We start from the raw sequence: 101,014 nt of genomic DNA, 5'->3' as shown, positions 1-101,014 counted from the left end.
CCTCGACCGCTTCCCGCCAGCCGAATGCGCAAACTATCTCCGCAACTGTGGCTATGCCGCTACCTAAGCTGAAAACGCTCTAGTATCCACAACGGGGCGCACTGGGGCTTTCCCTACGCCAAAAGAAAAAGGCGGCGCCCTTCGGCACCGCCCTTTTCGTCAGGCCTGAGGCCCGGGACCGTTACTCCGCCGCGGCGTCGGCCTTGGCCTTGTTGTAGATCGCGGCGGCCTTGTTCAAGATTTCGAGGATCTTCTTCAGCGCGCCGGGCTCGTCGATCTGCTCCATCGCGGCGAGCTCACGGGCGAGGCGGCTGGCGGCCGCTTCGAAGATCTGACGTTCGGAATAGCTCTGCTCCGGCTGGTCGTCGGCGCGGAACAGGTCGCGCACGACCTCCGCGATCGAGACGAGGTCGCCCGAGTTGATCTTGGCCTCATATTCCTGCGCGCGGCGCGACCACATGGTGCGCTTGACCTTGGGCTTGCCCTTCAGCGTCTCCATCGCCTCGCGCATCGTCTTGTCCGAAGACAGCTTGCGCATGCCGACGCTCTCGGCCTTGTTGGTGGGAACGCGGAGCGTCATCCGCTCCTTCTCGAACCGCAGGACATAGAGTTCGAGGCTCGCGCCCGCGATTTCCTGCCGTTGAAGTTCAACGACGCGACCCACGCCATGCTTTGGATAGACAACGTAATCGCCAACATCGAAGCTGAGCGCCTTGGCAGCCATGAGTGACCTTTCTGTCTTCTTGGTCCGGGCCCGACGCGCGCCCGTATCAATGCGGGCGTAACGCGACCTCGTCGGGAGCGGACGGTCAGAGGAGGAGTTGGACCTTTCTTGCAGATGTAAGGGACATCTGTGCCGAGCCAAGCCCGGTATTGATCCATTTAACAGATCGGAAATAAAAATGCCAGCGTTGTCGGGAAGCCGACACAGCGATTTGGATGGTTAACGGTGGAAACCGCGCCGATGGCCGCGCGAGGCTCAGTCGCCCTGGCCCGGCTCCGGCGAGAAGTACTTGTCGTACTTGCCTTCCTCACCCTTGTGCTCGTCGGCATCGGCGGGCGCGCCGCGGCTGCGCGTGACGTTCGGCCACTGCGCCGAGAAGGTCGCGTTCAGCTCCAGCCACTTCTCCAGGCCGCTCTCGGTATCGGGCAGGATCGCCTCGGCCGGGCATTCGGGCTCGCAGACGCCGCAGTCGATGCACTCGCTGGGATTGATCACCAGCATGTTCTCGCCTTCGTAGAAGCAGTCGACCGGACAGACCTCGACGCAATCCATGTACTTGCAGCGGATGCAGGCATCGGTGACGACGTAGGTCATTGGTCTCGGGCCCCTGGAAGCGGTTGCCGCCTCGCTAGGTCGCGGCGCCGGGCGCGTCAACAGGCGGAGACAAGTCGCTGTAGCACAGCCGCGCTTCCGCCGCCGGCCCGCGCCGCGCCGGCAGTGCCTCCACGCGGATCACGCGGACGCGCCCGTGCAGCGGAAAGCTGAGCACGTCGCCGACCCGCACCGGCGCGGCCGCGCGATCGACGACCCGGCCGCTGATCCGCATATGCCCGGCTTCAGCGACGTCCTGCGCGAAGCTCCGCGTCTTCGCCAGGCGCGCGAACCACAGGAATTTGTCGAGGCGAACGGTGTCAGTCACCCAGATGCTCCGCGGCCATTTGCACTCCGTTCGGGCTGAGCTTGTCGAAGCCCTCTCTTCGTGAGACGCCGAAAGAGCAAAGAAGGGCTTCGACAGGCTCAGTCCGAACGGAGTTTGAGAGCTTGAGTGCCAAACTCACTGCCCCAGCCCGGCAAGCGCCGCGAAGGGGCTGTTCGGATTGACCGGCGCGCGCTGGTCCGGGGCGCGGCGGCGGCCGTGCCAGCGCCATGCGGGTTCCGTGCCCGGCTCGGCCGGAAGCGCGCGGAAGCCGAGCGACAGCATCAGCCGTGCGAGCGTTTTCGGCTCAAGGCCGACGGAGGTCGCGAGCGACGGGTCGGGCGTGAACGGTCGCTTGCCTTCACGCGCTTCATGCGCAGCGCGGGCGATGCGCTCGACCATGTCGATCCGGACCTGCTGCCGGCCGATCGCGCGAAAGCCCGGGGTCTTTGCATGGCCCGCGGCCAACAGCACTGCCCCGGCCGGCGGCAGCGCGGGCATGGCCTGGTGCTCCCGCACCGCAAGCAGCGCGGTGCGCCACCTGAGCGGCTCCGGCTTCAGCAGCGACGGCGCGAAAATGTCGAGCGCGCCGATCGTCAGGCCCAGCCTGCGCGCGGCGGCGCGGTCATCCCGGGAAAGTGCGGCCAGCACCGTCTCGACGGCACGGCGCTCGACGATCCCGCCTGAATCGGCGAGCGGCGCGAGCAGCGCGCGGAGCGCCGGCGCGGTCGTCGGGTCGGCCGCCGCCGCCGCCAGCCGCTCCAGCGGGTCCAGCAATTTCTCGGTGCGCGCCTCCAGCCAGCGATGGAGCCGCGCAAAGATGATGTCGCGGCTGCCCGGCTCCAGCGCGGCGGCTGCGCGCTCCAGCTTCAGCCTCGGCCGGAGCAGCTCTCGCGTCGGTTCGAAGCGCGCGATCTCGCGGCCGTTCCAATGAATCGCCGGCGGCTGGCCGGTCTCGGTCGCGAGGACGAATGCCGCGTCCTCGCTTGCCGCGAGCGCACGCGCACGCGCGGCTCGCTCGCCGGCGAGGCGGCGGTCGGCGGCGGCGATCAGCCGGCGCGCATCGGCATGGCTGGCGCTCGCGTCGGGCGTGAAGGCAAAGCCGTCGAGCCGGCCGATCGGCTCGTCATCGACGGTAACGGCTCCGTCCTCGGCAATCGCGACCGGAAGCTGGTCGAGCCCGGCGCCGATCTCGCGCAGCAGCACCGAGGTGCGGCGATCGACGAAACGCTGAGTCAGCGCGGCGTGCAACGCGTCGGAAAGCTTCTCCTCGGTCGCGCGGGTCCGCTCTGCCCAGTGCTGCGGGTTGTCCAGCCAGTCGGCGCGGTGGGCGATGTAGGACCAGCTGCGGATCGAGGCGATGCGATCGGCGATCGTGTCGACGTCGCCGCCGATGCGGTCGAGCCGCGCGATTTCTTCCGCGAACCAGGTGTGGGGGACGTGGCCGTTGCCTTCGGACAGATGCTGGTACACGCGGCCGACGAAGCGGGCGTGGTGCTCGGCGCCCGTCTTGCGGAAATCGGGCAGGCCGCACGCGGCCCAGAGCCGCCGGACAGCCTGCGGACTGCGGGTGCGGGCGCGGACCCAATCCTCGTCGGCCAGCCGCTTCAGCACGGCAAGGTCGATCGCCTGCGGCGCCGCGCGCAGCACCGGCCTGTCGGGTTTCGCCTCCAGAGAGGCGATCAGCGCGTCGAGGCTCGACAGATCGGGATCGCCGTCGCGCCAGTAGAGGAAGTCGAGCGGCGGGAATCGGTGGTTCTCGATCGCCTCGATCTCTTCGGGCGTGAAGGCGCCGGGGCCGTCCATCGCGAGCGAGCCGAACGTGCCGTCGCGCTGGTGACGCCCGGCGCGCCCGGCGATCTGGGCCATTTCGGCAACGCTGAGCCGCCGCGTCCGCCGGCCGTCGAATTTCTGCAGCGAGGCGAAGGCGACGTGCGCCACGTCCATGTTGAGGCCCATGCCGATCGCGTCGGTCGCGACCAGATAGTCGACCTCGCCGGCCTGAAACATCGCGACCTGGGCGTTGCGCGTGCGAGGGCTGAGCGCGCCCATCACCACCGCCGCGCCGCCACGCAAGCGGCGCAGCGTCTCGGCTACCGCATAGACTTCCTCGGCCGAGAAGGCGACGATGGCCGAGCGCTTGGGCAGCCGCGACAGCTTCTTCGCCCCGGCGAAGCTGAGCGTCGAAAAGCGCGGGCGGTTGACGATCTCGGTCCTGGGCAGCAGCGCCTTGACCATCGGCCTGAGCGCATCCGAGCCGAGGATCAGCGTCTCCTCGCGGCCGCGGGCGCGGAGCAGCCGGTCGGTGAAGACATGGCCGCGCTCCGGGTCCGCGCCGAGCTGCGCCTCGTCCAGCGCGATGAACGCCACGTCCCTGTCGAGCGGCATCGATTCCGCCGTGCACAGGAACCAGCGCGCGTGCGGCGGCACGATCTTTTCCTCGCCGGTGATCAGCGCGACCTGGTTTTCGCCCTTGATCGCGACGACGCGGTCATAGACTTCGCGCGCCAGCAACCGCAGCGGAAAGCCGATCATGCCGCTCGAATGCGCGCACATCCGCTCGACCGCGAGGTGGGTCTTGCCGGTGTTGGTCGGCCCCAGGACCGCCGCGACCGGCGAAGAAGCGAAGCTGGACATTGCCGCTATCTTGGTTGTTCGCGTCGTAATCACAAGCAGTTGCGCGACTGAACGCGCGACCGGCGCGTTTCGCCGCAGTAACGGCTTTCGCGCCAGCAACTTAGGTTGACGTTAACCCTGATTGTCCACAGTCCTTGCGACCTCGCCGCTGCATGATCGCGGCGCCACTTGCCGGGGGGCAGCATTTTGTATCGGCCTGACGACCACGGATTCACGCTTGGCGGCGGCAGCGCCGCGGTCGCGCTTGCCCCGGGATTCGGGCGCCGCGGACCGGCGGACGGCCGCTTCGCCGATCTCGACCTGGTCGTCGACCTCGGCGCGCGCATCGGTTCGAAGGAGTGGTGGCGCGGCCTCGGCACGCTCGCCGGCCTGTGCGGCGCCGCGCTGGTGCTGGCGCCGGGCCTGTACCGCCCCATCCCGGGCGCCACGCCGGCCATCGCCACGACCGATCAGTGGGACCAGGTGCGCGCGCAGTCGATCGCGCCGCTTGCCTATGGCGCGGACAGCGGCCGTCACATGGCGGCGACCGACCTTGTCCGCCCACTCTCCGAAGCGCCGGAGCGGCCGATGCTCGAATTGAGCGCGGCGGTGGGCGAAGGCGACAGCTTCGCGCGCGTGCTGGAGCGGGCCGGCGTCGCGGCTGCGGAGGCCGAGCAGGTTGCCGGCATGATTGCCTCGGCAGTGCCGCTCGGCGACCTCGCCGCGGGCACGCGGCTCGACATCCGACTCGGCCGCCGCGCCAACAAGCACATGGCGCGGCCGCTGGACGCGCTGGCGTTCCGCGCCCGCTTCGACCTGCGGCTGGAAGTGACGCGCGTCGACGGCGCGTTGCAGCTGACCCGTCAGCCGATCCGCGTCGACTATACGCCGCTGCGCGTCACCGGAGAAGTCGGAGACAGCCTGTACCGCGCCGCTCGCGCGGCCGGCGCGCCGGCACGGGCGGTCGAGGCCTATCTGCGCGCCATCGGCAGCAAGATGTCGGTCGGTGCGATCGGCTCCGACGCCCGGTTCGACCTGATCATCGAACAGAAGCGGGCCGAAACCGGCGAGGTCGAGACCGGCAACCTGCTCTACGCGGGGCTGGCCCAGGGACGCCGCAAGCTGCAGCTTCTGCAATGGTCGATCGGCGGCCGCACCGAATGGTATGACGCGGCCGGCGTCGGCGAGAAGCGTGCCGGCCTGACCCGTCCGGTGACCGGGCACCTGACCTCCAGCTTCGGCATGCGGTTCCATCCGCTGCTCGGCTATAGCAGACTTCACAAGGGCGTCGATTTCGGCGCGCCGACCGGCACCCCGATCTATGCGGTCACCGACGGTGTCGTGACCTTCGCCGGCCGCCATGGCGGGCACGGCAATTTCGTCGAGCTGCGGCACGGCGGCAATATGGGCACGGGCTATGCGCATATGAGCCGCATCGCCGTCCGCTCCGGCCAGCATGTCCGGCAAGGCCAGGTGATCGGCTATGTCGGCTCGACCGGCCTGTCGACCGGCCCGCACCTGCATTTCGAGGTCTATCGCAGCGGCAAGGCGGTCAACCCGAAGTCGGTCAGCTTCGTCAGCACTTCGCTGCTGAGCGGCAACGAGCTTCGCGCGTTCCGCTCGAAGCTGGCTGAGCTGCTGGCGACGCCGGCGAGCTGACCGACATCACTTCGGCGGAAGCTCCACCTTCCTTGAATGAAGAAGGTGGGTCCCGGGTCGAGCTCGGGATGACGGGACCGAGATCAGCAGCTCTCATATTTCCAGTTGCGGCGCTTGCCTTCGGCCATCCATTCGACGGCCCGGGCGACGCGTTTAGCGCGGGTCTCGGGACGCCTGGCCTCCGTGACCCATTCCAGATATTCCCGCTGCTGGCCCGGCGGGAAGCCGTCATAGGCCGCCTGCGCCCCTGGGTTCGCGGCCAGGGCCGCGCGCAGATCGTCCGGTATGGCGAGCGGCGGCTTCGGATGCTTGAGCGGCCGCGGCGCCTTCGTGCCCGAATCGATCAGCGCCGCGGCCTTTCGCACCATCGCTTCCAGCGCCGTGTCTTCCGGCAGGTCCGCAATGCTGGTCAGCCGGCCGAACTGGCCCATCGCCGATTCGGCCTGTTCGGTACCGGTCACTTCTTTCGACCGCCAGAAGCCGAAGGTCGCATGCTCCTTGAACGCCGCCATGCCGGCCAGGATCTGCCCCTTATAGGTAAAGGAGGGCATGCTCCATTTGAGCGTTTCTTCCACCTCCGGACAGGCGCGATGGACGATCGCGCGGATGTGACGCAGGATCAGCTGCGCGAACACCGCCTTGCTTTCGATGAACGCGTCGACGCGCGGATCGGTCTTCCCCATCGTCGCTCCTCCCCAGGGGTCGCAGAATTGCGCGTCTTGGGGCCGCACGCAACCGGAGCGCAGCCGATCCGTTCACCGGGGCGCCATATGAGGAGGTCGCCCATGCGAAAGATGATGATCGCCCTGATGATCGTGGCCGGTCTGCCGACGATCGCCGCCACGCCGGCGCCCGCGCAAACCCGGGCGCAGATCGACCGAGAATACCGGCAGGACATGCGCGAAGCCCGTCGCGAGCGGCGCCAGGCGCTGCGCGATTGGCGCCAGTCGCGGCGCTACGATTACAACCGGCTGGAGCCCGGCCAGCGCTATTACTATGCCGACCGCTACTACCGCGACGGCCGCTATTATCGCGAGCGCCGCTTGAGCCGGAACGACCGCATCTACCGCGGCCGCGACGGGCGCTATTATTGCCGCCGGTCGGACGGCACCACGGGGCTGATCGTCGGCGGCGCGATCGGCGCGCTGCTCGGCAACGCGATCGACGATGGCCGGTCGAGCCTGCTCGGCACGCTGATCGGCGGCGCCGCGGGTGCCGCTCTCGGCCGCGAGATCGAGCGCGGCCAGGTGCGCTGCCGCTAGTCTCTCAGCCCCTCCCGTATTTGGGAGGGGCTATTTTCCCAGGAACACGAACGCGACCGCACCCATCAGGCAGATGAAGGCGCCCAGGTGCCGCCAATGCAGCGGCTCGTGCAGGTAGAGGACCATGAAGCCTGCGAAGACGATCAGCGTGATTGCTTCCTGCGCGATCTTGAGCTGGCCGCCGGTCCAGCCATGCGCGTAGCCGATCCGGTTGGCGGGAACGGCCAGGCAATATTCGATCAGCGCGATCCCCCAGCTGATCAGGATCACCAGCAGCAGCGGCTTTTCCATGCCGCCCTTCAGGTGCCAGTACCAGGCCATCGTCATGAACATGTTGGAGGCGAAGAGCAGCAGCAGCGTCGGCATTCGTCGTCCCCCATTTGTCCAGCGATCGCTTCACCCTGCGGCAGGTCAGGGCCGGAGACCAGCCCGTTCGGATTGCCTGCGGCCCCGTCTTGACCGCAGGCGCAGCCGGTCGTACTGTATTGTTGAAATAACACAGTGGAGCTTCGCATGTCCGCTCGCCTGCTTCTGCTGGTGCCGATCGCACTGCTCGCCGCCTGCGACCGCAAGGGCGACGGGGCGGCGGTCGACATCCGATCCGACAATGGCTCGACCCAGATTTCCGCGGAATCCGGCAAGGAAGGCCGGCTGAAGATCGACACCCCGGGCGTCAAGGCCGACGTCAAGATCCCGTTCCTCGGTGCGCTCACCGGCAATATGGAGATCGACGGGCTGCGCCTTTACCCGGACAGCAAGGTCGCCGGCATCCATGTCAACGCCGACGACGACAAGAACGAAGGCGCGTTCAACCTGCGCTTCGTCGCGCCCGCCGGCCGCGACAAGGTCGCCGCCTGGTTCCAGCAGCAGTTCGACGCCAACGACTTCAAGATGACGCTGCAGGGCAACCGCTTCACCGGCACCAGCGAGGAAGGCAAGCCGGTCACGCTGGACATGCGCGATGGCGCCAACGGCACCACCGAAGGCGAGCTCAGCATTAGGGACAAGTAGCGGGTTCGGGCCGGGCCCGCGCCGGCGCCCGCCTGAGCCCGTCGGCCGCGAAAACAGCCAGGCCGGTCCAGATCAGCGCGAAGCAGACGATGTGCGCCGTGGTCAGCGGCTCGCCATAGGCAAGCACCGCGAGCAGGAATTGGATCGTCGGCGCGATATACTGGAGCAGGCCAAGCGTCGAATAACGCAGCCGGCGCGCGGCGGCCGCGAACAGCAGCAGCGGGGTTGCGGTCATCACGCCGCTCAACGTGAGCAGCCAGGTGAGGTGCGGGTCCGCGCCGAACGCCAGTTCACCCCGGCTCGCCAGCCACGCCAGGTAAAGCGCGGCAAGCGGTGCCAGCAGGATTGTCTCGATCGCCAGCCCCTCCAGGCTCTCCACCGGCGCGATCTTGCGGAGCAGCCCATAGGTCGCGAAAGTGCCGGCAAGCGCGAGGCTGATCCACAGACCCGAGCTGGCGCCGAGCGCGAGCACCGCGACTCCCGTCCCGGCCAGCGCCACCGCGAGCCCTTGAGCGCGGGTCAGCCGCTCCTTCAGCAGCACCACGCCCATCACGACGTTGACCAGCGGATTCAGGAAATAGCCGAGGCTGGTTTCCAGCACATGGTCGGCGGAAATCGCCCAGATGTAGATCAGCCAATTGGCGCCGATCAGCAGCGCCGAGACAGCCAGGATGCCGAGCGCGCGGCGGCTGGCAATGGCCGCCCGCAAATGCTGCCAGCGATGCGAGACCGCGATCAGCGCCGCCAGCAGCAGCACCGACCAGAGCACGCGCTGCGCGACCACTTCGGTCGGCAGCGCGCCGTGCAGGTGCTTGAAATAGATGGGCAGGAAGCCCCAGCTCAGGTAGGCGGCCAAACCGAACAGCACGCCTTTGCGGGCCGGGTCCTCCGCGCTCAAAAGAGTCCGCCGCCCAGCCAGAGCCGGATCAGCGCGACGATCAGCACGACCAGGTTCAGGTTGCGGCCGGCCGTTCCGCGCGACAGCACGCCGAAGAACAGGCCGAGCAGCGCCCAGGGGATGACCAGCCAGTTCAGCGCGCCGATCAGCGGCAGCGCAGCCAGCAGCACCCAGGGAATGGCGAGGACGCCGATCAGCAGCGAGATCAGGTTGAACATGCGCCGCCATATGGCGAAGGTGTGTTGCTGGCGCAAGACGGTTGCCACGCACATTTGTCTGCCGACAGAAAGCCCGGCTGTCAGCCTCGCCTGAACGGCGCCATCTCGCCCATGAACGCAATCTCGCGGGCGACCGCCGCGCGCTCGCGCGCCAGATAATCGGCGATCGCGGCGCGGAAGCCGGCATCGGGAATGAAATGCGCCGAATAGGTCGGCACCGGCACATAGCCCCGGGCGAGCTTGTGCGACCCCTGCGCGCCGGCCTCCACGGTCCGCAGCCCGCGCGCGATCGCGGCATCGATCGCCTGGTAATAGCAAAGCTCGAAATGGAGGAACGGCACTTCCTCCACCGCGCCCCAATAGCGGCCGTACAGCGTGTCGGCGCCGATCAGGTTCAGCGCGCCGGCGACGGGGCGCTTGCCGCGCCAGGCGAGCATCAGCAGCACCTGGTCCGCCATCCGCTCCCCCAGCAGCGAGAAGAAGGCGCGGGTCAGGTACGGCCGGCCCCATTTGCGAGAGCCGGTATCCTGGTAGAACGCCCAGAACGCGTCCCAGGCGTCTTCGGTCAGGTCGCGGCCGGTCAGATGCCGAATCTCGAGCCCGCGCACCGCTTCCTCGCGCTCGCGGCGGATCGTCTTGCGCTTGCGCGACGACAAAGCGGCCAGGAAATCCTCGAACGAGCTATAGCCATGGTTCCGCCAACGGAACTGACTGTCGGTGCGGATCAGCCAGCCTGCCTGCTCGAACAGCGTCACCTGGTCCGGTGCGACGAACGTCGCATGAGCGGACGACAGGCCGTTCTGCCCGGTCGCTGCCTCGATCGCAGCGATCAGGTGCGGCGCGGCACTGTCGTCGCCGAGCAGCAGCCGCGGCCCCGGCACCGGCGTGAACGGTACCGCGATCTGGAGCTTCGGATAATAGCGGCCGCCGGCGCGGGCATAGGCATCCGCCCAGGCGTGGTCGAACACATATTCGCCCTGGCTGTGGCTCTTCGCATAGGCCGGCGCGACCGCGGACAGGCGCCCGTCGGCGCCTTCGACCGCGATCGGCAGCGGCTGCCAGCCCGCGCGCGCAGTCGCGCTGCCGGACTCCTCCAAAATCGACAGAAAAGCGTGGCTGACGAACGGGTTCGCGCCCCCTGCGCACGCGTCCCATTGCTGCGCATCGAAGACGGAGATGCCGTTGCCGATCCGTGCGACGATTTCGTGGGAGGAATCGGCCATCGACGATCAATCTAGGTGTCCCGTCGACGAGATTGAAGCGCGGCCCCTCCGGTCGCAGCGGGCGGGGAATTGGTCGCACCGGCCGTGCCGTTCCCTAACCTCGATCATAACGGCCCCGGGCCAATCATTCGGCTATCTGTAACTTCAGGGGTGAATGTTCGTGACCAAAACCATTTCCGTTTTGCTTGCCGCCGCGGCGACGCTGCTCCCCGCGGTGCCGGCGTCCGCGACGCTGATCGGCGATTCCATCGTCATCAAGCGAATCCAGGGCGTAGACACCGTCTTCAAGACCGTTGCCGCGACTGTCGGCGACAGCCCGGAATATATCGACAATTTCTTCGCGATCGACATCACCGAGAACGAGGTGCGCTTCGACACGTTCGGCAACCTGTCGCTGGGCCAGATCGTCTACACGATCGACGGGCTGGATTTCGACGACAACCCGGCCACGCCCAACATCGTGACGGAGTTCTTTTCGAAGCAGATCTTCCGGCAGGCGACCGGCTTTCCGCCGATCGACAGCAGCAATGTGACGATCAGCCCGTCGGGCCAGCTCCGTGTCTCGTTCGCCAACACCGTCACCGGCGCCGACGGGTTCGCCAGCGTCACGCTCGGCGCACCAAGCCCGGCCGCGGTGCCCGAGCCCGCCACCTGGGCGATGATGATCGGAGGCTTCGGCCTGGCCGGGTCGGCGGCGCGCCGCCGCACGACGCGCGCCGCGCGCGTGCTCGCCTAAAGCAGCCGGTCCCTCAGCTCCCGCTTCAGCACCTTTCCGATGGGGCTGCGCGGGAGCTGATCGACGACGTGCAGCGCGGACAGGCGCTGGGTCTTTCCCAGCTTGCCGTTCGCGGCGGTTAATACCGCGTCCTTGTCGGCGCCGGGGCGGAGCACGACGAAGCCGACCGGCGTCTCTCCCCAATCCGGGTGCGGCACGCCGACCACGGCCGCCTCGATCACGCCCGGATCACCGGCGAGCACGGCCTCCAGGTCGCTCGGGTAGATGTTGAACCCGCCCGAGATGATCATGTCCTTGGTGCGGTCCATCAGGATCAGGAACCCGTGCTCGTCGAAGCGGCCGACATCGCCGTGGCGGATGAAGCGGCGGCCGTCCCTGTCGAACCATTCGGCGGCGCGCGTCGCGTCCGGCCGGCCGTTATAGCCGTTCATCATCATCGGCCCGCGCCCGACCACTTCGCCGACGCCGCCCGGCGGGACCTCGTTGCCATCCTCGTCGATCAGCTTCATCTCGCTGTTCGGCGCGACCTGGCCGACCGTGTGGAGCTTGTCCGGATGCTCGTGCGCGAGGAGCACGCACGAGGCGCCGCCTTCGGTCATGCCGTAGAATTCGACCAGTCCGCCGGGCCAGCGATCGAGGATGTCGCGCTTCAGCTCGGCCGCGAATGGCGCGCTGGTGCAGAATTTGGCGCGGTAGCTGCTGAGGTCGAAGCTCTCGAAGTCGGGCAGCGCCATGATGCGGCGGTACTGGACCGGCACCAGCATCGTGTGTGTGACGCGGTGGCGTTCCGACAGTTCGAGGAAGCGCCGCGCCTCGAACTTCCGCATCAGCACCACTGTTCCGCCGGCGCCGAGGCACGGCAGGAAGCTGACGAGCGTCGTGTTCGAATAGAGCGGCGTCGACAGCAGCGCGACGGAATCGGGGCCGTACACGGCGGCGCGCGCAAGATAGTTCCAGCGCATCCGGTGGGACTGGACGATGCCTTTCGGCGTGCCGGTCGTCCCCGATGAGTAGATGATGTTGAACGGGTCCTCAGGTGCGACCGTCACCGGCTGCGGCCGTGACCCCTCCGACGGCAACCAGGCGCCGAGATCGTGCAGCGAAATCCGATCGACGCCGGGCGGCACAGCCATTTCGATTCCGGGATCGGCGAACAGGTGCTTCGCGCCGCTGTCTGCCAGCATCGCCGTCAGCGCTTCCGGAGTGGCCGACGTGGTCAGCGGTGCGGCTGCAGCCCCGGTGCGAATCGCGGCGAGAAACGCCGCGCCATAGGCGATCGAATTGCTGCCGACGATCGCGACGGTACCGCCCTTGCCGACGCCTTCGGCCTGCAACCGCGCGGCGATGCGGTCCACGAGCGCGTCGAGCGTGCCCCAGCTGATCCGTCCGTCCCCGTCGGCGATCGCGATCTTGTCCGGCTGCTCGGCGGCATGCGCGCGGAACAGCTCTGAATGATCGGCGAAATCGGCGGCGAGCAGTTCAGCGGACGAGCGTGACAAAGCTGTATCCCTCATGATCCTCGCGGGCCGCCTCGCGCCAGCCGTCGAACGGCGGTATCACGGTGTCGCCTTGGGGGCGGCCATGAACTTCGGTCAACTCGATCCGATCGGCGACGGGCAGGAACAGCCGGTAGATTTCCGCGCCGCCGATCACCGACGCGCGCGGGCCGTCGACCAGCGCCAGCGCCTCGTCGACCGTATGCGCGACTTCGGCGCCTTCTGCCTGCCAAGGCCCGCGCGTCAGCACGATGTGCCGCCGGCCCGGCAGCAGCCGGCCCAGGCTCTCGAACGTCTTGCGTCCCATGATCATCGGCGCACCCATCGTCAGCGCCTTGAAGCGCTTCAGATCTTCCGGGAGCCGCCATGGCAGGCCGCCGTCCCGGCCGATCACGCCATTGTCGGCGCGCGCGATGACGAAGACGACGTCCGGCTTCATGCGCCGTGCGGCTTCTGGTTGAGCTGCTCCGCCCGGTAATCGCCCTGTCGTTCGAGCATCCAGCCCGGATATTCGGCAGGCAGCCGGCTCGCCGCGTCCAGCTTGGCCAGCTCCTCGGCGGTGAGCTCGACTTCGGTCGCGGCGATATTGTCGGTCAGCTGACCGACCCGCTTGGCGCCGACGATGACGCTGCTGACCGCGCGCTGGTGGAGCAGCCAGGCGAGCGCGATCCGCGCGACCGAGATGCCGCGCGCTTCAGCGATCGGCTTCATGACGTCAATCACGTCATAGGCGCGATCCTTGTTCACCGGCGGGAAGTCGAACACAGCGCGGCGGCCCTCGCCGCTTTTTTCGTCATCGCGGCTGTATTTGCCCGACAAGAGGCCGCCGGCGAGCGGGCTCCAGACCATCAGCCCGACGCCTTCCGATTGCAGCATCGGCACGATCTCGCGCTCCAGATCGCGGCCGGCGATCGTGTAATAGGCCTGCAGGCTCTCGAACCGGGCGAGGCCCAGCCGCTCGGACATGCCGAGCGCCTTCATGATCGCCCAGGCCGCCCAGTTCGACACGCCGATGTAGCGGACGAGCCCGCGGCTCACGAGATTGTCGAGCGCGCGCAGCGTCTCCTCGATCGGCGTTGCCGGATCCCAGCCATGCACCTGGTAGAGGTCGATATGATCGAGCTGGAGCCGCGTCAGGCTCGCTTCGACCTGGTTCGTGATGTGGTAGCGCGACAGGCCCCGGTCGTTCGGGCCTTTGCCCATCGGCCCCATCGCCTTGGTCGCGATCACCACCTGGTCGCGCGCGACGCCGAGATTCTTGAGCGCCTGTCCCGTGATCCGCTCCGCCGCGCCTTCCGAATAGACGTTCGCGGTGTCGATGAAGTTGATGCCGGAATCCAGCGCCGTCTTCACCAGCGCATCCGAGTCGGACTGATCGAGCTGGCCGATCGCGGTCCACATGCCCTGCCCGCCGAACGTCATCGTGCCGAGGCAGAGCTCCGAGACGTAAAGGCCGGTGCGGCCGAGCTTGTTATAGCGCATGACGCTTCTCCTCAAACGGCGACGGGGGCGGCGATGTGCGGGTGGGGGTCGTAGCCGGTGATGGCGACGTCCCCGAGATGATAGTCGAAGATGCTGTCCGGCCGCCGCGTAAACGCCAGCTTCGGGAATGGGCGGGGCGTGCGCGCGACCTGCTCGGCGACGAGATGCTCGTGGTTCAGATAGACGTGCACATCGGCGCCCATCCAGACTATCTCGCCGGGCTCCAGATCGCATTGCTGGGCAAGCATGCGCAGCAGCAAAGCCGCTTCGAAGATGTTGAAGCCGAAACCAAGGCCCAGGTCGCATGACCGCTGGTAGAGGATGCCTGACAGTCGCCCGTCGGCCACATGGTATTGATAGGTCATGTGGCACGGCGGCAGCGCCATCCGGTCCAGCTCCGCCACATTCCAGCCGGTGAAGATATGGCGGCGTGACGCCGGATTCTCGCGCAGGCCCTGCACCAGCTGCGCGATCTGGTTGACCGTGCCGCCTTTACCGTCCGGCCAGGCGACCCATTGCTTGCCATAGACGGGGCCGAGATCGCCCCATTCGCGCGCGAAATGGACGTCGGCGGCGATCCGCGCCTCGAACGCATCGCGGTCGGTCGCTTCGCCGGTCTCCCGCCGGTAGCGGTCAAGCGGCCAGTCGGTCCAGATATGCACGCCTTGCTCGACGAGCGGGCGGATGTTGGTGTCGCCGCTCAGGAACCAGATCAGCTCCTTGACCGCCGACTTCCAGAAAATGCGCTTGGTCGTCAGCAACGGCACGGTGCCGTCCGACAGATCGAAGCGCATCGTCACGCCGAACAGCGAGCGCGTGCCGACGCCGGTGCGATCCCTCCGTTCGCTGCCTTCGGCCCAGGCCCGGGCCATCGCGTCCAGATATTGCTGCTCGGGATGGGCTGTCATTGCGGCAGCATTGCGCGACCGCGCGGCCCCGCGCAACTTCCGGCTTGCAATTGATGTGATGTTGTAACATCCTTTTGGCTACGGCACGGAGAAGCCGGACGAAAGGAGACGATGCCATGACCGCAGACGGATTCCTCGCCCAGAAACAGCGCCATCCGCTGGCAATGACGGCCGCGGTCGCGATCAACATTGCGGCCGTGACGGCGCTGCTGCTCGCCAAAACGGGCTGGGTGCCGCCGATCGAGACGATCCTGATCGGCGAGAACATTCCGCTTCCGCCGGACCCGAAGCCGGTCGAGGTGGAAAAGGCGCCGGAGACGCCGGTGAAGAAGGAGCCGGTCTATATTCCTCCGCAGCCGGTGCCAACCGCGAACGGGAATGACAATGCGATCTCCGGCACGGACGTGCTCCCGCCGGTCCGCACCGCCGGCGGTACCGACGCGGGAACGGGCGCCACCCCCATTCCCACGCCGACACCCACACCCGTCCCCGTGCTGACCGGAGCCGCGCCAGACCCGCGGTTCGCGGACGACTTCCAGCCATCCTATCCGCCGCAGCTGATGCGCACCGGCGTCGAAGGCATAACCGTGGTCAAGGTGCTGATCGGAACGGACGGGCGCGTGAAGCAGGTGGCGATCGTCTCGACCGACGATCCCCTGTTCGCCGACGCGACCGAGCGCCAGGCGCTCCGCCGCTGGCGCTTCCGGCCCGCCACCCGCGACGGCATCGCGGTCGAAAGCTGGAAGCAGATGACCGTCCGCTTCGAGCTGCGCGGGTGACACTGGCAAGCGGGGCATTGGGCGCCTATCTTCGCCCGATGTCTCGCTTCAGCCGCTACAACCCGCTTGCGGGCCTGAGAGACCTGCGTCTCTTCCTTCATTCGCGCCAGAAGCACGAGCTGGTGTTCGCGTTCCTGGCGGTGGTGGCGACGGTCGTGCTGATCGTCGGCTTCCTGCTCGACTCGCGCGACCTGAAAGCACCTTACAAGCGCGACATCCAATATGTGCAGAGCTGGCCGCTGAACCGCACCGATGCGGAAATCATTGCGGCGCAGAAAGCCGACATGAAGACGCGCGCCGCCGAGGAAGCGAAACGCAAGGAGCAGGAAGCGAAGAACCGCGCGGCACTGAAGCGGATCGACGACGCCCTGACCCGGTGGGGCTTCTGAGCGACCGCGACGACGCGCGCTGGATGGGCGCGGCGCTGGCGCTCGGCGCACGCGGTCGCGGCCGCACGACGCCCAATCCCAATGTCGGCTGCGTGATCGTGAAAGAGGGACGGGTCATCGGACGCGGCTGGACCCAGCCGGGCGGCCGGCCGCATGCCGAGGCAATGGCGCTGGCCCAGGCCGGCGCGGAGTCGCGCGGCGCGACTTTGTACGTGACGCTGGAGCCGTGCGCGCACCGGAGCGAACGCGGCCCGGCTTGCGCCGACCTGATCGCGGAGGCGGGAGTCGCGCGCGTCGTCGCCGCGGTGGAGGACCCGGACTCGCGCACCGCCGGCCGCGGCTTCGAGCGACTCCGGGCCGCGGGCGTCGCGGGCGCGAGCGGTGTGCGCCAGGCCGAAGCGCTGCGGTCGTTCGCCGGCTTTATCGCGCGCCAGCGTCATGGCCGGCCGCATGTCACCCTGAAGCTCGCGACGTCGCTCGACGGGCGGATCGCGCTTCCCGACGGCTCAAGCCGCTGGATCACCGGCGAGCCGGCCCGCGCCCACGCCCATCTTGAGCGCAGCCGCCACGAAGCGATCCTGGTCGGGCGGGGGACATGGGAAGCGGACGCACCGAAGCTGGACGTGCGGCTGGAGGGGCTGGAGGGGCGATCGCCGATCCGGGCGATTTTGGCTCGTCACCCCCGCGAAAGCGGGGGCCCACCTTCTTCAAGCGCCCCACCAATGGACGAACAAGTGGGTCCCGGTTTTCGCCGGGACGTCCTATGGATCGACTCGCCCGTGCGGGTTCACCCCCTCCCCGCCGACCACCTCCTCGTCGAAGGCGGCGCCGAAACCGCAGCCGCGTTCCTGAGTGCCGACCTTGTCGACCGCCTGCTCCTTTACCGTGCGCCGATCCTGATCGGGGCGGGCAAAGCGGCGATCGGCGACATCGGCCTCGCGGACCTCGCGGACGCGCATGGGCGCTGGCACTTGCTCGACGCGCGCCAGCTTGGCAGCGACCGACTCGAAGTCTACGAGCGGCGCCGATAATGTTTACCGGGATCATCACCGACGTCGGGACGATCGAGTCCGTCGAGACGCGCGGCGACACGCGCGTCGTCATCCGAACCGGCTACGACACAGCCACCATCGACCTCGGCGCGTCGATCGCCTGCTCAGGCGTGTGCCTGACGGTCGTCGACAAGGGACCCGGCTGGTTCGCGGTCGACGTGTCGGGCGAGACGATCAGCCGCACGGCGCCGGGCCAATGGAGCGCCGGCCGCAGGCTCAACCTTGAGCGCGCGATGAAGCTGGGCGAGGAGCTGGGCGGTCACATTGTCACCGGCCATATCGATGGCATCGCCGAAGTGGTCGGCATCTGCCCCGAAGGCGATTCGAAGCGGATCGGCTTCCGCGTGCCCTCCGATCTCGCTCCGTTCATCGCGCCCAAGGGCTCGATCACCGTCGACGGCGTATCGCTGACCGTCAACGAGGTTCAGGATCAGGCGGACGGATCGACGCACTTTGCGATCAATCTGATCCCGCACACGCAGGCGGTCACGACCCTGGGCGCCACCGAACAGGGGCAGGCAGTCAATATCGAGATCGACGTGCTCGCCCGCTATCTGCAACGCATGGAGGCCTATCGTGGCACACGCTGAAGTCAGTCGTCTCCGTCACGGCTATCTGTCCGCGCCCGAGGAGATCATCGACGAGGCGCGCAACGGCCGCATGTTCATCCTGGTCGACGACGAGGACCGGGAGAATGAGGGCGACCTGGTCATCCCGGCGCAGATGGCGACGCCGGATGCGATCAACTTCATGGCCAAATATGGCCGAGGCCTGATCTGCCTCGCGCTCGCCAAGCCGCGCGTGGATCAGCTCGGCCTCAACCTGATGAGCCGCAACAACGGCACGCGGCACGAGACCGCCTTCACCGTCTCGATCGAGGCGAAGGAAGGGGTGACCACCGGCATCTCCGCCGCGGACCGGGCGCGCACCATCTCGGTCGCGATCGACGGCACCAAGGGCGCGGGCGACATCGTCACGCCCGGCCATGTTTTCCCGCTGGTCGCGCGCGAAGGCGGAGTGCTGGTCCGCGCCGGCCACACCGAGGCGGCGGTCGACGTATCCCGGCTGGCGGGGCTCAATCCGTCCGGCGTGATCTGCGAGATCATGAAGGACGACGGCACGATGGCGCGGCTTGACGACCTCGTCGCCTTCGCCCAGCTCCACAACCTCAAGATCGGCACGATCCGCGACCTGATCGCCTATCGCCGCCGCCATGACCATCTGGTCGAGCGGCGCGCCGAAATGAGCTTCCGCAGCCGCTGGGGCGGCGACTGGAAAGCGATCACCTTCGCCAACAAGGTGACCGGCGACGAGCTGATCGCGCTGCAGAAAGGCAAGGTCGATCCATCCCAGCCGACGCTGGTGCGCATGCACACCATGTCGATGTTCGTCGACGTGTTCGGCGAGGAGAATGAGCGCTCTGGCCTCCTGTCCCAATCGATGAAAGCGATCGGCGAGGCCGGCGCGGGCGTAATCGTCGTGATCAACAAGCCGATGCAGGGGATCGTCAGCCGCTTCATGCAGCTGCGCGCCCAAGGCAAGGGCGCCGGCGACCCGCAGGTCGAGGAACTGCGCGACTATGGCATCGGCGCCCAGATCCTCGCCGAGCTCGGCGTGCAGGACATGGTGCTGCTGACCAATACCCACCACACGCTGGTCGGCCTGGAAGGCTATGGCCTGTCGATCGTCGGCGAGCAGCCGATCCCGGGCACGGGCGGGGAGTAGTTCGCCCCCGGCAAGGCGGGGCGTCAACGGAGTGTGGGTATGGCACGACTTCTCATCGTCGAAGCGCGGTTCTACGACCATCTGAACGACCTGCTGCTGGAGGGCACGCGCGCGGCGATCGAGGCGGCCGGGCACGAGCACGAGACGATCACCGTGCCCGGCGCGCTCGAAGTGCCCGCGGCGATCGCGCTGGCGGCGGAAAGCGGGCGCTACGACGGCTATGTCGCATTGGGCGTGGTGATCCGCGGCGAAACCTATCATTTCGAAATCGTCTCGAATGAAAGCGCGCGCGGCATCATGGCGCTGACGCTGGACGGCCTTGCGATCGGCAACGGCATCCTGACCGTCGAGAACGAAGCGCAGGCCCTTACGCGCGCCCGCAGGTCCGAGAAGGACAAAGGCGGCGAGGCGGCCAAGGCGGCCCTCGCCATGCTGGCGCTGAGGGAGCGCTTCGGCGGCTAGGCGTCACCCCTGCCTTGAGCGGGGGCTTATCTTCGCAAAAGCAGGTGGGTCCCGGGTCGAGCCGGGGATGATGATTGTTAAGGGCTCCGCCGCTAGCTACACTCCTGTCAGTAACACGGAGGCCCCCGATGGCGCTGGCGCATACGTTCAAGGCCAATCCGCACTGGCTGCCGCGCAATCGGCCCGAGGCGCTGAATCATATTCCCGGCGAGGACGGGTGGCCGGTCTTCGGCAACACCTTCGCGCTGCTGAAGGACCCGCCGGCATTCGGCCGTCGGATGATCGCCAAATACGGCCTCGTCTATCGCAACCACGCGTTCGGCGGCCGGCAGGTGAACCTGGTCGGGCCGGAAGCGAACGAGCTGGTGCTGTTCGACCGCGACAAGCTGTTCTCGTCCGAGCAGGGCTGGGGGCCGACGCTGAACCTGGTCTTCCCGCGCGGCCTGATGCTGATGGATTTCGACAAGCATCGCGCCGACCGGCGGACTTTATCGGTCGCGTTCAAGCCCGAGCCGATGCGCCATTATGCCGAGCAGCTGAACCATGGCATCGCCCAGGCGGTCGCCGGCTGGGCGAACCGGCCGATCCGCTTCTACGACGCGATCAAGCAGCTGAGCCTCGACCTCGCCGCGACCAGTTTCCTCGGCATGCCGCTCGGCCCCGAGGCCACGCGCATCAACAAGGCGTTCGTCGACGAGGTCCAGGCCTCGATCGCGCCGATCCGGTCGCCGATCCGGGGCACGGCGATGCATCGCGGCGTCAGGGCGCGGGAGTATCTGATGCAGCTGTTCCTGCGCGAAATTCCGGCGCGGCGGAACGGCGACGGGCAGGACTTCTTCTCGCAATTCTGCCGCGCGGTCGACGAGGAGGGACAGCCGCTCAGCGACCAGGCCATCGCCGACCATATGAACTTCCTGATGATGGCCGCGCACGACACGATCACCTCGTCCGCGACCAGCCTGGTCATGCTGCTCGGCCAGAACGCCGAATGGCAGGACAGGCTGCGCGAGGAGATTGCGTCGCTGGGCCTGAACGACGACGAAGGCGTGTCCTATGGCCAGCTCGACCGGCTGGTGCTGACCGAATATGCGTTCAAGGAAGCGCTGCGGATCATGCCGCCGGTGCCGTCGATGCCACGCCGGGCGCTGCGGGACTTCGAGTTCCGCGGCTACAGGATACCAGCGGGGACGTTCATCGGCATCAACATCGGCTACACCCACCATATGCCCGAGCATTGGCCGGAGCCGGACAGGTTCGACCCGATGCGCTTCACGCCGGAAGCTTCGCGCGGCCGCCACAAATATGCCTGGGTGCCGTTCGGGGGCGGCGCGCATATGTGCCTGGGCCTGCATTTTGCGACGATGCAGGTGCGCATCCTGATGACGCACCTGCTGCGACGCTACCGGATCGAGCTGGAGCCGGGCGCGGGCGAGAAGTGGCAGTATTTCCCGATTCCCAGGCCCAGGGATGGCCTGCCGGTCAGGATGGTGGCGATCGACTGATTCCTCCCCTCCCCGAGAGGCTCGGGGAGGAGTTGGTTACGCTGCCTTCGCCAGCGTCGGATAGTCGATATACCCCTCCGGACCCTGGGTGTACCAGGTCGCCATGTCGTCCGGCTGCAGCGGCGCCTGAAGGCGCAGGCGCTCGACCAGGTCGGGGTTGGAGATGAACGGCCGCCCGAATGCGATCGCGTCGGCGAGGCCGCTCGCGATATCCGCTTCGGCGCGCTCGCGGTCATAATCCTGGTTCAGCACCAGCGGCCGATCGAACACCGGCCGAATGTCAGGCGAGACCTTGGGCTGGTCGGACTTGCCGAACGTGCCCTCCGGCCCCTGCTCGCGCAGCTCCAGGAAGGCGATGCCGATCTCGTTCAGCGCCTTCGCGGCCGGCACGAACACCGCCGCCGGATCGCTGTCCTCCACGCCCTGGCTGTTGCCGTTGGGCGAGAAGCGGACCGCGGTGCGGTCGGCGCCGATCACGCCGGCGACCGCTTCGGTGATCTCGCGCAGCAGGCGGATGCGATTCCCCGGCCCGCCGCCGTAGCGATCGGTGCGCAGGTTCGCGCTTTCGCGCAGGAATTGGTCGATCAGATAGCCGTTCGCGGCGTGGATCTGGACGCCATCGAAGCCGGCGGCCTTCGCATTGCGCGCGGCGCGGCGGTAATCGTCGAGCAGCCGCGGCACTTCGGCGACATCCAGCGGGCGCGCCTCTTCATAGGGCTGCTTGCCTTCATAGGTGTGGGCCTTGAACGGCGCCGTCGTGGCGGATGCCGAAACGGGCTTTTCGCCGCCGAGGAAGCTCGGATGCACGATCCGGCCCATGTGCCACAGCTGAACGAAGATGCGCCCGCCCGCGTTGTGCACCGCTTCGGTGACCGGCTTCCACGCCTCGGTCTGCTCGTCGCTCCAGATACCCGGCGCATAGGGCCAGCCGAGTCCTTCGCGGCTGATCCCGGTCGCCTCGGTGATGATCAGGCCGGCGTCCGCGCGCTGCGAATAATAGGTCGGCATCAGCGCGCTCGGCACATGCTCGCGGCTGGAACGGCCGCGGGTCAGCGGTGCCATCAGGATGCGATTGGGGGCGGAAACCGCCCCGAGCTGTATGGGATCGAAAAGACTCGTCATGCGCTCGGCCTCCTTTTGCAACGGACAGATAGGGGGCTAAGGAGCCGCATGCACGCCCGGGCGGGTTCAAGAAAAAGTATCGGCAGCGAAAGCGGTGTCGCGTTCGCCGCGCTGATCGCGGGGAATGTCGCGCTGGCGTTCGGGCCGCTGTTCGTGCGGCTGGCCGACACCGAGGCGCAGATCGGCCCGGTCGCAGCGGCCTTCTGGCGGCTCGCGCTCGCCGCGCCCCTGCTGCTGATGATGACCCGCGTGACGCGCCAGCCGATCGGCCGGCTCGCCCCGGCAATGTGGGCGACGGTGGTGCTGGCAGGCATCTTCTTCGCGGCCGATCTCGGCACCTGGCATCTGGGCATCCTGAAGACCAAGCTCGCCAACGCGACGCTGATCGGCAACTGCGCGAGCCTGTTGTTTCCGCTCTACGGCTTCGTCGTGGCGCGGGCCTGGCCGACCCGCGTGCAAGCGCTCGCGCTGCTGCTCGCGGCAGTCGGCGCCGGGCTGATGATGGGCCGCTCCTACGAGCTGTCGCCGCAACACCTGGTCGGCGACCTGCTGTGCCTGCTCGCGGGCGTGCTCTATACTTTCTACCTGATCGCGATCGATCGCGCGCGCGGGCAGCTTCAACCCTGGCCGGTGCTGGCGCTGTCGACCGTGTTCGGCGTGCTGCCGCTGCTGCTGTTCGCCTGGATCCTGGGCGAATCGATCTGGCCGGCGAGTTGGGGGCCGCTGATCGCGCTCGCGCTGGTCAGCCAGGTCATCGGTCAGGGGCTGCTCGTCTATGCGATGGGGCATGTCCGGCCGCTGGTGACCGGATTGACCTTTCTGCTGCAGCCGGCCGTGTCCGCCGCGATCGGCTGGCTATCCTATGGCGAGACGCTGACCGCGCTCGACTGGACCGGGGCGGCGCTGATTGCCGCGGCGATCCTGGCAGTGAAGCGGCCGGCGACGAACCTCGCGCCGCCGGCCGACTGATCGTCGGCGCAGCCAGTCCGGGCTGCCGGGCAAATGCGAGACTGGTCTTGGACTGCCCGAAGGCTTAGATGAAGCAGATGGCTGAGCTGCCCGCCGATCCGACGCTCGATGAAGTTCGCGCCTATCTGGCGCCCCTGTTGCCGGCCCATGCGGCGTTCGACGGCTGGAGCGCGGAGGCGGTGACGCTCGCGGCCGGCCAGGCCGGCGTCGATCCCGATATCGCCCGGCTGGCGTTCAAGGACGGCGCGCTGCAGATGATCGACGCCTGGTTCCGATCGGTCGACCACCGCATGGCCGAGCAATTGCCGGCGGAGAGACTGGCGGCGATGAAAATCCGCGAGCGGATCACGGCGCTGGTCTGGGCGCGGATCGAGATCGTCGCACCCGATCGCGAAGCGCTGCGCCGCGCGTTTGCCGTGCTTGCCATGCCGCAGAACGCCGCGCGGGCAGCCCGGATGGGCTGGCGCGCCGCCGACCTGATGTGGCAGCTTGCCGGCGACAAGACGACCGACTTCAATCACTATACCAAGCGGATGACGCTGGGCGCGGTCTATGGCTCGACCGTGCTGGCGCTGCTCGACGACGACAGCGCCGATTTGAGCGACACCCGCGCCTTCCTCGATCGCCGTATCGAGAATGTCATGCGGTTCGAGCGGTTCAAGGCCGATATCCGTTCCCGCGCCGAACACCGGCCGAGCCTGTCGCGATTTATCGGCCGGCTCAGATATCCGGCGATCTGAGCCTTACGTTTATTGATAATCAATCGCAGCAAGCTTATTGAAGCGCCATGCGTCTCAGTGACCTTCCGCTGCGCAAGGCTGCGCATATCAGCGCCATCGACTGGTCCGTTCTCGGCGAGGCCGAGGCGAAGCGCCTGCGCGAACTTGGTTTCGACGAGGGTGTCGCGATCGAGGCGCTGCACAGCGGCAGCTTTCTGGGCCGCGACCCGATCGCCTGCCGGGTCGGCAGGATGACAGTCGCGATTCGCCGGGCCCAGGCGAACGCGATCCGCGTCGCGCTGGCATGAACCCGGCGCCTCTGGTCGCGCTGGTCGGCAACCCCAATGCCGGCAAGTCTTCGCTGTTCAATGCGCTGACCGGCGCGCGGCAGAAGGTCGGCAATTATCCGGGCGTGACGGTCGAGCGGCACGCCGGCCGCTTCGCGCTTCCCGATGGCCGCCCGATCGAGCTGGTCGACCTGCCCGGCGCCTACAGCCTGGAGCCGGCCAGCCCCGACGAGGCGGTCACGCGCGACGTGATCCTGGGCCAGCAGGCCGGCGAGCGGCTGCCATCCGCGCTGATCGTCGTGATCGACGCGTCCAACCTCGACAATCACCTGCGCTTCGCGATGCAGCTGATCGGGCTCGGCCTGCCGATCGTGATCGCGCTCAACATGATCGACCTGGCGAAGCGCGACGGGCTTGAGATCGACACCGCCGTGCTCGCGCAGGAGCTCGGCGTGCCGGTGATCGAGACGGTTGCGGTGCGCCGGCGCGGGCTCGAGGAGCTGAAGGCCGCGCTGGCCGAAGCGGTGGGCGAAGGCACGCTGAAGCTGCGCGCCGGCCACGGCTTCGTGCACGAGGACCTGGCAACGGTGCAGCGCCGCGCGCGCGCTCGCCGTCAAGGCGATCGTGTCGGAAAGTCCGGCGCGGCGCATCACCCATTCACTGGACGGTATCGCGCTGCACCCGGTCGCGGGGCCGCTGATCCTGGCGGGGCTGCTGTTCGTGATGTTCCAGGCCGTGTTCAGCTGGAGCCAGGTGCCGGCCGACTGGCTGCAGGCGCAGTTCGATGCGCTCGGCGGCTGGACCGCCGCCACGCTGCCTGAGGGCTTCATCCGGTCGATGCTGGTCGAAGGCGTGATCGCCGGCGTCGGCGCGGTGGTCGTGTTCCTGCCGCAGATCCTGATCCTGTTCGCCTTCATCCTGGTGCTGGAAGCGAGCGGCTACATGGTCCGCGCGGCGTTCCTGATGGACCGGGTGATGGCACGGGTCGGGCTTTCGGGTCGCGCGTTCATCCCGCTGCTGTCCTCCTTCGCCTGCGCGGTGCCGGGCATCATGGCGACACGGACGATCGACGATCCCAAGGACCGGCTGACCACGATCCTGATCGCGCCGCTGATGACCTGCTCCGCGCGGCTGCCGGTCTATACGCTGATCATCTCCGCCTTCATCCCGGAGCGCGCGGTAATTCCGGGCATCGGCCTGCAGGGGCTGGTGCTGTTCGGCCTCTATATCGCCGGCATCGCGGGGGCGTTCGCCGCCGCCCTGGTGCTCAGGCGAACGGTGACCAAGGGTCGCGGCTCGGGCTTCATGATGGAGATGCCCAAATATCAATGGCCGCGCTGGCAGGACGTGGCGCTGGGCCTGGTCTCGCGCGCCCAGATCTTCCTGAAGCGCGTCGGCACGATCATCCTGCTGACGACGATGCTGCTATGGGTGCTCGCATCCTTTCCCAAAGCACCCGAAGGCGTGAAGCAGAGCGAATATTCCATCGCCGGGCGCATCGCCGGCGGGCTGGAGACGGTGGTGCGCCCGATCGGCTTCAACCACGACATCGCGATGGCGCTGATCCCGGCGATGGCGGCGCGAGAGGTCGCGGTATCGGCGATCGCGACCGTCTATGCGATCGACGCGGACGGGGACGAGGCGGGCAGCCAGCAGCTCGAATCGCGGCTCGGCACCGCCTGGCCGCTGCCGACCGCGCTCGCCTTCCTCGCCTGGTTCGTGTTCGCGCCGCAATGCATCTCGACGATCGCGGTGACGCGGCGAGAGACAAATGGCTGGAAATGGCCCGCTTTCATGGTCGGCTATCTTTTCGCCGTGGCCTACATCGCCGCCGGCCTCACCTACTGGACCGCAACCGCGATCGGCCTCTAAAGAACGTCCAAATCCCAGTCAGGAGCAGGACGTGGCAGGCAGCGTGAACAAGGTGATCCTGGTCGGCAATCTCGGGCGCGACCCGGAGAGCCGCAGCTTCCAGAATGGCGGCAAGGTGGTGGAGCTTCGCATCGCCACGTCCGAGACCTGGAAGGACCGCAACAGCGGGGAGCGCAAGGAAAAGACCGAGTGGCACACGGTCAAGATCTTCAACGAAGGCTTGGCCAATGTGGCCGAGCGCTATCTGCGCAAGGGCTCCAAAGTGTATATCGAGGGTGCGCTCCAGACCCGCAAATGGCAGGACCAGCAGGGGCAGGACCGCTACTCGACCGAGATCGTGCTGCAGGGCTTCAACAGCGAAATGGTGCTGCTCGATCGGCGTGAAGGCGGCGGCGGCGGTGGTGACGATTGGGGTAGCCAGGATCGCGGCAATTTCGGCGGCGGCGGCCAGACCCCGTCGGGCGGCTTCGGCGGCGGTCGCGGCGGCGCCGGCGGCGGCAGTCGTGGCGGGCCGAGCCCGTTCGACAGCGACCTGGACGACGACGTCCCCTTCTAGGGTGTGAGTACACACCCTCGGACGACGGACTACGGAACAGCAGGGCCGATTCGGGCGTCTCACAAGCGGGTCCTTTGCTTGCGAGAGAAACCGTGGCCGGAATCGTCATCACTGCCCTGTTCGCGGTTAGCATGTGGGCGGCGATCTGGGTGCTGACCGGCCGCCGGCGCCGATCGCAACCACCCGCGCTGCCGGGCCAGCTGACGCCGGCCGAGCGGCGGCGACTCTACAAGAGGCTGGGAATCGATCCGGTGGTGATGGCGCGGCAGCGCCCCTATGGCTGGACCGTCACGCGCCCGCGGCACGACGTACAGCACCGGCGCAGCACGCGCGCCTAAGGCGGCGCCCTAGCCCTTTTTCTGCATCTGCTCCTTCAGTGCGCGCAGCGCGGCGAACGGCCCCGCATCCGCTTCGCCGGTCAGCCCGGCTTCCTCGAGCGCCGCGTCCGCGGCCGCCGAGCGGGGGAAGGGATCGAGCGCGAGGGCCAGCGTCTCGGCCGCCAGCTCGCCCAGATCAATACGCCCGGCTTCCAGCGGCAGCGTGTCGCAATCCTCGGCGCTCAGCTCCATTTCCTCCTCGGGCGAAGCGGAATAGGCGTCTGGCACGAAGCGCACGTGAAACGGCGCCTCGACATGCGCGGGCAAGGGCTCGTCGGTGACGACGCAGCTCTGCACCACGTCCGCATCGACCCTGCCTTCGGCATGCACAACACCGGCGCGGCGGGCCAGCCGCACGTCCGCCGACAGCCGCTCGATGGCCTTCAGCCCGAAGCGCCCGGCCAGACGGCGCCGCTCGGCCTCGTCGGCCTCGATCTGGACCGCGCGCGGCGATTCGGAAATCGTGTCCGAATCCACGGGCCGGGAAAATTCGGGCGTCACGGCAGCTTTCCCGCCGCGATCGTGTCAGCCGGCGCCGCGTGAAGGGCAAGATAGAAGGCGCGCAGCCGCTCCGCAGTGTGCTCGAGCGCGGCGGCCGGCGGCTCGGCGCCGCGATAGAGGTTGCGCACCAGCGCCGCCTCGAACTCGCCGGCGCGCAGGCCCTCGCGATAGGCGCCGATACGACCGCCAAGCGCGCCCATCATCTTGCCGAGATGCTTGCCGACCACCATGTCACCGATCCCGATCTCGCGCAGCTGGCTGTCCATGTCGTGCACGAACAGCTCGACCAGCCAGGCCACGGCCTGCCGCTGCTCGCTCTCCAGCTCCAGCCGCGCGATGACCAGCGCCAGAATCGCCGCGATCATCTCGAACCGGCCGTCGATCGTGTCCGGCACGCCGCCTTGCGCATACCAATGCGCGGCGCGGCCTTGGGCCACGACTTCGTCGTAGAGCGGGCGCACCGCTTCGTTGGCGTTGCGGCGGCCGAACAGCCGGTCGATGAAGGACATGACACTCCATTTGGGGCGCACGCGCTTGTGCGCGGCCTCGCCGGGGCATATTGAGGCGTCGGACGGCGAGCGCAATGCTCGTCTGACGTCCGGGAGAGTCGAATGAGTTCGTTGACGCGGCGCATGATTACCGGCGCCGCCCTTGCAGGCGCGATGGTCGCGGCGAGCGGCTGCACGCGCATCGTCACCCATCAGGGCTATCTGGTCGATACGCAGCTGGTGTCGACGGTGCAGCCCGGCATCGACAACAAGCAGTCGGTGCAGAAGGTGCTGGGCCTGCCGAGCTTCACCGGCCAGTTCAGCGACAACGACTGGTATTATGTCGCCCGCACCAGCAAGCAGCTCGCCTTCGGGTCGCCGAAGCCAACCGAGCAGACGGTGCTGCACATCCGCTTCGACCAGGCCGGGAACGTCGCGGCGGTCGAGCAGACCGGGCTCGAACGCGTCGCGCGGATCGATCCGGTCAGCGACAAGACGCCGACGCTGGGCCGCAAGCACGGCTTCTTCGAGGACCTGTTCGGCAATATCGGCCGCGTCGGCACCCTGCCGGGCGGCCCGGCCCAGAGCGGCAATACCGGCGGCTGATCAGCGCGCGATGCCGCTCGCCGCAAGCACGGCGAGCGTGACCAGCTCCGACGCGCGACTCGCCATCGTCGCGACCTGAACCGGCTTGGCCATGCCGACCAGCATCGGGCCAATCACCGAATCCCCACCCAATTCCCGCAGCAGCTTGGCCGAGATGTTCGCGGATTGGAGGCCGGGCATCACCAGGACGTTGGCCGGGCCGGACAAGCGGCTGAACGGATAGCTCGCCATCACCCGCGGGTTGAGCGCGACGTCCGGCGACATTTCCCCTTCATATTCGAAGCCGACGCCGCGCTCATCGAGCAAAGCCACCGCCTCACGGATATTCTCGAGGAACGCGCCGGCCGGATTGCCGAAGGTCGAATAGCTGAGAAACGCGACCCGCGGCTCCTGCCCCATGCGGCGGGCGACGGCAGCGGTCTGCTCGGCAATGTCGGCGAGCTCGGCCGCGGACGGGCGCTCGTTCACGGTGGTGTCGGCCATGAACACGGTGTGGGAATGGCCGACCAGCACATGGATGCCGAACGGCGTGCGTCCTTCCGCCGGATCGAGCACGCGGCGGATTTCGCGCATCGACTGCGCATAGGTGCGGGTAACGCCGGTGATCATCGCGTCGGCCCCGCCCAGCTCCAGCAGCAACGCGCCGAAGATGTTGCGTTCCTGGTTCACCATCCGCTCGCATTCGCGGCGCAGATAGCCGCGGCGCTGCAGCCGCTCGTAGAGACGATCGACCATCTGCGGGACCAGCGGGGAGTGGCGGCTATTGTGCACCTCGAACGACTTGGGGTCGTCCACGCCCAGCGCCTTCAGCCGGTCATAGACGTCGTCGCGGCCAACCAATACCGGGATGCCATAGCCGCCGTCGCGGAACTGGATCGCGGCGCGCAGCACGACTTCCTCCTCGCCTTCGGCGAACAGCACGCGCTTGGGGTCCGCGCGCGCCGCCTCATAAGCGAGCGTCAGCACCGACGTGGTCGGGTTCAGCCGCGCCTTCAGCGTCTGGCGGTACGCGTCCATGTCGAGGATCGGCCTGGTCGCGACACCAGAATCCATGGCCGCCTTCGCGACCGCCGCCGGCACCACTTCCATTAACCGCGGATCGAACGGGGCCGGGATGATATAGTCGGCGCCGAAGCTGTGCGCCTTGCCGCCATAGGCCGCCGCCACTTCCTCCGGCACCGCCTCGCGCGCCAGCTCGGCCAGCGCCTGCGCGGCGGCGATCTTCATCTCGTCGTTGATCGCGGTCGCTCGCACGTCGAGCGCGCCCCGGAAGATGAAGGGAAAGCCAAGCACATTGTTGACCTGGTTCGGATAGTCGGAGCGGCCCGTGGCGACGATCGCGTCCGGTCGCGCGGCCTTCGCCTCGGGCGGGGTGATCTCCGGGTCCGGATTGGCCATCGCGAAGATGATCGGCTTCGGCGCCATCGCCGTCACCATCTCGGGCTTCAGCGCGCCGGCGGCGGAGAGGCCGAGGAAGATGTCGGCCCCTTCCAGCGCCTCGCCCAGCGTGCGCCGGTCGGTCTTCACCGCATGGGCCGACTTCCACTGGTCCATGCCTTCGGTCCGGCCCTGGTAGATCACGCCCTTGCGGTCGCACATCAGCACATGGTCCTGGCGCACGCCCATCGCCTTGATCAGCTCGGTGCAGGCGATCGCGGCGGCGCCGGCGCCGTTCACGACCACCTTCACGTCCTTGAGATCCCGGCCGGTCAGGTAGCAGGCGTTGATCAGCCCGGCGGCCGAAATGATCGCGGTGCCGTGCTGGTCGTCATGCATGACCGGGATGTTCATGCGTTCCTTCAGCGCCTGCTCGATGATGAAGCAGGCGGGCGCGGCGATATCCTCCAGATTTATGCCGCCGAAGCTCGGCTCCAGCAGGGCAACGGCATTGATGAACGCCTCGGTGTCCTCGGTCGCGACTTCCAGGTCGATCGAATCGACGTCGGCGAAGCGCTTGAACAGCACTGCCTTGCCTTCCATCACCGGCTTGGAGGCAAGCGCGCCGAGGTTGCCGAGCCCCAGGATCGCGGTGCCGTTCGAGATCACCGCGACCAGATTGCCCTTGGCGGTATAGTCGTAGGCGCAGGCCGGATCGTCGGCGATCGCGCGGACCGGGACCGCGACCCCGGGCGAATAGGCAAGGCTCAGGTCGCGCTGCGTCGCCATCGGCTTGGAGGCGATGATCTCGATCTTGCCGGGCCGGCGACCGGAGTGGAACAGCAGCGCCTCGCGTTCCGAGAATTGAACGTTCGCACCCTCGCTCATCTGTCGTCCTTCTCGTTGTTCTCGCCCGGGCGGCGCACCCTAGTAAGGTGCGGTTGGGCTTTCCAGTGCGCCCGCAAATGCTATCGCGCAACCATGCTCTATCCGCTGCTGCGCCCGATCATCCACGCGCTCGACGCAGAACGGGCGCACCGGTTGACCATTGCCGCGCTGAAGCACACGCCTCCGCTCGGCGGGCCGGAAGCCGATCCGGCGCTGGCGATCGAGCTGGCGGGCCTGCGCTTTCCCAATCCGGTCGGCCTCGCGGCCGGGTTCGACAAGGATGCCGAAGTGCCGGCCCAGATGCTGGGCTTCGGCTTCGGCTTCGTCGAGGTCGGCACGCTGACGCCGCTCCCACAGGGCGGCAATCCACGCCCGCGGCTGTTCCGGCTGGCGGAGGACCGGGCGGTCATCAACCGGATGGGGTTCAACAATGGCGGCCAGGCGGACGCGCGTGCGCGGCTGGAGACGGTGCGCCGCCGCGCCGGCCCGGTAGGGGTCAATATCGGCGCGAACAAGGACTCCGCGGACCGGATCGCCGACTATGCCGCAGGGGCGCGGGCAATGGCGGCCGTCGCCGATTACCTGACCGTCAATATCAGCTCGCCGAACACGCCCGGCCTGCGCGCGCTGCAAAGCGCGGCGGCGCTTCAGGAGCTGCTGCATGGCGTCGCGAGCGCGCTGCCCGCGCCCAAGCCGGTGTTCCTGAAAGTCGCACCGGACCTGGAACCGGATGAGATCGACGCGATCGCCCGTGTCGCGATCGACGGCGGGGTGGCCGCGCTGATCGTCGCCAACACGACCGTGTCGCGCCCGCCGCTCAAATCGCCGCATGCGGCGGAGGCGGGCGGCCTGTCCGGCGCGCCGCTCGCTGCCCTGGCGCGCGAGAGGCTGCGCGACTTCCGCTCGGCGACAGGCGGCGCGCTGCCGCTGATCTCAGCCGGCGGCATCGACGGCGCCGACGAAGCCTATGGGCGGATTCGCGCCGGGGCGTCGCTGGTCCAGCTGTACTCGGCGCTGGTCTATCAGGGTCCCGCCCTCGCGCGGCGGATCGCGCGCGGCCTCACCAAACGGCTGCGGCGTGACGGCTTCGCCTCTGTCGCGGAAGCTATGGGGCAGGCGTGAAGTCTTACTTGCCCTAATGATGCGGCACATTAGGGTCGCGCGCCATGAAACGCTTCCTCCTCGCCCTTCTCCTGGTCGTCCTGCCGCAATCGCTTGCGGCGCAGGGCATGGTCTCCGCCGCCGACCCGCGGGCAGCCGCGGCCGGCGTCGAGATCCTCAAGAAGGGCGGCACCGCGACCGATGCGGCGATCGCGACCATGCTGGTTTTGAACGTGGTCGAGCCGCAAAGCTCCGGTATCGGCGGCGGGGCTTTCTTCGTCAGCCACGACGCCAAGACCGGGAAGGTCACGACGGTCGACGGCCGCGAGGCGGCGCCGCATGCAGCGGGGCCGGAATGGTTCTACGGCCCGGACGGCAAGCCGCTCAGTCATGGCGAAGCAGTCCCTGGCGGCCGCAGCGTCGGCGTGCCGGGCGCGCTCAGGGCGATGGCGATGGCCCACGCGAAATCGGGCAAGCTCTCATGGGCGACCCTGTTCGAGCCGGCGATCCGCATCGCGCGCGACGGTTGGCAGCTCACCCCGCGCTTCGCGCAGGTCGGCGGCGGCGCGATCCGCAAGCTGGATGCGGGCGCGGCGCGCCTCTTCCTCGGCCCCGACGGCAAGATCCTGCCCGCCGGCACCACGGTGCGCAATCCGGAGCAGGCCGCGCTGTTCGAGCGCATCGCGCGCCTGGGCCCGGACACGTTCTATGTGGGCCCGCAGGCGGAGAAGCTGGTCGCGACGGTGAACGGCGCCGCGCGCAATCCCTCCAAGATGACGACGGGCGATCTCGCCAGCTATGAAGCGAAGGAGCGGCCGCCCCTCTGCGACACCTACCGCACCTATCGCGTCTGCAGCATGGGACCGCCCTCGTCGGGAGGGATCACCGTGCTGATGATCCTGAAGCAGCTGGAACGCTTCGACATGGCGAAGCTGGGCGTCGCCAACCCGGTCGCCTGGCACCTGTTCACCGAGTCGTCGCGCCTCGCCTATGCCGATCGCGACATGTACACCGGCGATCCCGACTATGTGCAGGTTCCGATCAAGGGCCTGCTGGACCCCGCCTATCTCGCCAGCCGTTCGGCGCTGATCTCGCCCGACAAAGCCCTCGAGACGATCGAGCCGGGCGTGCCCCCCGGCGCGCCGAAGCGGATTCGCGTGCCGGCCAGCGAGGTGCCGGGAACGACCGACCTGGTCGCGGTCGACCGCGCCGGCAATGTCGTCGAGGTGACGGCGACGATCGAAAGCGTGTTCGGGTCGGGCCTGTCGGTCGACGGCACCATGCTGAACAACGAGCTGACCGACTTCGACATCGTGCCGAAGGACGACGGCTATCTGGTGGCGAACCGCGTCGAGGGCGGCAAGCGGCCGCGCAGCTCGATGGCGCCGACCATCGTCTATGACTCGTCCGGCCATGTCCGCCTCGCGCTCGGCGCCGCCGGCGGGCCGACGATCATCGCACAGGTCGCCAAGGCGATCATCGCCGTGGTCGACTGGAAGATGAGTGCGCAGGACGCGATCGGGCTGGGCCTGATCTTTGCGCCGGGGTCGGTCGCCTATCTGGAAAAAGGGACCCAGGCGGAGGAGATGGAGCCCGCCCTCAGGGCGCTCGGCGGGCAATTTCGGGTCGCACCGCTCGGCCTCAAGGCCAATGCGATCGAGCGGGTCGGCGGCAAATGGGTCGGCGCCGCCGATCCGCGCAGCGAAGGTGTCGCCATCGATGAGGAGGGCCATATGACCGTCATCCGCCGCAGGAACGACAAGCGCCCGCCGGAATGAGGCGGTACTGACGAGACAGAGAAGCGGGAGAGAGAATGCGGCAATTCGAGCGCTTTCCGAACCTGGTGACGATGTTCTTCACGCGCGCACGGGAAGGCGCCGACAAGCCGTTCCTGTGGCGGAAAGTGGAGAATGCGTGGCGCCCGATCAGCTGGGGAGAGACCGCGCGGCAGGTCGCTGCGGTCGCCGAGGGGCTGAAGCGGCTGGGGCTGAAGCGCGGCGACCGGGTCATGCTGGTGTCCGAGAACCGCCCCGAATGGTGCATCGCGGATCTCGGCATCATGGCCGCGGGCTGCGTGACGGTTCCCACCTACATCACCAACACCGAACGCGATCACCTGCACATCCTGGAGAATAGCGGCGCGGCGGCCGTGATCGTCTCGACCGAGAAGCTCGCCAGGACCTTGCTGCCGGCGGTGCTGCGCTCGAACGACGCGCGGCACGTGATCGCGATGGAGCCGCTGCGCATGCAGCAGGCCGGCACGATCGCTTTCCATGACTGGGCGTCGCTGCTCGCCGCCGAAGCCGATGTCGGCGCGGTCGCCGCCGCCGCTGACTTCGGCCGCGACGATCCCGCCTGCATCATCTACACCAGCGGCACCGGCGGCGCGCCGCGGGGCGTGCCCCAGCATCACGGCGCGATCCTGCACAATGTGAACGGCTGCATCCGCGTGATCGCCGAGGATTTCGGCTGGGACGACGAGGTCTTCCTGTCTTTCCTGCCGCTTTCCCACGCCTATGAGCATACCGGCGGCCAGCATTTCCCGATCGGGCTGGGCGCGCAGATCTACTATGCCGAAGGGCTCGACAAGCTCGCCAGCAACATCGAGGAGACGCGGCCGACGATCATGGTCGTGGTGCCGCGGCTGTTCGAGGTGCTGCGCGCGCGGATCGTGAAGAATATCGAGAAGCAGGGCGGGATCGCGCCGGGGCTGCTGCGCCGGGCCGAAGCACTGGGCGCGAAGGACCTGGACGGGCAGCTCTCCCTCTGGGACAAGCCGGCCGACCTGCTGCTGGAACGCATCTTCCGGCCCAAGATCCGCCAGCGCTTCGGCGGCAGGATGAAGGCGATGGTCTCGGGCGGGGCACCGCTCAATCCCGAGATCGGCGTGTTCTTCCACTCGCTGGGCCTGACCCTGCTCCAGGGCTACGGCCAGACCGAGGCCGGCCCGGTCATATCCTGCAACCGGCCGAGGGTGGGACTGAAGATGGACACCGTCGGTCCGCCGCTTGCCGACACCGAAGTGCGCATTGCCGACGACGGCGAGATCCTGGTGCGCGGCGAACTGGTGATGCACGGCTATTGGCACAATGCGGCGGAGACGGCGCGCGCGCTGAGGGACGGCTGGCTGCACACCGGCGATATCGGCCACTTGGACGAAAAGGGCCGGATCGTCATCACCGACCGCAAGAAGGACCTGATCGTCAACGACAAGGGCGACAATGTCTCGCCCCAGAAGGTCGAGGGCATGCTGACCCTGCAGCCGGAAATCCTGCAGGCGATGGTCTATGGCGACCGCCGGCCCTATGTCGTCGGCTTGATCGTGCCCGATCCGGAGTGGACCGCGGAATGGGCGATCGCGAACGATTACAAATGCGACTTCGCGGCGCTCTCCGACAATCCGATGTTCAAGGCGGCGCTGATGGCCGCGGTCGACCGCGTCAACAAGGACCTGTCCGTGATCGAGAAGGTCCGCCGCATCGTCATCGCCGATGCGCCGTTCGCGATCGACAACGAGCAGCTGACCCCCTCGATGAAGATCCGCCGCCACGTGCTGAAGGACGTGTACGGGTCGCGCCTCGACGCGCTGTACAAGGGCTGAGCGGCTATTTCACCGTCCGGTACGGCACGAACTCGCCGAGCGCGCAGGCGCCGGGGGAATAGCCCTGGCTATAGTCCTTCACCTGCGCGATCTCGCCGCTGCACAGCATACCGGTGGGCGTGCGGGTCTCAAGCGCGAGGTTGCTGTTGAGCCCCGGGCAGCCGCCAGGCGGGTCGTTGCGGTACACGAGGTTGTTGCTGATTTTGTACAGGATCGTCTTGCCGCCGACATAGTAGGTCGAGCGGATCTGGCGCTGCGGGATGCAGCTGACCGGCGGCCCCGGCTGCTTGCCGGCGAGCCACTGGTCCATGATCTTCAGGTCGCGCTCGACGGCGTGGTCGCCGGTCTGGCTGAGCGCGGCGGTGCCGACCAGGGCCGCCGAGGTTGCGATGAGAGCGATGCCGACAAGATTGCGCATGACGGACCTCCTTGCGTGTCCTCGCACAGAACGCGTCACCCCCGGAAAGTATCTTTGGCCGCGCGCCTTTCGGCAAGCTGAACCGCGTCGCGGGCGCGCATGAACGGGTTGGTCGCGCGTTCCAGGCCGATCGTCGTCGGCACCGTCGCCTCGCCGCGTTCGCGCGCGGCCGACACGTCCGCCATCCGCCGCGCGATCGCGTCATTGTCCGGCTCCGCGGCCAGCGCATAGCGGCCGTTCGACAGCGTGTACTCGTGCGAGCAATAGACCCGCGTGTCCGCCGGCAGGGCGGCAAGCCGCTGCATGTTGGCGAACATCTGCTCGGCCGTGCCTTCGAACAGCCGGCCGCAGCCCATCGCGAACAGGGTGTCGCCGACGAAGATCACGCGCTCCGATGCGAAATGATAGGCGATATGGCCGGCGGTGTGCGCAGGGACCTCCAGCACCTCCGCCTCCAGTGCGCCGAGCCGGACGCGGTCGCCCTCGCGCACCTGCCGGTCGAGCGTCGGGATGCGCGCGGCTTCGGCGGCGGGGCCGGTGATCGCGCAGCCGGTCGCGTCCTTGATCGCGGCATTGCCGCCGGTGTGGTCGGGGTGCCAATGGGTGTTCCAGGTCTGGGTGATGCGCCAGCCGCGCGCCTCGGCCGCTGCTAGCACCGGCTCGGCCGCTGCCGGATCGATGACCATCGTCTCGCCCGAGCCTGGCTCGCGCACGAGCCAGATGTAATTATCGCTGAGCGCAGGGACGCGGACAATCTCGAGTGTCATCGACTCAGCTCCTTCAGCGCATCGCGCACCAGCCGCTCCACCGTCTCCGTAGCAGCTTCGGCGCGGGCGAGGGGAGCCCCTTGCCCCGCCCAGAGCGGCGTGAAGTCGTCGCGCCCCGCCGCTTCCGCCGCCTTGCGCAGCGGCGCCAGCGCCGCAGACGCATAGGGATAAGGCGGCGCTGCTGGGTTCATCGCGCCGAGGTCCGTCGTCAGCCGGTTTGGAATCCCGCGCGCCGCCCGACCCGAAACCAGGTTGGTCATCATGGTATGCTCGGCCCGCGCGCTCGCCAGCGCCGCGCGATAGGGTGGCGCGATCAGGCCTTCCGGGCTGGCGAGGAAGGCGGTGCCGAGCTGCACCGCCGAAGCGCCCAGCGTCAGCGCGGCGGCGATGCCACGACCGTCCATGATGCCGCCGGCCGCGATCACCGGGACCGGCAGCGCCTCGCTCAACAGGCGGACCAGCGCGAACAGCCCCACCTGCTCGGGCGCGTCGGTCAGGAAATAGCCGCTATGGCCGCCCGCTTCCCAACCCTGCGCGATCACCGCGTCGACACCCCGTTCGGCAAGCCAGCGCCCTTCGGCGAGGCTGGTCGCGTTGCCGATCACGAAGGCGCCGGTCGCGCGCACCCGTTCGAGCAGGTCCGGTGCGGGCAGGCCGAAATGGAAGCTGACCACCTCGGGCCGAACGCGCTCAACCAGCTCCGCCCATTCGGCGGAGAAGGGCCGGCGCAGCGGCGGCGGATCGCCGGGGCCGACTTCCAGCTCGGCATAATAAGGCGCCAGTAAGGCGCGCCAGGCACCATCGTCCGGCGCTTCGGGCAGCGCATGGCAGAAGAAGTTGAGGTTGATGGGCGCGTCCGCCGCGGAACGGAATTGCGCCACTTCGCTTTCGATCCGCTCCGGCGTCGACATGCCGCAGGGAAGCGCCGCGAGGCCGCCCGCGCGCCCGACGGCGGTCGCCAGATCCACCCCGCCGGCACCGGCCATCGGCGCCAGCAGGATCGGATGCCTGACGCCGACAGCCTTGGCCGGCGTGCCTGCCGGCCATCCGCCGGATACTCGACTCGTCGACGTAAATGCACGGTTCATCGGCAATGCTTCAGAAAAGCAGGTGCATATCGGGGAGTCGCTGCATGAACGCCGTCACAACCGTCACTCGCGGCACGCTGCTGGCCGCGTCGGCCTTGATCGCGGTCGGCGCGATCGGCGGCGGCTACTTCATGGGCGACGGGCTGCGCCGCGCCAAGATGGCGGAGCGCTCCGTGACGGTCCGCGGCTTGGCGGAGCGCAACGTCACCGCCGACCTTGCGACCTGGACGATCGCCTTTTCCGAAACCGGCAGCGAGCTCGCGCCGGTGCAGGCGTCGATCGACGAGAAGAGCCGTGCCGTACGCGTCTTTTTCGAGCAGGCGGGCTTCCCCGCCAACGCGGTCAGCGACGTCGGCGCGAGCGTCAACCAATTCTTCGACACCAACCGGCAGCAGAATGTCGTGACCGTCCGCCGCCGGCTGCAGCTGCGCACCAACGACGTGATGCGCGCCCGCGCCGCCTTTGCCCGCCAGGCGGACCTGATCCGCGCCGGCGTCGCGCTCGAGGAAGGCAGCGGCATCGTCTACAGCTTCACCCGGCTCAATGCGATCAAGCCGGCGATGATCGCGGAAGGCACCAAGAGCGCGCGCCAGGCCGCCCAGCAATTCGCCGCCGACAGCGACACCGATGTCGGCGCGATCAAGTCGGCCAGCCAGGGCTATTTCTCGATCGGCCCGCGCGACGGCGACGTCGACGGCAATGGCGGCGGATCGGGCACCGATTCGCCTTTCCAGAAAGTGCGGGTGGTGACGACGATCGATTTCTATCTCCGTTAGGGCTGCGCCCGTTCACCAGCTGCCCGTGTTCGGCATCGACGCCCAGGGCTCGGCAGGATCGAGCCGGCCGTCCTGCAGCAGCTCGATCGAGATGCCGTCGGGCGTCTTCACGAAGGCCATATGGCCGTCCCGCGGCGGCCGGTTGATCGTCACGCCGGCGTCCATCAGCCGCCGGCAGGTCTCGTAGATATTGTCGACCCGGTAGGCCAGGTGGCCGAAATTGCGTCCGCCCGAATAAGCTTCGGGGTCCCAATTATGGGTGAGCTCGACCTCGGCGACGCCTTCCTGGCCGGGGGCAGCGAGGAAGATCAGCGTGTAGCGGCCCGCCTCGTTCTCCATCCGGCGGACTTCCTTCAGCCCGAGCAGTTCGAAGAAGCGGATCGTTGCGTCCGGGTCGCTGACGCGGAGCATCGTGTGCAGATATTTCATGGCGTCACTTCCGCTGCGCCGCGCCTTTGAGTCGGTCAAGCTCGGCCTGAGCCGCCTGCGCCGCCTCGCTGCCCGGCTGCACCTTGATCGCCCCTTCGAAAGCGACCCGAGCCGCATCGGCCGAGCCAGACGCGAGCGCGATCCGGCCGGCCTCCAGCGCGACGCTGGCATCATCGGGCGACAGTCGGGACGCCTCGCCGATATCCTTGCCGGCGCGATCCAGATCGCCCATCCGCCGCGCGAGGGAGGCCGAGAGCAGCCAGGCAAGCGGATCTTGGGGGACCAGCCGCAGCGCATCGTCCATGTCGATCCGCGCCTCGGGCAGCCTGCCGAGCGCCACCTGCGCGCGCGCGCGGTCCAGATGCGTCTCGCCGCTGGCCAGGCCGGACAGCCGCCCGCTCAGCAGCGCGGCGTCGAACGCGCCGACCGCCTCCCGCGCCTGCCCGGCGGCGAGATGGGCGTTGCCTGCCTGCACCCACAGGTCGCCGACGACGTCCAGCTCGTCACGATCGGCCTCGTGCGCGGCCTGCTCGAACGCGGCCGCCGCCGCCGGCCATTTGCCCAGCGCGGCAAAGGCGAGCGCGGCGCATTGCTTGGCCGAAAAGCCGCCGCCCTGCAGAATCCGGCCATTGGCGACGTCAAGCGCCCGGGCCGGGTCTTGCTTCAACAGCGCAGCGCAATCGATGGCTGCGGGAGCGGGAGCGGCGGCGAGCAGGAGCGGAAGCAGGATCATGGCGTCATACCGGCAAGGAAGCGACGGTCGCGATCATCAGGTCCAGGTCCTGCGGCCGCGACAGGCGATGATCGCCGTCCTTGACCAGGATCGTCTGCACGTCCGCTGAACGCAGCTTGCCCGCCAGATGGGTCGAATGGTGCCACGGCACGTCGGCATCGCGCTGGCCATGCAGCAGCCGCACTGGGCAGTCGATCGCGATCTCGCGGTGCAGCATCCGCAAACCCTCGCCCGATTGCCAGAAGCCGCGCGTGGTGACGAGCGGCGCGCCATAGTCGGACGGGCGCTCCAGCCGCCCATCGGCGAGAAGCGTCATCTTGTCGGCCTGGGAGAAGCCCCAGTCGGTGAAGTCCGGCGCAGCCGCGATGCCGACGAAGGCCACGATTCGCTCCGGCCGCGCCTCGGCGACCAGCAGCCCGATCCAACCGCCCATCGACGAGCCGACCAGCACCAGCGGGCCCTTGTTCAGTCCGTCGATCAGCGCCAGCGCATCGTCGCGCCACAGTGCAAGCGTGCCCTCCTCGAAACTGCCCTCGCTCTCGCCGCAGCCGGAATAGTCGAAGCGCAGCATCGCCCGGCCCTGCCGCTCCGCCCAGGCATCGAGCGCGACGGCTTTGGTGCCGGCCATGTCCGACGAATAGCCGGGCAGGAACACGAGCGTCGGGCCGCGGCCGTCGCGCAGATTGTAGGCCAAACCTGGTCGACCGGGGCGAGGCAGGAACGATGTCATTTGCGGCGAAAGGTCACGAAAGGTCGCACTGACCATGGGCGAGCAGCGCTCAGATCACCCACTCGATCGAGCGCATCTCTATATTGGCCGCGCGCTTGGCGGCCCGCTTGGCAACCATCTGGTCGTAGAGTTTTTTGACCGTGCCGCTGCCGGTGGTGACGAACAGCCCCGGCACCAGCGCGTGGACGACGCAGGCGGCGCCGCCGACGATCATCTTCAACCCGAACCCGCCGGCCGCGGCGAAATGCTCGGCATAGCTCTCGCCGACCTCGGCCGGGTGATCGCGGAACAGCTTGGCGAACATCGTCTCTCCCTCATCGGCGGAAGGACGCGGCCTAGCACAACAGGCGCCGTGTAGGACAGCCTCAGTCGCCGGAGCGCGGTCTGGACGAGCAGATCGCGCGCAGGTCCGCCCATTCCCGGGGCGTGAGCGCCGGACGGTAAGATGCGCCCTTGATCGCCGCGCCTTCGAACTTCTTCTCCCGCGCCGAAGACAGCGGGTGGGAGGAGAGATAGGCCAGCGCCGGCTCGAAGCGGCCGGCTTTCCCCTCCAGCCCGCCGAGGCGCCGGAAGAAGGCCGCGGTCGGCGCCGGTGAAATATCCGCGCGCTTCAGCATCGCGATCGCGCCCTGGTCCGCATCGGCCTCGGCACGGCGAGTGAAACTCAGCGACACGAAGCCGTCGACCCGGCCCGCGGTGGTGCCGCCAAGCGCGGTCGTGAACACGCCCACGCCGAACTCGCGGAGCAGCGCCGCAGTGATGTGGCGGTGGCGGACGTGCGCGATCTCATGGGCCAGGATGCCGGCAAGCTCGTCCGGGCCCTGAACGGTCTCGAACAATTTGTCGAAGATCATGATGTTGCCCGCCGGTAGCGCCGCCGCATTCACCACCGGCACGTCGACGACGCGGACGTTCAGATCCTCCGGATGCGGATCGAGCTCGGCCGTCAGCTTGCGCAACGCCGCGTCGCCGGCGGGCGAGGAACAGTATTTCCCGCCGAAATTACCGACCAGCACGGCGCCATAGGCGCGCTCGACCGACGGCGGCACCAAAGGCGCGAGCAGGGTCGGCGCGAAATAGCCGAACGCCAGCACCCCGGCGGAAATGGCGCCGCAGGCCGCGACCGCCCACCACAGGCCGATCCGGTCGATCCACCCGCCATAGCCGTGGCGGCGCGGAAACAGCCGGTCGATCTCCGGCGGGACCGGCGCGGCCAGCCGCAGGCGCCAGCCCTGCACCGCCGGCCTGACGAGAGTCAGCCCGGCGCGGCTGCGCTCCGCCAGCGCAAGCTCGGCAAGCGGCACCTGCTCCTCCCACTCGCCGGGGATCGAGAGGCGAAGGCCTGCGCCGTCCGCCGCGACGGCGACCTCGTGGCGAACCGCGCTGGCGCCGTCATAGAGGTGAGCCGGCGTCAAGCGGCCTCAGATGGCACCAATATCGAAGGCGGAGGCGAGGCCTTCCGCGTCCGCGCCGACCGGCGACGTTGATTGGGTCAGCGTGTCGAGGCTCACTTCGCCGGACGCCTCCAGGTGCCGGATGAAGAACGCCCAATTCCGGTACGAGATGAAGACGAAGCCGATGCCGAGCGTGGCCAGCACGATGCCGACATGGCCCAGGAACAGCTTCAGCCAGTCCATCGAGCGGGCGGTGAACGCGAACTGCAGCCCGCCCATTTCGAGGCTGCCGATCGCCTTGCGCGCATAGGCCGCGAAGAAGCCGAGCCCGACGATCGCCCAGACGGCGTAGATGGCGAAAATCGTCGCCAACCCCATCAGCGCGACGGTCTCAGGATTGCTTCCGCCCTGGCTGGCGGTGGCCACTACGACAAGACCGGCGAGGATCGGCGTCGCCAGCACCAGCATCCAGCGGCCCATCAGCCCTTCGGTGTTGGCCGAGGCCTCGAACGGGTGCGGGCCGAAGCTCATCCGGTTCCAGCGTTCGTTCCAGAGCGACGTCCACGCCCAGGGGACGAGAAGGCCGATCACGAACGCGCCGACCAGCGTCTTCCACAGGTAGGAAAAGGCGAAGCCCCAGCCGCCCGGCTCGCCGCCGCCGCGGATGCCGTGCCAGTAGGTGCGCGACAGCCGGTAGCGAAGCGCGCGGTAGCGGGCGAGCCCGACCAGCGCGAAGAAGCCCAGATAGAGGCCGAGCATCAGCAGGAATGCCGGCGCGACCAGCCCGCGCAGGATCATCGCCTGAAAGCCGAACTGGACGAACAGGATCGCCGGCAGCAGCACCGCCATCACGATCACGAAGCCGATGAACATTTCCCGGCCCGTGCCGGTCCATTCGAGCGTATCGTCGATAAACTCGGTCCGGCTCCACAGATAGCGACGCTCGCGCGCACGGGCCCAGAAGCGATAGATGCCCAATGTGACGATCGTCAGCAGCAGGTTGGTGAGCGCGATCGGCGCGAACTCGCGCCAATTGCCGGTAAAGCGGAACGCGCTGTCAGGCGCGGCCGCGTCGAATCCCTGCCGTTCGATATTCATGATGCCCCTCCCCCCGTTTGCCCGCATCCTGTCGCGATTCGGATTTGCTGGCAATGCCTTGACGGCGCGACTTGTCCGGCGGGATCGAAGCGCTATTTGCCCCTTATGTCCGAGATGATCCGCATCACCCTTCCCGACGGCTCCGCGCGCGAGGTTGCGAGCGGCACGACCGCGGCCGAGATCGCGGCGGCGATCGGGCCGGGGCTGGCCAAGGCGGCGCTGGCGGCGCGGGTGAACGGCGAGGTGCGCGACCTGGGCCGGGCGATCGACTATGACGCGGAGCTGGCGCTGATTACTGCCCGCGACGAGGCCGACGCGCTGGAGCTGGTGCGCCACGACTATGCCCATGTGCTCGCCGAGGCGGTGCAGACCCTCTTTCCCGGCACGCAGATCACGTTCGGCCCGGCGACCGAGGACGGGTTCTACTACGACTTCGCGCCGAGCGCGGAGCATGGTCCGTTCACCGAGGAGGACCTGCCGGCGATCGAGGAAGAGATGCGCCGCGTCATCGCGCGCGACGAGGCATTGGTGCGCGAGGTCTGGACGCGCGACCAGCTGATCGCGCACTTCCGCGCGCATGGCGAGACGTTCAAGGCCGAATGGGCGGCCGAGCTGCCCGAGGGCGAGGAGCTGACCGTCTATCGCCAGGGCGAGTGGCTCGACATGTGCCGCGGGCCGCATCTGGCGTCCACGGGCAAGCTCGATCCGCAGGCGTTCAAGCTGACGCGCGTTTCCGGCGCCTATTGGCGCGGCGACCAGAAGAACGCGATGCTCTCCCGCATCTACGGCACCGGCTGGCTCAACAGGAAGCAGCTGCAGGAGCATCTTCACCGGCTGGAGGAAGCGGCCAAGCGCGACCATCGCAAGATCGGCGCCGAGATGGACCTGTTCCACCTGCAGAGCGAGGCGCAGGGCTCCGTCTTCTGGCACCCGAAAGGCTATCTGATCTGGCGGCAGCTGGAAGCCTATATGCGCCGCCGGCTCGACGCGGCCGGCTATGAGGAAGTGAAAACCCCGCAGCTGATGGACGCGCGCCAGTGGGAGCAGTCCGGCCATTGGGGCAAGTATCGCGAGAACATGTTCGTGGTGCCGGACGAGATCCCCTCGACCGAGGACGACGCGCCGATCCTGAGCGGCGATGCCGACCTGATGGCGCTGAAGCCCATGAACTGCCCGGCGCACGTGCTGATCTTCAAGCAGGGCATCAAGAGCTATCGCGACCTGCCGATCCGCATGGCGGAGTTCGGCTGCTGCCACAGGAACGAGCCGCACGGGGCGCTGCACGGCATCATGCGCGTCCGCCAGTTCACGCAGGACGACGCGCATATCTTCGTGCGCGAGGACCAGCTGATCGAGGAAGTGAAGCAATTCTGCGACCTGCTCGACAGCGTCTATCGCGACCTGGGCTTCCCCAATTACGCGATCAAGCTGGCGCTGCGCCCCGAAAAGCGGTTCGGCAGCGACGCGGAATGGGACCGGGCCGAGCAGAATCTGCGCGACGCGGTCAAGGCGGCAGGCCGCGACACGGCCGAATTCGGCTGGGAGGAACTGCCCGGCGAAGGCGCCTTCTATGCGCCCAAGCTCGAGTTCCACCTGAAGGACGCGATCGGCCGCACCTGGCAGGTCGGCACGATCCAGGCGGACACGGTGCTGCCGGCGCGGCTCGACGCGAGCTATGTCGGCGAGGATGGCAACCGCCATCGGCCGGTGATGCTGCACCGCGCGATCCTGGGCACGTTCGAACGCTTCATCGGCATCCTGATCGAGCACCATGCCGGCCGCTTCCCGCTGTGGCTGGCGCCGGTGCAGGCAGTGGTGGCGACGATCGTGTCCGACGCCGACGATTATGCCGGCGAAGTGCTGGCGGCGCTGGAGAAGGCGGGGCTGCGCGCCGAGGCCGATCTTCGCAACGAGAAGATCAACTACAAGGTGCGCGAGCACAGCCTCGCCAAGGTCCCGCACCTGCTGGTGGTCGGCAAGCGCGAGGCGGAAGAAGGCAAGGTCGCGATCCGGTCGCTAGGGCAGGAAGGGCAGCGGATCATGCCGCTTGACGAGGTCGTCGCCTGGCTCGCCGCCGAGGCCGTGCCGCCGGACCTCAAGCGGGGCTGAGTCCGCCAGGCCCGCGCCGCAGCACGGTGAAGGTCAGCTGCGCCCGCAGCCGGAAGCCGAGCGCTTCGTAAAGCGCGATCGCGCCGGCGTTGTCCGGATAGACGTGCAGGAAGGCCGCGTCGCCTTCCCCCACGATGCGGTCGATCAGCACGCGCATCAGCCGTCCGGCGAGGCCGCGGCCACGGAAATCGGGGTGCGTGCAGACCGCGCTGACTTCGGTGAAGCCCGGCACCCGCATCCGCTGTCCGGCCATGGCGATCAACCGGCCGCCTTCGCGCACGCCGATGAAATGCCCCATCCGGTGCGTCCCGGCGAAGAAGGGGCCGGGGGCGGTCAGCGTCGCCAGCGCCAGCATCTCGGGCGCGTCCTCCTCGCCCAGCACCTGATAGGCGAACCCCTCCATGACGCCAGGCGAGGCACGCGCGACCATCTGGTCGACCGCCGCCTGCTTCTCGATCCCGGCGCCCGGAATCGGGGGGAACGGCGCCGCCTCGACCAGCCCGATCGGCCCGCCGTCCAGAAAGGCGCCGATCGCCGCCGCGCACGCGTCCGACGGCTCGGCACCGGCCGCGAACAGGTTGATCTTCGGCCGATACCGCCGCGCCCGGGCATCGCCGATGGCCAGCGACGCCTGCCGCGTCGTCAGCGCATTCCACACCGGCCGGTCGAGCGGGTGGTCGGTCATAGCTCCCCCTTTTCCATTCGCACGCCTATGTAGCGGACATGGCCAGCCGGCTCGACTCCGTTCCCAATCGCCGCGCGATCGTCGACCGGCGCGCCCTGGCCGATGCGATCGCGGCGCTGGAAGGCGGCCCCGATCTGCGCCAGCGGGTGGTCGCGCTGCTGAAAGCGGCGCTGGACACCGGCCGGGCCGAGATCGCCGACCGGCTGATGCTGAACCCGTCGCGCGGCATAGAAGCGGCGGCGGCGCAGGCGTTCCTGGTCGACCAGATCCTGCGCCTGGTGTTCGACCTGACCACGCAGCGCCTCTATCCGGTCAGCAACCCGACCGCGGGCGAACGGATCGCGCTGCTGGGTGTCGGCGGCTATGGGCGCGGCGAAATGGCGCCCTATTCGGACGTCGACATCATGTTCCTGACGCCATGGAAGCAGACGGGCTGGGTCGAGCAGGTCATCGAATCGATGCTCTACACGCTGTGGGACCTGGGGCTGAAGGTCGGCCATTCGAGCCGCTCGCTCGACGACATGGTACGGATGGCGCAGAGCGACCTGACCGTGCGCACCGCGCTGCTGGAAGGCCGGTTCATCTGGGGCGACCCGGCGCTCAACGACGAAGGCGTTGCCCGCTTCCGCCGCGAAGTGGTCGCCGGCACCGACCGGGCGTTCGTCGCGGCCAAGCTGGAGGAGCGCAACGAGCGCCACCAGCGGATGGGCGACAGCCGCTATGTCGTCGAGCCCAATGTCAAGGAAGGCAAGGGGGGCCTGCGCGACCTCCACACGCTGTTCTGGATCGGCAAATACGTCCACCGCGTCGATTCGGTCGCGGGGCTGGTCGCGGCGGGACTGCTGACGCCCGAGGAGCTGCACCAGTTCCAGCGCGCCGAGAATTTCCTGTGGGCGGTGCGCTGCCACCTGCACATGATCGCCGGGCGCGCGGAGGAGCGGCTGACCTTCGACTATCAGCGCGAGATCGCGGAGCGGATGAACTATGCGACGCGGCCGGGAAAATCCGCGGTCGAGCGGTTCATGCATTACTATTTCCTGCAGGCGAAGACGGTCGGCGACCTGACCGGCCTGTTCCTCGCCCATCTGGACGAGCAATTCGCCCGGCCCGGGCGCCGGTTCACGCTGGCGGCGATCCCGAGGCGGCCGCGCAAGCTGAACGGCTTCCGGCTGGTGCGCGGCCGGCTCGCGCTGCCGTCCGACGACTTCTTCGAGCAGGATCCGGTGCGGCTGATCGAGATGTTCGCGCTGGCGGACAGGCACGGGCTCGAGCTTCATCCCGGCGCGGTCCGCTGCGCACGGCGCGACGCGCGGCTGATCGACGCGAAGGTGCGCCGCGATCCGCGCGCCAACGCGTTGTTCCTGGACGTGCTGACGAGCCCGCGCGATCCGGAGACGGTGCTGCGATGGATGAACGAGGCCGGCGTGTTCGGCCGCTTCGTGCCCGATTTCGGCCGCGTCGTCGCGCAGACCCAGTTCGACATGTACCATCATTATACGGTCGACGAGCACACGATCCGAGCGATCGGCCTGCTTGCGCAGATCGAACACGGCACGCTGAAGGACGACCACCCGATCTCGACCGCGATCATCCGGCATATCGTCTCGCGCCGGGCGCTCTATGTGGCGGTGCTGCTGCACGACATCGCCAAGGGCCGCGGCGGGGACCACAGCGTGCTGGGCGCCGAAGTCGCGCAGCAGCTATGCCCCCGGCTCGGTCTCAGCGCGGCGGAAACGGAGACGGTGGCCTGGCTGGTCCGCCATCACCTGCTGATGTCCGCGACCGCGTTCAAGCGTGACCTGTCGGACTTCAAGACCATCACCGACTTCGCGGCGGCGGTGCAGAGCCCGGAGCGGCTGAAGCTGCTGCTGGTGCTAACCATCGTCGACATTCGCGCGGTCGGGCCCGGCGTCTGGAACAGCTGGAAACGGCAGCTGCTGACCGATCTGTTCGAAGGCGCCGAGGAAGTGCTGCGCCTGGGCCACAAGCAGACCGGGCGCAAGGAACGCATCGCAGCGAAGCAGCGCGCCGTCGCCGGGCAGCTCGGCTGGAGCGAGCGGGAGTTCGCGGCGCTCGCCGGGCGCCTGCCCGAATCCTACTGGATCGCCGAGCCGATCGACATTCTGGAGGCCAATGTCCGCCATATCGCCGCGGCCGGCGACGGGCGGCTGTCGATCGCCGCCTCGATCGATCCGGAGCGGGGGGCGACGCTGGTCACCGTCTATGCCAGCGATCATCCGGGGCTGTTCTACCGCATCGCCGGCGCGATCCACCTGGCCGGCGGCAGCATCATCGACGCCCGCATCCACACCACGCGGGACGGCATGGCGCTCGACAATGTGCTGGTGCAGGACCCGTTCGGCCGCCCGTTCGACGAGCGCAAGCGGCTGGACCGGCTGAAAGCGGGAATCGAGGATGCCCTGGCCAACCGGACGCGCCTGCCGGAGAGACTGGCCGCCAAGCCTTTGCCCCGCGCGCGCGCCGAGGCCTTTCCGATCGCCGCCAACGTGCTGATCGACAACAATGCCTCGAACCGGTTCACGGTCGTGGAGGTCAATGCCCGCGACAGGCCGGCTTTGCTCTATGCGCTCGCCTATGGGCTGTTCCAGTCGAAGGTGACGATCCATTCCGCCCATATCGCCACTTACGGCGAGCGCGCGGTCGACACTTTCTACGTGACCGACCTGCTGGGAGCGAAGATCACCACGCCGGCGCGGCTGAAAGGCCTGGAGAAGCGCCTGCTGGACGCTGCGGAGGGCCTGCCGGAGAAGGCGGCGGCGTAGGAATAAATCCTCCCCGAGCTTGCTCGGGGAGGGGGACCGCCGAAGGCGGTGGAGGGGCCCGGACCCCGGCCTTGAGCCGGGGGAGGGTGTTTCCGCCCGCTCCGCGGTCGGCCCCTCCACCACTCGGCTCCGCCGAGCGGTCCCCCTCCCCTCAGCCGTGCTGAGGGGAGGACTTTAGGTCAGAATCGCGTCCTGAGCGTCACGCCGTAGGTCCTCGGCTCCGCCAGGAAGGCCGAGAAGATCTGCGAGGCGCCCGGATATTGCGCTTCCGGGAAGACCGCGGGGTTCGCCGCGCCCGCCTGGAACGGCGTGTTGAACGCAACCTGGGTATAGTCCTGCTTGAACAGGTTCTGGACGAAGAACTCGAGCGCCCAGCGCTCCTCCGGACCGCGGATGCCGATGCGGCCGTTGACGACCGCATAGCCGTCCTGCTGCTTTTGCGGGAACAGGTCGGAACCGGTGTTATAGTCGCTGGTCACGCGGCCATCGACATAGAACAGCCCGGTGATGCCGCTGTCGCCGATCGGCGGCGTCCAGGTCAGCGAGCCGGTCGCGACCGCCGCCGGCGCGTTGGACAGTTTCGAGCCCGGCAGCCGGCGCAGCGCCGGATCAAGCGGTACGCCGTTCGAGTTGCCGACGAGGTCGTGGCGGTAATGGGTGTTCGCAACCGTGACGCCCAGGCCGATCGACAGGTCGCGCGCGGGGCGAATCGAGCTTTCGATTTCGACGCCGCTCGAGAACACGCCGGGCCCGACCTTGTTCTTCGGGCAGGAGCCGGTGGCGGCGCTGGTGTCGCGGTCCGCGCCGGCCAGGTCCAGCGAGCAGCCGTTGATGTTCTGGACCAGGAAGACCGAGCCGTTGAACGTGTTCAGCTGGAAGTCGGAGAAGCGCTGGTGGAACGCGGCGATGTTCAGCGAGAACATCCGACTCGAATATTTGACGCCCACTTCATAGGCGTCGTTGATCTCCTGGTCGAACTGGAGGTTGCCGACCAGCGCCTGCGCGCCGCCCGCGGCCGCGAACGTCGTCGTCGGCACGCCGTTCACGATGAAGATCGGCGGCTTCAGCGCGGAGCGATCGAGGTTGAACCCGCCCGCCTTGTAGCCGCGCGAATAGCTCGCATAGAGCAGCCAGTCCGGCGACGGCTTCCACGACGCGACCGCGGTGCCGGTGAACTCGCTTTCGCCGCGCTTGTCGTTGATGGTGACGCCGTTCAGCTCCGACGTCGCGTTGCCCTGGCAGCTGAGGTTGATCAGTGCGCCCGCCGCCGCTGACAGCGGCGTGGTCAGGAACGGCGTCAGGTTCGCCTGCTGCACCGGGCACACAGTGTTGGTGTTGTTGAACGACGCGGCGAACTTCTTGCGGTCATGCGTGTAGCGCAGGCCCAGCGTGACGTCGAACGTGTCGGTCACGTGGAAGATGTTGTGCGTGAAGAAGGCGTAGTTCGTGTCGTTCTGGCGATAGAGCGCATTGTTGTCGCCCAGGTTATTGATGCTGTCGAGCCGGTCGAAGCCCGCGACGATCGCCGGCCCGGCAGCGCCGAACGGCGAGTTTACAGCGGGGGCCAGCGCGTTGCTCAACACCGCGCGGCCGGTCGGGCTGAGGCAGGCAGTGCTGCCGGGACTGAAGAAGCTGGAGGGGAAGCCGAACGCGCCGACCAGGCGGCAGGTGGCGAAGCGGCCATACTGGCTGCCGAACTTCAGATTGTCGGTCAGGTCGAGCTTTTCACGCGCGAAATAGGCGCCGACCAGCCAGTCGAGCTTGCTGTCGAAGGCCGAGCCCTGCAGCCGCAATTCCTGCGTGAAGGTGCGGAATTCGCGCTGATAGGCGGACTTGCCCGGCGCGCGGTATAGGATATCGACGAACGAATAGTCGGTGTCCGATCCCTGGTTCGACGTATAGTCGCGATAGGCAGTGATCGAGGTCAGGGTCGCCCCGCCCAGATTCCAGTTCACCTCGCCTGAGAGGCCCCAATCCCTGGTGATGCCTTTGTAGCTGCGGCCGGGCGTCGGATAGATGTTGCGGCTGAACGGATTGCTGAACGCCGCCGCCGGCTCGCCAAGACCCAGCAGCGCGTTGATGATGCTGTTCTTGGTCGGATCGAGCAGGTTGCGGTTGGCCGGGTCGACGCTGCTGTCGATATAGACGGCGCCGCAGCATTTCTCGTTGCGGTGAGTGTAATCGCCGATGATCCGGACCGACAGGTCCTGGCTCGGTTCGTACAGCAGCTGGCCGCGCACGAAGTAGCGATTGCGGTCGTTGACGTCGGTGTTGTTGGTGACGTCGTGGTAGAAGCCGTCGCGGTTGACATAGACGGCGTCCAGCCGAGCCGCGAGCGTTTCGGTCAGCGGCCCGGTGACGGCGCCGGACGCGCGGATATAGTCGAAGTTGCCGTAGTTGAACTCGCCGAAGCCGCCGAAGGTGAAGCTCGGCTTCTTGGTAATGATGTGGATGAGGCCGGCCGAGGCGTTGCGGCCGAACAGCGTCCCCTGCGGGCCGCGCAGCACCTCGATCCGCTCCACTTCGCCCAGCTCGTTGAGGCCGATGCCCGAACGCGACCGATAGACGCCGTCGACGAACACCGCGACCGAGCTTTCCAGGCCCGGATTATCGCCGACCGTGCCGATGCCGCGGATGCGCGCGGAGCCGTTCGCTTCCGAACCGGTCGACGAGACCAGCAGCGACGGCGCGAGCTGGTTCAGCTGGCGGATGTCGCTGGCGCCCGAGTTCTGCAGCGACTCCGACGAGACCGCCGACACCGCGATCGGCACGTCCGACAGCGCTTCGGCGCGGCGAGTTGCAGTGACGATGATGTCGCCGGCATTGGCAGCCTGTTCGGCGGCGGCCGGTGCGGCCGTCGACGAGGCGCTTTGCGTGTCTTGTGCGTGAACCGGCGCGGCAAGCGCGAACAGGGCCGCGGACAGCAGCCAATTGGTCTTCGTCATCGTCATCCTCCCCAGGAACCCACTGACTATTTGGGGAGGATGTTAGAATCACGGCTCCGTAACATCTACAACACAGCCCTGCGCCGGGAGATTTCCCGGCGCATGCGACCTTTGTGCAACAGTGTTCAGGCCGTGTGCGACATTGACGCTACGGCAAGGCCGCGTCCCTACGGGCGCGATTACTTCGGTGCCAGCACCATCAGCATCTGCCGGCCTTCCATCCGCGGATGCGCCTCGACCTTGGCGATCTCCGCGGTCTGCTCGGCGACCCGCTGCAGCACCGCCATGCCGAGCTGGCCGTGGCTGAGCTCGCGGCCACGGAAGCGCATGGTGACCTTCACCTTGTCGCCTTCCTCGATGAACTCGACGACCTTCTTCATCTTGGTGTCATAATCGTGGTCGTCGATGTTCGGACGCATCTTGATCTCCTTGATCTCCTGCGTCTTCTGCGACTTGCGAGCGAGGTTGGCCTTTTTCTGGGCCTCGTACTTGAACTTGCCGACGTCGAGGAACTTGGCGACGGGGGGATCGGCGTTGGGCGACACTTCGACGAGGTCGAGCCCGACTTCGCGCGCCTGCTCGATCGCTTCGCGGGTGTACATCACGCCGAGATTCTCGCCATTCTCATCGATCACCCGGACCTTCTGGCTCTGGATGAACTCGTTGAATCGCGGACCGCTCATCGGCGGAGGCGCCAGCGGGCGCCGCATCATGGGAGGACGGATAGGTGAGGCTCCTGTTGTTGGTTGCCGGCGCTATATAGTCACGCGGAACCTGCAACGGAAGCGGGCGCGCGCGGTTCCGTCGATGCTGTGGCGCGAATGCGTCAGTGCGCGTTCGCCAACCAGGGAGCCGGGCTAGATCCGCTCGCCGGTCAGGCGCTGGCAGATCAGGTCGAGCTGGTCCAGGCTCGAAAAGCCCAGCGTCACCGATCCCGTGCCCTTCGCATAGGCGATTTTGACCTTCAGGCCGAGAATGTCGCCCAGTTGCCGCTCCAGCGCGGCAATGTCGGCATCGGCTTCCTTCCCGGCGCGCGGCGGGCGCGCCGCCGCGGCGCGCGCCTCCTGCGCCAGCTTCTCGGTCTCGCGGACCGACAGGCCGCGCGCGACAACCTGGCCGGCGAGCGCCTCCGGGTCGGGCGCGGTGATCAGCGCCCGGGCGTGCCCCATCGACAGCCGGCCCTCGGCCAGCATCGCCCGGACGCTGGCAGGAAGATCTAGCAATCTCAATAGGTTGGCGATATGGCTGCGGGACTTGTGGACGATCCGGCCTAGCGCCTCCTGGCTGTGGCCGAAGCGGTTGATCAGCTTGGCGTAGGCTTCCGCTTCCTCGATCGCGTTCAGATCCTCGCGCTGGATATTCTCGACCAGCGCGAGCTCCAGCGTCTCCGCCTCATCAAAATCACGAACGATCACCGGCACCTGATGCAGCCGCGCACGCTGCGCCGCCCGCCAGCGCCTTTCGCCCGCGACGATCTGGTAACCGCCCTGCCAAGGCCGCACCACGATCGGCTGGATCAGCCCCCGCGCCTCGATCGAGCGGGCGAGCTCGTCGAGCGCTTCTTCGTCGAAATGGCGGCGCGGCTGCTCCGGATGCGGCTCGATCTCGGACACGGGCACCGTCCGCACGCCCGGGGAGCGTTCGCCGCCGGGCGCGATCGGTTCCTCGCGCACCTGCTCGCCGAGCAAGGCGGAGAGGCCACGGCCAAGGCCGGTGGGGCGTTTGCGGGCAGCGGCGTCGGTCATGCGGCTCTCTTCAGATCGGGGAGGCGACCCAGCAGCTCGCGCGCCAAGGCCATATAGGCTTCCGACCCCGAGCAGCGATGGTCGTAGATCAGCGCCGGCACGCCGTGGCTCGGCGCTTCGGACAGGCGGACATTGCGCGGAATCACGGTTTCGAACACGACATCGCCCAGGCAGGTGCGGACGTCCTCCGCCACCTGCTCGGTCAGGTTGTTGCGGCGGTCGTACATGGTGAGCGCCACGCCCAGGATCGACAGGTCCGGGTTGAAGCGCGCGCGGATACGTTCGATCGTCTGCAGGAGCTGGCTCAGCCCCTCCAGCGCAAAGAACTCGCATTGCAGCGGCACCAGCAGCGAGTCGGCCGCGACCATCGCATTGATCGTCAGCAGGCCCAGCGAAGGCGGGCAGTCGATCAGGCAGATATCCCAGCGCGGGGGCTTCAGCCCCTCCAGCGCCCGCTGCAGCCGATGAGTGCGGTGGTCGAGCTCGACCAGCTCGATTTCGGCGCCGGACAGGTCGACCGTCGCGGGGATCACGTCGAGGCGCGGCACCCGCGTCGAAACGACGCAGTCCGCCAGCTCGGCCTGGCCGGTCAGCAGGTCATAGCTGTTCGACCTTCGGGCGGACTGCGCGATCCCGAGGCCGGTGGAGGCATTGCCCTGCGGATCCAGATCGACCAGCAGCACGCGCCAGCCGATTGCCGCGAGCGCGGTGGCGACGTTGATCGCGGTGGTGGTCTTGCCCACCCCGCCCTTCTGATTCGCTATGCCGACACAGATCATGCTCACCTCGGCCGGACGCCCGTCGCGACGATGATCCTGGAATCCGCGTTCGTCAGGCTTTGTTCCACGTGGAACACACCTTGCCACGCCTCGCGCGCTGCATCCAGTTCCCGCGCGGCACTCCGCCCTTTCGGCAGGATCCAAATCGTGGACGAATCTGTGAGTTGAATGGTGGATGCAAAGATCGTGGGCAGCGGCGCATAAGCGCGCGCAGTGATCGCGCCGAAACGCTGGTCCGTCACGCGCTCGATGCTGGCCTGACGGACAGCAACCCAGTCGAGCCCCAGCTGCAACACCACGTCGAGCAGGAATTCCACGCGTTTCCGGCGCGGCTCGACAAGCAGCATCGGGCCGCCGGTCAGAATCGCGATCACCAGGCCCGGTAGGCCGGGACCCGAGCCGACATCCAGCCAACTCCGCGCACCGGGCGCAAAGCGCACCAATTGGGCCGAATCGAGAATGTGCCGCGACCAGACCGCCGGTTCGGTGGCTTTGCTGATCAGATTCTGAGTCGCGTTCGCGCCGAGCAGCAGCGCCACATAACGTTCGAGCAGCGCCAGCTTGTCCCCGCCGAACCGCTCCGCGATCCAGTCGCGCGCCTCGGTCTCCGTCACGCCGCGCGCTTCTGGGTGTGGGCCAGGATCACCGCGAGCGCCGCCGGGGTGATGCCGCGAATCCGGCCAGCACTTTCCAGGTCGGCGGGTCTGGCGGCGTCCAGGCGCTCGACCATCTCGTTGGAAAGGCCGGGAATCGCGCTATAGTCCAGGTCGGCCGGGATCGGTGCGCGCCCGGCGGCGCGGATCGCCCGCACTTCCGCCTCCTGCCGCTCCAGATAGGGGGCATAGCGGGCGTCGTCGGTCGCGAGATCGAGCAGATCGGGATCGGCGCCGGCGAGCCGCGGCTCCGCTGCAAGCAGATGGTCGCGCGTGACTCCGCCGAAGCGCAGCCATTCGCCGAGCGATCGCGCCCGGCCGTCGTCGCGGAGCCCAGAGTCGAGCTCGCCCGCGCGGAAAGTCCGCGACAGCAGCGCCCGGATCGCGGCCAGCCGCTCCCGACGCGTCGCCGCATAGCGCGCCCGCTCCGCCCCGACGCAGCCGATCGCCTCGCCCAGGCCGGTCAGCCGTTCGGTGGCGTTGTCGGCGCGCAGGCGCAGCCGGTACTCGGCGCGGGCTGTCAGCATCCGGTAGGGCTCGGTGACGCCCTGCAGCGTCAGGTCGTCGATCATCACGCCGATATAGGAGTCGGCGCGGTCGAAAATCACCGCCGCCTGGCCCGCGGCACCGCGCGCCGCGTTGATACCCGCGACCAGGCCCTGCGCCGCCGCTTCCTCATAGCCGGTCGTGCCGTTGATCTGGCCCGCGAGGAACAGGCCGGCGACGGCGCGCAGCTCCAGCGTGGACTCGAGCGCGCGCGGGTCGACATAGTCATATTCGACGGCATAGCCGGGCTGCGCGATCCGGCTGTGCTCCAGGCCCGGGATGGTGCGGACGAGCGCTTCCTGCGCAACGAGCGGCAGCGAAGTCGAAATGCCGTTGGGGTAGATGAGGGGATCGTCCAGACCTTCCGGTTCGAGGAAGATCTGGTGCCCGTCGCGATCGCCGAACCGCAGCACCTTGTCCTCGATCGACGGGCAATAGCGCGGGCCCCTGCCCTCGATCGCGCCCGAATGGAGCGGCGATTCGTGCAGCGAGGCGCGGATCACCTGATGCGTCGCCGCGGTCGTCCGAGTGATTGCGCAGGCGAGTTGCGGGCGCAGGCGGCCCGCGGTCAGCGGCGACATGGTCCAGCCAAGATCGTCCGACGGCTGCACCTCCAGCGCCGCCCAGTCGATGGTGCGCCCATCGAGCCGCGGCGGCGTCCCTGTCTTGAGGCGCGCAACCGGGAGGGCCAGCGCACGAAGCTGATCCCCGAGCGACACGGCCGACGCCTCGCCGACGCGCCCGCCCGTCTCGGTCGCCAGGCCCCGGTGCATCCGCCCGTTGAGAAACGTGCCGGTCGCAAGCACGACCGCCCCGCCGCGCAATGCACGCCCGTCCGCCAGCCTTACGCCCAGAGCCCGGTTCGCCTGCAAGACGAGCGACGCCGCTTCGCCCTCGACGATTTCCAGTCCCGGCTGTTGGGCCAGCATACGCTGGATCGCGGCGCGGTAGAGCCTGCGATCCGCCTGTACGCGCGGCCCGCGAACGGCCGAACCCTTGGACGCGTTCAGCATCCGGTGGTGGATCGCGGCCTCGTCAGCGGCGCGGCCGACCAGCCCATCGAGCGCGTCGACCTCGCGCACCAGATGCCCCTTGCCGAGGCCACCGAACGCCGGGTTGCACGACATCGCTCCTAGTGTGCGGCGGTCGAACGTCACCAGCGCAGTCCGCGCGCCCATGCGTGCGGCCGCGGCTGCCGCTTCGCACCCCGCATGCCCCCCGCCGATCACGATCACGTCGTACATGGCGCGCGCTCAAACCTGATCGACCACGCGCTGTCAAACTGTTCCACGTGGAACAGTGCCGCTCATTTGCCGATGCAGAAGGTCGCGAACAGTGCGTCGAGCAGGTCCTCGGTGCCCGCACGACCGGTCAGATCGTCCAGCGCCTGTCGCGCAACACGCAGATGCTCAGCCGCTATGAGTTCGTCCGGCTCCTGCCGGAATTGCAGCAGCCCTTCGTGGCAGCGCGCCAGATGCTCGCGCTGGCGACGCGACAAGGCCAACTCGCTTTCGCGGGGCAGGAGTTGCGCCGCCCTCTCGACCAGCAACGCAACCAACGCGCCCAAACCCTCGCCGGTCACGGCGGAGACCGGCAGCAGCCCGGCTGCCTGCTCCCGCCCCGGTTCGTCCGATCGCGGGTGAATACGGATCAGCCGATCGCCGCGAACATGCGGCTCCGCGGTCTCGTCCATCCAGACGACCAGGTCGGCTTCCGCAATTCTCCGCTCTGCCCGCTCGATGCCGATGCGCTCGATCGGGTCGCTCCCGGCGCCGCGCAGACCAGCAGTATCGGTCAGCACGAAGGCGACACCGCCGAGCTTGACCGGCGCTTCGATCACGTCGCGCGTGGTGCCAGCGATCGCCGAGGTGATCGCCACCTCGCGTCCGGCCAGAGCGTTGATAAGGGACGACTTTCCTGAATTCGGCGGTCCCGCGAACACGACCCGCACGCCGTCGAACAGCCGCTCCGCACCCGGACGCGCCAGCACGCGCCCGAGATCGGCGATCAACTCCGCTCCAAGCGCATCGATCGCGGTCCGATCCGACGGCACGTCGTCCTCGTCCGACTGGTCGAGGGCAGCCTCAACGAGCGCGGACAGGTGCAGCAGGGCGCGCCGCCATTGCTCCACCTTGCCGCTCAGGCCCTCCTCGGCGAGCGCGGCACGCCGCTGCGCCTCTGTTTCCGCGCGCAACAAGTCCGACAGGCTCTCGACCTGGACGAGGTCGAGCCGCCCGTTCCGGAACGCCCTCCACGTGAACTCGCCCGGCCGCGCCCTGCGGACACCAGGCATGTCCGCCAGCACCGCCTCGACCGCGTCCAACACGGCGCGCCCCCCATGCAGGTGGAGCTCGACCAACGCTTCCCCGGTCACCGAGCGCTCGCCGGCGAACCAGACGACCAGTGCCCGATCGAGCAGCTCGCCCGATCCCGGGGCACGTAAGGTGCGAAGGCTCAACCGCCGCTCGTCGGGCAACGGGCCGACCAGCGCTTCCAACAGCTCCAGCGCCTGCGGCCCGCTCACCCGCACCACCGCGATCGCGGCTGGCGGCGCGCCGCTCGACAGTGCGAAGATCGTGTCGGTCACTTGGGCCGGCCGCTCATCCCCTCGATCATCTGCTGCCACAGCTTGAACCCGGCATCGCTCATCGGCCCCCAGCTCTTCATCATCGTCTCAAGGGCCTCGGCGCCGACGCCGTTCTTCACCGTGTCGATCAATTGCGCGACATAGGCCTCGTGCACCGGCGTCAGGTCCGGCAGGCCCATGAAGCGCCGCGCTTCCTCGGGCGTGCAATCGACTTCCACATTCACCTTCATGTGCATCTCCGCTTGAGCCGCGTTCGGCCGCGCTGCTAACCCACGCCATGGCTTATGCGCGCGCTACCGCGACAATCGCAACGCCGATCGGCCCGGTGCGGATCGAGGCGGAGGGCGACGCGCTGACCGGCATCCGGATCGGACAAGACGGCGCGGGCGACGACACGCCGCTGCTGCGCGAGGCCAGGGCGCAGCTTGCCGCCTATTTTGAGGGCAAGCTCACCGTTTTCGACCTGCCGCTCGCGCCCGCCGCCACCGCGGAAGCCAAGGCGCAGCGCGCCGCGATCGCTTCCATCGGCTATGGCGAGACCCGGACCTATGGCGACCTCGCGGAGGCGTGCGGCTCCTCGGCGCGGGCGATGGGCCAGGCCTGCGCGAGCAATCCGTTCCCGGTCGTCGTCCCTTGTCACCGGGTGCTGCCGGCCGGCGGCGCGCTCGGCTACTATTCGGCTGGAGACGGGCCGGCGACCAAGGCCTGGCTGCTGAGACACGAACGCGCGGAGGGATGGCTGCTATGATGATCGAGTTCGAGACGCTGGACCATGACGGCCGCTTCCAGGCCTATGTCGCGGAGCCGAGCGGCACGCCCAGGGCGGCGGTGATCGTGATCCAGGAGATATTCGGGGTCAACGAAGGCATTCGCCGCAAGTGCGACCATTGGGCATCGCTCGGCTATCTCGCGCTCGCACCCGACCTGTTCTGGCGGATCGAGCCCGGCGTTCAGCTTGACCCGGACGTGCCAGCCCAGTTCCAGCTCGCGCTCGGCCTGATGGGGCAATTCGACCCGGACCAGGGCATCCGCGACATCGAGGCGACGATCCGCGCGGCACGGCAACGGCTGGGCGGCGCTGGGAAAGTCGGCTGCGTCGGCTATTGCCTGGGCGGCCGGCTCGCCTTCATGACGTCAGCGCGCACCGATATCGACGCGAGCGTCGGCTATTACGGCGTCGGCATCGACAATCTGCTGCGCGAGAAGCACGCGATCAGCCGCCCGGTGATGCTTCACATCGCCGGCGCCGACCATTTTGTGCTGCCGGATGTGCAGAAAGCGATGCACGAAGGGCTCGACGATCATCCGAAAGTCGTGCTGCACGACTATCCAGGGCTGGACCACGGCTTTGCGACGGAAATGGGGAAGCGCCGCGACGAGGAAGGCGCGCGGCTGGCGGACGGCCGGACGGAGGCGTTCTTCGCGGAGCATCTGGCGTAGTCGGCTGCCTCGGACGGTCCCGTCCGGCGGTCAACCGCTGGGTCTTTCCGACCCACAGCCGACATCAAAACTCAACTGCGTCAATCGCTGGTAGGTGAAGAGCTTGTCGCTGCGTCGCTATGAGCGACGAGGCAGCCGCCTTGAATGCGCCTGCGACCCCCGCGCATTCGAGAAGCGATTTTGCCGCGCTCTTCACTAACCGAGCGAAGGAGCGCGTGGGCGTCTTGCCCCCTGTCCGCAAGACCCGCTGCAACGCCAGCATGGTAGGTGGGCCAACTTCCCCTGCTTTGTGGCGACGAACTGTTCTCTCTGTTGACCAATAACTCTGCTGCTGCCCTGATGGACGACAACCGACGAGCGAGTTGTTGCGCCTCTTCTGCAGCGGTCGCGGCCAGCCGGTCCGCTGCCGACCGGAACTGCTCGTCCGTTTCATATTCTTCGAACTCAGCGACCCGACTGCCCCAATTCGCTCCGCATCCGAAATCGAACGTGATGTAGCCGCCGTTCGACTAGAGCCAATGAGCGGCGACGTTGAGGTAGCTACCTTTGCGAAAGCCGCTCGGCTGAAACTCGACGACGGCCAGCCACCAGTCATGATCTGCGAGCCACAGTCGCGATTGACCTTTGCGGCGGAAGCCGAGCGGTTGGAGGGCCCGTTTTGCCGCATCGGCGGTGATCTTGTCATGAGTTCCGGTCACGGGTGCTGAGCCTATTGCGGCCAAGGTCCGGTTACCACCCGCTGCAGACCTACGGTTCAACTCTCCCATAGGGAGAGGTCGAGTCGGGCGTGAGCCTGGCCGGGTGAGGGGTTCGGGAGCACGACGTTTGACTGCCGATCCCCTCACCCCGCTCGCGCTGGAGCGCGAGTCGCCCTCTCCCTATGGGAGAGGGGCGATCGGGGAGCCAACCCCGACCGCTCAGGCTTACGCCATCGCCATCAGTGTCGGCTGGAGGTCGTGCCAGCCGTCGTAGATCATCTTGCCGGCGACGTAGAGGATGATGACCAGGCCGATCCAGGCGATCCAGCGGTAGCGCTCGATGTAGCGGGCGATGATGTTGGCGGCGATTCCCATCAGCGCGACCGCCAGCACCAGGCCGATCACCATGATGCCCGGATGCTCGCGCGCGGCGCCGGCCACCGCCAGCACGTTGTCAAGGCTCATCGACACGTCCGCGACCGCGACCGCCCAGGCGGCCGAGGCGAAGCTCTTGGCGGGCCTGAGGCCGCTTCGTTCGTCGCCGACGATCTCCTCCGAGCCGGCCGATTCGCCCGCGTGGCGGATCTCTCGGTACATCTTCCACGCGACCCACAGCAGCAGCAGACCGCCGGCGAGGACCAGGCCATATTCCTTGAACCGTTCGAGCCCGTAGAGGATCGCGATCGCGAAGATGATCCGCAGCACCAGAGCGGCAAGGATGCCGATCGCGATCACTTTCCGGCGCTGATCAGCCGGCAGGCCGGCGGCGAGCGCACCGACGATGATCGCATTGTCGCCCGCCAGCGCGATGTCGAGCAGGACGACGGTCATGAAGGCCTGGAAGGCGGACCAGGTGCCCAAGTTCGAGAAGTCGCTGAGTATGTGCTGCCAAAGCCATGACAGCGACATGGCTTCCTGGGCGATCTCCGGGGTCATACGAGTCGAACGCCTAGGGGCGGGAGCGGAACCGGGCAAGTGAAAGGCGCGGAGCAGGGGCGCGGAGTGAATCCGCGCCGTCGGTCGGGGCTCTGCCCCCGCCGGCCGAGCCGATGCGAGTCCGGCAGCAGCATGCTGCCGGCCGCATTCGGCTATTGATTCATCGAATCGAAGAAATCCTCGTTGGTCTTCGAGTCCTTCATCTTGTCGAGCAGGAATTCCATCGCGTCGACGGTGCCCATCTGCATGAGAATCCGGCGGAGCACCCACATCTTCGACAGCGTGCCCTTGTCGACCAGCAGCTCTTCCTTGCGGGTGCCGGACTTGCCGACGTCCATCGCCGGGAAGATGCGCTTGTCAGCCACCTTGCGGTCGAGCACGATTTCGGAGTTGCCGGTGCCCTTGAACTCTTCGAAGATGACTTCGTCCATGCGGCTGCCGGTGTCGATCAGCGCGGTCGCGATGATCGAGAGCGAACCGCCTTCCTCGATGTTGCGCGCGGCGCCGAAGAATCGCTTCGGCCGCTGCAGCGCGTTCGCATCGACGCCGCCGGTCAGCACCTTGCCCGAGCTCGGCACGACCGTGTTGTAGGCGCGGCCGAGGCGAGTGATCGAATCGAGCAGGATCACGACGTCCTTCTTGTGCTCGACCAGGCGCTTCGCCTTCTCGATCACCATTTCGGCGACCTGGACGTGGCGCTGCGCCGGCTCATCGAAGGTCGAGGAAATGACCTCGCCCTTCACGCTGCGCTGCATGTCGGTCACTTCCTCCGGCCGCTCGTCGATCAGCAGCACGATCAGGAAAACTTCGGGATGGTTGGCGGTGATCGAGCGCGCGATGTTCTGCAGCAGCACGGTCTTGCCGACGCGCGGCGGCGCCACGATCAGCGCGCGCTGACCCTTGCCCTGGGGCGAGATGATGTCGATCACCCGCGCCGACTTGTCCTTGATCGTCGGATCCTTGGGATCGAGGTCGAGCTTCTGTTCCGGATAGAGCGGCGTGAGGTTGTCGAAATTGACGCGGTGGCGGACCGCGTCGGGGTCGTCGAAGTTGACCGCGTTCAGCTTGGTCAGCGCGAAATAGCGCTCGCCGTCCTTCGGCGCGCGGACCTCGCCTTCGACCGTGTCGCCGGTGCGCAGGCCGAATTTCCGCACCTGGTTCGGCGAGACATAGATGTCGTCCGGCCCGGCGAGGTAGTTCGCCTCGGGGCTGCGCAGGAAGCCGAAACCGTCGGGCAGCACCTCGATCGTGCCTTCGCCCATGATCTGCGCGCCGTTCTCGGCCTCCGCCTTCAGGATCGCGAACATCAGATCCTGCTTGCGCATCGTCGAGGCGCCCTCGACGCCGAGTGCCTCGGCCATTTCGACGAGTTCGGCGGGCGCTTTTTTCTTGAGGTCTTTGAGGTGCATCGGGAGCTCGAACGGCTGGATTTTGAATGGGTGAGATCGGACGGAGAACGACGATCTGGGAGAGAACGCACAGCCAGGAAAGCGGCTGCACGGCTTCAGCGCGAGTTAGGCAGCGCCCTTTTCCAAGTCAAGCGGATCAGAAAGGCTTCACGACCACCAGATAGACGATGATCACGACGGCGAGCGCCGGCAGTTCGTTGAACATGCGCAACCGGCGCGCCGGCAGCCGCGCTTCGCCTTTCGCCAGGCGCTTCGAATAGGCGACCGCCCAGCCATGAAAAGCGCTCAAACCGATCACGATCAGCAGCTTGGCATGCAGCCAGCCCTGGCTCCACATGTCGCCGACCGTCGCCAGCGTGATGCCGAACCCCCAGACGGCGATCAGCGACGGAGTCAGGATCATCTTCCTGAGCTTGGCCTCGCGCTCGACCCAGGCGGCGGCTTCGGCCGGACGCTCCAGCGCTTCCTGGTGATGCACCAGATAGCGCGGGAAGATGAACAGCCCCGCCATCCAGAAGATGACGAAAACGATGTGCGCGGCCTTCAGCCAGAGATAGGACAATTCCAGGACTCCAAGCATCAGCCTCCCCGAACTTGCGCCAGCAGCTGCTCGACATGCGCGATCGGCGTGTCGGGCAGGATGCCGTGTCCGAGATTGAAGATGTGCGGGCGGCCGGCGAAGGCGTCAAGAATGCGCTGCACGGCCCGGGCGAGCGCCTCGCCGCCGGCGATCAGCGCCAGCGGGTCGAGATTGCCCTGCACCGCCAGGCCCTCGGGAAGCGCCGCGTCCGCCCAGGACGGATCGACCGTCTCGTCAATGCCCACCGCGTCGACGCCCGTCTCCCGCGCATAGGCCGGGAGCTTGCCGCCCGAGCCTTTCGGAAAGCCGATGATCGGCGTGTCGGGATGGCGCGCCTTCAGCGCCGTCACCAGCCGCGCGGTCGGGGCGATCACCCATAGCTCATATTGGGCGGGCGAGAGGCTCCCCGCCCAGCTGTCGAACAATTGCACCGCGTGGACGCCGGCCTCGATCTGCTTCGACAGGTAATCGACCGTCGCCTGCTCGATCGCGTCGATGATCGCGGCGAACGCCTGCGGGTCGCGATAGGCGAAGCGGCGCGCTTCCGCCTGCTCGCGGCTGCCTTCGCCGGCGACCATGTAGGTGGCGACCGTCCAGGGGCTGCCGGCAAAGCCAAGGAAGGTCACTTCGGCCGGCAGCGCGGCCGCGACTCGGCGGACGGTGCCGTACACCGGATCGAGCCGTCCGGACGCCGCTCTCAGCTCGTCCAGCGTCGCATCGAGCAGGCGGGGCGACAGCTTCGGCCCTTCGCCGGCCAGGAATTCCAGCTTCTGCCCCAGCGCGTGCGGGATGACGAGAATGTCCGAGAACAGGATCGCGCCGTCGAATCCGAAGCGGCGGATCGGCTGCAGCGTCACCTCGGCCGCGGCCGCGCTGTCGTTGACCAGCTCCAGGAAGCCGCCCTTTTCGGCCCGCAGCGCGCGATATTCCGGCAGATAGCGTCCCGCCTGGCGCATGAGCCAGACCGGCGGCGGGTCGCGCCGTTCGCCGCGGAGCACGTTCAGCAGGGCACGATCGCTCTTCATCTCTTCTTTCTAATGATAATTGAAAAGGATGATGGAAGATGTGGGAGCGCGGGTGACGGGGACTTAGGCGTTTCGCCCGACTCTGCCAACAATTTGACTCTCGGGGAATCGCAAAAGGTTCCCGATTCGCGGCCGATCTCCCCATAATCCACAGAGGCTGGATGGATTTTTCCGGCTGTGGGCGGAGTTGTTGGAGAAGCAGCGCCGATCGGGCGCGGTTCGGCGCCCCCGGATCAACCGCTTGCCTCTCCGGCCGCTTTTCCACAGGGATATGCGGGTGACGACGCGGCTGCACCTCCACCTCCTGTCGGATTCGACCGGCGAGACGCTCGAGACGATCGCCAAGGCGGCGCTCGCGCAATTCGAAGGCGTCGAGACGATCAAGCATTTCTGGCCGATGATCCGGTCGGGCGGCAATCTGGAACGCATCCTCGACGAGATCGCGCAGAATCCGGGGCTGGTGCTGTTCACGCTGGTGAACCCTGACACGCGGCGGACGTTGGAACAGCGTTGCCGGGCCCTCGGCCTGCCGGCGGTGGGCGCGATCGATCCGGTCACGGACGCCTTGTCGAACATGCTGGGCCAGACGGCGGTCGCGCGGCCGGGCCGGCAGCACGCGCTCGACGCCGCCTATTTCGCGCGCGTCGACGCGATCCAGTTCACGATCGCGCACGACGACGGCATCGGCTGGGAGAATTGGGAAGAAGCGGACATCGTGCTCGCCGGCATTTCACGCACGTCGAAAACGCCGACGTCCATCTATCTCGCCAATCGCGGCTACAAGGTCGCGAACATCCCGCTCGTCGTCGAATCGCCGCCCCCGCCGAGCCTGTTCCGGCTGAAGAATCCGCTGGTCGTCGGCCTCACCACCAATGTCGAGCGGCTGATTGCGGTCCGCCGCAACCGTTTGCTGTCGCTGAACCAGGCGCCGGAGACCGATTATGTCGACCAGGAAGCGGTCGCGCGAGAGGTCGCGTTCGCCCGGCGCATCTTCGCCGATAATGGCTGGCCCGTGATCGACGTGACGCGCCGATCGATCGAGGAGACGGCGGCGGCGATCATCAACCTGTGCAACGAGCGTCGCCAGTGCGCCTGATCCTCGCGTCCGGATCGGCCAGCCGGCGAGCGATGCTGGACGCGGCCGGCGTGCCGTTCGAGGCGATGTCGCCCGGCGTCGACGAGGAAGCAGCGAAACAGAGCCTACGCGCCGCCGGCTGCCTGACGCGCGACCTTGCCGACGCGCTTGCCGAGCTGAAGGCGCTGAAGGTTTCGAACAGGAATTCGGGTGCGCTGGTGCTCGGGTCGGATTCGATCGTCGAGCTCCAGGACGGGCGCTTGCTCGACAAGCCGGAAAACCGCGAGCAGGCCGCCGAACATCTCCGGCTGCTGTCGGGACGGCGCCATTATCTGTACAGCGCGGCAGTGATCGCGGAGAGCGGCCAGCCGGTCTGGCGCTTCGTCGATCGCGCGACGATGCACGTCCGGCCGCTCTCCGACACGTTCATCGACACCTATCTCGATCGCGAATGGGAGCATGTGCGGTGGTGCGTCGGCGTGTACCGCGTCGAAGGACCGGGCGCGCAGCTTTTTTCCAGGATCGAGGGCAGCCAGTTCACCGTAATGGGCCTGCCATTGCTGGCGGTGCTCGACTATCTGCGCACGCGGGGGATTCTGGCGTCATGATATCCTATGCCGAGGTGATCGGCGATCCGATCGCGCATTCGAAATCGCCGCTGATCCACGGTTTCTGGCTCGACGCGCTCGGCATCCAGGCGGACTATCGGCGCTGCCATGTCCGGCCGGACGAGCTCGCCGGCTATTTCGAGCAGCGGCGCGCCGACCCGGCCTGGCGCGGGTGCAACATCACCGTGCCGCACAAGGAAGCGGCGCTGGCATATGTGCCCGATCCGGGCGGCGTCCGCGACACGATCGGCGCGATCAACACCGTGTTCCGTGACGAGAGCGGCGGGATCGCCGGCACCAATACCGACGCCGCCGGATTCTGGTCGCCGATCTCGGCCCTCGACCTTGCGGACAAGCCGGTGGTCGTGATCGGCGCGGGCGGTGCGGCGCGCGCGGTGCTGTTCGCGTTGTCGCGAGTCGGCGTCGGGCCGGTGACGATCCTCAATCGCACACCGCTAAAGGCTGCCGGCCTGCTCGCCGCGTTCGGGCTGAAGGGCAATGTCGGGCCGATCGGGTCCGCGCTTCCGCAGGCCGCGCTGCTCGTCAATGCCAGCACGCTCGGCATGGCGGGCCATCCGCCGCTCGAGCTCGACCTGTCGCCGCTACCGGACGACGCGATCGTCTATGACATCGTCTATGCGCCATTGCAGACGCCGCTGCTCCAGGCCGCCGAGGATCGCGGGCTGGAGACGATCGACGGGCTGGAGATGCTGATCGGCCAGGCGGCGCTGGCGTTCGAGCTTTTCTTCGACGCGGCGCCGCCCCGTGAGCGCGACGACGAATTGCGCACGCTGCTGACGCGATGAAGATTCTCGGCCTCACCGGCTCGATCGGCATGGGGAAGTCGACCGTCGCCGCGATGTTCGAGGAAGCGGGCGTTCCAGTGTTCGATGCCGACGCGGCCGTACATCGGCTGCAAGGGCCGGGCGGTGCGCTGGTCGGCGCGATCGAAGCCGCCTTTCCGGGCACCACTGGTCCCGAAGGCGTGGATCGAGCGAGGCTGGGGGCGCAGGTGCTGGGCGATGCGGCTGCGCTGGCGCGGCTTGAAGCCATCGTCCATCCCGCCGTCGCCGAGATGCGGCAGCGCTTTCTGGCCGATCATGAGGACGCGCCATTGGTCGTGTTCGATATTCCGCTGCTGTTCGAAAAGGGCGGCGCCGCAGGGCTGGACGCGGTCGTCGTCGTCTCCGCGCCGCCCGAGGTGCAGCGCGCCCGCGTGCTTGCCCGACCCGGCATGACGGCGGAGAAATTCGAACGCATCCTCGCGCTTCAGATGCCGGACGCCGAAAAGCGGGCTCGGGCCGACTCCATCATCGATACCGGCGTCCCGCATGAGGACACGCGCGCCCAGGTCCGGCAACTCGTCTCTTGTTTCCTGGACGGCAAAGGCCGATAGTCGGCCGGGTAATGCGCGAAGTCGTCTTCGATACCGAAACCACCGGAATCCAGGTCTCAGAAGGTCACCGCATGGTCGAGATCGGCTGTGTCGAGCTGATCAATCGCGTCGAGACCGGCCGCGAATTCCACGCCTATTTCAACCCGGAGCGGTCGATGCCGCCCGAGGCGCAGGCCGTGCACGGCCTCGGCGACGCATTCCTGGCCGGGCAGCGCCTGTTCCGCGATTGCTGCGAGGAATTGCTCGACTTTCTGGAGGATAGCCCGCTCGTCGCCCATAATGCGGCATTCGATTTCGCGTTCCTCAATTTCGAGCTCGGCGAGGCCGGGCGTCTGCACATTCCGCGCTCGCGGATGATCGATACGCTGGCGCTGTCGAGGACCAAATTCCCCGGCGCGAAGCACAGCCTCGACGCGATGTGCACGCGCTTCGGTGTGGATCGCAGCCACCGGATCAAGCACGGCGCGCTGCTCGACGCGCAATTGCTCTCGCAATGCTATGTCGAGTTGACCGGCGGTCGCCAGATCGGCCTGTCGCTCGCCGAAGCACCGTCGGCCGCCGAGGCGGTGAAGCAGGACGCCATCGTCTATGAGATCACGCGTCCGGTCCGGCCGGCGCGGCCGCACGCCGCCTCTCCGCAAGAGCTGGAGCGGCATGCGCGATTCCTCGCTCAGATCGCCGATCCCGTCTGGACGATGGGAACGGCCGCTTGAGCCACAGGTTGACGCTCGCAGGGGCGCATCCCTAAACGCCCCGCCCTGACGAAGGAGGTTGGGATGGACGTGCGCGTTTCCGGACATCAGATCGACGTTGGCGAGGCGCTTCGCGCCCATGCGGAAGATCGCGTGCGATCGCTTTCGGACAAATATGACGCGCGCGCGATTTCCTCGACCGTCACGGTCGGCAAGGGACCGCACGATCATCGGTTCGACTGCGAGATCATCATCTACGTGCCGAACGGCGTGGTGCTGAAGGGCAGCAGCCGGGGAATCGACGCGATGCCGGCCTTCGAGGACGCGCTCGGCAAGATCGAGAAGCAGATGCGGCGCTATATGCGGCGGCTGCGCGACCGGAGCGGCCAGCCGGCCGCCGCCGAACTGGCATTCGACAATGCCGGCTACACCGTCTTCAGCGTTCCCGAAGCGGAAGCGGAGGACAGCGAGCCGGCCGACAATCCGCCGATCGTCGCGGAGACGCGGGTCGATGTGCCCGATGCCAGCGTGTCGGACGCAGTGATGATGCTCGACCTCAGGAACACCAACGCGCTGATGTTCAAGAACAGCGCGACCGGGACGTTCAACATGGTGTACCGACGAGGCGACGGCACCATCGGCTGGGTCGAGCCGCAACGCGCCTGACGCCGACCACTTACCTGTTTTCAAGCGCGCGGGCCCGGAACCGCGCGCCGTTCCGGATGTGCATGAATGGATCTGACTGAGTTTCTGAGCGGGGATGCGGTCGTCGCGGACCTGCCCGTCGCCAACAAAAAGGCTTTGTTCCAGGCGCTGGGCGGCATCGCCGAGCGAAGCATGGGCCTGTCGGCGAAGGACGTCGTCGACCGGCTCAACGACCGGGAGCGGCTGGGCACGACCGGATTCGGCGGCGGCGTCGCGATCCCGCACGGCCGGATCGAGGGTCTCGACGGAATCCGCGGCGCGTTCGTGCGGCTCGAAAAGCCGATCGACTATGGCGCGATCGACGACCTGCCGATCGACCTCGTGTTCATGCTCCTGTCGCCGGTGGATGCCGGTGCCGATCACCTGAAGGCGCTGGCCCAGGTCAGCCGGCGGCTGCGCGACCGGGCTTTTGTCGCCAATCTGCGCGGGGCGGTGACGCCGGACGCGCTCTATGCCCTGTTTGCGCATTCCGAAACGCGCGATGCCGCCTGAATCGGGCGCGGAGGCTCATTTCCGGGCGCTCGAATCGCTCTACGACTCGGCGCCCATCAACCGGCTGTTCCGGTCCCGGCTTGAAATCCTCGACGAAGGCGTCGCGCGGATCGCCTTCGAAATCGAGACCCAGCATCACCACGCGGCCGGCGCCGCGCACGGCACCAGCTATTTCAAGATGATGGACGATGCCGCCTTCTATGCGGCGAACAGCCTGGTGACCGACCGATTTCTGCTGACGACGGCGTTCAACCTGCTCTTCACGCGACCGATCGTCGCGGGACCGGTGGTCGCCGAAGGGCGGTGGGTCAGCGGCCGGCGCCGCGTCCTGGTCGCCGAGGCGCGGCTGGTCGGGCCGGACGGCGAGGAAGCGGCCCGAGGGACGGGGACCTTCATGCGCTCGCGAATCCCGCTGTCGTCGCTCAAGGGCTATGCGGCCGCCGCGCAATGACACCCCGCCTGACCAGCCGGATGACCGTCGACGCGCTTTTGCGGCGGGTGCAGGCGGCCGGCGGCTTCGCGATGGTGCTGGCGAAAGGCGACGAGAACGCAGGGGCGATCCTGCTGGTCTGCGCCGAGCGAGGCGCGACGACGGCGCTGCTGGAGCGCACCGTGGACATTAACGGCAGCTACCGCTGGACGCCGTGCGGGCCCCAAGATGTTGAGTCGGAAGCCGAGCGCGACTCCTATATCCGGCGCCGGCGCGATCAGGACCCCGACTTATGGTTAATAGAACTGGACGTCGCGGACGCTGAACGGTTCGCCGCTGAAATGATCTGATTTTGTTGACGTCCGAGCCGGGCGCGCCGAAAGCGAGCCCACCTGCCACGCGCCGGATCGTCGTGAAGCGGAAGCACCGCCACGGGCGATTGCGCAGTCGGGGGGAAGATCAGGGGGAAGCGCGGGTGTTTTGGCGCTCCTTCCATCGATCGACTCACCGCATAGTACGAACGAAGAATGAGCCGCATCTACCGCGCCGCGAGTTTCGCGGCCGTGACGCTTTGCACTGCGTTCGGCATTGCCTGCAGTGCCCCATCCTTCGCGGAAACGGTCACGAATGCCGTGTCCGCCATGTCCAACGATCAAGTTTCCCAGCCGGTTCCGGCAGTCGCCGTCGAGCCGCTTCCCGAAGTTCCCGCCGTCACCAGCGACAGCGCCATCACGGCAGCGCCTGCGGACGCGGATGACGATTCGGATCGTATCCAGGCCAGGAGCCTCGACCAACTCGTGTCCCAGCAGGACATGCCCGTCACGCTCGATCGCGAGACCGAGTGCCTGGCTGCCTCCGTCTATTTCGAATCGAAGGGCGAGCCGCTGGAAGGCCAGCTCGCCGTCGCCGAAGTCGTGCTGAACCGCGCCAAGTCGGGCGGCCGCTTCCCGCCGTCGGTCTGCTCGGTGGTCTTCCAGAAGGGGCAATTCTCGTTCGTCCGCGGCAACCACTTCCCGCCGATCAACCGCCAGGGCGCGTTCTGGAAGACCGCGGTCGCCATCGCGCAGATCGCGATGGACGACGAATGGGACAGCCGCGCGTCGAACGCCTTGTTCTTCCATGCCACCAGCGTCTCGCCGGGCTGGAACAAGGTCCGCGTCGCCCGCCTTGGCAATCACGTCTTCTATCGCTGAGCGGCTTCAAATCGTTCCATTGATGTTCTAAAGCGGCGGGGTGGCAAGCATCCCGCCCTTTTGCATTCGGCGATGAACGCGGCCGACGTCGCGCGTGGCGTGTCGCGGCTGCTGCTGCGCCATGATTACGTTGCGCTGTGCGAAGTGCCGCTCGGCAACGGCCGCCGCGCCGACCTGATGGCCGTCGACGCGCGCGGGCGGATCATCATCGTCGAGATTAAATGCTCCCGCGCCGACCTGCTCGGGGACGGCAAGTGGCGCGATTACCTCGATTATTGCGACCGCTTCTTCTGGGCGGTGCCGCAGGGGTTCGACCTGTCGCCGTTCGAGACCGAGGCATTCCAGCCGGACGTGGCGGGCCTGATCGTGGCCGACCGCTATGACGCGGCGATCGCGCGGGACGCGTCCGAAGCGACGGTGCCGGCGCCGAGGCGCAAGGCGGCGACGCTCGATTTCGCGCGCCGCGCCGCGCGGCGGCTGCTCGGCGTGACCGATCCCGAGTGCGCGCTGCTGAGCTGATTATTTCGGGCCGGCGATTCCGCGCTTCGGCGCCGGCTTGATCTCATCCATGAGCTTCAGGATCGCATCGGAGCGCCCGTCGCGCTCCGCATATTCGCGCGCCGACATGCCGCTGGCGTTGTCGCGCTTCGCCGGATCCGCGCCTTCGGTCAGCAGCAGCCGCGTCATCGCCACGTCGCGGCGCTGGACGGCGATGATCAGCGGTGTCTCGCCCATCGAATTGCTTGCATTCACCGGTGCGCCCTTGGCGATCAGCAGCCGCGCGCCGTCCAGGAAACCGGAACGGGCGGCGTCCATCAGCGGCGTGTTGCCCTGATTGTCCTTCACGTCGACGCGCGCGCCCTTTTGCAGCAGGAAAGCGAGCCAGGCCAGATCACCGTCCTTGACGACCAGGTGGATCGCGCGCTGGCTGGTCGAGAAGTCGGGCGTGTTGATCAGGTTCGGGCCGCCCTTGCCGAGCAGCTCGTTCGCCTTGGCGCCGTCGCGGTCCTTGACCGCCTTCAGGAAATTATAGCTGTCGGAGAATTGCGCGGCCGCCGGCGCCGCAACGGTGGCGGCCATCAGCGACAGGGGCAAAAACGCGTTTCGAAGCTTCACTTGATCCACCTGCACTTGATCGCGCGGGATTAGCACAGCATTTCTGCACGCGCGATGACCTTCCATTCCCTTCTGCTCGCCCTGCCGCTCGTCCTCGCCGCTTGCGGCCAAAGCGCGCCGCCGCCGTCCGAAGCGCCGCTCGCCGGGGCGCGGATCGGCGGCCCGTTCACGCTGGTCAACCAGGACGGGCGCCAGGTCAGCGATCGCGATTTCGCCGGACGCTATCGTCTGATGTATTTCGGCTACACCTATTGCCCGGATGTGTGCCCGGTCGACCTGCAGCGGCTGATGGCCGGCTACAAGCTGCTTGAAGGCTCCGAACCGGCCGTCGCGGCAAAGATCGCGCCGATCTTCGTCAGCGTCGATCCCGAGCGCGACACGCCCGCGGTGCTGAAGCAATATGTCACTGCCTTTTCACCAAAGCTGACGGGGCTGACGGGCAGCCCCGAGCAGATCGCCAAGGTCGCGAAGGACTATGCGATCGTCTATTCGAAGGAGGAGCGGCCGGGCGCGAGCGACTATCTGATGAACCACAGCCGCGTCGCCTATCTGTTCGGCCCGGACGGCAAGCCGATTGCCCTGATCCCGCAGGACGGGACGCCCGAAGCGATCGCCGCCGAGCTGAAGCGCTGGGTGCGGTGACGGAAGGGCGCTTCTGGGACGACCTGCCGCTAGAATCGCTGGACCGCGGACAATGGGAGGCGCTCTGCGACGGCTGCGGTAAATGCTGTGTCCACAAGCTCGAGGACGAGGTGACGGGAGAGCTGTTTCCGACGAACGTCGCCTGCAAGCTGCTCGACCGGCATAGCGGCCGCTGCTCCAACTACCGGCACCGCCGCGCCTTCGTGCCCGAATGCGTGCGGCTGACGCCGAAGCTCGCCGCGACGCTCGACTGGCTGCCGGACAGCTGTGCCTATCGGCTGCGCGCGGAAGGCAAGCCCCTCCCCGACTGGCACCCGCTCAACAGCGGCGATCCCGAGTCGGTGCACAAGGCCGGCATGTCGGTGCGCGGCTGGACAATCTCCGAGACCGATGCCGGCGAGCTTGAAGACCATATTCTCGAAGGCTGAGCCGCTTTTCGAAGGCAGGCCGGTCAAGGTGGTGCGCCATGCGAGCGCACGCGTGATGCGGCTGCGCGTCGATCCGCACGATGGTGTCGTGCGGCTGACGCTGCCGCGCCGTGCCTCGCTGCGCCATGCCTATGCCTGGGTCGAGGAGCAGCGGCCCTGGATCGAGGCGCAGTTGCTCAAGCGAGCGCCGTGCCTGCGTCTGGTCCCGGGAATGAGACTGGACGTCTGCGGCGAAACGCTGGCGTTAGTCTCCGATCCCGAAAGACGGGGCGTGCGGCGGCAGGCGGACGAGATCCGCGTCGGCGGGGATCCCGACCTGTTCGAAATCCGGGCGCTGCGCTGGCTGAAAGCGGAGGCGCGGCGCGTGCTGGAGGCGGAAACACGAGCGCTCGCGGCCGAAGCGGGCGTGACGGTCCGCCGCGTCAGCGTCGGCGACACGCGCTCGCGCTGGGGCAGCTGCTCGGCCGATGGCGACATCCGCTACAGCTGGCGGCTGATCCTGGCGCCCGCGTTCGTGCGCCGCTCGACCGTCGCGCATGAGGTCGCGCACCGCGTCCACATGAACCACGGACCGGCATTCAAGGCGCTGGAAAGGCAGCTGCTGGGGGAAAGCCCGTCCGCCGCCCGCGCGTGGCTGCGCGCGCACGGCGCCGCGCTTCACGGATACGGCCGGCCCTGATCGAGGGGCGGCTGCGGGCGCACTCGCTCGCGCGAATCGGCAGGCGGCGGCGGATAGGCGCGAGGGTCTCGCGGATAGCGCGGATCGCGGGGATCGATATAGCCGCGGGGTTGGCGCTGATCCGGATAGGCCCGCGAGTCGCGCGGATCGCGCACCGGCGGCGGCGGAGGCCCGCGATCGCGTCCAAGCGCGCGATCGAGGAACGCATCGTCAAGCCGCTCTTGCCCGCTTTGTCCGGCCTGGTCGGGCGGAACGCCCTGATCGTCATAGGGCCGCACGTCCGGCGGAATCGGATTCCCCTGCTCGTCGTAGAGTTGCTGCTCCGGCGGCGGGGCGGTCTGGTCGCTGTCGCCGTAATAGGCTTCCGCGTCGGGTTCTAGCTGCCATTGCGGCAGCTTCACCTCGGTTTCGAAAGGCTCGATCGGGCGGTCCGCCACAGCGACGCGCATGAAGTCGGCGAACGCCCGCGCCGGTGCCGTGCCGCCCTGCAGTCCGGGCACCGGCCGCGCATCGTCGCGCCCCATCCAGACCCCGGTGGTCAGGCCGCTCGAAAAGCCGAGGAACCAGCCGTCCTTGTTGCTGCTGGTGGTTCCCGTCTTGCCCGCGACCGGGCGCCCGATCTGGGCGGCGCGACCGGTGCCGGCCGATACCGCGCTCTGCATCAAGTCGGTCATCTCGGCGGCGACCCAGGGCGCCACCAGCACCCGCGAGGTGTCGGTCTGATGCTTGTACAGCACCCGCCCGCCGGTGGTGGTCACCTTGGTGATGCCGTAGGGAACGATCGCAATGCCCTTCGACGCGACCGATGCGAAGGCGCGCGTCATGTCGATCAGCCGCACGTCGGACGTGCCGAGCACCATCGACGGCTGGGTGTTGATCGGCGTGGTGATGCCGAACCGCCGCGCCATGTCGGCGATCGTCGTAGTACCCACGTCCTGGCCGATCTTGGCGGCGATTGTGTTGACCGAATAGGTGAAGGCCGTGCGCAGATTGATCGCGCCGGTGAAGCGGCCGTTGCTGTTGCGCGGGCTCCAGCCGCCGATCGTCACCGGCTCGTCGACGACGGTGTCATCGGGCTTGTAGCCGGATTCGAGCGCCGACAGATAGACGAACAGCTTGAATGAGGATCCCGGCTGGCGGGTCGCCTGGGTGGCGCGGTTGTAGATCGAGGTCACATAATCCTTGCCGCCGATCATCGCGCGGACCGCGCCGTCGCGGTCAAGCGCGACCAGTGCGCCTTGCGCGCCGCTCGGCACGTTGGCACGGATCGCCGCCTGCGCCGCCTTCTGCATCTCCGGATCGAGCGTCGTCCACACGTCCAGCGGCTCGACGGTCTCGTCGATCAGCGTCTCCAGCTGCGGCAGCGCCCAGTCGGTGAAATAGCGCGCGCTGTTCTCGTTCGCATCTTCGTTCAGCTTGACCTTGGCGCTTTCGGCATTCTCGGCCTGGTCGCGGGTGATCACGCCATTCTCGACCATCGAGTTCAGCACCACGCCTGATCGCCCGATCGCTGCCTCTGCGTCGGCGGTCGGCGAATAGCGCGACGGCGCCTTGACCAGCCCGGCGATCACCGCCGCTTCGGCCAGGCTCAGATTGCTCGCCGAATGACCGAAGAAACGGCGCGACGCCGCGTCGATGCCGTACGAGCCGCCGCCGAAATAGACCTTGTTCAGGTAGAGCTCGAGGATCTGGTCCTTGCTGAACTTGCGCTCCATCGCCAGCGCGAGGATCCATTCGCGCGCCTTGCGGCCGAAGGTGCGGGTGTTGGTCAGGAATACGTTGCGGGCGAGCTGCTGGGTGATCGTCGAGCCGCCCTGCGCCCAATAGCCGCGCTTGGCGCGCACATAAACGGAGCGGGCGATGCCGATCGGGTCGACACCCGGGTGCGAACGGAAGCGCTTGTCCTCGACCGAGACCATCGCGTCCTTCATCACCTGCGGGATCTCGTCATAGCTCAGCCATTCGCCGTAGCTGGGGCCGAGCGACACCAGCACCGACCCGTCGGCGGCATGAACACGGATCATCTGCCCGTTGGGCGAGGATTTGAGCTCGGAAAAGGTCGGAAGCGTCGAGGCCTGCAGATAGACCGCAACCACCAGCGCGACGATCCCGACCAGCGCGCCCGCGCCGCCGATCTTCAGGATGCGCGCGAGCAGGCGCCGGCCCTTGGGCGGAGCGGACTTGGGCTGGGGGGAGCGCGAAGGGCGCGGAGGAGAGGCCATCGGGGTGCGCCGGGTTTACTGGCTAAGCCAGCCTGTCACAAGGATGAACAGCTTATACGTCCCCTGGCCGGCGGGTCAGCGCTTCGCCGGCTCGAAATCGAGCGACACGCTGTTGATGCAATAGCGCAGTCCCTCCGGCCCCGGGCCATCGGGAAAGACATGGCCCAGATGGCCGTCACAGCGGGCGCAGCGCACTTCGATGCGGCGCATGCCGTGGCTGATATCGTGATGCTCGGTCACCGCCTCGGGCGCGAACGGATGGGTGAAGCTCGGCCAGCCCGATCCCGAATCATATTTGGTGTCGCTCTCGAACAGGTCGGCGCCGCAGCCGGCGCAGCGATACGTGCCTTCCGCCTTGTTGTCGTACAGGGCGCCGGCAAAGGCGCGCTCGGTGCCGGCCTCGCGAAGCACATGATACTGCTCCGGCGTCAGCCGCCTGCGCCACTCCGATTCGGGAAGGTCGAGCTTGTCCATGGCGGGCAATGTGGGACAGTCGCCGGATCGCTTCAATGGCCGACACGCGTCGCGCGGGCGAGCAGGGTCGCAAGGCCCGGCGCGAAGCGCATCGTCGCAACGAGGAGGGACGCGGTGGCGGGGCGCTCGGCGGCGGCGAGGATCGCGCTGGCAACCAGGATCGGGCGGCCGGTCCGGCGCGCGAGATCGTGCTGGAAAGCCTCGGCGCCTGCTCCGCGCAGCAGCGCGTGGCCGGCGAGCATGCCGCTGGCCAAGGCGATTCCCATGCCTTCGCCGGCCAGCGACGGCATGACGCCAGCCTGGTCGCCGAGGCGATAGATGCCGGGCGCCGTGTCCGTCGCGCGCCAGCCATAAGGGACGGCCGCGATCGCATCGATCGGCGCCTCGTTCGCCAGCCAGGCCAGGCGTTCGCCGAGCACCGGGACTTCGCGGCCGATCGCGTCGAGCAGGGCACGCGGATCACCTTCCTCGCTCAGCCGCGATTTGCGGACGGCGAGGCAGAGATTGGCGCTGCCGTCTTCCTGGAGCACGAGACCGGCATAGCCGCGATCGAACAGGTGAAGCTCGATCGCGCCCTCGACCAGCCGCGCAAGCGCGGGTGCCGGCCCGAGCCGCACGCGAAGGCCTAGCGCCGGATCGCCCGTGGGTTTGGGTCGCGCGATGCCGCGGACGTCGTGCTTGCCGGTCGCGAGCAGTAGCCGCTCGGGGGTGAAGGTGTCGCCATCGGCGCGGATCGTGCGCCCGTCGATCTCGCGCGCCGTCACGCCGCATTCGACCCGCGCGCCGAGCGCCTCGGCATGAGTCAGCAGCGCCGAATCGAGCTGCCGCCGCGACAAGGCCAGCGCCGGTCTGGGCAGACGTGCGCTGGCCGAGCCGGTCGGCCCGAACAGCCGGACATGGTCGACAGTCGCGCCGCGCAACTTTGGCAGGCCGAGCCGCTCTATCAACACCAGGCTGTGCCAGCTGAGGAATCCGCCGCAGAGTGCGTCGCCGGTTTCGCGCTGACGTTCCAGCACCAGTGGGCGTCTGCCGCCCCGGGCGAGCGTGATGGCGGCGGCCGAGCCCGCCGGCCCGCCGCCCAGGATTATCGTATTTTCTCGACGCACAGCCGGAACGGAAATGCGCGGTAGATACGCGCCGCCACGCCGGCCTCGTCGAGGATCGGCGGCCATTCCGCGGGGCGGTAGGAGCGCGCGATCGAGAGAGTGCCGTCCTCGCGCACGATCCGGTGCCAGCGCATCGCTCGAGCGAGGATCGGGAAGCCGACATGCGGCAGGGCGTGCCGGTGCAGGTCGTTGACCAGCCAGCCCATCCGCGCCGTCGCGTCCATGAAGCGGAGGAAGGCGATCAGCTGGTCGTGAGTCATGTGATGCGCGACGAGGCTGGAGACGATCAGATCCCACGGCTCGCCGGCGAGCTCGACATAATCCCCAGTCCGGTAGCGGATCGGCATGTGCGGTGGCGTCGCGGCGCGCGCGGCCGGTTCGCTTCGGGGGTTGAGATCCACGCCGACCAGCTCGCAGGTTTGCCCGCGCCGTTCCGCCCACCCGGCGATCCTGCGCAGCATGTCGCCGTGCCCGAAGCCGACGTCGAGCAGCCGGAACGGCCGGTCCTTCGCCGCGCGCGCGATGAAGGAAAGCGTCGGTCGCGCCGCCATCGTCCACCGATTGGCCCTGGCGAGGTCGCCGATGATCGCCGCATATTCGCCGGCGGACAGGTCCTCCGCATCCATCTGCTCCTCGGCCAGGGCGCGGACGGCGAGGCTCATGCGCTCCGGAACCGGAAGCCTTCGGCGGCGAGGCCCGGGCCGAAGGCGATCGCGACGCCCCGTTCGACCGGACGGCCGAACAGCCGTGCGAGCACGAACATCAGCGTGGAGGACGACATATTGCCGAAGTCGCGGAGCACGGCGCGCGAATCGGCAAGCGAATCGGGCGGCAGCTGCAGTGAGTTCTCGACCGCGTCGAGAATCGAGCGGCCGCCGGCATGCACCGCCCATTGGTCGACGCCGCCGTTGACGATCGCTTCGCGCAGCTCCGGCTCGGCCAGCGCGGCGCCGATTCGGCCGGGCACTTCGCCCGACAAGTGCATCGCAAAGCCTTCGTCGGTGATGTCCCAGCGGATCAGTGTGTCCGATTCGGGCAGCGTGGTCGCGAACGGCGTGTCGATCTCGATCCCGTCCGGCTCGGCGGTCACCAATGCGGCCGCTGCGCCGTCGCCGAACTGAAGACCGGCCAGCAACGCCTCGACTTCGTGCATCTCGTGCAGGTGCAGCGAGCAGATCTCGACCGTCACCACCAGCACCCTGGCGCTCGGGTCCGACCGCACGATGTGGCGCGCGCTCCTGAGCGCGACGACGGCCGCGTAGCAGCCCATATAGCCGACCAGCAGCCGCTCGACCGACGGGCTGAGCCCCAGCCGCCGCGCGACGATCTGGTCGACGCCGGGCGCCACGAAGCCGGTGCAGCTCGCGACGACGATATGAGTGATCGCGTCGGGTTCGAATTCGAGGCCGTCGATCGCGCGCAGCGCCAGCGCCGGCGCGACATCGCCGTAAAGACGCATGCGCGGCGCGGTGCTGGGCAAGGTGTCGCCGTGGTAGAAGCCGCCCGCTTCGATCGGCGTCCCGCCATTGTCGGCCCGGGGCAGCACCGACCAGCGATGTTCGATGCCGCTGCGCCCGACCATCCGCTCGAACAGCCTGCGCTGGCGCGGGTCCGGAATCTTGTCGAGCGCCCAGCCGATAAAGGCCTGGTGGATGTCGTGATCGGGCACGGCTGTCCCGATCGCATTGATGAACGCCTGGGCCACCCGGTTCTTCTTTCTGTGGATTGCCGACTCTGACCGATAACGCACCCGTTGGAAAGCCGGGCCCCCAACGCTAATCGGACGAACATGAACAGCGCCCCAACGCCGATGATGGCGCAATATCTGCGCCTCAAGGCGGAAGCCGGCGACTGCCTGCTTTTTTATCGGATGGGGGATTTCTTCGAGCTGTTCTTCGACGATGCCAAGGCCGCCGCCGCGGCGCTCGACATCGCGCTGACCGCGCGCGGCGAGCATGACGGGGCGCCGATCCCGATGTGCGGCGTGCCGGTCCATTCGGCCGAGAGCTATCTCGCCCGGCTGATCAAGGCCGGCTTCCGCGTCGCGATCGCCGAGCAGACCGAGTCGCCCGCCGCCGCCAAGGCGCGCGGCTCCAAGGCGCTGGTCGACCGCGCCATCGTCCGGTTCGTCACCGCCGGTACCCTGACCGAAGAGACGCTGCTCGATGCGCGCCGCTCCAACTGGCTGGTCGCGATGGTCGAGGTCGGGGGCGTGGTGGGGCTTGCGGCCGCGGACATCTCGACCGGTGCGTTCGAGATCGCCGAGGTCGCGCCCGACCTGCTGGATACGGAACTGGCCCATTATGCCGCCGCCGAAGTGATCGCGCCGGAAGGAACGGGCGGAAACGCGATCGAGCGGCCGCGTGGCAGCTTCGACAGCATCGGCGGCGAGCGGCGGCTGTGCGCGCTGTTCGGGGTCGCGACTCTCGACGGACTCGGACAGTTCGGCCGGCCTGGCGTGGCGGCCGCGGGCGGGCTGGTCGCCTATCTGGAGCATGTCGGCAAGGGCGCTCTGCCTTTCCTGCAGCGCCCGCGCCGCCGCCTGGCATCGGAGCACATGCTGATCGATGCCGCCACGCGCGAAAGCCTGGAGCTGACCCAGGCGCAAGGCGGCGGGCGCGGCGGCAGCCTGCTCGACTGCATCGACCGCACCGTTACCGGCGCCGGCGCGCGCTTGCTCGGCGCGGACCTGGGCGCGCCGCTCACCGATCGCGGCCGCATCCAGGCGCGGCTCGATCTGGTGTCGCTGTTCCATGACGACGCGCTCCGCCACGCGACTCGCGCGACGCTCCGGGCGATGCCGGATATCGGCCGGGCGCTCGGGCGCCTGGTCGCACGCCGCGGCGGTCCGCGTGACCTGGCCCAGCTGCGCGACGGGCTGATCGAGGCGCGGCAGCTGCGCGACCGCCTCGCCCGGATCGACCAGCCGCCGGCGCTCCTCGACGCGCTCCTGCCCGCTCTCGAGGGTCATGCCGCCTTCACAGACCTGTTGAGCCGCGCGCTGGTGCCCAGCCCGCCTCTCGATGCGGCGCAGGGCGGATATATCGCCGAGGGTTATGACGCGGCGCTGGACGAGCTGCGCGGGCTCGGCGGAGAAGGCCGGCGTGCGATCGCGGCGCTGGAGGCGCGCTACCGCGAGCAGACCGGCATCGCCGCGCTGAAAATCCGCCACAACGGCGTGCTCGGCTATCATGTCGAGGTGCCGTCGCGGGCGGCGGACAAATTGATGGCGCCGGATTCGGGCTTCACCCACCGCCAGACGCTTGCCGGCGTCGTTCGCTTCAGCGCGCCGGAACTGCACGAGCAGGCGCTCCGCGTGACGCAGGCCGGCGCGCACGCGCTCGCCGCGGAAGCCGCGCATCTGGAGGATTTGACCGAGCAGGCGCTTGCCCGCCGCGACAAGATCGCTGCCGCCGCCGACGCAATCGCCCGGCTGGACGCAGCGGCGGGCCTGGCCGAGCGCGCGGTCGAGGGCGGCTGGTGCCGGCCGGTCCTGGTCGAGCATCCCTGCCTGGAGATCGAAGCCGGCCGCCATCCCGTGGTGGAAGCGGCGGTCGCCAAGGCCGGCGCACGCTTCGTCGCGAACGATTGCCGCCTTTCGGAAGACTCGCGCCTGTGGCTCGTCACCGGCCCCAATATGGGTGGCAAGTCCACGTTCCTGCGGCAGAATGCGCTGATTGCGGTGCTCGCCCAGGCGGGCAGCTATGTGCCGGCCGCGAGCGCGACGCTCGGGCTGGTCGACCGGCTGTTCAGCCGGGTGGGCGCGTCGGACAATCTCGCGCGCGGCCGCTCGACCTTCATGGTCGAGATGGTCGAGACGGCGGCGATCCTGGCGCAGGCGACGCCGCACAGCTTCGTGATCCTGGACGAAGTGGGCCGGGGCACGTCGACCTATGACGGGCTCGCCATCGCCTGGGCGGTGGTCGAAGCCGTTCACGACCTGAACCGCTGCCGCTGCCTGTTCGCGACCCATTATCACGAGCTGACGCGGCTCGCCGGCACGCTCGATGCGCTTTCGCTGCACCATGTCCGCGCGCGCGAGTGGAAAGGCGACCTGGTGCTGCTGCACGAAGTGGCCGAAGGCGCGGCCGACCGCAGCTACGGCCTTGCGGTCGCCAAGCTTGCCGGGCTGCCGCCGCTGGTGCTTGCCCGCGCGCGCGACGTGCTGAAGAAGCTCGAAACAGGCCGCGAGAAGACCGGCGGGATCGCCGCGGGGCTGGACGACCTGCCGCTGTTCGCGGCGACGGCCGAGACCGCGGAAGCCGAGTGCGACGCGATCCGCGCCGAGGTCGAGTCGCTCGATGTGGACGCGCTGACGCCCCGCGACGCGCTGGAGGTCCTCTACCGGCTGAAGGCTCTCGCGCGGGAGTGAGCTAGCGGGCGCGGGTCGCCGCGCGCGCGATCGTCAGCAGCTCCTGCGACGGGCCCATCGTGCCGGCGGAGCCGCTTTCCAGCAGCTGCGCCTGGGCGGCGGTGATGCGCTCGACCAGCATCGCGAGATCGGCGCTGCTCCAGCGGCGAAGCTCCGCCTCGACGATCGGCTTTTCTTTCCAGAACAGAGATTTGCCGGCGCCGGCTATCGCCGACTCGATGCCGGACCGGTCGGCTTCGCCGCGCAGCGCTGCGAGCTGCAGCAGGCGGCGGTGCATCGCACGAACCAGCGGAACGCCATCTTCGCCCGATTCCGCGAGCTGCCTGAGCTCGTCCACCGTGCCGCGCAGGTTGCCGGTCAGCACGGCATCGATCAATGCCGCCGCGCTGCTCTCGCCTTCGCCGGCGCCGATCGCGTCGAGCGTCGCTCCCTCGACGTCGCGCGGCGCGTCCGGACCGGCATCCAGGAAAGCAGCGATCTTCTCCAGCTCCCGGGCCATGACGGCACGGTCGCCCGCAGCGGCGTCGAAGATGCGGCGCGCCACGTCGGCTGCCACGCGCAAGCCGAGCGGCGCGGCCATGCCGGCGACCAGCGGCCCGGCTTCGCGCACGTCGGGCAGATAGCTCGCAAACGCCGACACGGCGGGGGAGGCGAGCGCGAGCTTCAGAAGCTTGGATGCCGGCTTCAGCGCACCTGCGACGATGGCGACCGGATTGCCCGCCTGCGGCGCGGAGAGCAGCGCCTCGACCGCCTCAGTCGCTTCGTCGCCGCTGGCGCGGACCCGGATCCAGCGCGCGCCGCCGAACAGCGAGGTCGAGGCGGCCTCGTCGGCCAGCAGCGCCGGGTCCCGCGCGAGCGTCGCCCCATCGAGATCGACCCGCTCCGCATCGGATCCCATGGCCGAGCCGAGCCGGTCCGCGAGCGCGCGCGAGCTTGCTTCGTCCGGGCCGTAAAGCAGGAAGCAGCGCACCGCCGGGTCGCGCTGGTCCAGCGCCCGTTCGATCTGCGGCCTTTTGTCGAGCTTCACTTCGTCCGCTTGGCGTAGAGCGCGATGCGCGCGACGATCTGGTCGGCGACTTCGCCCGCCAGCCGTTCCAGCGCGGTATTCTCGGCGGCGATCGTCGCATATTCGGACTGGACCACGTCGATGCCGGCGTCGGAACCCGCGGTCGCGTCGACCAGGACCGTGCCGTTGGCGGCATCCTTCAATTGGTATCGCGCGCGGAGCGTGCGGCGCTCCCGGGTGATCGCGTCGTCGCGGCGGATGCCGAAGCCTTCGATCTTGTCGTCGAGCTCCACCGTGAGGCGATAACGCGGGTTTGCAGACGGAACGGCGGCGATGCGGTCCTTGAGCGCATTCGCGACCAGCCAGCCATTCTTGCCAGGAATGGGTGCCACTTCGACTCCGGCAAGCGCCTGGGCCACGTCCCCGCCCGACCCGCCCGAATAGAGCGGCTGCAGTCCGCAGGCCGCCAACAGCAGCAGGGCAAGGGGCGTGAGGCGCTTCATGCGACCAGGTTTACCAGACGATCGGGCACGACGATCACCTTTTTGGGCGCCGCGCCGTTCAGCTGGCGGACCACATTGGGTGCTGCGAGTGCCTTCGCTTCCAGGGATTCGCGTGGCTCGCCGCGCGCCACGGTGAGCGTGTCGCGCAGCTTGCCGTTGATCTGGACCGCGATCGTCACTTCGTCCGCGACCAGCGCCTTGGCATCGAACTCCGGCCAGGGCGCATTGGCGACGAGCCCCTGCTGTCCCAGCGCCGCCCAGGCTTCCTCGGCCAGATGCGGGATCATCGGCGCGACCAGGCGGACAAGCGTGCGGATCGCTTCGGTGCGATCGGCCGAAGGCTGCGCCTTCTCGATCGCACCGACGAATTCGTACAGCTTTGCGACGGCCTTGTTGAAGGACAGCGACTCGATGTCGGCGGCGACCCCGGCCACGGTCTTGTGGCGGCGCGCGGTGAGCGCGGCATCGGCGCCTTCCGCGGCATCGACGCTCTGCACCAGGCGCCAGACGCGGTTCACGAAGCGCCACGCACCCTCGATCCCGGCCTCGGACCAGGCGAGGTCGCGCTCGGGCGGCGAGTCGGAGAGCATGAACCAGCGCACCGCGTCGGCGCCGTAGCTGTCGAGAATCGGTGCCGGATCGACGACGTTCTTCTTCGACTTGGACATTTTCTCGACGCGGCCGAGCGTGACCGGCTCGCCGTCCGCGGTAACGAGCTTGCCGCCGCGGGTCTCGACTTCGTCGGGGCTGAGCCAGCGCCCGTCTGGCGCCTGGTACGTCTCGTGCGTGACCATGCCCTGGGTGAACAGGCCGGTGAACGGTTCCTTGACGTCGATCTTCCCGAGCCGGTTCAGCGCGCGCGTCCAGAAGCGCGCGTAGAGCAGGTGCAGGATCGCATGCTCGACCCCGCCGATATACTGACCGACCGGAAGCCATGCGTCGGCGACCGCGCGGTCGAACGGCTTGTCGTCCGGCTGGCTGGCGAAGCGGATGAAATACCAGCTCGAATCGACAAAGGTGTCGAGCGTGTCGGTCTCCCGCTGCGCCTTGCCGCCGCAACTGGGACAGTCGACATGCTTCCAGCTGGGGTGCCGGTCGAGCGGATTGCCCGGCACGTCGAAGCTGACGTCCTCCGGCAGCACGACCGGCAGCTGGTCCTTCGGCACCGGCACCGCGCCGCAGGCGTCGCAATGGATGATCGGGATCGGCGTGCCCCAGTAGCGCTGGCGCGATACACCCCAGTCGCGCAGCCGCCAGACGGTCGTGCCCTTGCCCCAGCCTTCGGCTTCGGCGCGGGCGATAACGGCGCGCTTCGCGGCCTCGACCTCCATGCCGTCAAGAAAGCGCGAGTTCACGAGTTTGCCGGGGCCGGAATAGGCCTCGTCACCCTCGAACGCCGGATCGCTGTGCTCGCCATCCGTCACGACGCGGGTGACGGTCAGCCCGTATTTGCGCGCGAAGTCGAGGTCGCGCTGGTCGTGCGCCGGCACGCCGAACACGCCGCCGGTGCCGTAATCCATCAGCACGAAGTTCGCGATGAATACGGGCAGCTGCCAGTCCGGGTCGAACGGGTGGGCTGCGGTCAAGCCGGTGTCGAAACCCCTCTTTTCCGCCGTCTCAAGTTCCGCCGCGGTGGTGCCGCCGGCGCGGCACTCCGCGATGAACGCGGCGGCGGCCGGGTTCGTCTCTGCGACTTTCGCCGCGAGCGGATGATCGGCCGCGACCGCGACGAAGCTCGATCCGAAGATCGTGTCGGGGCGGGTGGTGAAGACCTCGACCTCATCGCCGTCGGACAGCCTGAACCGGAATTGCAGGCCCTGGCTCTTGCCGATCCAGTTTTCCTGCATCAGCCGAACCTTTTCCGGCCATTGGTCGAGGCGCTTCAGCCCGTCGAGCAGCTCCTCGGCGAAGTCGGTGATCTTCAGGAACCACTGGCTGAGCTTGCGCTTCTCCACCAGCGCGCCGGAGCGCCAGCCGCGGCCGTCGATCACCTGCTCGTTGGCGAGCACGGTCATGTCGACCGGGTCCCAATTGACCGCCGATTCCTTGCGATAGACCAGCCCCGCCGCGAACAGGTCGAGGAACAGCGCCTGTTCCTGGCCGTAATAATCGGGCTCGCAGGTGGCGAGCTCGCGGCTCCAGTCGAGCGCGAACCCCAGCGACTTCAGCTGGTCGCGCATCGTCGCGATATTGGCGCGGGTCCAGGTCCCCGGATGCACGCCCTTTTCCATCGCCGCGTTCTCGGCCGGCATGCCGAACGCGTCCCACCCCATCGGGTGGAGCACTTCCATGCCCTTCATCCGCCGATAACGGGCGAGCACGTCCCCCATCGTATAGTTACGGACATGCCCCATATGGATGCGCCCCGACGGGTAGGGGAACATCTCGAGGACGTAGCTTTTGGGTTTCGGTGACGTATCCGACGCGTGGAACGTCCCCTGCTCGGCCCAGACGCGCTGCCAGCGCGCGTCGGCCGCCTTCGGGTTAAATCTCTCGGCCATGGCTTATTTGATGCCGGAAGCGGCGCGCCTCAGGTCCCGCGCGCGGGTCAGGATGATGTCTTCAAGCTTCTGCACCGTCGCCGCGGCCACGGGCGCCGCGACCCATTGGCCGTTCTGCTGGATCTGCCGCGAGGCAGCGACCTTCAGCGCGTCGGCGCGCAGGTCCTGGTCCAGCACCGAGACGGTGAGCTTCATCCGCTCTCCGGGCGAATTCGGATTCACATACCAGTCGGTCACGATCACGCCGCCGTTCGAATCCGCCTGGAGCAGCGGCATGAACGACACGGTGTCGAGCGCGGCGCGCCACAGATAGGAGTTGACGCCGATCGTCGTCACCTTGGCGGCGGCGAGGTCCGCCTGCTTGGTCGTGTCCGAAGACTTGCCGTAATTCAGGCCCTTGGCGAGATCGTCACGGATCGCCTGGCACGCCGACAAGGCCAGGGCGGAAGAGACGAGCAGAACGGACCGGGACGGGCGGAACATCGGGAATCCTTGAAATACGCAGAGCTGATCGCGCGCCGTTATAGGGGCAACCCCATGGCTCGCAAGCAGGCTGTGGATGTTGTGCAACACTGTGAGAAGATTCGACTCTTCGCAGGTGGCGGGACGGCCCCGGACTCGCTACTTCGAATGTTCTGTTAGCGGGGTGAAACGAGTCGATCCAATGCGCGTGCGTCGCACATATCTGGCTTTGGGCGTGGCGGCTGCTGCTGTCGCGGCCTTTGCCGTGCCTGCGATCGGCGCATCGTCGGACGCCGCGCGCGCCTTCCTGAAGCGGCCCGTGTCGCTCAGCGCCCGCGGCGGGATCGGGTCGTTCACGCCTGCGGCCGCCGATCCGCGCGTCGCCGCCATCTATGCGCGCGCCGGGCTGGCCAATAGCGGCTTCCGTTTCACTCCGGCCTCGACCGATCCGAACCGCAGCCATGCCGTCACCGTGGCGGTCCGCGCCGTCTCGACCGCCGCCAAGCCGGAACCGAGCCGCGCGAGCAGCGCCTCGGTCAGCATCACGCCGGTCGCCTACAATCTCGGCATGGCGGTGGGCTGGAAGCGTTTCGCGCTGGCCGGCGACGTCGCCCGCGTTGACATGGGCGCGCTGCCCGGCAGCCGCGAGAAGCTGGACGTGGGCGTGAGCTACAACGCTCCGAAGTGGAGTGGACGCCTCCAGGTCGGCCAGGATCGGCCCGTCGACGTCGCTTCGGCGAACCTGACCGGCGGCCGCAGCGTCAACTTCGACCTCGGCGGCTCGTACGCGCTGACCAGGAACCTCGATGTGACCGCGGGCGTCCGCTACAAGGCCGAGCAGCGCGACCGGCTCCAGATCATCGACGACGGCCGCCGCGACAGCCAGGCGGTGTATATCGGGACGGCGTTCAAGTTCTGATCTCAACGAGGTGGCTATGGGCGCTGCCAATTCGTTAATGTTTCGTGGGGACGCTGGTCACACCACGCCTTCGAAATGAGTAAACTGCGCGTTCCGATGTCAAAAATATCGTCTGAATCCCGAGGCGGTTCGAACGTATCGGCCACCTCGAGGACCATACTCGACGGCAAGAGTCGGTTCTAACCGGCTAGGGGGTCTGAAATTGTAGCCGGCCGCAGGCATGACCCCGACTTCTATGGCGGGTCTTCGAGGTTTCAACACAGTAGACAGATTTCCGCGCGGCGACCAAGCTTCTTTGCCGTAGCAACGGACAAGAACCCAAAAACCCTCGTCACGAACAACACTGACCTCGGTGCCGTAAGGAGGAACGATCCTGACCGCACTTTTCAGATCGGGGCGGTAGAGACAGTTTGCCTTATCCACCACTATGTACGCGCTGGCAGTAAGAGGCGCCCGGGCGCAGTCGCCTCGCTCATCGAGGCGTTCGTCGTCGCTGCTCAAGCGCGGACTCGGCAGAGTTTCGGGGATAGGAGCATTTCAAACCTCCAATAGCCGTGCGCTCCAAGAGAACCTGGCGTTCAGGTCCCAAATTGCAACTTCCCCTTTTTCATTATACCCCAACGTTGTCACGTGCAGCCGTACTACTTCCGAAGCTGCCCCGCTCAAACGGCCCATACGTCTATCCCCGCCCATCCCTGTGCGCCGAGCCGCTGTAATCGGCGGAAGCGGACTGACGTCATGCCGCCGAGCGCGATGACGGGTGCGCGCGCAAAGGCTGCCAAGTGGGCGAAGCGGTGTGGGCCCAGTGTTCTTGCGCCCGGATGCGAGCGGGTGGGGAAGACCGGGGAGAGCAGGAGCAGGGCGGCACCGGCGCGCTCGGCTGCCCTGATCTCGCGGCGATTGTGAACCGGATAGAGTCGCGGAAGGTCGCCGCCGCGCCGGCTCGCGCCATAGACGGCTTGCGCTCCCGCGCGGCGCGCCTCGTTTTCGGTGCCGGCGAACGCCACGAACCGGCCGTTCGCACGGATGCGGAGGGCCATCCTGAGGCGTTGGGCGAGCGGGAGCGAATAGTGGCGGACGATCACGCCCGCGCCTTTAGGCAGGCGCGCGATCGCATCCCACATCGCCTCGCCCTGCCGTTCGTCGGTCAGCATCCAGACGTGCGGCAGTGTGAGGTGGCGGCGGCTCATCGGCCTGCCTATAGCAGCGCCGATGCTGGAAACTGAACGCCTTGCCGAAGTGCGCGAACGGATCGCACGCGCCGCCAAAGTTGCGCGGCGCGACTCCGACGACGTGACGCTGATCGCCGTCTCCAAGACCCATCCTCCGGAGGCCATCGCGCCGCTGATCGAGGCCGGCCAGCGAGTCTTTGGCGAAAACCGGGTGCAGGAAGCGGAAGGCAAATGGCCGGCGCTTGCCGAGCGCTACGAGGATCTGGAGCTGCACCTGGTTGGCCAGCTGCAGTCGAACAAGGCCGAGGTGGCGGTGCGGCTGTTCGATGCGATTCACTCGGTCGATCGGCCGTCGCTGGTCGAGGCGCTGGCGCGCGCAATCGACAGGACGGGCCGCGATCCGACCCTGTTTGTGCAGGTCAATATCGGTGACGAGCCGCAGAAGGGCGGGTGCATGGTGGCGGAGCTGCCGGCGCTGCTGGATCAGGCGCGCGACGCCGGGCTGGCGATTTCCGGCCTGATGTGCGTGCCGCCGGCGAAGGTGGAGGCAGCGCCCTATTTCGCGCTGCTCGCGAAGCTGGCGCGCGACCAGGGCCTGAAGCTGCTGAGCATGGGCATGTCCGACGATTTCGAGACCGCAGTGATGCTGCGCGCGACCCATATCCGCGTCGGCTCGGCGCTGTTCGGGGCGCGTGCTTGAGGTTCGATGGGATCATCTTCGATTTCGATGGCGTGCTGCTGGAAAGCGAAGCGGCTGGGAACGAACATCTTGCCGCGCTGCTGACCGAACTCGGATTCCCGCACACTCTCGAAGACGCGCTGGCCCATTATACCGGGCTCAGCGGCCCTGATTTCATTGCCGCGATCGAGGCGCGGATCGGGCAGACGCTGCCGGAATCGTTCCATCCGCGTCGCGCCGCGGAGGATGCGCGCGTGCTGGCGGAAGAGCTGGAGGAAGTCGCCGGCGCGGTCGGCTTCGTGCGCTCTCTGCCGGCCGAGTGGCCCAAGGCGGTAGCGTCCTCCAGCAGCACGCATTGGGTGAACACGCACCTCGCCCATCTCGGCCTGACGGCAGCATTCGGAGACAAGGTGTTCAGCGGCAAGGAGCACGTCACCCGCGGCAAGCCGGCGCCCGACCTCTATCTCTATGCCGCCGATGCGCTGGGGATCGACATCCGGCGCACCGTGATTCTCGAGGACTCGGTGGTGGGTGTGACTGGCGCGGTCGCCTCGGGCGGGCACGTGATCGGCCTGTGCGCAGGCTCGCACTGCCTGCCGGGGCACGCGGAAACGTTGAAGCGACTGGATGTCGACGACATTGCGGGGAGCTTCGACGACGTCGCCCGGCTGCTCGGAGCCTGATCGCCATGACCATGACCGACGAACATTATATGCGCGAGGCGGTTGCCTTGGCCCGCGCCAACATCCAGGCAGGTGGGCGGCCGTTCGGCGCGGTTCTGGTGCGCGATGGAGCGATCGTCGCGCGCGCGGCGAATGGAATCCACCAGAATCATGATCCGACCGCGCATGCGGAACTGCTGGCGATCCGGCGGGCCAGCCAGACGCTCGGCAGCGCGCGACTGGACGGCTGCGTCATCTATGCGAGCGGCCATCCCTGCCCGATGTGCCTGGCGGCGATGCATCTGTGCGGCATCCAACGCGCCTTCTTCGCCTATTCGAATGAAGACGGCGAACCCTATGGGCTTTCCACCGCAGGCATTTACGTCGAAATGACGCGGCCTCCGGCCGAGCAGTCGGTCTCGCTGCGCCCGCTCAGGCCGGCCGGCGAGCACGGGCTTTACGACCTGTGGCGCCCGGCGGAATCCAGCCCCTAGAGCTGGTGCCCCGTGCGATCGCGCTTGGTGGCGAGATATTGTTCGTTGTGCGGATTCACGCCGACACGGTGCGGAACGCGCTCGACCACGTCGATGCCCGCTTTTTGCAGCTCGGCCACCTTGTTCGGGTTGTTGGTCAGCAGCCGGATGCGGCGCTGTCCCAGCAGTTCCAGCATCCGCGCGGCGATGCGGAAATCGCGAGCGTCAACGCGGAAGCCGAGCCGCGTGTTGGCGTCCACCGTGTCGAAGCCCTGGTCTTGCAGCGCGTAGGCGCGCAGCTTGTTGATCAGGCCGATGCCGCGGCCTTCCTGGCGCAGGTAGAGCAGGATGCCCCAGCCGGCGCCGGCGATCTCGCCAAGCGCGGCATGGAGCTGCGGCCCGCAATCGCATTTGAGGGAGCCGAGCACGTCGCCGGTCAGGCACTCGCTGTGCAGACGGACCAGCGGCGGCGTACCGTCCGGCTGGCCCAGGATCAGCGCCACGTGCATGTCGCCGCCGTCGGCCGAACGGAAGGCGACGATCTCCGCTTGCTCGTCGGCCTCGACCGGCAGCCGCGCGCGCGTGGCGATGCGGAGCCTTGCGGGATCGACAAAGCCTTCGATGTCCTGGGGCGAGAGCGCCCCTCGCATCTCTCCATCGGCCGCGAAAAAGGCCGGGAGCACGCCTGCTATCCGCGCGAGTTCGAGCGCGGCATCCGCTGCCGCCTGGTGCTTGACCGGGACAGCGCGGAACGGGCCCTTCAGCGGCGTCGCGAGGTCGAGCGCGGGATCGGCGAGCGCGGTTGCCGTTTCGAAATCGAGCCACGGCGCCCGTTCGACGCGGACGGCATGCCCGGGATTGGCGGCCTCGCGCTGATTGGCAAGCTTCAGCGTTTCCGCGCGGCTTGCCGACAGCAGCACGTCCGCTTGGCCCGCCGGATCGAATGCGGCGAGCTGTTCCGCGTCCGCGGTCTCGATCGGGAGCAGCGCCAGCGGACCGACTGCCACCGGCCAGCCGCGGCGCAGCGCGTCGATCGCGCGCGCGACCGCGCGGTCGCTCAAAAACTGAACTCCGTCACCAACGGCACGTGATCGGAGGGTTTCAGCCAGCTGCGGCACGGCTCGTGGACCGCATGCCCGGTGGCGTTCGCGGCCAGCTCGGGGCTCGCCCACATATGATCGAGACGGCGGCCGCGGTCGGAGGCGGCCCAATCCTTGGCGCGGTAGCTCCACCAGGTGAAGCAGCGTGTCGGCGCAGGCACGAACCGCCGGCCGAGATCGACCCAGTCATGCGCCGCCTGGAGCTTCGTCAGCGCCTCCACCTCGATCGGCGTGTGGCTGACCACGTCGAGCAGCTGCTTGTGGCTCCAGACGTCGCATTCCAGCGGCGCGACGTTGAAGTCGCCGACCATGATCGTCGGCACGCGGACGCGGTCCGACCAGTCCGTCATGCGCGCGAGGAAATCGAGCTTCTGGCCGAATTTCGGGTTGAGCGCGCGATCGGGAATGTCGCCGCCGGCCGGCACATAGACATTCTCCAGCCGGATGCCGTTCGGCAGCCGCACGCCCAGGTGCCGGGCCTCGCCATTGGCCTGCCAGTCGTTGCGTTCCTCTTCGACCAGCGGCAGCTTCGAGACGATCGCGACGCCATGATGCATCCGCTGCCCGTTCAGCAGCACATGGTCATAGCCGAGCGCATGAAAGGCGGCGGCGGGAAAGCTGCCATTCTCGACCTTGGTTTCCTGCAGGCACAGGATGTCGGGACATTCCTGTTCCAGGAACTGCTCGACGATGCCGATGCGGAAGCGGACCGAGTTGATGTTCCAGGAGGCGATCTTCAGCGTCTTCACGGGCGTCGACTTAAGGGCGCGTCCCCCACAAGGAAAGACCCCCGCTCCGGGGGCTTGGAGCGGGGGCCGACCAAGCGTTCGTCACGCTGGAGGGAGGGGGCTCTCCGGGCGGGCAACAGGGGGAAATCCCGCCAAAAGCCCCTCTCCACCGAGCGAGCCCTAGGCCGGCGAACCTGTCCCAAAGATGAACGATCAGTCGCGGTTCTTGCCGGGGCGCGGATCGTCCCACTGAAACACCGTTTCGGCGACGGGAACGTTCAGCCTCTGGTTCGACAGCCGGACCGTGGTGCGGTTGTTCTGCGCGTCGAGCGCGACCCAGCCTTCCAGCAGCAGCCCCCCGGGTGCATCCGCCTTCTCGGTGAAGGCAAGGGTGATCGATCCGAATTGCGGGTGACGCGGATCGCGCGCCAGAATGGTGATGACGCCCGGCGCGGCCGACGGCACGACCTTTGCCACCCGCGACAGGTCGCGTTTCGGATTGAGCAGGATATCGAGCGGCGAGCCGCCGATCCGGTATTTGGAAACCTGCTTCACCTGATAATCGATGAAGTTCAGCACGCGCCCGTCGCCCACCACCAGGATCGGCACGCCGGCTTCGTACTGGAAGCGGATCTTGCCGGGCTGCTTCAGGTAAAGCTTGCCGGTGAGCGACTTCCCCTTGCGATCGGTCTGCATGAAATCCGCGGTCATCGTGTGGACGCCTCGCAGATGTTCCTGGACCCGGCGGATCACGCTCGGCTGCGCATAGGCCGGCGCGGCGAGGGCAAGCGACGTCAGGGCAACGGCAACGGGGCGAAAGAACATGAACGGCTCCGGGAATGTGCGGCGGGCGCTACGTCTCGCCGCTTGAATGCGGACTGAACCCGGTCAACGCGTCCCGAGCAGATTTCGCTCCCAGAACATCAGCGTGGTCCACATCTGATAATCCTGATTGGCTTTCTTGGAATAGCCATGGCCTTCGTCGGCGGCGAGCAGGTGCCACGCGGTCTGGCCGTTCTTGCGGACCGCCGCGACCATCTGCTCCGCCTCCGAGGCCGGAACGCGCGGATCGTTCCCGCCGGTGACGACAAACAACGGGATTTTCAGCTGGCCGACATGAGTCAACGGAGAGATGGCGAGCAACTGCGCGCGCTGTCTGGCGTCGCGCTCGTCGCCATATTCAACCCGGCGCAGGTCGCGGCGATAGCCTTGCGTGTTCTCCAGGAAGGTGACGAAGTTGGAAATCGCGACGACGCAGTTCGCTGCCTTGAACCGATCGCCGTAGCGGATCGCGGAGGCGTAGCACATATAACCGCCATAGGAGCCGCCGGTGACGCCGAAATGGGCAGCATCGAGCGCCGGGTCCTTGGCCAGCACGTCCAGGAACGCGCCGATGTCCTTCACCGAATCCTCGCGCTTGAACGGCCCGTTGTCGGCCGCGACGAACGTCTTGCCGAATCCTGTCGAGCCGCGGACGTTCGGGTAGAAGATCGCGATGCCGAGCTCGTTCAGATAATAATTGTTGCGGCCGAGGAACCCGGGCCGTGACTGGCCTTCGGGTCCGCCATGGATGTTGACCAGCAGCGGCCGCTTGCCTGGGAATTTCGCCGGATCGGGGCGGTAGAGGAAGCCGGAGACCTCCAGCCCGTCGAAGCTCTTGACCTTGACCAGCTCGGGCTCGCGATTGGCGCTGACGTCGAGGCCGCCGGTCTCGCTCTGCGTCCAGCGCGTGACGGCCAGCGTCTGCGGATCGACCGCATACATGTCGGCCGATGCGCGCGCCGAGCTGACGGTCAGGCCGATCGTGCCCCACGGCGCCACCTGCAGCGTGCTGGCGACGCCCTGCGGCAGCGCAGTGACGGTCCGCGCCGACTTACTGGCTGTGTCGAGCAGCTTCAGCCGGCTCACCCCGGCTTCGTTGACGATATAGGCGACGAAGCGGCCGTCCGGCGCAATGTCGAACGTGTCGACGTCCCAGTTTTCGCCGGCGGCCACCGGCGTGAAGCGGCCGCTCTTCGGGTCGAGCGTGCCTAGGCGCTGGAAATCGGAGCCCTGGTCGGAGGTCACCCAAAGCGTGCCGTCGGGCGCGAACTCCGCCTCCCCATAGGCGATCGTCTGCTTGTGGTCGCCGATCGGCGTCATCGTGCCCGAGGCGAGGTCGAGCAGATAGGGGTCGACCTTGTTGACCGAGATATAATTCAGCACGACGGCCGTCTTCCCGTCCGGCGCGAAATCCGCGATGCCCCAGCCGCCGCCTTTCACCGCCGCGACCATGCGGTCGGTCTTCGGATCTCGCGGGTCGATCACATACAGGTCGGAATCGGTGCCCGTCCGGCGCGTCGAGCTGTAGGCGAGCCAGCGCCCGTCATGGCTCCAGGCGTTCAGCTCGTTGCGGCTCTTGCCGTCGGTGATCAGCGTCAGCCGGCCGTTGGCGAGCGTGTAGAGCTGCCAGAATTCGCTGCCGCCGACATCCTTCTGCACGACGACCACATCACCGCGATTGCGCGCGGCAGTCGCGCCGGCGATCGTGTCCGCCTCGAAGCTGATCTGCCGGCGCATGCCCAGCGGGCTCGCGACTTCGTGCAGCTGCGGCGTGTTGCCGAAGCGAGTGATGATCAGCGCCGACTTGGTCCGCGGATTCCAGCCGTTGAACACGCCCGAGCGGAATTCGAGATAGGGCCGCGTCTTCTCGACCAATGCCTGCGGCACCGGCGGAATTCCGTCCGCCGTCAGTGCCTCCGGCTTGGGCGCAACCTGGCCCTGAGCAAGCGCCGCCGACGCCATCAGCGCGGCCGCGAGAACGACTTTCCGCATGATCCCTCCCATTGTCTGGGAGGGGCTTAGATCGGCTCGCCGGTAGTGTCGATCAGGACTTCGCGGCGACCGACATGGTCGGGACGGCTCACCTTGCCTTCCTGCTCCATGCGCTCGATCAGCCGCGCGGCGCTGTTGTAGCCGACGCGGAGCTGGCGCTGGACGTAGCTGGTCGAGGCCTTCTGGCTTTCCGCGACGATCTGCACGGCGCGGCGGTACAGCTGGTCCTCGGGGCTGTCGTCGCCCTTGGGCGCGCCGTCGAATTCGAACTGGCCGTCCTCGGGTTCCTCGGTGACCGCCTGGATGTAGTCGGGCTTGCCCTGCGCGCGCCAATGGTCGGCGACCGCGCGGACCTCGTCGTCGGACACGAACGGCCCGTGCACGCGCACGATCTGCTTGCCGCCGGGCATGTAGAGCATGTCGCCCTTGCCCAGCAGCTGCTCGGCGCCCTGCTCGCCAAGGATCGTGCGACTGTCGATCTTCGACGTGACCTGGAACGAGATGCGGGTCGGCAGGTTCGCCTTGATCACGCCGGTGATGACGTCGACCGAGGGGCGCTGCGTCGCCATGATCAGATGGATGCCGGCCGCGCGCGCCTTCTGCGCCAGGCGCTGAATCAGGAACTCGACTTCCTTGCCCGCCGTCATCATCAGGTCGGCGAGCTCGTCGACGACCACGACGATCTGCGGCAGCGGCTCGAAGCTCAGCTGCTCTTCCTCGTAGATCGGCTGGCCGGTCTCCGCGTCATAGCCGGTCTGGACGCGGCGGCCGAGCGGCTGGCCCTTGGCCTTCGCCACCCGCACCTTGTCGTTGAAGCTGGCGAGCGAGCGGACGCTGACCGACGCCATCATCCGGTAGCGCTCCTCCATCTGCTCGACTGCCCAGCGCAGCGCGCGGATCGCCTTGGGCGGATCGGTCACGACCGGCGAGAGCAGGTGCGGGATGTCGTCGTAGATGCTTAGTTCCAGCATCTTCGGGTCAATCATGATCATCCGGCACTGGTCGGGCGTCAGCCGGTACAGCAGCGACAGGATCATCGCATTGAGGCCGACCGACTTGCCCGAGCCGGTGGTGCCGGCGACCAGCAGATGCGGCATCGGCGCTAGGTCCGCGATGACCGGATCGCCGGCGATGTTCTTGCCCAGGATGATCGGCAGCGCGCCGCCCTGCTCCTCGAACGAATCCGACCCGACGAGTTCGTGCAGCACGACCGACTCGCGGACCTGGTTCGGCAGCTCGATGCCGATCACGCTGCGGCCGGGAATGGTTGCGACGCGCGCCGACAGCGCCGACATGTTGCGGGCTATGTCGTCGGCCAGCTGGATCACGCGGCTGGCCTTGATGCCGGCGGCAGGTTCCAGCTCGTACATGGTCACGACCGGGCCGGGACGCACCTCGACGATCGAACCCTTGACGTGGAAGTCGTCGAGCACGCTTTCCAACAGCCGCGCGTTGCGCTCCAGCGCGGCCTTGTCGAGCGGGCCGCCTGTCGACGGCGGCGCCGGCTTCAGCAGGTCGAGCGGCGGCAAAGTGTAGCGGTCTCGCAGGTCGAAGCTGGTCTGCACCGGGCCGGCGGCTGATTTCTTCGGCGGCGGTGCGCTCTTTCCGCCAGGCACTGAAATCACCGGCGGCGGCCGGTCGTCGGCCTCGACGCGCGGCCGCTTCTCGACGACGGGTTTCGGCGCCCTTGTCGCCTTGACCGGGCGGCGGTCGGCGGGGTCTGTTTCGCGGCGGCGGAACAACCAGTCGCGTTCGATCTCGTCCAGCTCCAGCGCGACCGCCCAGAGGATCAACCCGCCGAGCGCGACGACAAAAATGATCGCCGACTGCACCCACCAGCGAATGACCGGGTCCGCGATCGCATCCAGCCCGACGCTCGCCAGCCGCGCGCCGAGATAGCCGGCAGCCCCGCCCAGGCCGCCGGGAAGCCCGGCGATGGCCGTGTCGCGGATCAGCGCGAGCGCTGTGCCGACCAGCATCACCCCGATCAGCGCCAGCGGCATGTTGCGCTTCCACCGTCCGACGAAGCGATCGTGCCATAAACGAAGCGCCATGATCAGCAGCAGGGGGAGAAGCAGGCCGACGGCGGGGCCGAAGAAGGACAGCAGCACGTCCGATGCCCAGGCGCCGGCGCTGCCCACCCAATTCTGCGCCGGGCCGCCGGCGGCGGTGTTGAGCGCCGCGTCGCTGGGGTGATAGCTGACCAGCGCGAGGCCGAGCAGGAACGCGAATGCGGCGAGCGCGATGGCGCCGGCCACGGCCCAGCTTCGCGCGAAGCCGCGCGCGATTGCCTCTCTCCAACCCGGAGCTTCCTGTTCCGCGACCCGCGTCGCCATGCGCCCTGTCCCGCCCTGTGCGCTAAATGTTCTGCTTCGCTAATTCGCCTGCGCCGGACTCCCCGTCAAGCGTTCCCGGCGTTAAGGGCAAAAGCATGCAAAGCGACGTGATCATTCTCGGCGGCGGCCTGGTCGGCCTGACCCTCGCATTGGCGCTGGACGCGCATGGATTGAGCTCGACGGTGGTCGATCCGGCAAACCCGGAGGCGGTGCTGGCGCCCGGCTTCGATGGCCGCGCCTCCGCGATCGCGAGCGCCAGCTGGCGGATGCTGCAGGCGATCGGCCTGGGCGACCGGCTGGAGGGGAAGGGCTGCCCGATCGCGCAAATCCGCGTCAGCGACGGGCTGAAGCCCGGCGCGCTCGATTTCGAACCCGCCCCCGACGACGGCGCGCTCGGCATCATGTTCGAGAACCGGTTGCTGCGGCAGGCGTTGCACGCGGCTGCGGCGGAGGCGAAGCATGTGACGCTGCTGATGCCCGCCCGCCCCGTCGAGACGGAGCGGGGGGATCATGGCGTCACCGTGCGGCTCGCGGACGGGCGCGCAATAACCGCTCCGCTGCTGGTCGCCGCCGAAGGGCGCAACTCACCGACGCGCAGCGCCGCCGGGATCAACGTCGCGCGCTGGCAGTACGAACACAGTGCGATCATTGCTGCGGTCGAGCATGAAAAGCCGCACGAGAATGTCGCGTACGAGATCTTCTATCCCACCGGTCCGTTCGCGATCCTGCCGATGCTGCCGGGCAATCGCTCGGCGCTGGTCTGGTCCGTCGCCAAGGCTGACGCCGCGGGCTATCTGAAGCTCGGTCCGCGCGGGTTCGTCGCGGAACTCGAGAAAAAAATGGGTGGATTGCTCGGCAAGCTGGAGCTGATCGCTCCGCTGTCGAGCTATCCGCTCGGCTTCCACCACGCCGGGCGGATCACGGACCAGAGGCTGGCGCTGGTCGGCGATGCCGCGCACGGCATCCACCCGATTGCAGGGCAGGGCCTGAACCTCGGCCTGCGCGACGCGGCGGCGCTGACCGAAGTGCTGGTCGAAGGCGCGCGGCTCGGCCTTGATCTGGGCGACGCGCAATTGCTGAAGCGCTACGAACGCTGGCGGAGCCTCGACACCTTCCTCGTCGCCGCTTCGACGGACGGCCTTGCGCGGCTGTTCGGCATTCCGGGGGACACAGCCTCGGCGGTCCGGCGCTTCGGGCTATCCGCCGTCCAGCGGATCACGCCTTTGAAAAGCTTCTTCATGGCCGAAGCCCGCGGCGAATATGGCGACCGGCCGAAGCTGCTGAGCGGGTTGACGGTCTAAGCTCCCCTCCCACTTACGGGAGGGGAGTCCAGTGTTCGCGCTTCTTCCGGTAGCATCACGGGCACGCCGTCGCGGATCGGGTAGGCGAGGCCGGCGGCCTCCGAGACGAGTTCCTGCGCGGCCTCGTCGTAGCGCAGCTTCGTGCGCGTGACCGGGCAGACCAGCATGTCGAGCAGTTTCGGGTCGATCATTGCAGCGTCACCGGATCGTCATGGTCGCCGGCGTGGCGGCCGAAGAATTGCATCAGCTGGATCGCCAGCTCGGTGCGCTCGGCGAGGCTCCCGGCTTCCAGCAGCGCCTGCTTCGCGGCGACGTCGAAGGGCGCGATCTGGGCAATGCCGTTGACCAGCGATTCGTCGTCGAGGCGGGAGACGGCGTTCCAATCCACAGCATAACCTTGGGCATCGGCATAGCGGCGCGATTCCTCTTCGAGCGCGGCGCGCTGGGCGATCGGCAGGGGCTCGGCGGGCATGTCCTCCTCCAGCTCGGCTTCGACCTGGCGGAACGGCGTCGTCACCGACAGTTCAGAGAGGAGGCGGAATCTGGCCACGCCCTCCAGGACGATGTTGTAACGGCCGTCGTCCAGCGCCTCGACATGCGCGATGCGCCCGACGCAGCCAATGTGGAACAGCGGCGGCGGGTCCGCGCCTTCCGGCGCCGGACGCGGCTGGATCATGCCGATGCGCCGATCGCGTGCCATCGCGTCGCTGACCAGCGCCCGGTAGCGCGGCTCGAAAATGTGTAGCGGCAGCTGCATGCGCGGAAACAGCAGCGCGCCCGCCAGCGGGAAGATCGACAGGCGCGTGATCTCGCCCATCAGGTGAACAGCAGCGCGGAAAGGCGGCGGCGCGTGGTCGACGTCCAAGGGTCCTCGAGCCCGACCACTTCCATCAGCTTCAAGAGCCGCGAGCGCGCGGCGCCCTCGTTCCAGTCCCGGTCGGCCTGGATGATCGCGAGCAGCTGGTCGGCGGCGCCGTCACGATCGCCCGCCGCCATCAGCCCGCCGGCCAGTTCATAGCGCGCGTCGAGATCGGCGGGATCGGCCGCGACCTTTTGCTGCAGCGGCGCCAGGTCGTCGACCGGACGCGCCTCGCGGGCCAGGGCGATCGCGCTTTCGGCGCGGGTGACCGCCGCGTCCTTGCGCGCGTTCTCGGGAAGCGATTCGATCAGTGCTGCGGCCTCGTCGACCCGGCCGGTGCCGACCAGTGCCCGGGCAAGGCCGGAAGCGACGGCCGGTTCCTCCGGCGCCATGTCGCGCAGCTGCGTGAAGATACCGATCGCGCGCTCCGAATCGCCATCGGCCAGCACCTGCTCGCCCATCGCGATCAGCGGCTCCAGCTCGGCCTCGAGCGCCTGCGCTTCGCCCTGGATCGGCAGCTGCTTCAGCAATTGATCGAGATACTGGGCGAATTGCTTTTCGGTGCGGGCCGGCGTCAGGTCCGCGACGAGCTGGCCCTGGAACAGGGCATAAACGGTCGGGATCGACTGCACGCGGAATTGCGCCGCGATCAGCTGATTCTCGTCGACGTTGATCTTCTTCAGCACGACGCCGCGATCGGCATAGTCGGCCGCAGTCTTTTCCAGCACCGGCGCAAGCGCCTTGCACGGGCCGCACCATTCCGCCCAGAAATCGAGAATCACGAGCTGCGTCATCGACGGCTCGACCACGTCGCGCTTGAAGGCGTCGATCGCTTCGCGTTCGGCGGCGCTCAGTCCCAAACTGGCCATGTCTGCTCCGTTGTTGCCGCCCCTATGTGGGGGAAAGCGCCGCGCTGCCAAGGGGCTTGCGTGGGTGGGCGGAGCCCGCTATTGGCGCCGCCTCACCCGCCCCGCACGTCCGGGGCTCGACGCCAGAGCGGGCGTAGCTCAGGGGTAGAGCACGACCTTGCCAAGGTCGGGGTCGAGGGTTCGAATCCCTTCGCCCGCTCCAGCGCAGTGCGGAAACCACTTAAGGTCTCCGCCTTACCACTTTAGAGCAGAAGCTCGCTAAGCTCGGCTTCCGTGGTTTTCCGGTCCCAGCCGAACAGCCCGCGCGCCCCCAATCCCTTATGACGGACGAGTGACGTGACCGTCGGGACCGGCTTGTCCAGACGCGCCACGAGCTCACCCAGCGAGATGAAGCTGCAGGCCTTCTCCCGGAGATCGGAAACGCTTAGTCGCCAACCTTTACCCTTCTCTCGCTGGCCTTCGAGGCTGGCCAGCGCCTCCTGGTGCTTCGTACTGAGGTTCAGGATGTCCATAGCGTCCTCCCATGTGTAGTCTTCCTGCCACTCGCCGGTGCCGAGAGCGGTAATCTGGTGTGCATTGGCGGCGGGGACCAGGATGCTGTTCGGCGCGGTCCCGTCGTCCTTGAGGCGGAAGGGAAGGCGAGCTTGGGCCATCATGCCGAGCACGGTGCCCCAAGGCTTAGGCCCGCCACCGATTCGCCTCATCAGGCACGCCAGCGGAACTGGATTCTCGATTTCCGCCTGCACTTGGGAGTTCCTCAGGCTGGCCTTGAAAGCGGCCAAGTCGGAGTGGGTCGTCTGAGCGGAGCGATAGCGCGCGAGGAGCCAGGGGTGGTCATGCCGGCGTACGGTGGCGGTGCTCAGAAGCTGTTCGCCGGCGTATCGAGGCAGCCCAAGTTCGCCAGCCAAGCTATGAGCGGCAAGGCGATCGACGCGAACCTCGCCGAGATATTCGATCTCTTCCCTGTCGAGGCTGGACCGGAGGGCGCCATGGCGGAAGCCGAAGCGCGACTTGAGGACCTTGGCGTCCCTCGCTGCGGCAACCTCGCCTTCGGTTGCACCGAGGATCCATGCGGCGGGCTTCACCCGCATGTCGGCATCGCCCTGGCGATCGAGATTCAGAGAG

General features: G+C 67.8%; 105 protein-coding genes, 1 tRNA gene and 1 pseudogene (1 of these 107 cut by a window edge). 47 read left to right on the top strand and 60 right to left on the bottom strand.

The features are described from left to right. Nucleotides 1-181: 181 nt before the first annotated feature. From GON01_RS03330 to GON01_RS03315, 4 genes are all read right to left on the bottom strand, one after another. Nucleotides 182-724, bottom strand: coding sequence for a CarD family transcriptional regulator (locus GON01_RS03330; protein ID WP_157025944.1), 543 nt, complete (start codon nucleotides 722-724; stop codon nucleotides 182-184). Between the two features lie 255 nt (nucleotides 725-979). Next, nucleotides 980-1,318 (bottom strand): ferredoxin FdxA, encoded by a 339-nt coding sequence (gene fdxA, locus GON01_RS03325; protein ID WP_157025943.1) that lies wholly within the window; start codon nucleotides 1,316-1,318, stop codon nucleotides 980-982. A gap of 34 nt (nucleotides 1,319-1,352) precedes the next feature. Beyond that, nucleotides 1,353-1,643 (bottom strand): RNA-binding S4 domain-containing protein, encoded by a 291-nt coding sequence (locus GON01_RS03320; protein WP_181600257.1) that lies wholly within the window; start codon nucleotides 1,641-1,643, stop codon nucleotides 1,353-1,355. A 135-nt stretch (nucleotides 1,644-1,778) separates the two neighbouring features. Beyond that, nucleotides 1,779-4,277: a helicase-related protein gene (locus GON01_RS03315; RefSeq protein ID WP_157025941.1), complete on the bottom strand. Its 2,499-nt coding sequence runs from the start codon at nucleotides 4,275-4,277 to the stop codon at nucleotides 1,779-1,781. A 186-nt stretch (nucleotides 4,278-4,463) separates the two neighbouring features. On the opposite strand from GON01_RS03315, the gene GON01_RS03310 reads away from it, so the two are divergent. Next, nucleotides 4,464-5,915 (top strand): M23 family metallopeptidase, encoded by a 1,452-nt coding sequence (locus GON01_RS03310; protein ID WP_157025940.1) that lies wholly within the window; start codon nucleotides 4,464-4,466, stop codon nucleotides 5,913-5,915. Nucleotides 5,916-5,998: 83 nt separating this feature from the next. Here GON01_RS03310 and GON01_RS03305 read toward each other — a convergent pair whose 3' ends face one another. Further along, on the bottom strand, nucleotides 5,999-6,598 hold the full coding sequence (locus GON01_RS03305) for a YdeI/OmpD-associated family protein (RefSeq protein WP_157025939.1): 600 nt from the start codon (nucleotides 6,596-6,598) through the stop codon (nucleotides 5,999-6,001). Between the two features lie 102 nt (nucleotides 6,599-6,700). Here GON01_RS03305 and GON01_RS03300 point away from each other — a divergent pair, with 102 nt between their 5' ends. After that, complete coding sequence (locus tag GON01_RS03300) at nucleotides 6,701-7,177, top strand: glycine zipper 2TM domain-containing protein (protein ID WP_181600256.1); 477 nt, start codon at nucleotides 6,701-6,703, stop codon at nucleotides 7,175-7,177. A 30-nt stretch (nucleotides 7,178-7,207) separates the two neighbouring features. Here GON01_RS03300 and GON01_RS03295 read toward each other — a convergent pair whose 3' ends face one another. Further along, a complete protein-coding gene (locus GON01_RS03295; protein WP_157025938.1) occupies nucleotides 7,208-7,543 on the bottom strand; it encodes a DMT family protein in 336 nt (111 codons plus the stop codon). Nucleotides 7,544-7,690: 147 nt separating this feature from the next. Between GON01_RS03295 and GON01_RS03290 the strand changes: the two genes are divergently transcribed. Continuing rightward, complete coding sequence (locus GON01_RS03290; RefSeq protein WP_157025937.1) at nucleotides 7,691-8,188, top strand: hypothetical protein; 498 nt, start codon at nucleotides 7,691-7,693, stop codon at nucleotides 8,186-8,188. Here GON01_RS03290 and rarD read toward each other — a convergent pair. The 3 genes from rarD to GON01_RS03280 form a co-directional block, all read right to left on the bottom strand. Continuing rightward, nucleotides 8,175-9,086, bottom strand: a complete 912-nt coding sequence (gene rarD / locus GON01_RS03285) for an EamA family transporter RarD (RefSeq protein WP_232328625.1) — start codon at nucleotides 9,084-9,086, stop codon at nucleotides 8,175-8,177. The two genes, GON01_RS03290 and rarD, sit on opposite strands and share 14 nt — an antisense overlap. Beyond that, nucleotides 9,083-9,304: a hypothetical protein gene (locus GON01_RS16845; RefSeq protein WP_232328624.1), complete on the bottom strand. Its 222-nt coding sequence runs from the start codon at nucleotides 9,302-9,304 to the stop codon at nucleotides 9,083-9,085. The genes rarD and GON01_RS16845 overlap by 4 nt, the downstream gene beginning before the upstream one ends. A gap of 80 nt (nucleotides 9,305-9,384) precedes the next feature. Beyond that, complete coding sequence (locus GON01_RS03280) at nucleotides 9,385-10,527, bottom strand: GNAT family N-acetyltransferase (RefSeq protein ID WP_157025935.1); 1,143 nt, start codon at nucleotides 10,525-10,527, stop codon at nucleotides 9,385-9,387. Nucleotides 10,528-10,681: 154 nt separating this feature from the next. Between GON01_RS03280 and GON01_RS16840 the strand changes: the two genes are divergently transcribed. After that, nucleotides 10,682-11,263, top strand: coding sequence for a PEPxxWA-CTERM sorting domain-containing protein (locus tag GON01_RS16840; RefSeq protein WP_232328623.1), 582 nt, complete (start codon nucleotides 10,682-10,684; stop codon nucleotides 11,261-11,263). Here GON01_RS16840 and GON01_RS03270 read toward each other — a convergent pair. Genes GON01_RS03270 through GON01_RS03255 form a run of 4 tightly spaced genes read right to left on the bottom strand, consistent with a single transcriptional unit; the run spans nucleotide 11,260 to nucleotide 15,149 of the window. After that, entirely contained in the window at nucleotides 11,260-12,762 is a 1,503-nt protein-coding gene (locus tag GON01_RS03270; protein ID WP_232328622.1) for a class I adenylate-forming enzyme family protein, read from the bottom strand. The two genes, GON01_RS16840 and GON01_RS03270, sit on opposite strands and share 4 nt — an antisense overlap. Beyond that, nucleotides 12,743-13,198: a dihydrofolate reductase gene (locus tag GON01_RS03265; protein WP_157025933.1), complete on the bottom strand. Its 456-nt coding sequence runs from the start codon at nucleotides 13,196-13,198 to the stop codon at nucleotides 12,743-12,745. Before GON01_RS03265 ends, GON01_RS03270 begins: the two co-directional genes overlap by 20 nt. Beyond that, nucleotides 13,195-14,241 (bottom strand): aldo/keto reductase, encoded by a 1,047-nt coding sequence (locus GON01_RS03260; RefSeq protein ID WP_157025932.1) that lies wholly within the window; start codon nucleotides 14,239-14,241, stop codon nucleotides 13,195-13,197. Before GON01_RS03260 ends, GON01_RS03265 begins: the two co-directional genes overlap by 4 nt. Before the next feature lie 11 nt (nucleotides 14,242-14,252). Beyond that, the gene (locus GON01_RS03255) at nucleotides 14,253-15,149 is read right to left on the bottom strand and encodes a thymidylate synthase (RefSeq protein ID WP_157025931.1); all 897 of its coding nucleotides are present in this window, start codon (nucleotides 15,147-15,149) and stop codon (nucleotides 14,253-14,255) included. Nucleotides 15,150-15,265: 116 nt separating this feature from the next. Between GON01_RS03255 and GON01_RS16550 the strand changes: the two genes are divergently transcribed. From GON01_RS16550 to GON01_RS03220, 7 genes are all read left to right on the top strand, one after another. Then, the gene (locus tag GON01_RS16550) at nucleotides 15,266-15,928 is read left to right on the top strand and encodes an energy transducer TonB (RefSeq protein WP_232328621.1); all 663 of its coding nucleotides are present in this window, start codon (nucleotides 15,266-15,268) and stop codon (nucleotides 15,926-15,928) included. A 38-nt stretch (nucleotides 15,929-15,966) separates the two neighbouring features. Then, the gene (locus GON01_RS03245) at nucleotides 15,967-16,317 is read left to right on the top strand and encodes a hypothetical protein (RefSeq protein WP_157025930.1); all 351 of its coding nucleotides are present in this window, start codon (nucleotides 15,967-15,969) and stop codon (nucleotides 16,315-16,317) included. Between the two features lie 23 nt (nucleotides 16,318-16,340). Next, entirely contained in the window at nucleotides 16,341-17,348 is a 1,008-nt protein-coding gene (gene ribD, locus GON01_RS03240; protein ID WP_157025964.1) for a bifunctional diaminohydroxyphosphoribosylaminopyrimidine deaminase/5-amino-6-(5-phosphoribosylamino)uracil reductase RibD, read from the top strand. Further along, entirely contained in the window at nucleotides 17,348-17,959 is a 612-nt protein-coding gene (locus GON01_RS03235; RefSeq protein WP_157025929.1) for a riboflavin synthase, read from the top strand. The genes ribD and GON01_RS03235 overlap by 1 nt, the downstream gene beginning before the upstream one ends. Then, entirely contained in the window at nucleotides 17,946-19,094 is a 1,149-nt protein-coding gene (gene ribB / locus GON01_RS03230; protein WP_408640893.1) for a 3,4-dihydroxy-2-butanone-4-phosphate synthase, read from the top strand. The genes GON01_RS03235 and ribB overlap by 14 nt, the downstream gene beginning before the upstream one ends. A 39-nt stretch (nucleotides 19,095-19,133) precedes the next feature. After that, nucleotides 19,134-19,556 (top strand): 6,7-dimethyl-8-ribityllumazine synthase, encoded by a 423-nt coding sequence (ribH, locus tag GON01_RS03225; RefSeq protein WP_157025928.1) that lies wholly within the window; start codon nucleotides 19,134-19,136, stop codon nucleotides 19,554-19,556. Nucleotides 19,557-19,684: 128 nt separating this feature from the next. Further along, nucleotides 19,685-21,058: a cytochrome P450 gene (locus GON01_RS03220; protein WP_157025927.1), complete on the top strand. Its 1,374-nt coding sequence runs from the start codon at nucleotides 19,685-19,687 to the stop codon at nucleotides 21,056-21,058. 36 nt (nucleotides 21,059-21,094) lie between these two features. On the opposite strand, the gene GON01_RS03215 is transcribed toward GON01_RS03220, so the two are convergent. Continuing rightward, nucleotides 21,095-22,180 carry an alkene reductase gene (locus GON01_RS03215; RefSeq protein ID WP_157025926.1) on the bottom strand — a complete coding sequence of 362 codons (1,086 nt, stop codon included), beginning with the start codon at nucleotides 22,178-22,180 and terminating at the stop codon, nucleotides 21,095-21,097. Nucleotides 22,181-22,228: 48 nt separating this feature from the next. Between GON01_RS03215 and GON01_RS03210 the strand changes: the two genes are divergently transcribed. From GON01_RS03210 to GON01_RS03185, 6 genes and pseudogenes are all read left to right on the top strand, one after another. Beyond that, a complete protein-coding gene (locus tag GON01_RS03210) occupies nucleotides 22,229-23,149 on the top strand; it encodes a DMT family transporter (RefSeq protein WP_157025925.1) in 921 nt (306 codons plus the stop codon). A gap of 77 nt (nucleotides 23,150-23,226) precedes the next feature. Continuing rightward, on the top strand, nucleotides 23,227-23,889 hold the full coding sequence (locus tag GON01_RS03205; protein WP_157025924.1) for a COQ9 family protein: 663 nt from the start codon (nucleotides 23,227-23,229) through the stop codon (nucleotides 23,887-23,889). Between the two features lie 47 nt (nucleotides 23,890-23,936). Beyond that, nucleotides 23,937-24,176, top strand: a complete 240-nt coding sequence (locus GON01_RS03200) for a FeoA family protein (RefSeq protein WP_157025923.1) — start codon at nucleotides 23,937-23,939, stop codon at nucleotides 24,174-24,176. Then, nucleotides 24,173-26,027: pseudogene (feoB, locus tag GON01_RS03195) on the top strand (ferrous iron transporter B). The gene GON01_RS03200 and the pseudogene feoB overlap by 4 nt, the downstream one beginning before the upstream one ends. A 31-nt stretch (nucleotides 26,028-26,058) precedes the next feature. Beyond that, nucleotides 26,059-26,583: a single-stranded DNA-binding protein gene (ssb, locus tag GON01_RS03190; RefSeq protein ID WP_181600255.1), complete on the top strand. Its 525-nt coding sequence runs from the start codon at nucleotides 26,059-26,061 to the stop codon at nucleotides 26,581-26,583. 92 nt (nucleotides 26,584-26,675) lie between these two features. Next, on the top strand, nucleotides 26,676-26,921 hold the full coding sequence (locus tag GON01_RS03185) for a hypothetical protein (protein WP_157025921.1): 246 nt from the start codon (nucleotides 26,676-26,678) through the stop codon (nucleotides 26,919-26,921). 9 nt (nucleotides 26,922-26,930) lie between these two features. On the opposite strand, the gene GON01_RS03180 is transcribed toward GON01_RS03185, so the two are convergent. Together GON01_RS03180 and GON01_RS03175 are read right to left on the bottom strand one after the other, a co-directional pair. Beyond that, nucleotides 26,931-27,437, bottom strand: a complete 507-nt coding sequence (locus tag GON01_RS03180; RefSeq protein WP_309503870.1) for a YceD family protein — start codon at nucleotides 27,435-27,437, stop codon at nucleotides 26,931-26,933. A gap of 20 nt (nucleotides 27,438-27,457) precedes the next feature. After that, nucleotides 27,458-27,970: a ubiquinol-cytochrome C chaperone family protein gene (locus tag GON01_RS03175; protein WP_157025920.1), complete on the bottom strand. Its 513-nt coding sequence runs from the start codon at nucleotides 27,968-27,970 to the stop codon at nucleotides 27,458-27,460. A gap of 102 nt (nucleotides 27,971-28,072) precedes the next feature. On the opposite strand from GON01_RS03175, the gene GON01_RS03170 reads away from it, so the two are divergent. Next, nucleotides 28,073-28,555, top strand: a complete 483-nt coding sequence (locus GON01_RS03170) for an outer membrane protein assembly factor BamE (protein ID WP_157025919.1) — start codon at nucleotides 28,073-28,075, stop codon at nucleotides 28,553-28,555. On the opposite strand, the gene GON01_RS03165 is transcribed toward GON01_RS03170, so the two are convergent. Beyond that, nucleotides 28,556-30,820 carry an NADP-dependent malic enzyme gene (locus GON01_RS03165; RefSeq protein WP_157025918.1) on the bottom strand — a complete coding sequence of 755 codons (2,265 nt, stop codon included), beginning with the start codon at nucleotides 30,818-30,820 and terminating at the stop codon, nucleotides 28,556-28,558. It abuts the gene before it with no gap. 93 nt (nucleotides 30,821-30,913) lie between these two features. Here GON01_RS03165 and GON01_RS03160 point away from each other — a divergent pair, with 93 nt between their 5' ends. Genes GON01_RS03160 through GON01_RS03150 form a run of 3 tightly spaced genes read left to right on the top strand, consistent with a single transcriptional unit; the run spans nucleotide 30,914 to nucleotide 35,522 of the window. Then, nucleotides 30,914-31,942 (top strand): quinone-dependent dihydroorotate dehydrogenase, encoded by a 1,029-nt coding sequence (locus GON01_RS03160; RefSeq protein WP_157025917.1) that lies wholly within the window; start codon nucleotides 30,914-30,916, stop codon nucleotides 31,940-31,942. Nucleotides 31,943-31,986: 44 nt separating this feature from the next. Then, nucleotides 31,987-33,699, top strand: coding sequence for a gamma-glutamyltransferase (ggt, locus tag GON01_RS03155; protein WP_232328620.1), 1,713 nt, complete (start codon nucleotides 31,987-31,989; stop codon nucleotides 33,697-33,699). Between the two features lie 35 nt (nucleotides 33,700-33,734). Next, the gene (locus tag GON01_RS03150; RefSeq protein ID WP_157025916.1) at nucleotides 33,735-35,522 is read left to right on the top strand and encodes an AMP-dependent synthetase/ligase; all 1,788 of its coding nucleotides are present in this window, start codon (nucleotides 33,735-33,737) and stop codon (nucleotides 35,520-35,522) included. A 4-nt stretch (nucleotides 35,523-35,526) separates the two neighbouring features. On the opposite strand, the gene GON01_RS03145 is transcribed toward GON01_RS03150, so the two are convergent. The 3 genes from GON01_RS03145 to GON01_RS03135 are packed head-to-tail and all read right to left on the bottom strand — an operon-like array spanning nucleotide 35,527 to nucleotide 37,795. Further along, entirely contained in the window at nucleotides 35,527-35,940 is a 414-nt protein-coding gene (locus GON01_RS03145; protein ID WP_157025915.1) for a hypothetical protein, read from the bottom strand. Nucleotides 35,941-35,975: 35 nt separating this feature from the next. Then, the gene (gene gloB / locus GON01_RS03140) at nucleotides 35,976-36,707 is read right to left on the bottom strand and encodes a hydroxyacylglutathione hydrolase (protein ID WP_157025914.1); all 732 of its coding nucleotides are present in this window, start codon (nucleotides 36,705-36,707) and stop codon (nucleotides 35,976-35,978) included. After that, nucleotides 36,704-37,795 (bottom strand): NAD(P)H-dependent flavin oxidoreductase, encoded by a 1,092-nt coding sequence (locus GON01_RS03135; RefSeq protein ID WP_157025913.1) that lies wholly within the window; start codon nucleotides 37,793-37,795, stop codon nucleotides 36,704-36,706. The genes gloB and GON01_RS03135 overlap by 4 nt, the downstream gene beginning before the upstream one ends. A gap of 44 nt (nucleotides 37,796-37,839) precedes the next feature. On the opposite strand from GON01_RS03135, the gene GON01_RS03130 reads away from it, so the two are divergent. After that, nucleotides 37,840-38,571 (top strand): SIMPL domain-containing protein, encoded by a 732-nt coding sequence (locus GON01_RS03130; protein WP_157025912.1) that lies wholly within the window; start codon nucleotides 37,840-37,842, stop codon nucleotides 38,569-38,571. 12 nt (nucleotides 38,572-38,583) lie between these two features. Here GON01_RS03130 and GON01_RS03125 read toward each other — a convergent pair whose 3' ends face one another. From GON01_RS03125 to GON01_RS03100, 6 genes are all read right to left on the bottom strand, one after another. Next, nucleotides 38,584-39,000: a VOC family protein gene (locus GON01_RS03125; protein ID WP_157025911.1), complete on the bottom strand. Its 417-nt coding sequence runs from the start codon at nucleotides 38,998-39,000 to the stop codon at nucleotides 38,584-38,586. A gap of 4 nt (nucleotides 39,001-39,004) precedes the next feature. Beyond that, nucleotides 39,005-39,733, bottom strand: coding sequence for a tetratricopeptide repeat protein (locus GON01_RS03120; RefSeq protein ID WP_157025910.1), 729 nt, complete (start codon nucleotides 39,731-39,733; stop codon nucleotides 39,005-39,007). 4 nt (nucleotides 39,734-39,737) lie between these two features. Then, entirely contained in the window at nucleotides 39,738-40,463 is a 726-nt protein-coding gene (locus GON01_RS03115; RefSeq protein ID WP_181600253.1) for an alpha/beta fold hydrolase, read from the bottom strand. A gap of 49 nt (nucleotides 40,464-40,512) precedes the next feature. Further along, on the bottom strand, nucleotides 40,513-40,767 hold the full coding sequence (locus GON01_RS03110) for a DUF6356 family protein (protein WP_157025908.1): 255 nt from the start codon (nucleotides 40,765-40,767) through the stop codon (nucleotides 40,513-40,515). A gap of 61 nt (nucleotides 40,768-40,828) precedes the next feature. Further along, nucleotides 40,829-41,878 carry a M48 family metallopeptidase gene (locus GON01_RS03105; protein ID WP_157025907.1) on the bottom strand — a complete coding sequence of 350 codons (1,050 nt, stop codon included), beginning with the start codon at nucleotides 41,876-41,878 and terminating at the stop codon, nucleotides 40,829-40,831. A 6-nt stretch (nucleotides 41,879-41,884) separates the two neighbouring features. Beyond that, a complete protein-coding gene (locus tag GON01_RS03100) occupies nucleotides 41,885-42,955 on the bottom strand; it encodes a YjgN family protein (RefSeq protein ID WP_157025906.1) in 1,071 nt (356 codons plus the stop codon). 105 nt (nucleotides 42,956-43,060) lie between these two features. Between GON01_RS03100 and thrS the strand changes: the two genes are divergently transcribed. Further along, entirely contained in the window at nucleotides 43,061-45,064 is a 2,004-nt protein-coding gene (gene thrS / locus GON01_RS03095; RefSeq protein ID WP_181600252.1) for a threonine--tRNA ligase, read from the top strand. Here thrS and GON01_RS03090 read toward each other — a convergent pair. Beyond that, nucleotides 45,051-45,749 (bottom strand): GNAT family N-acetyltransferase, encoded by a 699-nt coding sequence (locus tag GON01_RS03090; RefSeq protein WP_157025905.1) that lies wholly within the window; start codon nucleotides 45,747-45,749, stop codon nucleotides 45,051-45,053. The genes thrS and GON01_RS03090 overlap by 14 nt on opposite strands. Before the next feature lie 38 nt (nucleotides 45,750-45,787). Between GON01_RS03090 and GON01_RS03085 the strand changes: the two genes are divergently transcribed. After that, the gene (locus GON01_RS03085) at nucleotides 45,788-48,532 is read left to right on the top strand and encodes a [protein-PII] uridylyltransferase (protein ID WP_157025904.1); all 2,745 of its coding nucleotides are present in this window, start codon (nucleotides 45,788-45,790) and stop codon (nucleotides 48,530-48,532) included. Nucleotides 48,533-48,711: 179 nt separating this feature from the next. Here GON01_RS03085 and GON01_RS03080 read toward each other — a convergent pair whose 3' ends face one another. The 8 genes from GON01_RS03080 to GON01_RS03045 form a co-directional block, all read right to left on the bottom strand. Then, complete coding sequence (locus GON01_RS03080; protein ID WP_157025903.1) at nucleotides 48,712-51,477, bottom strand: TonB-dependent receptor; 2,766 nt, start codon at nucleotides 51,475-51,477, stop codon at nucleotides 48,712-48,714. A gap of 179 nt (nucleotides 51,478-51,656) precedes the next feature. Beyond that, entirely contained in the window at nucleotides 51,657-52,190 is a 534-nt protein-coding gene (infC, locus tag GON01_RS03075; RefSeq protein WP_157025902.1) for a translation initiation factor IF-3, read from the bottom strand. A 144-nt stretch (nucleotides 52,191-52,334) separates the two neighbouring features. Next, on the bottom strand, nucleotides 52,335-53,222 hold the full coding sequence (locus tag GON01_RS03070) for a ParB/RepB/Spo0J family partition protein (RefSeq protein WP_157025901.1): 888 nt from the start codon (nucleotides 53,220-53,222) through the stop codon (nucleotides 52,335-52,337). Further along, a complete protein-coding gene (locus GON01_RS03065; RefSeq protein WP_157025959.1) occupies nucleotides 53,219-54,001 on the bottom strand; it encodes a ParA family protein in 783 nt (260 codons plus the stop codon). Before GON01_RS03065 ends, GON01_RS03070 begins: the two co-directional genes overlap by 4 nt. Before the next feature lie 2 nt (nucleotides 54,002-54,003). Further along, nucleotides 54,004-54,615 carry a 16S rRNA (guanine(527)-N(7))-methyltransferase RsmG gene (rsmG, locus tag GON01_RS03060; protein WP_181600251.1) on the bottom strand — a complete coding sequence of 204 codons (612 nt, stop codon included), beginning with the start codon at nucleotides 54,613-54,615 and terminating at the stop codon, nucleotides 54,004-54,006. Next, a complete protein-coding gene (mnmG, locus tag GON01_RS03055; RefSeq protein WP_157025900.1) occupies nucleotides 54,612-56,444 on the bottom strand; it encodes a tRNA uridine-5-carboxymethylaminomethyl(34) synthesis enzyme MnmG in 1,833 nt (610 codons plus the stop codon). Before mnmG ends, rsmG begins: the two co-directional genes overlap by 4 nt. Before the next feature lie 62 nt (nucleotides 56,445-56,506). After that, the gene (mnmE, locus tag GON01_RS03050; RefSeq protein WP_181600250.1) at nucleotides 56,507-57,787 is read right to left on the bottom strand and encodes a tRNA uridine-5-carboxymethylaminomethyl(34) synthesis GTPase MnmE; all 1,281 of its coding nucleotides are present in this window, start codon (nucleotides 57,785-57,787) and stop codon (nucleotides 56,507-56,509) included. Further along, the gene (locus GON01_RS03045) at nucleotides 57,784-58,017 is read right to left on the bottom strand and encodes a DUF6489 family protein (RefSeq protein ID WP_157025898.1); all 234 of its coding nucleotides are present in this window, start codon (nucleotides 58,015-58,017) and stop codon (nucleotides 57,784-57,786) included. The genes mnmE and GON01_RS03045 overlap by 4 nt, the downstream gene beginning before the upstream one ends. A 47-nt stretch (nucleotides 58,018-58,064) precedes the next feature. Here GON01_RS03045 and GON01_RS03040 point away from each other — a divergent pair, with 47 nt between their 5' ends. Next, a complete protein-coding gene (locus GON01_RS03040) occupies nucleotides 58,065-58,535 on the top strand; it encodes a methylated-DNA--[protein]-cysteine S-methyltransferase (RefSeq protein WP_157025897.1) in 471 nt (156 codons plus the stop codon). Beyond that, nucleotides 58,532-59,227, top strand: a complete 696-nt coding sequence (locus tag GON01_RS03035; protein ID WP_408640892.1) for a dienelactone hydrolase family protein — start codon at nucleotides 58,532-58,534, stop codon at nucleotides 59,225-59,227. Before GON01_RS03040 ends, GON01_RS03035 begins: the two co-directional genes overlap by 4 nt. Nucleotides 59,228-59,736: 509 nt before the next feature. Here GON01_RS03035 and GON01_RS03030 read toward each other — a convergent pair. From GON01_RS03030 to hemE, 5 genes are all read right to left on the bottom strand, one after another. Continuing rightward, nucleotides 59,737-59,925: a DUF4304 domain-containing protein gene (locus tag GON01_RS03030; RefSeq protein WP_157025895.1), complete on the bottom strand. Its 189-nt coding sequence runs from the start codon at nucleotides 59,923-59,925 to the stop codon at nucleotides 59,737-59,739. A gap of 225 nt (nucleotides 59,926-60,150) precedes the next feature. Then, a complete protein-coding gene (locus GON01_RS03025; RefSeq protein WP_157025894.1) occupies nucleotides 60,151-60,861 on the bottom strand; it encodes a YjbE family putative metal transport protein in 711 nt (236 codons plus the stop codon). A 152-nt stretch (nucleotides 60,862-61,013) separates the two neighbouring features. Continuing rightward, nucleotides 61,014-62,270: a transcription termination factor Rho gene (gene rho, locus GON01_RS03020; protein WP_046348877.1), complete on the bottom strand. Its 1,257-nt coding sequence runs from the start codon at nucleotides 62,268-62,270 to the stop codon at nucleotides 61,014-61,016. Between the two features lie 136 nt (nucleotides 62,271-62,406). Beyond that, the gene (locus tag GON01_RS03015) at nucleotides 62,407-62,850 is read right to left on the bottom strand and encodes a CopD family protein (RefSeq protein WP_157025893.1); all 444 of its coding nucleotides are present in this window, start codon (nucleotides 62,848-62,850) and stop codon (nucleotides 62,407-62,409) included. Then, nucleotides 62,850-63,875 carry a uroporphyrinogen decarboxylase gene (hemE, locus tag GON01_RS03010; RefSeq protein ID WP_157025892.1) on the bottom strand — a complete coding sequence of 342 codons (1,026 nt, stop codon included), beginning with the start codon at nucleotides 63,873-63,875 and terminating at the stop codon, nucleotides 62,850-62,852. The genes GON01_RS03015 and hemE overlap by 1 nt, the downstream gene beginning before the upstream one ends. Before the next feature lie 277 nt (nucleotides 63,876-64,152). Here hemE and GON01_RS03005 point away from each other — a divergent pair, with 277 nt between their 5' ends. The 11 genes from GON01_RS03005 to GON01_RS02955 all read left to right on the top strand — a co-directional run bounded on the left by GON01_RS03005 (nucleotide 64,153) and on the right by GON01_RS02955 (nucleotide 70,985). Then, nucleotides 64,153-64,971, top strand: a complete 819-nt coding sequence (locus GON01_RS03005) for a pyruvate, water dikinase regulatory protein (RefSeq protein ID WP_309503861.1) — start codon at nucleotides 64,153-64,155, stop codon at nucleotides 64,969-64,971. A 32-nt stretch (nucleotides 64,972-65,003) separates the two neighbouring features. Beyond that, nucleotides 65,004-65,558 carry a Maf family protein gene (locus GON01_RS03000; protein ID WP_157025957.1) on the top strand — a complete coding sequence of 185 codons (555 nt, stop codon included), beginning with the start codon at nucleotides 65,004-65,006 and terminating at the stop codon, nucleotides 65,556-65,558. Next, a complete protein-coding gene (locus GON01_RS02995) occupies nucleotides 65,555-66,364 on the top strand; it encodes a shikimate dehydrogenase family protein (RefSeq protein WP_157025890.1) in 810 nt (269 codons plus the stop codon). Before GON01_RS03000 ends, GON01_RS02995 begins: the two co-directional genes overlap by 4 nt. Continuing rightward, entirely contained in the window at nucleotides 66,361-66,954 is a 594-nt protein-coding gene (coaE, locus tag GON01_RS02990; protein ID WP_157025889.1) for a dephospho-CoA kinase, read from the top strand. The genes GON01_RS02995 and coaE overlap by 4 nt, the downstream gene beginning before the upstream one ends. A gap of 11 nt (nucleotides 66,955-66,965) precedes the next feature. Continuing rightward, nucleotides 66,966-67,667: a DNA polymerase III subunit epsilon gene (gene dnaQ / locus GON01_RS02985; RefSeq protein WP_157025888.1), complete on the top strand. Its 702-nt coding sequence runs from the start codon at nucleotides 66,966-66,968 to the stop codon at nucleotides 67,665-67,667. A gap of 63 nt (nucleotides 67,668-67,730) precedes the next feature. Further along, on the top strand, nucleotides 67,731-68,312 hold the full coding sequence (gene hpf / locus GON01_RS02980) for a ribosome hibernation-promoting factor, HPF/YfiA family (RefSeq protein WP_157025887.1): 582 nt from the start codon (nucleotides 67,731-67,733) through the stop codon (nucleotides 68,310-68,312). Nucleotides 68,313-68,378: 66 nt separating this feature from the next. Then, a complete protein-coding gene (locus GON01_RS02975) occupies nucleotides 68,379-68,843 on the top strand; it encodes a PTS sugar transporter subunit IIA (protein WP_157025886.1) in 465 nt (154 codons plus the stop codon). Further along, nucleotides 68,833-69,294, top strand: coding sequence for a PaaI family thioesterase (locus GON01_RS02970; RefSeq protein WP_157025885.1), 462 nt, complete (start codon nucleotides 68,833-68,835; stop codon nucleotides 69,292-69,294). Before GON01_RS02975 ends, GON01_RS02970 begins: the two co-directional genes overlap by 11 nt. A gap of 20 nt (nucleotides 69,295-69,314) precedes the next feature. Beyond that, nucleotides 69,315-69,623: a DUF1491 family protein gene (locus GON01_RS02965; RefSeq protein WP_157025884.1), complete on the top strand. Its 309-nt coding sequence runs from the start codon at nucleotides 69,315-69,317 to the stop codon at nucleotides 69,621-69,623. 177 nt (nucleotides 69,624-69,800) lie between these two features. Beyond that, the gene (locus GON01_RS02960; protein ID WP_157025883.1) at nucleotides 69,801-70,466 is read left to right on the top strand and encodes a cell wall hydrolase; all 666 of its coding nucleotides are present in this window, start codon (nucleotides 69,801-69,803) and stop codon (nucleotides 70,464-70,466) included. Between the two features lie 72 nt (nucleotides 70,467-70,538). After that, the gene (locus GON01_RS02955; RefSeq protein WP_157025882.1) at nucleotides 70,539-70,985 is read left to right on the top strand and encodes an MmcB family DNA repair protein; all 447 of its coding nucleotides are present in this window, start codon (nucleotides 70,539-70,541) and stop codon (nucleotides 70,983-70,985) included. On the opposite strand, the gene GON01_RS02950 is transcribed toward GON01_RS02955, so the two are convergent. Next, entirely contained in the window at nucleotides 70,986-71,546 is a 561-nt protein-coding gene (locus tag GON01_RS02950) for an ankyrin repeat domain-containing protein (RefSeq protein ID WP_232328619.1), read from the bottom strand. Between the two features lie 90 nt (nucleotides 71,547-71,636). On the opposite strand from GON01_RS02950, the gene GON01_RS02945 reads away from it, so the two are divergent. From GON01_RS02945 to GON01_RS02935, 3 genes are read left to right on the top strand one after another with little or no spacing between them, the layout of a single operon-like run. Next, nucleotides 71,637-72,224, top strand: a complete 588-nt coding sequence (locus GON01_RS02945) for an SCO family protein (protein ID WP_157025880.1) — start codon at nucleotides 71,637-71,639, stop codon at nucleotides 72,222-72,224. Then, nucleotides 72,212-72,652, top strand: a complete 441-nt coding sequence (locus GON01_RS02940) for a YcgN family cysteine cluster protein (protein WP_157025879.1) — start codon at nucleotides 72,212-72,214, stop codon at nucleotides 72,650-72,652. Before GON01_RS02945 ends, GON01_RS02940 begins: the two co-directional genes overlap by 13 nt. Continuing rightward, a complete protein-coding gene (locus tag GON01_RS02935; protein WP_232328618.1) occupies nucleotides 72,627-73,331 on the top strand; it encodes a M48 family metallopeptidase in 705 nt (234 codons plus the stop codon). The genes GON01_RS02940 and GON01_RS02935 overlap by 26 nt, the downstream gene beginning before the upstream one ends. On the opposite strand, the gene GON01_RS02930 is transcribed toward GON01_RS02935, so the two are convergent. The 5 genes from GON01_RS02930 to GON01_RS02910 form a co-directional block, all read right to left on the bottom strand. Continuing rightward, entirely contained in the window at nucleotides 73,310-75,553 is a 2,244-nt protein-coding gene (locus GON01_RS02930) for a transglycosylase domain-containing protein (RefSeq protein ID WP_157025878.1), read from the bottom strand. The two genes, GON01_RS02935 and GON01_RS02930, sit on opposite strands and share 22 nt — an antisense overlap. 75 nt (nucleotides 75,554-75,628) lie before the next feature. Next, complete coding sequence (msrB, locus tag GON01_RS02925) at nucleotides 75,629-76,027, bottom strand: peptide-methionine (R)-S-oxide reductase MsrB (RefSeq protein ID WP_157025877.1); 399 nt, start codon at nucleotides 76,025-76,027, stop codon at nucleotides 75,629-75,631. Nucleotides 76,028-76,059: 32 nt separating this feature from the next. Continuing rightward, nucleotides 76,060-77,133: an NAD(P)/FAD-dependent oxidoreductase gene (locus GON01_RS02920; protein ID WP_181600247.1), complete on the bottom strand. Its 1,074-nt coding sequence runs from the start codon at nucleotides 77,131-77,133 to the stop codon at nucleotides 76,060-76,062. Beyond that, nucleotides 77,112-77,795, bottom strand: a complete 684-nt coding sequence (locus GON01_RS02915) for a methyltransferase domain-containing protein (protein ID WP_157025875.1) — start codon at nucleotides 77,793-77,795, stop codon at nucleotides 77,112-77,114. The genes GON01_RS02920 and GON01_RS02915 overlap by 22 nt, the downstream gene beginning before the upstream one ends. After that, entirely contained in the window at nucleotides 77,792-78,838 is a 1,047-nt protein-coding gene (locus GON01_RS02910) for a type III polyketide synthase (RefSeq protein ID WP_181600246.1), read from the bottom strand. The genes GON01_RS02915 and GON01_RS02910 overlap by 4 nt, the downstream gene beginning before the upstream one ends. 105 nt (nucleotides 78,839-78,943) lie before the next feature. Here GON01_RS02910 and mutS point away from each other — a divergent pair, with 105 nt between their 5' ends. Then, nucleotides 78,944-81,505 (top strand): DNA mismatch repair protein MutS, encoded by a 2,562-nt coding sequence (gene mutS, locus GON01_RS02905; protein ID WP_157025954.1) that lies wholly within the window; start codon nucleotides 78,944-78,946, stop codon nucleotides 81,503-81,505. Nucleotide 81,506: 1 nt separating this feature from the next. On the opposite strand, the gene holA is transcribed toward mutS, so the two are convergent. The 4 genes from holA to GON01_RS02885 are packed head-to-tail and all read right to left on the bottom strand — an operon-like array spanning nucleotide 81,507 to nucleotide 85,998. Beyond that, nucleotides 81,507-82,532, bottom strand: a complete 1,026-nt coding sequence (gene holA / locus GON01_RS02900) for a DNA polymerase III subunit delta (RefSeq protein WP_181600245.1) — start codon at nucleotides 82,530-82,532, stop codon at nucleotides 81,507-81,509. Further along, nucleotides 82,529-83,014, bottom strand: a complete 486-nt coding sequence (gene lptE, locus GON01_RS02895) for an LPS assembly lipoprotein LptE (protein WP_157025871.1) — start codon at nucleotides 83,012-83,014, stop codon at nucleotides 82,529-82,531. The genes holA and lptE overlap by 4 nt, the downstream gene beginning before the upstream one ends. Then, complete coding sequence (gene leuS / locus GON01_RS02890; RefSeq protein ID WP_157025869.1) at nucleotides 83,011-85,515, bottom strand: leucine--tRNA ligase; 2,505 nt, start codon at nucleotides 85,513-85,515, stop codon at nucleotides 83,011-83,013. Before leuS ends, lptE begins: the two co-directional genes overlap by 4 nt. A 3-nt stretch (nucleotides 85,516-85,518) precedes the next feature. Then, nucleotides 85,519-85,998, bottom strand: coding sequence for a DUF3576 domain-containing protein (locus GON01_RS02885; RefSeq protein ID WP_157025867.1), 480 nt, complete (start codon nucleotides 85,996-85,998; stop codon nucleotides 85,519-85,521). A 181-nt stretch (nucleotides 85,999-86,179) separates the two neighbouring features. On the opposite strand from GON01_RS02885, the gene GON01_RS02880 reads away from it, so the two are divergent. Next, nucleotides 86,180-86,896, top strand: a complete 717-nt coding sequence (locus tag GON01_RS02880) for a hypothetical protein (protein WP_157025865.1) — start codon at nucleotides 86,180-86,182, stop codon at nucleotides 86,894-86,896. A 662-nt stretch (nucleotides 86,897-87,558) separates the two neighbouring features. Here GON01_RS02880 and GON01_RS02875 read toward each other — a convergent pair. Further along, nucleotides 87,559-88,086 carry a thiamine phosphate synthase gene (locus GON01_RS02875; RefSeq protein WP_157025863.1) on the bottom strand — a complete coding sequence of 176 codons (528 nt, stop codon included), beginning with the start codon at nucleotides 88,084-88,086 and terminating at the stop codon, nucleotides 87,559-87,561. A 22-nt stretch (nucleotides 88,087-88,108) separates the two neighbouring features. Here GON01_RS02875 and GON01_RS02870 point away from each other — a divergent pair, with 22 nt between their 5' ends. From GON01_RS02870 to GON01_RS02860, 3 genes are read left to right on the top strand one after another with little or no spacing between them, the layout of a single operon-like run. Further along, a complete protein-coding gene (locus tag GON01_RS02870; RefSeq protein ID WP_157025861.1) occupies nucleotides 88,109-88,768 on the top strand; it encodes a YggS family pyridoxal phosphate-dependent enzyme in 660 nt (219 codons plus the stop codon). Further along, complete coding sequence (locus tag GON01_RS02865) at nucleotides 88,765-89,430, top strand: HAD family hydrolase (protein WP_157025859.1); 666 nt, start codon at nucleotides 88,765-88,767, stop codon at nucleotides 89,428-89,430. The genes GON01_RS02870 and GON01_RS02865 overlap by 4 nt, the downstream gene beginning before the upstream one ends. 5 nt (nucleotides 89,431-89,435) lie before the next feature. Continuing rightward, nucleotides 89,436-89,903, top strand: coding sequence for a nucleoside deaminase (locus GON01_RS02860; RefSeq protein ID WP_198159765.1), 468 nt, complete (start codon nucleotides 89,436-89,438; stop codon nucleotides 89,901-89,903). Here GON01_RS02860 and ribA read toward each other — a convergent pair. The 5 genes from ribA to GON01_RS02835 form a co-directional block, all read right to left on the bottom strand. Continuing rightward, nucleotides 89,900-90,943, bottom strand: a complete 1,044-nt coding sequence (gene ribA / locus GON01_RS02855) for a GTP cyclohydrolase II (RefSeq protein WP_157025857.1) — start codon at nucleotides 90,941-90,943, stop codon at nucleotides 89,900-89,902. The genes GON01_RS02860 and ribA overlap by 4 nt on opposite strands. Continuing rightward, nucleotides 90,940-91,722 carry an exodeoxyribonuclease III gene (locus tag GON01_RS02850; protein ID WP_157025951.1) on the bottom strand — a complete coding sequence of 261 codons (783 nt, stop codon included), beginning with the start codon at nucleotides 91,720-91,722 and terminating at the stop codon, nucleotides 90,940-90,942. The genes ribA and GON01_RS02850 overlap by 4 nt, the downstream gene beginning before the upstream one ends. A 201-nt stretch (nucleotides 91,723-91,923) precedes the next feature. After that, on the bottom strand, nucleotides 91,924-92,535 hold the full coding sequence (locus GON01_RS02845; protein WP_157025855.1) for a LolA family protein: 612 nt from the start codon (nucleotides 92,533-92,535) through the stop codon (nucleotides 91,924-91,926). Nucleotides 92,536-92,598: 63 nt separating this feature from the next. After that, the gene (locus GON01_RS02840; protein ID WP_157025853.1) at nucleotides 92,599-94,524 is read right to left on the bottom strand and encodes a S9 family peptidase; all 1,926 of its coding nucleotides are present in this window, start codon (nucleotides 94,522-94,524) and stop codon (nucleotides 92,599-92,601) included. 26 nt (nucleotides 94,525-94,550) lie between these two features. Continuing rightward, complete coding sequence (locus GON01_RS02835; RefSeq protein ID WP_157025851.1) at nucleotides 94,551-96,860, bottom strand: FtsK/SpoIIIE family DNA translocase; 2,310 nt, start codon at nucleotides 96,858-96,860, stop codon at nucleotides 94,551-94,553. Between the two features lie 95 nt (nucleotides 96,861-96,955). Here GON01_RS02835 and GON01_RS02830 point away from each other — a divergent pair, with 95 nt between their 5' ends. Then, nucleotides 96,956-98,161 carry a UbiH/UbiF/VisC/COQ6 family ubiquinone biosynthesis hydroxylase gene (locus GON01_RS02830; RefSeq protein ID WP_157025849.1) on the top strand — a complete coding sequence of 402 codons (1,206 nt, stop codon included), beginning with the start codon at nucleotides 96,956-96,958 and terminating at the stop codon, nucleotides 98,159-98,161. Here GON01_RS02830 and GON01_RS02825 read toward each other — a convergent pair. The 3 genes from GON01_RS02825 to GON01_RS02815 are packed head-to-tail and all read right to left on the bottom strand — an operon-like array spanning nucleotide 98,158 to nucleotide 99,874. Next, a complete protein-coding gene (locus GON01_RS02825; RefSeq protein WP_157025848.1) occupies nucleotides 98,158-98,352 on the bottom strand; it encodes a Trm112 family protein in 195 nt (64 codons plus the stop codon). The genes GON01_RS02830 and GON01_RS02825 overlap by 4 nt on opposite strands. Beyond that, nucleotides 98,349-98,978, bottom strand: coding sequence for an LON peptidase substrate-binding domain-containing protein (locus GON01_RS02820; protein ID WP_157025950.1), 630 nt, complete (start codon nucleotides 98,976-98,978; stop codon nucleotides 98,349-98,351). The genes GON01_RS02825 and GON01_RS02820 overlap by 4 nt, the downstream gene beginning before the upstream one ends. Beyond that, on the bottom strand, nucleotides 98,978-99,874 hold the full coding sequence (locus tag GON01_RS02815; protein WP_157025949.1) for a tetratricopeptide repeat protein: 897 nt from the start codon (nucleotides 99,872-99,874) through the stop codon (nucleotides 98,978-98,980). Before GON01_RS02815 ends, GON01_RS02820 begins: the two co-directional genes overlap by 1 nt. Nucleotides 99,875-100,016: 142 nt before the next feature. Between GON01_RS02815 and GON01_RS02810 the strand changes: the two genes are divergently transcribed. Beyond that, a tRNA-Gly gene (locus GON01_RS02810) sits at nucleotides 100,017-100,091 on the top strand. A 40-nt stretch (nucleotides 100,092-100,131) separates the two neighbouring features. Here the strand turns inward: GON01_RS02810 and GON01_RS02805 are convergent. Then, nucleotides 100,132-101,014 carry the 3' end of a hypothetical protein gene (locus GON01_RS02805; RefSeq protein ID WP_157025846.1) on the bottom strand. 953 nt of this gene lie beyond the right edge of the window, so the window shows 883 of its 1,836 coding nt (coding positions 954-1,836); the start codon falls outside the window, past its right edge; it ends in the stop codon at nucleotides 100,132-100,134.

The organism is Sphingomonas horti, from assembly GCF_009753715.1.
GTDB lineage: Bacteria > Pseudomonadota > Alphaproteobacteria > Sphingomonadales > Sphingomonadaceae > Sphingomonas_B > Sphingomonas_B horti.
Note: the sequence above shows the minus strand (reverse complement) of the source record. Positions and strands in the feature narration are given on the sequence as shown.

Coding starts and splice junctions, on each gene's coding strand:
- GON01_RS03330 (WP_157025944.1), bottom strand. CDS start 724: ATGGCTGCCAAGGCGCTCAGCTTCGATGTTGGCGATTACGTTGTCTAT.
- fdxA (WP_157025943.1), bottom strand. CDS start 1,318: ATGACCTACGTCGTCACCGATGCCTGCATCCGCTGCAAGTACATGGAT.
- GON01_RS03315 (WP_157025941.1), bottom strand. CDS start 4,277: ATGTCCAGCTTCGCTTCTTCGCCGGTCGCGGCGGTCCTGGGGCCGACC.
- GON01_RS03305 (WP_157025939.1), bottom strand. CDS start 6,598: ATGGGGAAGACCGATCCGCGCGTCGACGCGTTCATCGAAAGCAAGGCG.
- GON01_RS03300 (WP_181600256.1), top strand. CDS start 6,701: ATGCGAAAGATGATGATCGCCCTGATGATCGTGGCCGGTCTGCCGACG.
- GON01_RS03295 (WP_157025938.1), bottom strand. CDS start 7,543: ATGCCGACGCTGCTGCTGCTCTTCGCCTCCAACATGTTCATGACGATG.
- GON01_RS03290 (WP_157025937.1), top strand. CDS start 7,691: ATGTCCGCTCGCCTGCTTCTGCTGGTGCCGATCGCACTGCTCGCCGCC.
- GON01_RS16845 (WP_232328624.1), bottom strand. CDS start 9,304: ATGTTCAACCTGATCTCGCTGCTGATCGGCGTCCTCGCCATTCCCTGG.
- GON01_RS03280 (WP_157025935.1), bottom strand. CDS start 10,527: ATGGCCGATTCCTCCCACGAAATCGTCGCACGGATCGGCAACGGCATC.
- GON01_RS16840 (WP_232328623.1), top strand. CDS start 10,682: ATGTTCGTGACCAAAACCATTTCCGTTTTGCTTGCCGCCGCGGCGACG.
- GON01_RS03265 (WP_157025933.1), bottom strand. CDS start 13,198: ATGAAGCCGGACGTCGTCTTCGTCATCGCGCGCGCCGACAATGGCGTG.
- GON01_RS03260 (WP_157025932.1), bottom strand. CDS start 14,241: ATGCGCTATAACAAGCTCGGCCGCACCGGCCTTTACGTCTCGGAGCTC.
- GON01_RS03255 (WP_157025931.1), bottom strand. CDS start 15,149: ATGACAGCCCATCCCGAGCAGCAATATCTGGACGCGATGGCCCGGGCC.
- GON01_RS16550 (WP_232328621.1), top strand. CDS start 15,266: ATGACCGCAGACGGATTCCTCGCCCAGAAACAGCGCCATCCGCTGGCA.
- GON01_RS03245 (WP_157025930.1), top strand. CDS start 15,967: ATGTCTCGCTTCAGCCGCTACAACCCGCTTGCGGGCCTGAGAGACCTG.
- ribD (WP_157025964.1), top strand. CDS start 16,341: ATGGGCGCGGCGCTGGCGCTCGGCGCACGCGGTCGCGGCCGCACGACG.
- GON01_RS03235 (WP_157025929.1), top strand. CDS start 17,348: ATGTTTACCGGGATCATCACCGACGTCGGGACGATCGAGTCCGTCGAG.
- ribH (WP_157025928.1), top strand. CDS start 19,134: ATGGCACGACTTCTCATCGTCGAAGCGCGGTTCTACGACCATCTGAAC.
- GON01_RS03220 (WP_157025927.1), top strand. CDS start 19,685: ATGGCGCTGGCGCATACGTTCAAGGCCAATCCGCACTGGCTGCCGCGC.
- GON01_RS03215 (WP_157025926.1), bottom strand. CDS start 22,180: ATGACGAGTCTTTTCGATCCCATACAGCTCGGGGCGGTTTCCGCCCCC.
- GON01_RS03210 (WP_157025925.1), top strand. CDS start 22,229: ATGCACGCCCGGGCGGGTTCAAGAAAAAGTATCGGCAGCGAAAGCGGT.
- GON01_RS03205 (WP_157025924.1), top strand. CDS start 23,227: ATGGCTGAGCTGCCCGCCGATCCGACGCTCGATGAAGTTCGCGCCTAT.
- GON01_RS03200 (WP_157025923.1), top strand. CDS start 23,937: ATGCGTCTCAGTGACCTTCCGCTGCGCAAGGCTGCGCATATCAGCGCC.
- GON01_RS03175 (WP_157025920.1), bottom strand. CDS start 27,970: ATGTCCTTCATCGACCGGCTGTTCGGCCGCCGCAACGCCAACGAAGCG.
- GON01_RS03170 (WP_157025919.1), top strand. CDS start 28,073: ATGAGTTCGTTGACGCGGCGCATGATTACCGGCGCCGCCCTTGCAGGC.
- GON01_RS03165 (WP_157025918.1), bottom strand. CDS start 30,820: ATGAGCGAGGGTGCGAACGTTCAATTCTCGGAACGCGAGGCGCTGCTG.
- GON01_RS03160 (WP_157025917.1), top strand. CDS start 30,914: ATGCTCTATCCGCTGCTGCGCCCGATCATCCACGCGCTCGACGCAGAA.
- ggt (WP_232328620.1), top strand. CDS start 31,987: ATGAAACGCTTCCTCCTCGCCCTTCTCCTGGTCGTCCTGCCGCAATCG.
- GON01_RS03150 (WP_157025916.1), top strand. CDS start 33,735: ATGCGGCAATTCGAGCGCTTTCCGAACCTGGTGACGATGTTCTTCACG.
- GON01_RS03145 (WP_157025915.1), bottom strand. CDS start 35,940: ATGCGCAATCTTGTCGGCATCGCTCTCATCGCAACCTCGGCGGCCCTG.
- gloB (WP_157025914.1), bottom strand. CDS start 36,707: ATGACACTCGAGATTGTCCGCGTCCCTGCGCTCAGCGATAATTACATC.
- GON01_RS03135 (WP_157025913.1), bottom strand. CDS start 37,795: ATGAACCGTGCATTTACGTCGACGAGTCGAGTATCCGGCGGATGGCCG.
- GON01_RS03130 (WP_157025912.1), top strand. CDS start 37,840: ATGAACGCCGTCACAACCGTCACTCGCGGCACGCTGCTGGCCGCGTCG.
- GON01_RS03125 (WP_157025911.1), bottom strand. CDS start 39,000: ATGAAATATCTGCACACGATGCTCCGCGTCAGCGACCCGGACGCAACG.
- GON01_RS03120 (WP_157025910.1), bottom strand. CDS start 39,733: ATGATCCTGCTTCCGCTCCTGCTCGCCGCCGCTCCCGCTCCCGCAGCC.
- GON01_RS03115 (WP_181600253.1), bottom strand. CDS start 40,463: ATGACATCGTTCCTGCCTCGCCCCGGTCGACCAGGTTTGGCCTACAAT.
- GON01_RS03110 (WP_157025908.1), bottom strand. CDS start 40,767: ATGTTCGCCAAGCTGTTCCGCGATCACCCGGCCGAGGTCGGCGAGAGC.
- GON01_RS03100 (WP_157025906.1), bottom strand. CDS start 42,955: ATGAATATCGAACGGCAGGGATTCGACGCGGCCGCGCCTGACAGCGCG.
- thrS (WP_181600252.1), top strand. CDS start 43,061: ATGTCCGAGATGATCCGCATCACCCTTCCCGACGGCTCCGCGCGCGAG.
- GON01_RS03090 (WP_157025905.1), bottom strand. CDS start 45,749: ATGACCGACCACCCGCTCGACCGGCCGGTGTGGAATGCGCTGACGACG.
- GON01_RS03085 (WP_157025904.1), top strand. CDS start 45,788: ATGGCCAGCCGGCTCGACTCCGTTCCCAATCGCCGCGCGATCGTCGAC.
- GON01_RS03080 (WP_157025903.1), bottom strand. CDS start 51,477: ATGACGAAGACCAATTGGCTGCTGTCCGCGGCCCTGTTCGCGCTTGCC.
- infC (WP_157025902.1), bottom strand. CDS start 52,190: ATGATGCGGCGCCCGCTGGCGCCTCCGCCGATGAGCGGTCCGCGATTC.
- GON01_RS03070 (WP_157025901.1), bottom strand. CDS start 53,222: ATGACCGACGCCGCTGCCCGCAAACGCCCCACCGGCCTTGGCCGTGGC.
- GON01_RS03065 (WP_157025959.1), bottom strand. CDS start 54,001: ATGATCTGTGTCGGCATAGCGAATCAGAAGGGCGGGGTGGGCAAGACC.
- mnmG (WP_157025900.1), bottom strand. CDS start 56,444: ATGTACGACGTGATCGTGATCGGCGGGGGGCATGCGGGGTGCGAAGCG.
- GON01_RS03045 (WP_157025898.1), bottom strand. CDS start 58,017: ATGAAGGTGAATGTGGAAGTCGATTGCACGCCCGAGGAAGCGCGGCGC.
- GON01_RS03040 (WP_157025897.1), top strand. CDS start 58,065: ATGGCTTATGCGCGCGCTACCGCGACAATCGCAACGCCGATCGGCCCG.
- GON01_RS03035 (WP_408640892.1), top strand. CDS start 58,532: ATGATGATCGAGTTCGAGACGCTGGACCATGACGGCCGCTTCCAGGCC.
- GON01_RS03025 (WP_157025894.1), bottom strand. CDS start 60,861: ATGACCCCGGAGATCGCCCAGGAAGCCATGTCGCTGTCATGGCTTTGG.
- rho (WP_046348877.1), bottom strand. CDS start 62,270: ATGCACCTCAAAGACCTCAAGAAAAAAGCGCCCGCCGAACTCGTCGAA.
- GON01_RS03015 (WP_157025893.1), bottom strand. CDS start 62,850: ATGCTTGGAGTCCTGGAATTGTCCTATCTCTGGCTGAAGGCCGCGCAC.
- hemE (WP_157025892.1), bottom strand. CDS start 63,875: ATGAAGAGCGATCGTGCCCTGCTGAACGTGCTCCGCGGCGAACGGCGC.
- GON01_RS03000 (WP_157025957.1), top strand. CDS start 65,004: ATGCTGGACGCGGCCGGCGTGCCGTTCGAGGCGATGTCGCCCGGCGTC.
- GON01_RS02995 (WP_157025890.1), top strand. CDS start 65,555: ATGATATCCTATGCCGAGGTGATCGGCGATCCGATCGCGCATTCGAAA.
- coaE (WP_157025889.1), top strand. CDS start 66,361: ATGAAGATTCTCGGCCTCACCGGCTCGATCGGCATGGGGAAGTCGACC.
- dnaQ (WP_157025888.1), top strand. CDS start 66,966: ATGCGCGAAGTCGTCTTCGATACCGAAACCACCGGAATCCAGGTCTCA.
- hpf (WP_157025887.1), top strand. CDS start 67,731: ATGGACGTGCGCGTTTCCGGACATCAGATCGACGTTGGCGAGGCGCTT.
- GON01_RS02975 (WP_157025886.1), top strand. CDS start 68,379: ATGGATCTGACTGAGTTTCTGAGCGGGGATGCGGTCGTCGCGGACCTG.
- GON01_RS02970 (WP_157025885.1), top strand. CDS start 68,833: ATGCCGCCTGAATCGGGCGCGGAGGCTCATTTCCGGGCGCTCGAATCG.
- GON01_RS02965 (WP_157025884.1), top strand. CDS start 69,315: ATGACCGTCGACGCGCTTTTGCGGCGGGTGCAGGCGGCCGGCGGCTTC.
- GON01_RS02960 (WP_157025883.1), top strand. CDS start 69,801: ATGAGCCGCATCTACCGCGCCGCGAGTTTCGCGGCCGTGACGCTTTGC.
- GON01_RS02955 (WP_157025882.1), top strand. CDS start 70,539: ATGAACGCGGCCGACGTCGCGCGTGGCGTGTCGCGGCTGCTGCTGCGC.
- GON01_RS02950 (WP_232328619.1), bottom strand. CDS start 71,546: ATGGCCGCCACCGTTGCGGCGCCGGCGGCCGCGCAATTCTCCGACAGC.
- GON01_RS02945 (WP_157025880.1), top strand. CDS start 71,637: ATGACCTTCCATTCCCTTCTGCTCGCCCTGCCGCTCGTCCTCGCCGCT.
- GON01_RS02930 (WP_157025878.1), bottom strand. CDS start 75,553: ATGGCCTCTCCTCCGCGCCCTTCGCGCTCCCCCCAGCCCAAGTCCGCT.
- msrB (WP_157025877.1), bottom strand. CDS start 76,027: ATGGACAAGCTCGACCTTCCCGAATCGGAGTGGCGCAGGCGGCTGACG.
- GON01_RS02915 (WP_157025875.1), bottom strand. CDS start 77,795: ATGAGCCTCGCCGTCCGCGCCCTGGCCGAGGAGCAGATGGATGCGGAG.
- mutS (WP_157025954.1), top strand. CDS start 78,944: ATGATGGCGCAATATCTGCGCCTCAAGGCGGAAGCCGGCGACTGCCTG.
- lptE (WP_157025871.1), bottom strand. CDS start 83,014: ATGAAGCGCCTCACGCCCCTTGCCCTGCTGCTGTTGGCGGCCTGCGGA.
- leuS (WP_157025869.1), bottom strand. CDS start 85,515: ATGGCCGAGAGATTTAACCCGAAGGCGGCCGACGCGCGCTGGCAGCGC.
- GON01_RS02885 (WP_157025867.1), bottom strand. CDS start 85,998: ATGTTCCGCCCGTCCCGGTCCGTTCTGCTCGTCTCTTCCGCCCTGGCC.
- GON01_RS02880 (WP_157025865.1), top strand. CDS start 86,180: ATGCGCGTGCGTCGCACATATCTGGCTTTGGGCGTGGCGGCTGCTGCT.
- GON01_RS02875 (WP_157025863.1), bottom strand. CDS start 88,086: ATGAGCCGCCGCCACCTCACACTGCCGCACGTCTGGATGCTGACCGAC.
- GON01_RS02870 (WP_157025861.1), top strand. CDS start 88,109: ATGCTGGAAACTGAACGCCTTGCCGAAGTGCGCGAACGGATCGCACGC.
- GON01_RS02860 (WP_198159765.1), top strand. CDS start 89,436: ATGACCATGACCGACGAACATTATATGCGCGAGGCGGTTGCCTTGGCC.
- GON01_RS02845 (WP_157025855.1), bottom strand. CDS start 92,535: ATGTTCTTTCGCCCCGTTGCCGTTGCCCTGACGTCGCTTGCCCTCGCC.
- GON01_RS02840 (WP_157025853.1), bottom strand. CDS start 94,524: ATGCGGAAAGTCGTTCTCGCGGCCGCGCTGATGGCGTCGGCGGCGCTT.
- GON01_RS02835 (WP_157025851.1), bottom strand. CDS start 96,860: ATGGCGACGCGGGTCGCGGAACAGGAAGCTCCGGGTTGGAGAGAGGCA.
- GON01_RS02830 (WP_157025849.1), top strand. CDS start 96,956: ATGCAAAGCGACGTGATCATTCTCGGCGGCGGCCTGGTCGGCCTGACC.
- GON01_RS02825 (WP_157025848.1), bottom strand. CDS start 98,352: ATGATCGACCCGAAACTGCTCGACATGCTGGTCTGCCCGGTCACGCGC.
- GON01_RS02820 (WP_157025950.1), bottom strand. CDS start 98,978: ATGGGCGAGATCACGCGCCTGTCGATCTTCCCGCTGGCGGGCGCGCTG.